General features: G+C 35.7%; 87 protein-coding genes and 1 tRNA gene (2 of these 88 cut by a window edge). 25 read left to right on the top strand and 63 right to left on the bottom strand.

From position 1 onward, the window contains the following. The 17 genes from nuoH to EZ428_RS04595 all read right to left on the bottom strand — a co-directional run. Nucleotides 1-180 carry the 5' portion of an NADH-quinone oxidoreductase subunit NuoH gene (nuoH, locus tag EZ428_RS04675; protein ID WP_131551939.1) on the bottom strand. It extends 858 nt beyond the left edge of the window, so only the first 180 of its 1,038 coding nucleotides appear in the window; the start codon lies at nt 178-180; its stop codon lies beyond the left edge, outside the window. Then, nucleotides 180-1,190: a 2Fe-2S iron-sulfur cluster-binding protein gene (locus EZ428_RS04670; RefSeq protein WP_131551938.1), complete on the bottom strand. Its 1,011-nt coding sequence runs from the start codon at nt 1,188-1,190 to the stop codon at nt 180-182. Before EZ428_RS04670 ends, nuoH begins: the two co-directional genes overlap by 1 nt. Before the next feature lie 2 nt (nt 1,191-1,192). Further along, nucleotides 1,193-2,569 carry an NADH-quinone oxidoreductase subunit NuoF gene (gene nuoF / locus EZ428_RS04665; RefSeq protein WP_131551937.1) on the bottom strand — a complete coding sequence of 459 codons (1,377 nt, stop codon included), beginning with the start codon at nt 2,567-2,569 and terminating at the stop codon, nt 1,193-1,195. Beyond that, a complete protein-coding gene (locus tag EZ428_RS04660; protein ID WP_131551936.1) occupies nt 2,569-3,084 on the bottom strand; it encodes an NADH-quinone oxidoreductase subunit NuoE family protein in 516 nt (171 codons plus the stop codon). Before EZ428_RS04660 ends, nuoF begins: the two co-directional genes overlap by 1 nt. Next, a complete protein-coding gene (locus tag EZ428_RS04655; RefSeq protein WP_131551935.1) occupies nt 3,077-4,291 on the bottom strand; it encodes an NADH-quinone oxidoreductase subunit D in 1,215 nt (404 codons plus the stop codon). The genes EZ428_RS04660 and EZ428_RS04655 overlap by 8 nt, the downstream gene beginning before the upstream one ends. 6 nt (nt 4,292-4,297) lie before the next feature. Beyond that, nucleotides 4,298-4,798 carry an NADH-quinone oxidoreductase subunit C gene (locus EZ428_RS04650; RefSeq protein WP_131551934.1) on the bottom strand — a complete coding sequence of 167 codons (501 nt, stop codon included), beginning with the start codon at nt 4,796-4,798 and terminating at the stop codon, nt 4,298-4,300. After that, nucleotides 4,798-5,340: an NADH-quinone oxidoreductase subunit B gene (locus EZ428_RS04645; protein ID WP_131551933.1), complete on the bottom strand. Its 543-nt coding sequence runs from the start codon at nt 5,338-5,340 to the stop codon at nt 4,798-4,800. The genes EZ428_RS04650 and EZ428_RS04645 overlap by 1 nt, the downstream gene beginning before the upstream one ends. A gap of 173 nt (nt 5,341-5,513) precedes the next feature. Continuing rightward, nucleotides 5,514-5,885: an NADH-quinone oxidoreductase subunit A gene (locus EZ428_RS04640; protein WP_131551932.1), complete on the bottom strand. Its 372-nt coding sequence runs from the start codon at nt 5,883-5,885 to the stop codon at nt 5,514-5,516. 80 nt (nt 5,886-5,965) lie between these two features. Then, the gene (locus EZ428_RS04635) at nt 5,966-7,696 is read right to left on the bottom strand and encodes a tetratricopeptide repeat protein (RefSeq protein ID WP_131551931.1); all 1,731 of its coding nucleotides are present in this window, start codon (nt 7,694-7,696) and stop codon (nt 5,966-5,968) included. 89 nt (nt 7,697-7,785) lie between these two features. After that, nucleotides 7,786-8,694 (bottom strand): substrate-binding domain-containing protein, encoded by a 909-nt coding sequence (locus EZ428_RS04630; RefSeq protein WP_131551930.1) that lies wholly within the window; start codon nt 8,692-8,694, stop codon nt 7,786-7,788. A 245-nt stretch (nt 8,695-8,939) separates the two neighbouring features. Beyond that, entirely contained in the window at nt 8,940-9,761 is an 822-nt protein-coding gene (locus EZ428_RS04625; RefSeq protein WP_131551929.1) for an energy transducer TonB, read from the bottom strand. A gap of 23 nt (nt 9,762-9,784) precedes the next feature. Continuing rightward, on the bottom strand, nt 9,785-10,336 hold the full coding sequence (locus EZ428_RS04620; RefSeq protein WP_131551928.1) for an ExbD/TolR family protein: 552 nt from the start codon (nt 10,334-10,336) through the stop codon (nt 9,785-9,787). A gap of 9 nt (nt 10,337-10,345) precedes the next feature. Beyond that, nucleotides 10,346-10,963 (bottom strand): ExbD/TolR family protein, encoded by a 618-nt coding sequence (locus EZ428_RS04615; protein ID WP_131551927.1) that lies wholly within the window; start codon nt 10,961-10,963, stop codon nt 10,346-10,348. A gap of 84 nt (nt 10,964-11,047) precedes the next feature. Next, entirely contained in the window at nt 11,048-11,929 is an 882-nt protein-coding gene (locus EZ428_RS04610) for a MotA/TolQ/ExbB proton channel family protein (protein ID WP_131551926.1), read from the bottom strand. Between the two features lie 291 nt (nt 11,930-12,220). Continuing rightward, nucleotides 12,221-13,825 (bottom strand): phosphoenolpyruvate carboxykinase (ATP), encoded by a 1,605-nt coding sequence (gene pckA, locus EZ428_RS04605; RefSeq protein WP_131551925.1) that lies wholly within the window; start codon nt 13,823-13,825, stop codon nt 12,221-12,223. 132 nt (nt 13,826-13,957) lie between these two features. After that, nucleotides 13,958-14,308: a translation initiation factor gene (locus EZ428_RS04600; RefSeq protein ID WP_131551924.1), complete on the bottom strand. Its 351-nt coding sequence runs from the start codon at nt 14,306-14,308 to the stop codon at nt 13,958-13,960. Between the two features lies 1 nt (nt 14,309). Then, nucleotides 14,310-15,188 carry a diacylglycerol/lipid kinase family protein gene (locus EZ428_RS04595; protein WP_131551923.1) on the bottom strand — a complete coding sequence of 293 codons (879 nt, stop codon included), beginning with the start codon at nt 15,186-15,188 and terminating at the stop codon, nt 14,310-14,312. 230 nt (nt 15,189-15,418) lie between these two features. Here EZ428_RS04595 and metK point away from each other — a divergent pair, with 230 nt between their 5' ends. Next, nucleotides 15,419-16,705, top strand: a complete 1,287-nt coding sequence (gene metK / locus EZ428_RS04590) for a methionine adenosyltransferase (protein WP_131551922.1) — start codon at nt 15,419-15,421, stop codon at nt 16,703-16,705. A gap of 333 nt (nt 16,706-17,038) precedes the next feature. On the opposite strand, the gene EZ428_RS04585 is transcribed toward metK, so the two are convergent. Next, a complete protein-coding gene (locus EZ428_RS04585) occupies nt 17,039-17,566 on the bottom strand; it encodes an ExbD/TolR family protein (RefSeq protein ID WP_131551921.1) in 528 nt (175 codons plus the stop codon). 114 nt (nt 17,567-17,680) lie between these two features. Here EZ428_RS04585 and EZ428_RS04580 point away from each other — a divergent pair, with 114 nt between their 5' ends. Both EZ428_RS04580 and EZ428_RS04575 read left to right on the top strand, forming a co-directional pair. Further along, on the top strand, nt 17,681-18,028 hold the full coding sequence (locus tag EZ428_RS04580) for a hypothetical protein (RefSeq protein WP_131551920.1): 348 nt from the start codon (nt 17,681-17,683) through the stop codon (nt 18,026-18,028). A gap of 132 nt (nt 18,029-18,160) precedes the next feature. Then, the gene (locus EZ428_RS04575) at nt 18,161-19,183 is read left to right on the top strand and encodes a LacI family DNA-binding transcriptional regulator (protein WP_131551919.1); all 1,023 of its coding nucleotides are present in this window, start codon (nt 18,161-18,163) and stop codon (nt 19,181-19,183) included. A 37-nt stretch (nt 19,184-19,220) separates the two neighbouring features. Here EZ428_RS04575 and EZ428_RS04570 read toward each other — a convergent pair whose 3' ends face one another. Further along, on the bottom strand, nt 19,221-20,567 hold the full coding sequence (locus EZ428_RS04570) for a Gfo/Idh/MocA family protein (protein WP_131551918.1): 1,347 nt from the start codon (nt 20,565-20,567) through the stop codon (nt 19,221-19,223). A gap of 96 nt (nt 20,568-20,663) precedes the next feature. On the opposite strand from EZ428_RS04570, the gene EZ428_RS04565 reads away from it, so the two are divergent. Continuing rightward, nucleotides 20,664-21,083 carry a DUF5655 domain-containing protein gene (locus EZ428_RS04565; RefSeq protein ID WP_131551917.1) on the top strand — a complete coding sequence of 140 codons (420 nt, stop codon included), beginning with the start codon at nt 20,664-20,666 and terminating at the stop codon, nt 21,081-21,083. Continuing rightward, a complete protein-coding gene (locus EZ428_RS04560) occupies nt 21,067-21,489 on the top strand; it encodes a hypothetical protein (protein WP_225870993.1) in 423 nt (140 codons plus the stop codon). The genes EZ428_RS04565 and EZ428_RS04560 overlap by 17 nt, the downstream gene beginning before the upstream one ends. Nucleotides 21,490-21,549: 60 nt before the next feature. Here the strand turns inward: EZ428_RS04560 and EZ428_RS04555 are convergent, their stop codons facing one another. Together EZ428_RS04555 and EZ428_RS04550 are read right to left on the bottom strand one after the other, a co-directional pair. Next, nucleotides 21,550-23,550 (bottom strand): RagB/SusD family nutrient uptake outer membrane protein, encoded by a 2,001-nt coding sequence (locus EZ428_RS04555; RefSeq protein ID WP_131551915.1) that lies wholly within the window; start codon nt 23,548-23,550, stop codon nt 21,550-21,552. 19 nt (nt 23,551-23,569) lie between these two features. Beyond that, nucleotides 23,570-26,812, bottom strand: coding sequence for a SusC/RagA family TonB-linked outer membrane protein (locus tag EZ428_RS04550; protein WP_131551914.1), 3,243 nt, complete (start codon nt 26,810-26,812; stop codon nt 23,570-23,572). 654 nt (nt 26,813-27,466) lie between these two features. Here EZ428_RS04550 and EZ428_RS23935 point away from each other — a divergent pair. The 6 genes from EZ428_RS23935 to EZ428_RS04525 all read left to right on the top strand — a co-directional run bounded on the left by EZ428_RS23935 (nt 27,467) and on the right by EZ428_RS04525 (nt 34,745). After that, entirely contained in the window at nt 27,467-27,700 is a 234-nt protein-coding gene (locus EZ428_RS23935; RefSeq protein WP_165501703.1) for a hypothetical protein, read from the top strand. Next, nucleotides 27,672-27,914 carry a hypothetical protein gene (locus EZ428_RS04545; RefSeq protein WP_131551913.1) on the top strand — a complete coding sequence of 81 codons (243 nt, stop codon included), beginning with the start codon at nt 27,672-27,674 and terminating at the stop codon, nt 27,912-27,914. Before EZ428_RS23935 ends, EZ428_RS04545 begins: the two co-directional genes overlap by 29 nt. Before the next feature lie 580 nt (nt 27,915-28,494). Beyond that, complete coding sequence (locus tag EZ428_RS04540; RefSeq protein ID WP_131551912.1) at nt 28,495-31,635, top strand: SusC/RagA family TonB-linked outer membrane protein; 3,141 nt, start codon at nt 28,495-28,497, stop codon at nt 31,633-31,635. Between the two features lie 12 nt (nt 31,636-31,647). Next, nucleotides 31,648-33,117: a RagB/SusD family nutrient uptake outer membrane protein gene (locus EZ428_RS04535; protein ID WP_131551911.1), complete on the top strand. Its 1,470-nt coding sequence runs from the start codon at nt 31,648-31,650 to the stop codon at nt 33,115-33,117. Between the two features lie 4 nt (nt 33,118-33,121). Further along, nucleotides 33,122-33,790, top strand: coding sequence for a hypothetical protein (locus EZ428_RS04530; RefSeq protein WP_131551910.1), 669 nt, complete (start codon nt 33,122-33,124; stop codon nt 33,788-33,790). A 1-nt stretch (nt 33,791) separates the two neighbouring features. After that, a complete protein-coding gene (locus EZ428_RS04525) occupies nt 33,792-34,745 on the top strand; it encodes a hypothetical protein (RefSeq protein ID WP_131551909.1) in 954 nt (317 codons plus the stop codon). Nucleotides 34,746-35,013: 268 nt separating this feature from the next. Here the strand turns inward: EZ428_RS04525 and EZ428_RS04520 are convergent, their stop codons facing one another. The 4 genes from EZ428_RS04520 to EZ428_RS04505 all read right to left on the bottom strand — a co-directional run bounded on the left by EZ428_RS04520 (nt 35,014) and on the right by EZ428_RS04505 (nt 42,833). Then, nucleotides 35,014-38,547 carry a family 43 glycosylhydrolase gene (locus EZ428_RS04520; protein WP_131551908.1) on the bottom strand — a complete coding sequence of 1,178 codons (3,534 nt, stop codon included), beginning with the start codon at nt 38,545-38,547 and terminating at the stop codon, nt 35,014-35,016. 139 nt (nt 38,548-38,686) lie between these two features. Beyond that, complete coding sequence (locus EZ428_RS04515; RefSeq protein WP_131551907.1) at nt 38,687-40,114, bottom strand: APC family permease; 1,428 nt, start codon at nt 40,112-40,114, stop codon at nt 38,687-38,689. Nucleotides 40,115-40,140: 26 nt separating this feature from the next. After that, nucleotides 40,141-41,910 (bottom strand): DUF885 family protein, encoded by a 1,770-nt coding sequence (locus EZ428_RS04510; protein WP_131551906.1) that lies wholly within the window; start codon nt 41,908-41,910, stop codon nt 40,141-40,143. Between the two features lie 17 nt (nt 41,911-41,927). Further along, complete coding sequence (locus EZ428_RS04505; RefSeq protein WP_131551905.1) at nt 41,928-42,833, bottom strand: AraC family transcriptional regulator; 906 nt, start codon at nt 42,831-42,833, stop codon at nt 41,928-41,930. 340 nt (nt 42,834-43,173) lie between these two features. On the opposite strand from EZ428_RS04505, the gene EZ428_RS04500 reads away from it, so the two are divergent. Next, on the top strand, nt 43,174-45,138 hold the full coding sequence (locus EZ428_RS04500; protein ID WP_131551904.1) for a glycoside hydrolase family 97 protein: 1,965 nt from the start codon (nt 43,174-43,176) through the stop codon (nt 45,136-45,138). Between the two features lie 373 nt (nt 45,139-45,511). Here the strand turns inward: EZ428_RS04500 and EZ428_RS04495 are convergent, their stop codons facing one another. From EZ428_RS04495 to darT, 6 genes are all read right to left on the bottom strand, one after another. After that, nucleotides 45,512-48,259 (bottom strand): DUF5695 domain-containing protein, encoded by a 2,748-nt coding sequence (locus EZ428_RS04495; RefSeq protein WP_131551903.1) that lies wholly within the window; start codon nt 48,257-48,259, stop codon nt 45,512-45,514. 166 nt (nt 48,260-48,425) lie between these two features. Further along, nucleotides 48,426-49,775: a DUF6055 domain-containing protein gene (locus EZ428_RS04490; RefSeq protein ID WP_131551902.1), complete on the bottom strand. Its 1,350-nt coding sequence runs from the start codon at nt 49,773-49,775 to the stop codon at nt 48,426-48,428. Between the two features lie 128 nt (nt 49,776-49,903). After that, the gene (locus EZ428_RS04485; RefSeq protein ID WP_131551901.1) at nt 49,904-52,969 is read right to left on the bottom strand and encodes a beta-L-arabinofuranosidase domain-containing protein; all 3,066 of its coding nucleotides are present in this window, start codon (nt 52,967-52,969) and stop codon (nt 49,904-49,906) included. A gap of 333 nt (nt 52,970-53,302) precedes the next feature. Continuing rightward, on the bottom strand, nt 53,303-53,602 hold the full coding sequence (locus EZ428_RS04480; protein ID WP_131551900.1) for a hypothetical protein: 300 nt from the start codon (nt 53,600-53,602) through the stop codon (nt 53,303-53,305). A 601-nt stretch (nt 53,603-54,203) separates the two neighbouring features. Beyond that, nucleotides 54,204-55,259, bottom strand: coding sequence for a type II toxin-antitoxin system antitoxin DNA ADP-ribosyl glycohydrolase DarG (gene darG, locus EZ428_RS04475; RefSeq protein WP_131551899.1), 1,056 nt, complete (start codon nt 55,257-55,259; stop codon nt 54,204-54,206). Further along, the gene (gene darT / locus EZ428_RS04470) at nt 55,259-55,900 is read right to left on the bottom strand and encodes a type II toxin-antitoxin system toxin DNA ADP-ribosyl transferase DarT (protein ID WP_131551898.1); all 642 of its coding nucleotides are present in this window, start codon (nt 55,898-55,900) and stop codon (nt 55,259-55,261) included. The genes darG and darT overlap by 1 nt, the downstream gene beginning before the upstream one ends. Before the next feature lie 120 nt (nt 55,901-56,020). On the opposite strand from darT, the gene tcmP (EZ428_RS04465) reads away from it, so the two are divergent. Further along, nucleotides 56,021-56,854: a three-Cys-motif partner protein TcmP gene (gene tcmP / locus EZ428_RS04465; RefSeq protein ID WP_131551897.1), complete on the top strand. Its 834-nt coding sequence runs from the start codon at nt 56,021-56,023 to the stop codon at nt 56,852-56,854. Here tcmP (EZ428_RS04465) and EZ428_RS04460 read toward each other — a convergent pair whose 3' ends face one another. The 5 genes from EZ428_RS04460 to EZ428_RS04440 all read right to left on the bottom strand — a co-directional run bounded on the left by EZ428_RS04460 (nt 56,855) and on the right by EZ428_RS04440 (nt 61,132). Further along, nucleotides 56,855-57,613, bottom strand: coding sequence for a DUF5131 family protein (locus EZ428_RS04460; RefSeq protein WP_131551896.1), 759 nt, complete (start codon nt 57,611-57,613; stop codon nt 56,855-56,857). A gap of 19 nt (nt 57,614-57,632) precedes the next feature. Continuing rightward, the gene (gene tcmP / locus EZ428_RS04455; RefSeq protein WP_131551895.1) at nt 57,633-58,493 is read right to left on the bottom strand and encodes a three-Cys-motif partner protein TcmP; all 861 of its coding nucleotides are present in this window, start codon (nt 58,491-58,493) and stop codon (nt 57,633-57,635) included. 450 nt (nt 58,494-58,943) lie between these two features. Continuing rightward, a tRNA-Asp gene (locus tag EZ428_RS04450) sits at nt 58,944-59,017 on the bottom strand. Between the two features lie 94 nt (nt 59,018-59,111). Further along, entirely contained in the window at nt 59,112-60,185 is a 1,074-nt protein-coding gene (gene prfA, locus EZ428_RS04445; RefSeq protein ID WP_131551894.1) for a peptide chain release factor 1, read from the bottom strand. Nucleotides 60,186-60,385: 200 nt separating this feature from the next. Next, nucleotides 60,386-61,132 (bottom strand): UDP-2,3-diacylglucosamine diphosphatase, encoded by a 747-nt coding sequence (locus EZ428_RS04440; RefSeq protein ID WP_131552458.1) that lies wholly within the window; start codon nt 61,130-61,132, stop codon nt 60,386-60,388. 154 nt (nt 61,133-61,286) lie between these two features. On the opposite strand from EZ428_RS04440, the gene EZ428_RS04435 reads away from it, so the two are divergent. The 3 genes from EZ428_RS04435 to EZ428_RS04425 all read left to right on the top strand — a co-directional run bounded on the left by EZ428_RS04435 (nt 61,287) and on the right by EZ428_RS04425 (nt 64,897). Then, nucleotides 61,287-63,413: a prolyl oligopeptidase family serine peptidase gene (locus EZ428_RS04435; protein WP_131551893.1), complete on the top strand. Its 2,127-nt coding sequence runs from the start codon at nt 61,287-61,289 to the stop codon at nt 63,411-63,413. Nucleotides 63,414-63,554: 141 nt separating this feature from the next. After that, nucleotides 63,555-64,565, top strand: coding sequence for an NAD(P)/FAD-dependent oxidoreductase (locus EZ428_RS04430; RefSeq protein ID WP_131551892.1), 1,011 nt, complete (start codon nt 63,555-63,557; stop codon nt 64,563-64,565). Nucleotides 64,566-64,567: 2 nt separating this feature from the next. Further along, nucleotides 64,568-64,897, top strand: coding sequence for a 2Fe-2S iron-sulfur cluster-binding protein (locus EZ428_RS04425; RefSeq protein ID WP_131551891.1), 330 nt, complete (start codon nt 64,568-64,570; stop codon nt 64,895-64,897). Between the two features lie 128 nt (nt 64,898-65,025). Here the strand turns inward: EZ428_RS04425 and EZ428_RS04420 are convergent, their stop codons facing one another. The 10 genes from EZ428_RS04420 to EZ428_RS04375 form a co-directional block, all read right to left on the bottom strand. Then, nucleotides 65,026-66,006 (bottom strand): DUF1735 domain-containing protein, encoded by a 981-nt coding sequence (locus tag EZ428_RS04420; RefSeq protein WP_131551890.1) that lies wholly within the window; start codon nt 66,004-66,006, stop codon nt 65,026-65,028. A 13-nt stretch (nt 66,007-66,019) separates the two neighbouring features. After that, on the bottom strand, nt 66,020-67,636 hold the full coding sequence (locus EZ428_RS04415) for a SusD/RagB family nutrient-binding outer membrane lipoprotein (RefSeq protein ID WP_131551889.1): 1,617 nt from the start codon (nt 67,634-67,636) through the stop codon (nt 66,020-66,022). Between the two features lie 13 nt (nt 67,637-67,649). Further along, on the bottom strand, nt 67,650-70,787 hold the full coding sequence (locus tag EZ428_RS04410; protein WP_131551888.1) for a SusC/RagA family TonB-linked outer membrane protein: 3,138 nt from the start codon (nt 70,785-70,787) through the stop codon (nt 67,650-67,652). A 241-nt stretch (nt 70,788-71,028) separates the two neighbouring features. Continuing rightward, a complete protein-coding gene (locus EZ428_RS04405; RefSeq protein WP_131551887.1) occupies nt 71,029-72,720 on the bottom strand; it encodes a S41 family peptidase in 1,692 nt (563 codons plus the stop codon). A gap of 54 nt (nt 72,721-72,774) precedes the next feature. Beyond that, nucleotides 72,775-72,990, bottom strand: a complete 216-nt coding sequence (locus EZ428_RS04400) for a hypothetical protein (protein WP_131551886.1) — start codon at nt 72,988-72,990, stop codon at nt 72,775-72,777. 138 nt (nt 72,991-73,128) lie between these two features. Next, entirely contained in the window at nt 73,129-73,419 is a 291-nt protein-coding gene (locus tag EZ428_RS04395; protein ID WP_131551885.1) for a hypothetical protein, read from the bottom strand. Between the two features lie 231 nt (nt 73,420-73,650). Then, nucleotides 73,651-76,281 carry a gliding motility-associated C-terminal domain-containing protein gene (locus EZ428_RS04390; protein WP_131551884.1) on the bottom strand — a complete coding sequence of 877 codons (2,631 nt, stop codon included), beginning with the start codon at nt 76,279-76,281 and terminating at the stop codon, nt 73,651-73,653. 64 nt (nt 76,282-76,345) lie between these two features. After that, nucleotides 76,346-77,146 (bottom strand): DUF4397 domain-containing protein, encoded by an 801-nt coding sequence (locus EZ428_RS04385; RefSeq protein ID WP_131551883.1) that lies wholly within the window; start codon nt 77,144-77,146, stop codon nt 76,346-76,348. 17 nt (nt 77,147-77,163) lie between these two features. Continuing rightward, nucleotides 77,164-78,711, bottom strand: a complete 1,548-nt coding sequence (locus EZ428_RS04380; protein ID WP_131551882.1) for a SusD/RagB family nutrient-binding outer membrane lipoprotein — start codon at nt 78,709-78,711, stop codon at nt 77,164-77,166. A 12-nt stretch (nt 78,712-78,723) separates the two neighbouring features. Then, nucleotides 78,724-81,810 carry a SusC/RagA family TonB-linked outer membrane protein gene (locus EZ428_RS04375; protein ID WP_165501702.1) on the bottom strand — a complete coding sequence of 1,029 codons (3,087 nt, stop codon included), beginning with the start codon at nt 81,808-81,810 and terminating at the stop codon, nt 78,724-78,726. Nucleotides 81,811-82,044: 234 nt separating this feature from the next. Between EZ428_RS04375 and EZ428_RS04370 the strand changes: the two genes are divergently transcribed. Beyond that, a complete protein-coding gene (locus EZ428_RS04370) occupies nt 82,045-82,791 on the top strand; it encodes a DeoR/GlpR family DNA-binding transcription regulator (protein WP_131551880.1) in 747 nt (248 codons plus the stop codon). A gap of 36 nt (nt 82,792-82,827) precedes the next feature. Here the strand turns inward: EZ428_RS04370 and EZ428_RS04365 are convergent, their stop codons facing one another. From EZ428_RS04365 to EZ428_RS04355, 3 genes are all read right to left on the bottom strand, one after another. Next, nucleotides 82,828-84,123 carry a RagB/SusD family nutrient uptake outer membrane protein gene (locus tag EZ428_RS04365; protein WP_131551879.1) on the bottom strand — a complete coding sequence of 432 codons (1,296 nt, stop codon included), beginning with the start codon at nt 84,121-84,123 and terminating at the stop codon, nt 82,828-82,830. 16 nt (nt 84,124-84,139) lie between these two features. Continuing rightward, on the bottom strand, nt 84,140-87,211 hold the full coding sequence (locus tag EZ428_RS04360) for a SusC/RagA family TonB-linked outer membrane protein (protein ID WP_131551878.1): 3,072 nt from the start codon (nt 87,209-87,211) through the stop codon (nt 84,140-84,142). A 460-nt stretch (nt 87,212-87,671) separates the two neighbouring features. Next, nucleotides 87,672-88,868 (bottom strand): anhydro-N-acetylmuramic acid kinase, encoded by a 1,197-nt coding sequence (locus EZ428_RS04355; RefSeq protein WP_131551877.1) that lies wholly within the window; start codon nt 88,866-88,868, stop codon nt 87,672-87,674. A gap of 148 nt (nt 88,869-89,016) precedes the next feature. On the opposite strand from EZ428_RS04355, the gene nagB reads away from it, so the two are divergent. From nagB to EZ428_RS04335, 4 genes are all read left to right on the top strand, one after another. Further along, nucleotides 89,017-90,936 (top strand): glucosamine-6-phosphate deaminase, encoded by a 1,920-nt coding sequence (gene nagB / locus EZ428_RS04350; RefSeq protein WP_131551876.1) that lies wholly within the window; start codon nt 89,017-89,019, stop codon nt 90,934-90,936. A gap of 104 nt (nt 90,937-91,040) precedes the next feature. Further along, nucleotides 91,041-92,189 carry an acyltransferase family protein gene (locus EZ428_RS04345; protein ID WP_131551875.1) on the top strand — a complete coding sequence of 383 codons (1,149 nt, stop codon included), beginning with the start codon at nt 91,041-91,043 and terminating at the stop codon, nt 92,187-92,189. Between the two features lie 53 nt (nt 92,190-92,242). Beyond that, nucleotides 92,243-95,101 (top strand): M16 family metallopeptidase, encoded by a 2,859-nt coding sequence (locus EZ428_RS04340; RefSeq protein ID WP_131551874.1) that lies wholly within the window; start codon nt 92,243-92,245, stop codon nt 95,099-95,101. A 106-nt stretch (nt 95,102-95,207) separates the two neighbouring features. After that, nucleotides 95,208-96,443, top strand: coding sequence for an LVIVD repeat-containing protein (locus EZ428_RS04335; RefSeq protein ID WP_131551873.1), 1,236 nt, complete (start codon nt 95,208-95,210; stop codon nt 96,441-96,443). Between the two features lie 46 nt (nt 96,444-96,489). Here the strand turns inward: EZ428_RS04335 and EZ428_RS04330 are convergent, their stop codons facing one another. Next, nucleotides 96,490-98,028, bottom strand: a complete 1,539-nt coding sequence (locus EZ428_RS04330; protein WP_131551872.1) for a glycoside hydrolase family 10 protein — start codon at nt 98,026-98,028, stop codon at nt 96,490-96,492. 209 nt (nt 98,029-98,237) lie between these two features. Between EZ428_RS04330 and EZ428_RS04325 the strand changes: the two genes are divergently transcribed. Beyond that, on the top strand, nt 98,238-99,161 hold the full coding sequence (locus EZ428_RS04325; RefSeq protein WP_225870992.1) for a hypothetical protein: 924 nt from the start codon (nt 98,238-98,240) through the stop codon (nt 99,159-99,161). Nucleotides 99,162-99,165: 4 nt separating this feature from the next. Here the strand turns inward: EZ428_RS04325 and EZ428_RS04320 are convergent, their stop codons facing one another. From EZ428_RS04320 to EZ428_RS04305, 4 genes are all read right to left on the bottom strand, one after another. Further along, the gene (locus EZ428_RS04320; RefSeq protein ID WP_225870991.1) at nt 99,166-102,924 is read right to left on the bottom strand and encodes a sensor histidine kinase; all 3,759 of its coding nucleotides are present in this window, start codon (nt 102,922-102,924) and stop codon (nt 99,166-99,168) included. A gap of 35 nt (nt 102,925-102,959) precedes the next feature. Beyond that, nucleotides 102,960-103,841 (bottom strand): ACP S-malonyltransferase, encoded by an 882-nt coding sequence (gene fabD, locus EZ428_RS04315; RefSeq protein WP_131551871.1) that lies wholly within the window; start codon nt 103,839-103,841, stop codon nt 102,960-102,962. 129 nt (nt 103,842-103,970) lie between these two features. Further along, nucleotides 103,971-104,606, bottom strand: a complete 636-nt coding sequence (gene folE, locus EZ428_RS04310; protein WP_131551870.1) for a GTP cyclohydrolase I FolE — start codon at nt 104,604-104,606, stop codon at nt 103,971-103,973. Nucleotides 104,607-104,698: 92 nt separating this feature from the next. Beyond that, nucleotides 104,699-105,109 carry a 6-pyruvoyl trahydropterin synthase family protein gene (locus tag EZ428_RS04305; protein ID WP_131551869.1) on the bottom strand — a complete coding sequence of 137 codons (411 nt, stop codon included), beginning with the start codon at nt 105,107-105,109 and terminating at the stop codon, nt 104,699-104,701. A gap of 113 nt (nt 105,110-105,222) precedes the next feature. Here EZ428_RS04305 and mqnB point away from each other — a divergent pair, with 113 nt between their 5' ends. Then, entirely contained in the window at nt 105,223-105,846 is a 624-nt protein-coding gene (gene mqnB, locus EZ428_RS04300; protein ID WP_131551868.1) for a futalosine hydrolase, read from the top strand. Between the two features lie 123 nt (nt 105,847-105,969). Continuing rightward, nucleotides 105,970-106,821: a menaquinone biosynthesis family protein gene (locus tag EZ428_RS04295; protein WP_131551867.1), complete on the top strand. Its 852-nt coding sequence runs from the start codon at nt 105,970-105,972 to the stop codon at nt 106,819-106,821. Between the two features lie 88 nt (nt 106,822-106,909). Here the strand turns inward: EZ428_RS04295 and EZ428_RS04290 are convergent, their stop codons facing one another. The 8 genes from EZ428_RS04290 to EZ428_RS04255 form a co-directional block, all read right to left on the bottom strand. Then, nucleotides 106,910-107,473: a ferritin-like domain-containing protein gene (locus EZ428_RS04290; RefSeq protein ID WP_131551866.1), complete on the bottom strand. Its 564-nt coding sequence runs from the start codon at nt 107,471-107,473 to the stop codon at nt 106,910-106,912. A 17-nt stretch (nt 107,474-107,490) separates the two neighbouring features. Continuing rightward, nucleotides 107,491-107,871 (bottom strand): hypothetical protein, encoded by a 381-nt coding sequence (locus tag EZ428_RS04285; RefSeq protein WP_131551865.1) that lies wholly within the window; start codon nt 107,869-107,871, stop codon nt 107,491-107,493. Nucleotide 107,872: 1 nt separating this feature from the next. Beyond that, nucleotides 107,873-109,105, bottom strand: coding sequence for an ABC transporter permease (locus tag EZ428_RS04280; protein ID WP_131551864.1), 1,233 nt, complete (start codon nt 109,103-109,105; stop codon nt 107,873-107,875). Between the two features lie 81 nt (nt 109,106-109,186). Continuing rightward, on the bottom strand, nt 109,187-109,825 hold the full coding sequence (locus tag EZ428_RS04275; RefSeq protein WP_131551863.1) for an MBL fold metallo-hydrolase: 639 nt from the start codon (nt 109,823-109,825) through the stop codon (nt 109,187-109,189). Nucleotides 109,826-109,876: 51 nt separating this feature from the next. Beyond that, nucleotides 109,877-110,461 (bottom strand): gliding motility lipoprotein GldD, encoded by a 585-nt coding sequence (gene gldD / locus EZ428_RS04270; protein ID WP_131551862.1) that lies wholly within the window; start codon nt 110,459-110,461, stop codon nt 109,877-109,879. Between the two features lie 111 nt (nt 110,462-110,572). Then, entirely contained in the window at nt 110,573-111,316 is a 744-nt protein-coding gene (locus EZ428_RS04265) for a shikimate dehydrogenase family protein (protein WP_131551861.1), read from the bottom strand. 96 nt (nt 111,317-111,412) lie between these two features. Further along, nucleotides 111,413-112,180, bottom strand: coding sequence for a phosphosulfolactate synthase (locus EZ428_RS04260; protein WP_131551860.1), 768 nt, complete (start codon nt 112,178-112,180; stop codon nt 111,413-111,415). Between the two features lie 67 nt (nt 112,181-112,247). Then, entirely contained in the window at nt 112,248-113,651 is a 1,404-nt protein-coding gene (locus EZ428_RS04255) for a tetratricopeptide repeat protein (RefSeq protein ID WP_131551859.1), read from the bottom strand. A 245-nt stretch (nt 113,652-113,896) separates the two neighbouring features. Between EZ428_RS04255 and EZ428_RS04250 the strand changes: the two genes are divergently transcribed. Beyond that, nucleotides 113,897-114,358 (top strand): nuclear transport factor 2 family protein, encoded by a 462-nt coding sequence (locus EZ428_RS04250; protein ID WP_131551858.1) that lies wholly within the window; start codon nt 113,897-113,899, stop codon nt 114,356-114,358. A 115-nt stretch (nt 114,359-114,473) separates the two neighbouring features. Here the strand turns inward: EZ428_RS04250 and EZ428_RS04245 are convergent, their stop codons facing one another. After that, nucleotides 114,474-115,343, bottom strand: partial view of a M1 family metallopeptidase gene (locus EZ428_RS04245; protein WP_131551857.1) — the final stretch only. The gene runs 1,638 nt beyond the window's last position; 870 of the gene's 2,508 nt are visible here — the last part of the coding sequence; its start codon lies off the right edge, out of view; the stop codon is at nt 114,474-114,476.

The raw sequence follows: 115,343 nt of genomic DNA, 5'->3' as shown, positions 1-115,343 counted from the left end.
TAAACCGTCAGCTAATGGTTGTAAAATACCAAAGGGACCAGCTCTATCAGGTCCAAGTCTATCTTGTAAAAATGCCGCCACTTTACGCTCTGCATAAGTAGAATACATTGCTATTACCAAGCTAATGGAGAACAGAATAGTCACCAGCAAAAACTTCTCGATTACAAAATTTATATCCATTAGAATTTAGTGCTTTTTTCTAGTTCAACTTTATTTGCTTCTTGTAAAGCTAAATTTTCTTTAATAACAGGTAAAGGTCTAAAAGTATCGTAGTGATTTGATGCAATAACTGAAGTATCAGCAATAGCAGTTGGTTGTTCTATGTTCCAATCTGACGTTGCTTTTTTCTCGAAACGACAAGTATTACAGATAAATTCTTCAACCTCACCAAATTGGTCTTTACGAGCCGTAACACGTAAAACATCAGCTCCTTTATACCAAAGCGTAACCTTACCATTACATTTTTCGTGGTCGCAATTTCTATGTGCATCTACAGGTTTAGTAAACCAAACCCTATTTTTAAACCTGAAAGTTTTGTCTGTTAATGCGCCTACAGGACAAACATCAATTACGTTTCCTGAGAAATCGTTATCAACTGCTGTTTGGATATAAGTAGAAATTTCTGAATGGTCTCCACGATTTAATATACCGTGAACACGTTTGTTGGTAATTTGATCTGCCGTAAACACACAACGATAACATAAAATGCATCTGTTCATGTGTAACTGGATTTTATCACCTATGTCTATTCTTTCGAAAGTACGACGCTCAAACTCATAACGAGTGCGCTGTAATCCATTTTCGTAACCTAAGTTTTGTAAATCACACTCGCCAGCTTGGTCACAAATTGGGCAATCTAACGGGTGATTAATCAATAACATTTCCACAACACCATTTCTTGCTTCCAAAACTTCTGGAGAAGTGATATTTTGAACTTCCATTCCGTCCATTACTGTGGTACGGCAAGAAGCAACTAGCTTAGGCATCGGACGAGGGTCTTTCTCAGAACCTTTACTTACCTTCACAATACAAGTACGACATTTACCACCACTACCTTCTAACTTCGAATAATAACACATTGCAGGTGGCACAATGTCACCCCCAATTTGCCTTGCAGCATTGAGAATACTTGTACCTGGTGCTACTTCTACCGTTATACCATCAATGGTAACTTTCATTAAATCACTCATGGTTAAAGATTATCCTGTTTAACTTCTTCAACTTTTTTCTCTATCGGAACAGCGTAATTGGCCAAACCATAATTACTACTTAAGCTCTTAACTGGCTCTTTTACGTGCCATTCAAACTCATCTCTAAAATGTCTAATTGCACTTGCAACTGGCCAAGCCGCTGCATCACCCAATGGACAAATTGTATTTCCTTCTATTTTTTTAGATACATCAACTAACAAGTCGATATCACTCATTTTTCCATGTCCGTATTCTAATCTGTGCAATACTTTTTCTAACCAACCAGTACCTTCACGACAAGGTGAACATTGTCCACAGCTTTCATGATGATAAAAGCGAGAGAAATTCCAAGTATTTCTAACAATACATTGGTCTTCATCAAAAGCAATAAAACCACCCGAACCTAACATTGTTCCTGTTGCAAAGCCACCTTCAGAAAGTGATTCGTAACTCATTAAACGAGGTTCACCGTTAGCATATTTTAAGGTTAAGTTTGCTGGCAAGATTGGCACCGAAGAACCTCCAGCTACAGTAGCTTTTAGTCTTTTACCATTTGCAATACCACCGCAATATTCATCAGAGTAGATAAATTCTTCAACAGGTAACCCTAATTCAATTTCATAAACACCCGGTTTTACCAAGTTTCCAGAAGCTGATATTAATTTTGTACCTGTACTTCTACCAATACCGATTTTGGCATATTCATCACCTCCATCGTTAATGATTGGCACAACTGCAGCAATTGATTCAACGTTATTTACTACTGTTGGACAACCATATAATCCAGCAATTGCAGGGAAAGGGGGTTTAATACGAGGATTTCCTCTTTTACCTTCCAGTGACTCTAACAAAGCAGTTTCTTCTCCGCAGATGTAAGCACCACCACCAGGTTGTACGTACAATTCTAAATCGTATCCTGTTCCTAAAATATTTTTACCTAAAAATCCAGCAGCCTTAGCTTCAGCAATTGCTTTTTCTAGAATACGGATTTGAGGCATCATCTCACCACGAACGTAGATGTATGATGTTTTAGCACCAAGAGCAAAACTAGCGACAATCATTCCCTCAATTAAAGCATGAGGAATGTAAGTCATTAAATATCTGTCTTTGAATGTTCCAGGCTCAGATTCATCAGCATTACATACCAAATAGCGAGCAACGCCTTCTGGTTTAGCTAAGAAACTCCATTTCATTCCCGTTGGGAAACCAGCGCCACCTCTACCACGTAAACCCGATTTTTTAACTTCTTCAACCACTTCATCAGGAGTTAAGGTTTTTAGTGCTTTTTCTACAGCACGGTATCCGCCTTTTTCGCGATAAACGGCTAGCGTGTTAATGCCAGGTACGTTAATATGTTCTAATAATAGTTTACGTCCCATTATTTATTGCGTAAATTGTCTATTAATGTATCAACTGATTGTTCAGTCAAGTTTTCGTAGAAAGTATATTCAGGGCCAATCTGCAAAACTGGAGCATAACCACAAGCCGCCAAACATTCAACACCTCTCCAGCTAAATAAGCCATCAGCCGTAACTTCACCTTCTTTAACGCCAAGCTTTCCTTCAATATGTGCCATTATCTTTTCTGCACCAACTAAACAACAAGGTCCAGTTCTGCAAACTTCTAATACATATTTTCCTTTTGGCTGTAAAAAGTACATGCTATAAAAAGATGCTACTTCATAAACCTCAATTGGCTCGATGTTTAAATACTCAGCAACTTTATCCATTGCAGGAGCACTTGTCCAACCAAATTCTGCTTGTACCAAATGTAATAAGGGTAGCAAAGCTGATTTTTGTTTTCCAGCGGGATAACGACTAACAATCTCATCAAACTTTTCTACTAAAGCCGATGAAAATTCTACAGGTTGTTGTTGTTCTTCTACTTTAAGCATCTAATTCTCCTGCAATAATGTTCATGCTACTCATATTGATAATGGCATCTGATAACAGCATACCTTCACTCATTTTTGCGAACATCGAATAATTAATAAAACTTGGTCTTCTAAAGTGTAAACGATAAGGTGTTCTACCACCATCATTTATCAAATAAAAACCTAGCTCTCCGTTACCACCTTCTACAGCGTGGTAAACTTCTGCTTTTGGTGCATCAATTTCTCCCATCACAATTTTAAAGTGATAGATTAATGCCTCCATGTTATTGTAAACTTGTTCTTTTCCTGGTAAGTAAAATTCTGGCACATCAGCGTGGAAAATCCCTGCTGGTTCACTTTTCAATTTCTCTAAAGCTTGCTCGATAATTCTTACACTTTGCCACATTTCTTCGTTACGAACTAAATAACGATCATAAATATCGCCACTTGTTCCCACTGGAATTTCAAAGTCAAAATCTTGATATGATGAATAGGGTTCGCTAGTACGAACATCATAATCAACTCCAGTTGCACGTAATAAAGGGCCAGTCCAACCAAAACTTAAAGCATTTTCTTGAGTTACTTCGGCAACGCCAGCAGTACGATCAATAAAAATACGGTTACGGTTTAAAAGGCTTTCAAACTCTCTTAACGCTACAGGGAATTCTTTTAAAAATTTATTGATTTTCGCAAAGGCGATATCGTTAAAATCTCTTTCTAAACCACCAATACGACCAATGTTAGTCGTTAAACGAGCGCCACAAATCTCTTCGTAGATCTCATAAATATGTTCTCTAAACTGGAATAAGTAAAGGAAAGTTGTAGTTGCACCAGTATCTTGAGCAATAATAGTATTGCAGATGATATGGTCCGAAATCCTCGCCAATTCCATGATAATTACACGAAGGTAATCAACACGTTTAGGAATTTGGATATTCAATAATTTCTCAACCGTCATGTGCCACCCCATATTATTAATAGGAGATGAACAATAATTTAAACGGTCGGTTAAAGGTGTGATTTGATAGAATGGACGATGTTCAGCAATTTTCTCAAATGCTCTATGGATATATCCAATAGTAGAAACTCCGCTAACAATACGCTCGCCATCTAATTGCAAAACGTTTTGAAAAACACCGTGTGTAGCAGGGTGAGTTGGGCCTAAATTTAGGGTCACCAATTCGCTCTGCGGATCATTATCTGTATATACTGGTTGATTGTGCTTCATTAGTTCTTATCTACCAAAGTATTCGTCTTTTTTATCAACTCTGTTTGGATCTTCTAGTGGATATTGTTTAAGCATAGGATGTACACCCAAATCGTCCATATTTAAAATCCTTCTTAAATCAGGATGCCCTTCAAACTTAACCCCAAAAAAATCATAGGTTTCTCTCTCCATCCAATTTGCAGAATTCCACAAGGTTGATGCAGTTGGAATAGTTGCTTCATTCTCGTGGATGAAAACTTTAAGCCTCACTCTAATCCCGCTAACCATACTGTGCAAATGGTAAACCACTGCTATTTGATTTTTTTCTGGGTAATGAACTGCCGTTAAATCAGTCAAGAAATTGAAATTGATTTTTCCGTTTTCCTTTAAGAAAGTTAGCGCATTAATTACTTTATCTTTTGTAGTTGAAAAAGTAAGTAAGCCATAAGGTTCTGTTACATCAAAAAGTTGCTCTCCGAATTTCTCGCCAAGCAAATCAATAATTTCTGTATTTGTTGCTTTAGCCATTATTCTATTCCGTAAGAAGCTAACATTTGTTTGTATTGGTCAGAATATCTTCTTCTACCAGATTCGTTCTTAACCAGTTCTTGTATCTTACCAAAGCCATCTAAAATAGCTTCTGGACGAGGAGGGCAACCTGGCACATAAACATCAACGGGAATAATCTCATCGATGCCTTGTAACACAGAATAAGTATCGAAAATTCCTCCACTAGATGCGCAAGCACCCACAGCGATAACCCAACGAGGCTCTGCCATTTGTAGATAAACTTGCTTTAAAACAGGACCCATTTTTTTTGCAATGGTACCCATTACCATTAAAAGGTCTGCTTGGCGTGGAGAAAAACTTAATCTTTCTGCACCAAAACGACCAAAATCGTAATGAGAACCCATAGTTGCCATAAACTCGATACCACAACAAGAAGTTGCGAATGGTAAAGGCCACAATGAATGTGAACGTGCCAAACCGATAACTTTATCTAAAGAGGTAGCAAAAAAGCCTGAACCTTCTATACCCGGTGGCGCATCTACTATATTAATTTCACTCATGTCATTAAACAAAAAATGCTTATTCCAAATTGAGAATAAGCAACAAATTTACAATATTTTAAAAGTAATTTGATTAAGGGATTGGCATTTAGAATCTTTCTAAATAAAATAGTTTACGGTTGACTATTTTCAATTTTTAGTTCGCTAATTGCATACTAAAAATTGATAACTGACTATGTCCAGTCTAAAGCTTTTTTCTTTAAAATATAGATGAAACCCAATAAAAGTGTGCCCATAAAGATGAACATCTCTATAATTCCATTCCATCCTAGTTCTCTAAAGTTTACTGCCCAAGGGTACATAAAGATAACCTCTACGTCAAACAGTACAAATAATATCGCAACCAAGAAGTATTTAATAGAAAATGGCTGACGAGCATTTCCTACAACTTTAACACCTGCCTCAAAAGTCGAAAGCTTATCACTTGTTTTACGTTTAGGGCCTAAAAAGTGTGTAGCAAACAATGTTACTACCACAAAGCCTAAAGCAACAATAACTTGAAATATAATTGGTAAAAAATCCTGTGCCGAACTTGCAGTTTCCATCTTGTATTATTTTAGGCAAAATTAAAAGAAAAAGGCAGGATTACAAACCCTGCCTTTTTCTTTTTATCTATTAAGAATTATTATTTTTTAATTGGAGCCTTTTTTACCGGTGCAGCTGGTGCTGTTAAATACTTAATATTATCAAGCGCATTTGCATTTGCCGGATCAAGAGCTAAAGTTTTATTAAAATATTCTTTCGCTTTTTCTTTATCCTTTGCAGCTGTAAAAGCTCCTAAATAATTATAAGAATCTATTAGACCTTTAATATTAGAAGGTATAGAAGCTTTTTCAGGTTTCGTAACTGTAACCAACTCAATATATTTTTCATAAAATGGAACTGCTAATCCAACAGGAGCCTCAGCATTATCCATCAATTTATTAATACGGGCTCTGTACAAGATGCCAGCTTCAGTTTCTGGTGCAATAGCTAACAACCTAGTAAATGCTGAGTCAGCTTCAACTAAGACCTTTTTTTCAACAGCCTGTTTTTCTTTAGGCATTGTTGCATAATTCCAATAATCAGAGTAGCCTAACCAATATTGGTTAATACCCATCGCAGGATTTTTCTTATTGAGAGAAATTACTTTTCTGTAAACATCAGCTGCTTGAGCATATTTTTTAGCAGCAAATAATTTTTGAGCAATTGGTGTTAATTCTTCAACTTTTGTTGTATCTAATTCAACACCTTTAGTAATATTCAATACAGCTAAACTGTCATTACCTGTACCCTGTAATGCCTTACCTAAATAAAGATAATCAGATCCAATTACACGAGAAGCATCTTGCTTTCTTGCAAAAAGCTCTTCCATATATTTTACTCCCTGAGGAAAATCTTTATTCTCTACCGCAGAGTAGCCACGCATACGAATAACTACAAAGTTTTTAGGATCATTTGCATTAGGGGCATTTAAGGTTGCAACTTCTTTCCCAAGTGTTGCAAAATCATTTGCATACACCAAAAATTGTGCATAACGTAATCGAGAATCAAACGATTTATCAGTTAAATCCAAATATTTACGCATGTTTTCAAGAGATGAAGCTCTTTTTGCTTCAGCAGTTTTTGGATCAGAAGCACGTGACCATTGTTGATCATTTTCTGCTAATTCACGATAAGCAGGGCCATAATTAGGATCACCAGCAACAGCTTTTTTCAATTCTGTGTCCGCTTCTGGGAAAGCAAAAGCCATTTTATACATTCTACCAATTTGCACGTTTGCACGATACAAAGTTGGATTGATATCTAAAGCTCTTAAATACAGTGGATAAGCCTCCGTATTTTTAACTTGCATAGCCCAATAATCAGCTAATGCCAAGAAAGTTTCAGGATCTTTATCTTTTGCATCTAACTCATCTGCTTTTTGCAAATTAGGTAATGCAGCAGCATAATCAGGAGTTTTTTGTGCTAAATAAGCTTTTCCTATTTGTAAGTAAGTTTGATAATCTTTTGTTCCTAATTGTAAGGCTTTATCAAAATTTGTTTTTGCAGATGTTGCATTATTTGCCATTAAATCTGCATGGCCAAGGCCAACAAAATTTAACGCATTTTTAGGATCAGCTGTTGTTCCACTTGTAAAAACAGCTCTTGCCGAATCAATCTCATCTGTTAATAAATAAACATTACCAAGACTAAAATAGTTATTTCCGTCTTTAGCTTGAGATGCCACTAATGTTTTTAACATAGCAGTAGCTTTCTGGTACTGTTCAGCGTCGATTGCCTTCTTGGCATCAGCTAAACTCTGGGCAAATGAGGCAGTACCACCCATCATTACTAAGCCTAAACTTAAGGCTATCGCTTTTTTAATCGTTTTCATTGTCATCATTTGTTTTAGTTAAATAAATTATTGGGCCTATATCTGGTTCTGCACAACAATTATATTCATTTAATTTTTAAATTAAAAATTTAGTTCGTGTTCTTTATGTTAAAATCCCTTGATATCATCTTATGAGGACCTAGTCCTGATTTGAGTACGATTAACTGACCACGAGGGCTATTTAACCAATTTGCAAATCCTGTGCCTAAACCATCACGTCCTTCTGCATTTATCAAATAAACATTTCTTAAAAATGGATAAACTCCATTAATAAGCGCATTCTGAGTAGGTTTATAATAAGAATCGCTCCCCTTTTTTCCGGAAATATTTTTCACACCCATTGTTTTGATGCGAGGCAAATATGACAATATGTCTTTGTTACTTTCTAACAACCAGTTAACTCCAACAACGCCAATATAACCCTTATTCTCTGCAACGTATTTAATTACATCATTATTAGTTTGTAAAGTATAAACTCCAGCCTTAGGTAATTGTACAACTTTTGCTGAATCCATAAAATACCTAACAGTGCTCGAACTAGCATTATCAAAAACAAGTTTTTTATTGCCTTTTGAGTTACCCCTCATGATATCATTGACTTCATTAACGGTAATATTAGTATCTAAATTGTCTGCATTTGTTATTAATGCAATTCCATCTATCGCAAACCGATCAGTAAAGATGGGAACCTTCATTTGATTATAATAACTTTCCTCCGAAGGTTTTAGCCTTCTGGACAGAATGATCATTTTAACTTCCCCATTTAAAAATTTTGGTAGAATTTTATATTCATTCCCAGCTATAGTTGTAACTGATGCGTCATGGTATTCACTTTTAAAGACCATTACTTGATCATCTAAAATCCTTGCAAATGATTCATCAACTAGAATTTTGGTGATTCCGGAAGTTCTAGTTTCAGGTATTTTATTTGTTTTTTTACGATTACAAGAAACAACTATACCAACTGCAAAAATTAACAAAAAAATTATTTTTTTCATTATTCAGTATCTTTTCTACTTATAATCCTATTGAATCTAATAATGGAGTAAACAACCAAAAGTATGGCAAATGCGATACGATACTCTTTTGGAAATCTTTCAGGATCGAGATTGACTAATTCCCCAAAAAATGCGATTAGAATGGCCAAGCATATAAAAATGGTAATCATAGCAAGGCCTAAAATGAACAGAAATCGCTGTTGAGGCGATTTCTGTCTAAAATAATCAAGATTAAACATCCTATATTATTGCGCTAAGTTAAAGCTAATTGGAATGTTATATTTTACACGAACCGGTTTACCATTTTGCATGCCTGGATTCCAGCGTTTGCTCAATTTCAATACCCTCATCGCTTCTTCATCTGTACCGTATCCTAATTTACGTTCTACTTTAAGATCTGTTAAAGAACCGTCTTTTTCTACCGTAAATGATACCAATACCTTGCCTTGAATATTGTTCTCAGCAGCCATCGGCGGATATTTAATATTATCACCTAAGTATTTGTAAAACTTATCCAAACCTCCAGGATAATTAGGTGGATTTTCCATACTAACAAAGTTATATACGGTATTATCCTCTACTACCTGAGCTTGTTTTGGTCCTTCACCTGCAGGAGCTATCTGAACGATATCAGCTGTTGGATCACCTTCAATTGTTTTTTGCCCAGGATCTGCCTTTTTCAAGTCTTCCAACTTAGGTGGCTCTTCATCCTGTACCTCGTTATCAGGTTTCACAATTGGAGGAGGGAATTTAATCTGATCCTGCTTTGGTGGTGGCGGTTCAACTGGCGGAGGTGTCTTCACTTCCGGATTAATTGGTGGAGGTGGTTGCATCGTCACCTCAATCATTTTTTCTGGAGGAGGTGCTGGCAATATTCCTGCTATTAAGGCATAAATCTTTGGCCCAACAAACAGTAATATAAATATCGCTGATGCAATTAATAATGATTTGGTTGTATTCTTTGCATTACTTTGACGAAGCTCATAAGCCCCATAATTTTTGTTCTTTTTTGCAAAAACTACATCAAGCCATTCTTTGTTAAATAAATCTATTTTAGATCCAAACATTGCTTAATATTTTAATTGTTAACTTATTTTAAAATCCCTTGAGCTCTCATAAAATCCTTCTCACTATCCATTAAATGGGCAGGATCATCATCAATTGCTGGGGCATTGATATTTGTTTTAGTAATGCTTAATTCATCCATGATATCTACAAAGTTTTTATAAGTAGAGCCATCGGTTGGTTTAATTACAATAACTATATCTTTACCGCCCATTTTTTCCTTAACTTCTTGCTTATTTTTCAATAAAGAAGCTCTAATGTCGGCAAACCCTTCAATTGTAGGAGGAGTGTTTGGAGACGGAACGCCCATATACCAAGCAATCTTATTGTTTTTGCCTAGTAAAATAGTCATTGTTTGAGATGCTTTCAGTTCTTTCCTGTTTTCATCTTTTATGTCCTTATCGGGTTTAGCAATGTCCATTGCTAATGGTTTAGATAAAGATGTGGTTAACATAAAGAAAGTAATTAACAAGAAAGCCAAATCAACCATCGCGGTTAAGTCTACTCTTGTAGATTGTTTTTTACTTCTTACTTTACCACCTTTATCACCACCCCCGCCGGTATTTAATTCTGCCATATCTTAATTTTATTTAGCAGCAGCTTCGGCTGATGTGATTAAACTAAATTTGTTAACTTTTTGCTTTTGAAGCACTTCTACAATCTTCCTAATAACTGGATATTCTTCTGGACCATCTCCCTTAATACTTACACGCATCTCTGTTTTGTGTAATTCTGCTACCGCGTAGCGAGATTGTTCAATCCATCTGTACAATTCATTATTAGCAGTAGAATCAACAGGAATTCCAGTTTCAAACTTAGATTTCGTTCTTTCTTCTGGGCTCATGTTTATGAATTGCTTCATTCCTTGCATCGGCACTCCGAAAGAAGACATTACAGCAAAACGCTTTAATTCTGCCTCTGTAAATTTGGCGCCATACAATGCACCCATTTTTAAAAGGGTTTCTCTTTTAATGTCTTGTCCAATAAGTTCGACAAAGACTTTTCCTTTACCAATACTCAATATTGCTAAATCTTTATCAGGCACTTTAAACTGAACCGTAGACGATGGAGTTTTAATATCCAAAGGATCTGGTTGACGTGAAGTTGCCGTTAAAATAAAGAAAGTTAACAACAAGAAGGCCACATCGCACATTGCGGTCATGTCTACCGAGGTACTCTTTCTTGGAACTTTTACTCTAGGCATAATATAAAAATTATAATATTTTAATTAATGATGTTAATTCTTCCGGTTTTCCATAAAGCCGGTAAAAAAAAATTAAAATAATTTTTATTTGTGCGTACTAGCGTAAGTTTGGATGATGCTAAAACCAGCCTCATCAATAGCATAAGTCAATTTATCGATTTTCGAAGTTAAGATATTATACATGATAATAGCGATAGTAGATGTACCGATACCTGTTGCTGTGTTAATCAAAGCTTCAGAAATACCTGTTGCTAACGCTGCTTGATCTGGTGCACCTGAGTTAGCTAAACCACCAAACGCTTTAATCATACCTGTTACAGTACCCAATAGACCCATTAATGTACCTACTGATACCAAAGTAGCAATGATAGTTAAGTTTTGCTCTAACATTGGCATCTCCAATGAAGTAGCTTCTTCGATATCTTTTTGAATAGCTAAACATTTTTGGTCAGTATCCATATTTTGCTCAGTTTCCATCTCGCCGTATTTTTTAAGACCAGATTTGATAACGTTTGCAACTGAACCTTCTTGTTTATCACATTCTGCAGCAGCAGCTGAGATGTTTCCTGAACTTAAAAGTGATTGAATTTTTTTAACAAAAGCATCTAAGCTTCCTTTTCCTGTTGCTTTACCGATAACAATTAAACGCTCAATTGAGAATACGAATACCATTAAAAGCATACCCATTAGAATTGGAACGATGAAACCACCTTTGTAAGCCATACCACCATAATTACCAACGTTAGGTAAAATTGAGTGAGTATCCTCATCAAAAAACGCTAGTGATAATTTACTGTTTGCACTTGCTACAGCAGGATCAATGATAAAGTTTGATGGTTTTCCTAATACAAAGATGAAAAGTGTAACCCCGATAAGGATACAAATTGGAATTACAAGAGTTGCAAATAAATTAGATGCAGTTGAGCTCTCTTTTTTAACTGTTGTTGGTTTTGGTGCGTTTGCCATTTTTTTTTAGTTTTTTAGTTTTAGTACTTTGTTTTTAAACTTTAATAAAATTAGTTAAAATATTTTATAGTAATACACACAACGTTTCATATAACTAAATGTTGCGTTGACAAATTTATAAATTGATTTTAATTTACAAATTAAATTAACGTTACACAATTAATTCGTTACGTTGCAACCTTTGCAATAAGGCTACCTGTATAACTAAAAAAGATTGCCGTTAGTTTGACAATCTTCCGCAATTAAAACTAAAAAATTACTTAAAAACAAATTTTCAGCAAAAAAAATACATTAAATGGCATTTTCAACAACTTTAGGGAGCGCATTTAATATCTTTTCATCTGCAAAATCTTCAAATTGCTTAAAGTTATTAACGAAAGCTAATGCAAGTTCATTTGCCTTATTATCATAATTATTTTTATCTGACCAAGTATTTCGAGGGTTTAATATCTCACTTGGCACCTCTTTACAAGTTTTAGGCATCAATAAACCAAATACAGGGTGTTCCTCAAAATCTGCTTTTAACAAATCGCCATTTAAAGCTGCAGTAATCATTGCCCTAGTGTAGCTTAACTTCATTCTATTTCCAATTCCATAAGGACCTCCACTCCATCCTGTATTAACCAACCACACATTAACATTGTGTTTTTCCATTTTTTCGCCAAGCAATTTTGCATATTTTGTAGGGTGCAGGGGTAAAAATGCTTTTCCAAAACAAGCAGAGAATGTTAATTGAGGTTCTGTAACACCAGCTTCTGTACCTGCAACTTTTGCCGTATAGCCAGATATAAAATGAAACATTGCCTGCCCTGTAGTTAACTTAGATATCGGAGGTAAAACTCCAAATGCATCTGCAGTTAAAAAGAATATATTTTTTGGAATTGGCGCTACCGATGGCTCAATAGCATTTTCTATATAACTTATCGGATAAGCTACCCTAGTATTTTCTGTTTTCTCGATATTGGAAAAGTCAACACTCCGGGTTCCTGGAAAATAGTTCGTGTTTTCTAATAACGAACCAAATTTGATAGCGTTAAATATTTGAGGCTCTTTTTCAGCAGTTAAATCAACACACTTAGCATAACAACCACCCTCAAAGTTAAAAATGGAGTTTTCTCCCCAACCGTGTTCATCATCACCAATAAGCCCCCTTTTAGGGTCGGCAGACAAAGTTGTTTTACCAGTGCCAGATAAGCCAAAAAATATAGCGGTGTCTTTATCTTCCCCTACGTTTGCAGAACAATGCATTGATAAAGTCTTCTTTTGTTCAGGTAGAATAAAATTCAGCACAGAAAAAATACCTTTTTTAATTTCACCAGTATAAGCCGTACCTCCAATTAAGATTATTTTCCTTGAAAAATTTAAAATCGAAAAATTGGGTTGCCTAGTACCATCAATCTCAGGATTAGCTAAAAAGGATGGCGCAGCTATGATTGTCCATTCTGGTTGCGCAATAATTTCTTCCTGCTTAAATCTTAAGAATAGATTATTGGCAAATAGATTTTGAAATGCATGTTCAGTAACAACTCGAATGGTTGTTTTATATTTTTCATCAGCACAAGCATAAGCATCTCTCACATAAATTTGCTTGGCATTAAGGTGATTAGTTATCTTTTCAAGTAAACCATCAAAGTGTTGCTCGCTTATTTTAATATTAACATCGCCCCACCAAACTGATTTGTCGGTAACTTCATCACAAACAATAAAACGATCTTTAGGAGAACGACCAGTAAATTTGCCTGTATCAATTGCTAATGCTCCACTATCTGCTAATGTACCTTCGTTATTTTGGACTGCCTCCTCAACCAATTGTGCTACACTAAGCTGATATTTTATTTTTTTGGCATACAGATTTAGATAACCCAAGTTAGGTTGCTGTTCATTAAAAGTGCTCATATATTTGGTTTAATATGCTGCAAAGCTAAGCAGATATAAACTCAAAAAACACAATTTTTAAGGAAAAATTTTACTTATTGTGGCTAATACACTAACATTTAAGCAATTGAAAATCAATCACTTAAATATTGATTATCCTCCAGATTTTTTTACTTTATAGCCTTCTTTTTGTAGTAATAAAAGCACCTTGTCTCTAAAGTCTCCTTGGATTAAAATCTCGCCATCTTTTGCTGCCCCGCCAACTCCACATTTAGTCTTCAACATCTTTGCCAAAATATCTAATTGCTCTTCACTGCCTCTAAAACCCGTTATTAATGTAACCGCTTTCCCACCACGATTTTTCCTGTCAAGCTGTACCCTTAAATCTTGTTGAGAATTTGAAACATTTTCCTCAATCTGAGATTCTTCTTCATAAACAAAAGCTGGATCAGTAGAAAACATAATCCCTCCAAAATCATTGATAACTTTCTTTTTTGGCTTCATTCTATTTTGCAATAATGTTTAAAGATAATGGAACTATATCAATGTTAATATCCTTGCCCATTAAAAATGGTTCACCATCAAGGTGGATTGAGTCTTCTTTTTCCCTAGTGATTTTGATTTGCTTACCTCGAATAATCTCTACCATTTCAGATTTATCCGTAGTAGCTCGTAACATATGATAAGCAAGGACAACGATTTTATATAAGGGAAAAGGTTTAACTATACAAATATCTAATAAACCATCTGTTAAAGAGGATTTCGGAGAGATATGTACATTATTTCCATATTGTGATGAGTTGGCTATACTAACTACGTAAGCTTTTCTTTTATACAAAACCCCATCAATTTCTATATCATAAGTTTGAGATTGATAGGAAGTCATCTCTTTTAAACCCATTTCTACATAACCTTTAAGCCCTCTACTTTTATTATTTGCAAAAACAGAACTGATGTGCGCATCAAATCCCATCCCTGCCATATTAAAAAATGGCTTATTGTTAAGTATAGCTGTGTCAATCAGTTTCACATTAAAATCATTAATCAATTCAATCGCCTTGATGGTATTCATCGGTATTTTTAAAAATCTGGCCAATCCATTCCCAGATCCAAAAGGAATAATTCCTAGTACCTTACCTGTTTGGATAACCTTTGGGGCAATTTCATTAATTGTTCCATCTCCACCCACAGCAATAATCACATCAAAATTTTTATTACCGGCCTCCTCAGCTATTTCTGCAGCGTGACCGATGTATTCGGTAAAACTAAAGTTTGGGCTAAACTTTTCCTTATCTAGGTGCCTATCTATAACTGAAGGTATCTTTTGTTTTTTTTTACCTCCAGAAATAGGATTTATAATAAATAAGATGTTTATTTTTACCAATGTGTGATGATTAAGGTAGCACAAAATAATTGATATTTTTTGACTATTAATAATATATATAGTAATTTTGTGGCGTTAAGAGTGGACTGATTTGCGATGCTATGAAATATGAGCTGGATTGCAACCACGTAAAAAAAAGTGCTAATTATTACTACACTTCATTTTACTGCCCTTTTTAAAGGATTCAGATTCCCCTTTACAATTTTTATTTTTATAATTAATTATTTAAAATGTCGTATTTATTTACATCAGAATCTGTATCTGAAGGCCACCCTGATAAAATTGCAGATCAAATTTCAGACGCATTAATCGATAACTTTTTAGCATTTGATACCGAATCAAAGGTAGCTTGCGAAACCTTGGTTACTACAGGGCAGGTTATTTTAGCTGGTGAAGTTAAATCAAAAACCTACTTAGATGTACAGCAAATTGCAAGGGATGTAATCAAGAAAATTGGTTACACTAAAAGCGAATATATGTTTGAGGCTAACTCTTGTGGAATTTTATCAGCAATACATGAACAATCTCAAGATATTAATCAGGGTGTAGACAGAACAACTAAAGAAGAGCAAGGTGCCGGTGATCAAGGAATGATGTTTGGTTACGCTACAAACGAAACTGAAAATTATATGCCATTGGCACTTGATTTATCTCATGCTTTATTGAGGGAGTTGGCTAATTTGAGAAGAGAAAATGCTGAAATTACTTACTTACGTCCAGATGCAAAATCTCAAGTAACTTTAGAGTATGCTGATGATAATAAGCCTCAAAGAATTGATGCTATCGTAATTTCAACTCAACATGATGATTTTGTTAAACCTCATTCTAACTCAAAGGAAGATAGAGATACAGCGAATGAACAAATGTTGGTTAAAATTAAAAGTGATTTAATTTCAATATTAATTCCTAGAATTAAGGCGAAATATCCTCAATATGCTCATTTATTTAATGATAATATTACTTACCATATTAACCCAACTGGTGTATTTGTAATTGGTGGTCCACATGGTGATACTGGCTTAACTGGCAGGAAAATTATTGTTGATACTTACGGAGGAAAAGGTGCCCATGGTGGTGGTGCTTTTTCGGGGAAAGATCCAAGTAAAGTAGATAGAAGTGCTGCTTATGCAACCCGTCACATTGCTAAAAATTTAGTTGCAGCAGGTGTAGCTGATGAAATTTTAGTGCAAGTTTCTTATGCAATTGGCGTGGCAAAACCTACTTCTATAAATGTGGTTACTTATGGCACTTCAAAAGTGAATTTAACAGATGGCGAGATAAGTAAAAAAGTTGAATCTATCTTCGATATGCGCCCTTATTTTATCGAACAACGTTTAAAATTGAGAAATCCAATTTACAGTGAAACTGCTGCTTATGGGCATATGGGTCGCAAACCTGAAACAGTTACCAAAACATTCAGGACTCCTAATGGTGAAGAAAAAGTGGTTACAGTTGAATTATTTACCTGGGAAAAATTAGACTTTGTTGACCAGGTTAAAACAGCTTTTGGCTTATAACATTACCTTAAACCATTTAAAGGCGCCTCGTAATTGAAGCGCCTTTTTATTTTTATAACTTTGTGACAAATCCATTATTACAAATACATACGAACCATATCGCTGCATTTGTCGTCATTCCTTCGCCATTACATCGTAACTAATTCGTAACTGCACCATCACTGGATGCTAAAGTGCTCGAGTTCGCTTCGTCTTCTCTTCGTGAAGATCCCGAACGTTTCCCGAAGGCTTCCCGAAGCAGACTCGAACGCTTCCCGAACAACTCCCGAAGAAACCTAAATAAATTCCCGAAGAAAACCCGAAGAATATTGAAAATAGACATAGACAAAAAATTTATATGCCTTTTGTTTTCATATAAGACTTTTCCTGGTCCAATATGTACTTGTCATCAATTGCATAAGACTCTATGCCATTTATATTCATTTCATCAATGATATCTACAAAGTTTTTATAAACAGAAGTTGATGTGGGTTTAATAATGATAATCATACTTTTTTCTTTTTCTATTTGATGAATCTTTTGAACCATTAGTTTATTTGCAATAATTTGAGCTTTAATAGTCGTTAAACTTGCAACATTCATCATTGCATCCTTTGCTTCGCCCATATAATAAACCACTTTATTTTCTTTTCCTAAAAGGATGGTCATTGTTCTCGATGCTGGATAGGGCGCTAAAATTTCAGCAGGTACATTCTTTGCTATATCAATCGCTTTCATTTTCGATAAGGAAGTTGTAAGCATAAAAAAAGTGATGAGTAAAAAAGCCAAATCAACCATTGCGGTTAAATCTACTCCAGGTAATGCCTTTGCGGTTCTTCCTTTGGTGGCCTTGCCATTTTGAGGAATATTAAGTGTTGCCATAATGTTTTTAGGTTTTTAAGCAGGATGACATTTTATAAGCAATTTCATAAATCTTTTTAAATAAAAAACCAATCCAATTAACTGTTGTTTTAAGGATATAAAAAATTAACAATCATGGAACAGCCAATAGAAATGAATACCCTAAGTCAGATCTTAGAAAAGCTTAGAATGAAAGGCAAAGACAATGAAATTAAAATGTCTGATCATGGAAAAATGCAATCTATAAATCTGAACAAGATATATAAACCAGAAGACTTAACGATTGTTAAAACCTATCGATTTGAAGGTATGTCAGATCCTGCAGATAGTTCGGTTTTGTATTTAGTTATAGATAAAGATGGAGATATAGGTTATATGTTAGATGCTTATGGTACTTATAGCGATAATGAAGGCCCAGCTTTTGATGATTTTCTAAAAAAAATACCTACTGCGGATAGAGATGAGCAGGAACTCTTTAGTTAATTGCAATTAGCAAATCGATTTAGCAACTAAAAGTTAATTTAATTACGATTAGATTAACTCAACACAAACGTTTGATATTAAAAGTATGCAAAAAATATTTTATCTTCGGGAAGCCCATTAGGCATTTTGCTGATGATAAAGAAACCAATCACTATAAAGGAAATTGCTAAGAAACTTGATTTATCAATATCAACAGTTTCTAGGGCGCTTCACGGCCATCCTAGCATAAGCTTAAGCACACAACAAAAGGTGAAGCAAACAGCTCAAGAAATGGATTATGAGCCTAATCAAGCTGCCATATTCTTCCAGAAAGGTAAAACATTTACAATTGGGGTTATTTTACCGGAACTTGCAGAAGCATTTTTCTCAACAGCAATTAGTGCGATAGAAGACATCGCCTATAAAAAAAATTACACTATTCTATTAGCTCAATCCCACGATGAAGAGGACAGGGAAAAGCAACTAGTAGAAAAAATGAAAAACAACAGAGTTGATGGGCTTTTAGTTTCTGTAGCTAAAAGAACTTCCAATTTTGATCATTTTGAACAATTAAAGAAATATAATATCCCTGTAGTATTTTTCGACAGAATCCCTCCTTTAAAGAACATACATTCTGTAGCTTGTAATATAGAAACTGGCAGCATAGAAGCCGTTAATTATTTGCTGAAAAGGGGACACCGCAGCATTGGCTTAATTAATGGGCCAAGTACACTTATTGCAAGTGGGCAACGAAAAGAAGGATATATTAAAGCGCTTCATAAAAACAGATTAAAGTTCGACCCAACCTTAATAGTTAATTGCGATCTTTCTGAAACAAGTACTAATGAAGCGCTAGAAATATTACTAAGTCACAAACGCAAGCCAACAGCAATTGTAACCTTTAACGATTATGTTTCTGCATTTGCAATAAAACACGCTTTTAAATCTGGATTAAATCCAGATCATACGATTGAGTTTGTAAGCTATGCTAACTCTCCTGTTATTGGATTTATGGACCATCCTCCTGTAGCATCAGTAGAACAATTCCCAACTATACAGGGTCAGAAAGCAATAGATACTTTATTGGATATTTTAAATACTGATGACACAGAAGAAGCGCCTGCCTTTTATAAGATAGTTATCGAATCACAATTGGTTGAAAGTAATAAACGTTAAACAAAGAAGGCTAACAATGTTAGCCTTCTTCGTTTATTTAAAATCCACTATCGTCTAACGCGAAAGTGCTTTTTCTATCTTTCCATTTTCCACGAGTAAAATCAGGGAACTCTTGTGGTTTGTTTCCTTCTTTTAGAGATTTTGTTGAAAGTGGGGTAATTACACTCATTGTTACAGAGTCATAAACATCAATTGGGGTCTGTTTTTTGTTTTTAACTGCAACTATAAATGCATTAAATACAAACCAATCCATACCACCATGACCCGCTCCAACAGCTTCTTTCTCATATTTTTTCCAAAGTGGATGATCATATTTATCAAACCATTCTTTTACCGGATCCCAAGCGTGAGGCTTCGATTTTCCCTCAATATGAATAGACTTATTTACATCCATCCATAAACCATTAGTTCCCTGAACCCTAAATCCTAATGAATACGGTCTTGGTAAATGCACATCGTGCGTTAACATAACGGTTTCGCCATTAGCACAATTAATTAACGTTGTAGTTACATCTCCATTTTTGTAATTAAGCTTCGCATTTGGATGCCCAGGAGATTTAGATTCTACATAATTTGCTAAACCTTTAGCTTTTGAGCTAAATGAAACTAAGTTTGTAAAACGATTTCCCTTATTAATGTTTGCGTAGTTAATAATTGGTCCCGCTCCATGTGTTGGATATAAATCGCCATCTTGATCGATATTAAATTGGGTTCTCCATTGTGCCTCACTTAATGCATTTGGCCCATATTCTACTCCACCACCATAATATTGTTTACCATTGTTAAAAAGCACTTCTCTTAAATCATGCTGATATCCACCCTCTAAATGAATTACTTCACCAAACAGTCCTTGTCTTAGCATATTTAATGCAGCCATTACATCCCTACGGTAAGAAACATTTTCTAGAGTCATATAGGGCATTCCTGTTTTTTCAGAAGTGTTTACAATATCCCAATGTTCTTTAACTGTTAGTCCTGCAATAACTTCACAACCTACATATTTACCAGCATTCATTGCGTAAATAGCTTGTTCATAGTGAAACTGCCAAGGTGTGGCAATAATTACAGCATCTATATCTTTTCTATCAAGCATTGCTTTATAAGCATCGGTACTTCCAGTATATTCTTTTGCAGCTGGTCTCCCATTTTTTGCAATAAAGGATCTACATCCTTTTAAAGAGCTTTCTTGGGTATCGCATATGGCCACAATTTCAACATCATCTCTTAAAACTCCTTCACTAATATGACTCATTCCTCTTGCTCCAACTCCAATATATCCTAATCTTACTTTTCCAGTATCTTTGGCAAACAAAGTTCCGGTAGGTAAAATGCTTAAACTTGCAGCAGCTAAAGTGCCATTCTTAATAAAATCTCTTCTTTCCATTTTGTACTTTTGAGTTCAGTGGTTTAAAATTTTAATCAAGATATGAAAAGCTTTGTCTAAATACCTTTGTTTTGACAACACAAACGTTTGATAATTATGTGGGAATGCCCTTTATGTAATCGGAATTTTAAAAACAATCATGAGCCACATTTTTGCGGAGATAAAACCGTAGGTGATTTTTTAATGGGTAAATCAGACAACTCATTAGTATTATTTGATCATTTTATTTTAAAATTTGAAGAAATTGGCCCCATTAAGCTCTATGCTACAAAATCCATGATAGTGATTGCGGCAGATATAAGATTTGCGTATATCATTAATTTAGGCAAAAGTTTTGTTGATGTAGTATTGCCTTTTAGAGAATTACATGAAGAGAATTTATGTTTCCGGAAAATGGTGTTAGTTCCTGGAAGCAATGATTACAACCATCATCTAAGAATTATGCACAAGGAAGATATTAATGATGAAGTATTTGAATTTATGAAAAAAGCTTATGCTAATGGAAAAAACGTATGAGCTAAGTGGGCATACCTTGCTGGTTGTGTTTCATGAAAAAATTATTCAGATCAAAAACCCAAATGCATTAAAAAAATTCCTTTCAGGAGATATTGATTTGCGTTCTGAAATACTGGTTAATTATATTAAACAAGATTATTTCAATTTTATTGGAAAAGAATTAGAAATCAGTAATGATTCTTTTATCATAGAAATCTGGGGACATGTTTTTGCCAGTCATTTTGCAAAAGCGATGAAAAACTTAATCAAGTTAAAGCTCATTGAGGATGCTGCAAATTTCATCATTAAAAAAAGCGATGTAATAGATTGTGGTGAGAATGATGTTGACCTTAACAGAACGTTTTGGGATATCCTAGCCAATTTCAAAAAGCTAATTATTGTATTCTTACCAAAGAAAATAAAATAGTTTAGAATCAAAAAGCCTTAACTGTTGTTAAGGCTTTTTGATTCATTAATCAGCTAGACATTACCAATTCGGATTCTGCATTGCTGTTTTCTGTGCAGCAGTTAATGGAGCTCCATTTGATTTAATAACATCTAGGAAAGATTGCGGTATTGGTCTTAAATAGTGTTTATTATCTAATGGTTTTGCTTCTGCATTAAAAGCTGCTGTCCTTGCGACAAGAGTTTTAGTACGAGCAAGGTCTTCCCATCTCATTAATTCACCGATTAATTCTCTAGAACGCTCATTTAAGATAAATGCTAAAAATTTATCTGTTTGTGAAGTAGCTCCAATTTTATCGTAAAACTCTTTGTTAGAGTTAAATATATCTGCCTCGCTATTTAAATGCATACTAGTTAGTGTATTTGAAGTACTTACAGGAATGTTGTTCGATTCGAAATAAGTATTTTTGTCTGAATAAGAAGATAACGCGGCGGCATTTGTTACAGGATTAGTTTTGTATGAAATACCTCCATCTACATAAGCTTCTCTATTTTCTCCATCTTTATAAGCTGCACGGTCCCTAACTTTATTTAAGTATGGAAGAGCTGCAGCGAATTGGCCTAATCTACCATAAGCTTCGGCGGCAACAAGATAAGTTTCAGCTAGCCTAGCCAAAATACCATCACGTTGTCCAAACTGAGAAGCCACTAAGTTCCTAGATCCATCCATAAATTTGGATAAAGCAACGAATTGGCTTACACCTAAATTTCCGTGTGCATTAAGGTAACTTTGAGGTTGCCCAGCAAAATATCTCACAAATAAATTTGGTTTGCGACGGCCAATATCTGTTGGCAAAGGACTTGTTGATTTTTCTTCAAATGCTGAATACCTTGTATCACCTGCATTATTAACAATGTACAAAATAGCCTCTTCTCCCCCTACAAATCTAAACTGACCCGCTTGAGCTGGGGTAGGCGCATGAGCAGTTGTCCATTTTGGGGCAGTACCAGGGTTATTACAGATATAACGCGTTTTAAAGCTTTTCCAAAATCTAGAATCATTTACACGATCAAATACATCTAGCGCATAGTCTGTTGACCTCATCCTTTGAAACTCACGATCACCCGCTAAGTCACGAACCATACCACCAACAGTTTGATAAATTGACGGATAATATAAGTGAATTTGATTTCCATAACGACCATAAGTTGTGATGTTATTAGAAAATTGAGCCGCTAAAATAACTTCCTTATTACTTTCGTTTGGTCCATCAGGTGTAGTAAAATTCCAAAGATCACTAAAGTTGGTGGCTAATGTATGGCTTCCACTATTGATAACTATATCTGCATATTTTATAGCATTATTTAAGTCCTCTGTTTTGGTAGCACTATTCCATGCATTATTCAATTCGCTCGCACGGAAAAGGTATGCCTTTGCTAAGAAGTGAGCAGCTGCCCATTTTGTAATTCTTCCATTTTCTGTAACCGTAGCAGGAAGTAAATTATAGGCTTGGATAAAATCTTTAATTACTTGTTCATAAACTTCCTGTGCAGAATTTCTGGTAAATTCTTCAATAATCGTTTCAGAAGGTTCAAGTTTTAGTGGAACGCCACCGAATTGTTTTACGAGTTTAAAATAATCAAAGGCACGCATAAAGTAACCTTCGCCCAAACGTGTGTTTTTATTGGCACCTTCATAATACACAGGAACATTTGCAATTACAATGTTTGCTGAATTAATGTTGCCATACATGTTATCGAAAACTGCTGATATATCTCCAGATTGTGAATTAAAATTACCATCATAAGAGTTAAACATCTGTTCTGTTCTATCTCCACCAACGGTAAATTCATCTACACCATAATTGGTAGTAGTGTAAGACCAAGTATAATTGAAATGAAATTTCAAACCTTGATACATACCGATTACCAATCCATCAATACCTAGAGATGTTTTATATTCTGAAGTATTGTGTGAATTGATTACTTCTTCATCTAAGAAGCTTTTTTTACAGGAAGTCGGAAAAATCATCAATCCGCCAAGTAAAACTACTCCTATTACTATATTTATAATCTTTTTCATCTTGTTCTTTTTTTATTGGTTAGAAGCTAGCGTTAATTCCAAATACAACTCCTCTATTGAATGCAGAAACACCCAAATCAGGATCAATCCAATCGATATTCGAATAGATTAATCCTGGATTTATTGCCTGAGCATACACTCTTAATCTAGATAGGGTTAATTTTTTTGCAAGATTCGGTGCAAAGTTATAACCCAAAGAAATGTTTCTGATTTTAATAAAAGAAGCATCTTGATAGTTCATAGAACTGATATACTGATCTCCGGTTGCACTAGCATAATTTGGAGCAGGATAATTATTAGTTGGGTTTGTAGGTGTCCAATAATCAACCAAACGTTGAGCATAACGACCTTGAAGAGATTCTGCCCCTGTTTGGATAAGGAAATTATACCTGGCAATAATAAATATCGAAAGATCAAAGTTTTTATATCCAAAAGTATTCGTTAAACCACCAGTCCAGCTTGGGTTGTAATGTCCCAGTACCTGGCGATCATTGTTAGCATCGATTTTATAATCACCATTTATGTCCTTAATTCTAATACTACCTGGCTTAAACTGACTGCCTAAGCTTGCAATATTTGCATTAAACTTATCCATCTCAATTTTATCTTCAGGTGTATTTTGCCAGATTCCTTGTTTTACAAAATCATAAGCAACTCCATTTCTTTGTCCAATAAAAAAGCGTTCGGGAATCATATCACCATTATCTAATTTAACAATCTCATCCTTGCTCATAGAAAAGTTAAGGGTTGATTCCCAAGTGAAGTTGCTTGATTTAACGTTAACCGTATTAACAGTTAAATCAATCCCTTTATTTTTGGTAGACCCAACATTATCAAAAGATTTGGTATAACCATTAATTGAGCCAATGGATTTTTTTAAGATAAGATCATTCGTTTTAGATTTATAAAAATCAAGTGAACCACTAATTCTTCCTTTTAGCAAGTCAAAATCCACCGCTAAATTATATTGGGTAGTTTTTTCCCAGCTTAACAGTTTGTTAGGCAGCGTAGTCGGATCTGCTAGGGAAGCGTCTGAAGAAACATAGCCAGTTTGTGCAACACTACCAAAGGTATAAGTTAGTGGCGTTAACGAACCGAGCGTGCTACCAATATCTACAGAAGAGTTACCTGTTGTACCAAGTCCAAATCTTAATTTAAGCTGACTTACCCATTTTACATCCTTCAAAAAATCTTCTTGATCTAAGCGCCATGCAATTGCAGCAGAAGGGAAAAAATCCCATTTATTACCTGCAGCCAATTGTGATGCACCATCCCAACGGGCAGAAGCTGTTAATAAATATTTGCTATTATAGCTGTAATTAACTCTAGCCATGTAAGAGTTTAAGTTAGACCGCCTTAAATCTGAATTAAATCCATCTAAAGCTGTAATTACTCCTGTATTTAATCCATACCATAACGATTTTGGCAGGGATAATTTACTTCCTGTTAGTGATGATGATTCATCTCTGAAGGCAGATGAACTTTGCAATAAGGTTACACCAAAATCATGTTTATTAATTGTTTTATTGTAATATAACAAGTGATCTAGGGTGTAAGCAAATCTGCTGCTTTGGTTCAAGATAGCCTGATTGTTAATTGACCCTGGAATGCCCGCATCACGATTAACAGATTTAGCATCTTGATATCTACCATTGTAAAAATTTGAGAAATCTGGACCGAAATTAATTCGGTATTTCAATCCCTTTAAAATAGAAACCTCAGAATAAATTGACCCAATTGTTCTTAAGGTTTTACGTAAGTTGATGTTATAATCAGCTTCTAGAACTGGGTTTTGAATAGTGATATCGCCACCTGGTAAATTTATTCTATTTCCAGCCGCATCAAATGGAATAGCTAAAGGAAGCATTCCACGGGCTGCTGAATATATAGTTGGAGCGCCGGATGCGCTGGCCGCTTGAAAGCCATAGTTTTGCAAACCATATGTCGCCGTTATATTAACACCCATTTTGAACCAACTCACAGGATTAAGCTCAATGTTTACCTTGCTACTGTACCTTTCAAAATCTTGACCAAGCTGCGTTCCTAACTGGTTCAGGTAACCAAATGAGCCATACGCTTTTAACTTATCCGTACCACCACTAGCACTTATAACATGGTCATGGGTTAAGCCAGTTCTGGTAACAAGACTACCCCAGTCTGTAGTTGGAACAAGGCCACCATCAAAAACACCGTTTACCCAACCTTTATTTAGGTTATCAACCATGTTTTGATCTTGCTTAAAAATCTGAATATCATCTGCCAATGTTGGTACAATTGGATATGGATATATTGGAGCTGGAGTTGTAGTCCCGTTAATTGAATTTATATATGCAGTTCTACGATAAGCATTTCTACGAAACTCTATATATTGCCCAGAATTCATCATTTCCATTCGATCGTTTAACTGCTCAATTGATGCAGTACCAACATAATCTAGACTTAATTTTCCGGCCTTACCTTTTTTAGTAGTTATTAAAACAACTCCATTTGCACCTCTAGACCCATAAATAGCTGTAGCAGATGCATCTTTTAAGATATCGATAGTTTCAATATCATTTGGATTAATAGCCTCAATGCCTCCTGCTTGAAAGGGAATTCCATCAACAACGTATAAAGGAGAATTACTGGCCGTTAAAGATCTAACTCCACGAATTAAAATATTACCAACTGTTCCTGGTCGCTCATTTGAAGTAACATCAACACCAGCTGCTTTACCTTGAATAGCTTGCAGCGCATTTGTTACTGGCCTTGATCTAATTTCCTCAGCATTTACACTAACTACAGCACCTGTCAAATCACTTTTCTTAACAGTATTGTAACCCACAACCACAACCTCATTAAGATCGTTAGTTATACTGGTTAACTGGATGTTTATTGTTGTTTGTCCGTTAACAGGTTTTTCTACCGTAGCAAATCCTATATAGGAGATCACCAAAACTGGATTGGTAACATTTGAAGGTATAGTAATACTAAAATTTCCATTAGCATCTGTAGTTGCCGTTGCAGTGCCATTTTTTAACTTAATGCCTACACCAGGTAGAGCCTCACCTTTTTCATCGGTTATTTTTCCCGTAATAATAGCATCAAATTTCTTGGCAATCGAAACCTTGTCTTTTGATACATTTCGAAGATTCGTATCCGTTGCCTTAACATTGTTCACGAATACAACTATAGCTAAAGTCGATAGGCCTAGTTTCAGCAGTTTTCTGCTAAATAATCCTTTTCGCCAACAGCGTTGATTTGAGTAAGAATTTAAATTCATAGTTTAATAGAGTTGATAAATATTTAGGTTTTGTTTAGTTGATTAGAACTTGGGGACTAAAAAACTAGGAGAGGCTATTTAGACGGTATTTTCAAATGTATTTTAGCAATTAGATATTTCTTGGTACGATACAGAATCGCTTGACGGAATTACCATAAGCTAGAAGATGCCGAGAAGTGACTTGATGATTGTAATTAAAATGTGAGGTGATGAAGTCTAAAACTAGGTTTAGCACTTTTACCATCGCTGATGAGTTAGCAAGACTTTTCATAGAATTTATATTTGGCTATACGAGATTAAGCGTATTTTTTTATAAATCCATCCTGTACCATCCTGTCGAAATAAATATTCTTTTTATAGGTGAATATTAAATGTGTTTAAAACTGCTATGTGCCAAGTTATTAATGGTGTTATACCAACATATCTCTTTGTACAAATTTAACTCGGGGTTAAGACGTATTTCGTTCGGATTCATTTGTCACAGGTCCGAACTAAGTCCGAGCCAACCCCGTCTAAAGTCCGTCTTAACCTATACGCCTTTATGAGTTCTTTACGACGCAGTATTAACTAAAGGTTAACCGCCAATTTTACTGAATTACTTGCACTAAGATGTTCAACAAATATTTTAGCAAAGTCTAATAAGACCCTAAGAATATGATAACTACTAAGAAGTTTCCAATTGAACTATTAAATGATCAAACCATTTTACCAAATAAGTTTACAAAAACACGGAATAAAACTAAGCTAACACCGGTAGACCAATGGATGTGGGTGGAAAAAAAATTGCCAACACCGCCAATATATGTACCAACCGCGACTTCTTTCTGCCCAATGCCTAAACAAACTAAACATAAAAAACATGAAATCATTACCAGAACCAAACGTTAAAACTACCTTAAGTCCTACTCTTAGTGTAGATGTTATTTCAAAATATTTCGCTCTTCCTGAAGTGGAGATTTCTTTAAAATTGCAAGCTAATCCTGATTTTCCAGTTACTGACATTGATGCTGAGCTAAGCTTTAGTCTCAGGTTAAATCAGACACTAGGTGCGCTTAATGAAACTGCAAAAGACCTACGTACAAGTTATCCTGTTACGCCATAATTACTTATTTAAGAAGGCTGCATCAGGTAAACTGATGTGGCTTCTTTATTTTAATTCGATGTAATTCATGAGCATATCTTTAGGTTAACTACGGAGAAACTTGTCAAACTGGACAATACAAGAGCAGAAAACACACACTGCATCACCATGGGATTACTGACCTTAATAGTATTGCCATGATTTAGGATCTACCATTGGAATAATTGATGTAAATAAAATTGAACCGTTATTAGCAGTAATTATTATCGTAAAGATTATTTAAATTCTATAATCTAAAGTACCCACCCTTTTTATTTCAATATTGTCTAGCCCGATTAGGGCCTTTTCCTTTTTAGGGTCGGTCTATCAGGTTAGACCTATAGCCCGCCATAAAACCAAACAAGAAAACAGGTTTCATTCGTTTAACAGAATATAATTCGCTGTTTTAGCTAAAATACTCAATTACAAAATCTCTTTCTTATTGTATTAGGTTAAAAAATGATTATTAAAGGGTAAAATATTCATTAATCTAAGCATCCCCTTGTCCTAATTTTATTAAACGTTAAAGTGACATTTATTATTTAAACCTAAACCAATAACTATGAACTTAAAATTCAAACTTTCCTTAAGCCGATTATTTGGAATAATTGCCATTCTTTTAATACCATGGCAAGTTTTCGCTCAAACCAAGATTACAGGCACCGTAAAAGACAGTAAGGGACTTCCTATCCCTGGAGTTTCTGTAGCGCAAAAGACTACTAAAAATGGATCGTCAACAGACGAAAATGGAAAATTTACACTAACCTTAAAAGCTGATGCCCCATTAACGCTCACCTTAACCATGGTGGGTTTCACTACTAAAGAAATTGCTATTGATGGAAAAACTACTTTAAATATTGAATTGCTAGAAGACACAAAATCCTTAAACGAGGTTGTACTTATTGGATACCAAAACATCCAAAGAAAAAAGACCGCGGGCGCAATCTCTTCTGTTAAGGGTAAGGATTTTGAGAACACCCCCTACTCAACCTTCGACTCGATGTTACAAGGGCGTGTTGCTGGTTTAACGGTACTAAGTACTTCAGGCGAACCTGGAGGAAATAACATTGTAAATATTAGAGGAGCAACTAGCGTAGTGTTAGGTCAGAGTTCTTCGCCCCTATATGTAATTGATGGAATTATCTATGATGTTAATGATATAGGTTCTGCGTACGGCAGTAATCCTCTACAAGCCATAAATCCAAATGACATTGAATCAGTAGACGTATTAAAAGATGCATCGGCAGCAGCCGTTTACGGAGCCAGGGCATCTAACGGGGTAATTCTTGTAAAAACAAAAAGAGCAGCAATCGGTGCACCTCCTCAAATTAGAGTGGCAACTTATTTTGGGATCGCCAATAAGCCTGCCTTAAAACCAATCCAAACTGGAACTGCCGAAAGACGTTTAAAAATGGATCTCTTATATGCAGGTAATGGCAGCTATACACAGTTAGGTAATCTTAACATGATGCTAACAGATAGTTTAAATTCTGCATTTAATAACAATACAGATTGGCAGGGCTTATTTCTTCAAACTGGATTAATCACCAATGTTGATGCGAGTATTGCTGCAGCTACAGAAAAATATTCATATCGTTTTTCATTTAATCGCTTTAGTGAAGAAGGCGTAATGAAGGGCTATGATTTTAGTAGAATAACACCAAGCTTATTTGTTCAGGTAAATCCAACTAAATCGTTACAAGTTCAAACCAACCTATTTGTGGGACTGACTAAATCTAGGCACGGACAAGGTGATCAAACCAAATATCCTTTTACCACTTGGGGCTTCCCATCATCTTTCTGGAAGATTGGAACTACTGAAGAAGAACTATATAGTGGCCGTTACGACGAGCTAAGGGACGACGATAGAACGACGAGCTTGAATGGAAATACGTCAGCTCAATATACCCTTATCCCGGGCTTGAACTTAAAAAGTACAATTTCATATAATATCAACAATAATACTAGAGGTTATTTTAAACCCAATATTTTAAGCAACAGCGGGCAAAATGAAGCAGAAGGCTGGGTTAATCAAGGCAACCGTTGGGAATTAGAAAACACATTGAATTATGCCAAATCATTAGAAAGTGGACATAATTTTAACGCAGTTGTGCTCTATGGAATGGAAAAAAATGTGAGTAATAACACCTACAGCAGAAGCGTAGGAAATTCAGATGCGGTAAAAACAGTTAACGGAATCGCATCTGGAGCAAATCTTTACACCTATAATACCGTTCAACAACGTTCTCGACTATCATGGATGGGCAGTTTTGTTTACGATTATAAAGGTAAATATTTAATGCAGGCGGTATATCGTACTGATGCTTCATCAAGATATAGTGCAAATAATAGATGGGGTGCATTTCCATCTATCTCTGCTGGATGGAATGCCTCTGAAGAGAAATTCTTCGCCCCTCTAAAAAAGGTAGTTTCTTACCTTAAATTGAGGGCTAGTTATGGTGTAACTGGTAATGATCCAGGCGCTTATTATGCCCAGTACCAAACTTTAATTACCGATGCATCATATCCTCTTTCTGCATTAGCCAATGGACAGGGCGGTTCTCAAACCACTTATAATGGCACACAGGTATTGTATCCAAATTATAATGGTGCAGCCTCAGCTCCATCGATTAGCTGGGAAAGGGCCCCACAATTTAACGCGGGAGTAGATCTAGGCTTTTTAAACGACAGAATATCAATGTCGACTGAATACTATGTTCGAGATTCGAAAAGCAAGGTTTTTAATGTAGCGGTTCCACTTACCACAGGCTTCTCCGAAATCTCAAACAACTATGTAGATCTTCGCAATACGGGAGTAGAATTAAGCATTAACACACGCAATTTGGGGCCAAAATCAAAGGTGCAGTGGAATACGAATTTTAATATCGCCTATAACAAAAATTATGTCACCAAACTTCCAAATGGCGGCAGGGATTTTACATTCGGACCTCCATGGATGCAACAAACCCTTAGTGTAAGTGAACCTCTATTTACTTATAAAGTTTGGGAAGTTAGGGGAATTTATTCTAGAGATTCTGATGTTCCCATCGATCCACTTACAGGTAAAAGAATAACTCAGTTTGGTGGTAGCCAATTTGGCGCAGGAGACCCAGCAAGGGTAGACCAGAATGGAGATTATAACATCGATTATAACGACAACATTTCCTATGGTAATCCAAATCCAGACTGGACAGGTGGTATGAACAACTCATTCTCTTATAAAGGTTTTACAATTGATATCTTAACAACCTTTATTTCAGGACGTAAGTTACGTAATGGTTATCTTTCTGATAAATTACAAGATGCTGGAACAAGTGACCCTTATACATTATGGGGACCACGTTCTGGACCTGCTTCTAACTTTAATGTTGCCGATTTCTGGTCAAAACCTGGTGATGTTGCAAAATATCCTGGCCTAATTACAAACACAGTTGATAAATGGCATATTGGACAGAGCATGTATGTAGAAGATGCCAGTTTTCTTAGGATTAAAAACATAAGGTTGGGTTATACCCTTCCAGAAAAAGTTTCGAAAAAAATGGGTATTCGATTAATTAGATTTTACGGTTTGTTAGACAATGTTAAAGTATGGTCTAGATCTACGGTACCTGATCCAGAAGCAGTTGGTGTTGATGGGTATTCTTCTGGTAATGATTACCCTATACCTAGAAAATACACTTTTGGATTAGATTTAACTTTCTAAATAAGATATAAGATGAAAAAATTAACCATATATATTTTTTGCGTTATGGCAATAAGCACACTGGCTTCATGCAAAAAATTCTTAGATGAAAAACCAATAAGTGAATCAACAGATTTAACTTTTTGGAAAAATGAAAAGGATGCCGATCAAGGGGTTGCTTCGGGATACGCTTTATTGAGAAAAACCTTAAATAAGGCAGACGGAATTGGTTTTTACGCCTATGGCGACTTACCAACTGATGAATATACAACCAATCAATGGAGGTATTCGGATATTTCAAATGTAAATTGGTCCATCGCTGTTCCAGGATCTGAAACATGGGATAGAATGATGCAAATGCGCCGTTACGATACTTTTTATAGCACAATAGATCAAGCTAATCGTTGTATCAAATTTATACCCACCATAAGTGATGATAAGTTTACTTCAATTGGGGCTAAAAACAATTTAATAGGCGAAGCTTATTTTTTAAGGGCCTTTAATTATTTCTACATGGCTCGAATATGGGGGGATATTCCTTTGGTAACTGAATCAGGCATAATAACTGAGGCTGTAGATATTCCTCGTGCCAAGGAGGCTGATGTAATTGCGCAATGTATTAAAGATGTAAATACAGCCATCGGTTTGCTAAACTGGAATTATGATAACGCCAATAATAGAGCTGTAAGGGCTAACAAGGGTGCGGCTTATGCGCTATTAGCTCACATCTATGCATGGAAAGGTGACTATACAAACTGTAATATAGCTACCGATCAGGTGATAAACCAAGGGTTTTATCAATATGTAGATCGTGGCACCTACCTTAATATTTTCAAGGGAAAATCTGCTGAAGGTATTTTTGAAATTGCACAAAGCGATGAAAATGAAGGTAGCGTAAATGGGATTTCTTTTTACACCTTAAAAACCCCATACTTAACCACGGTTACAAACAATGCTGGTTTTACCATTAATACCACAACACTAACTAATCTTTACGGCAATAATGCAAATGATAAAAGATTTACAAATGCTTTTGCGCTAACAACTACAACCGATCCTATTTGCATTAAGTATTCAAACATTACTTATGTAAATGGAAATAATGTAATTACCCCTGTTACACATAACAACATTATCATTTTTAGGCTAGCAGACATCAAATTACTTAAAGCTGAAGCACTTGCTGCCTTGACACAATATAGTGCAGCGAGAATAGTATTAAACGAGGTTCGTTCGCAAGCAGGGTTAACTGATTGGGTCGGTACGGATGCAAATTTGTTTGAAGGCATTATAGATGAACGTGGTCGTGAGCTGTTCTTGGAAGGGCATCGTTTTTACGACCTAGTTAGGCTGGGAAAAAAGACAGGCATTGTGAAATTTGGAGACAATAAGATCAGCAAGTCAGACTTTGACGCTGGTAAATATTATTGGCCAATCGATCCTGCATTATTACAAATTAATAAAAAGCTTACCCAAACAACCTTTTGGAGTTCTAAGATGTAAAACCATGAAAAATAAACTACTCTATTTTTTAATATGTAGCCTAGGGCTTGCATATTTTACAAGCTGCAAGAAAAGTAATTACCTAACTGATGGTGGACTAAGTGAAGCAAAAACATCATTATCTACTTACGATTACTTAAAACAGCATAAGTACCATTTATTTGACACCTTGATTATGGTAATTGATCATTATAACCTTAAAAATGAGGTAAATAGTGCCGCCACATTTTTTGCACCAACCAATTATTCCATAAATAAATACCTTAAAATAAAAAGAGATTCGGTACAAAAGATAAATGAAAATAACACCTATAAATTAACAGACATGTATGCAAGCCTAACCGCCGATTCAGTACGGATATACATGACTAAGTCTAAGGTCGAATTAACGAGCGCACCCCTGCAGGTTACCATGACACCAAATTTTGGCAATACACAAACTGGCGTGCAGCGCATATTACAACCTAAGCCCAATGAATCATGGTCGTCGGCGCCTATTTATTATTTATTTTATATTAAAGTAAGGGGGGGCATTGATCCACCAAATTCAGTTCTATTGCCAAATGATCCAAACATTGATTTAAAGGCTCAATGTCAAACCACAGGAATAGAACCTTCGTCTGGCGGAATCTTACATGTTTTAAGTAACACACATACATTTATTAGATTTTAACATGAACTCAAAACATAAAATTTTATATCTATCCATGGTTGCTTTTATGGCAGTTTTATATGGATGTGCAAAAGTTGAAAAGGGCTTTATTAGTGATTATATGTACTATTCGCCAAATCCCTTAATTGCAACCCAAGGTAATGTAACCACTTCTAAGCCACTAGAACTCGATGGAAGTTCAGGACCTGTTACGGTTAAGCTATTGGCCGTTAGAAATTCGGCAACGGGAAAAGATGCTCCAGAATTCCTTAAGCAATACATGATTCAACAGTTTAACGCTCAAATTACAGTGGCGGACTCGACCATTGCATTAGTGAACAAAAAAATTGAACTTAAACCCTCAATTCCTTTAACGGTAGGTGAAATTGGTGGACGAATTGCCCTTTCACAGGCCACCGCCAATATTGCAACGGGCGACTATGTGATTGATGTACAGGTAAGCAATGCTAAAGGAACACGTACACTTTTAAATGCATGCAGAATAAAGTTAACGCCCAAAGTACACTATGCGATAAGCACAAGTCCATTTTACACCACTTCTGACGTGGGGGCCGAAACAGGATTTTCGGCCAGCAACTTTTTACCGATTACGGTTACACATGATGCAGCTGGACCTAACAAAATTATCTTTAAGTTTTTAGATAAAAATGGTGCTATTTTTAATGCTGCTGCCGGTGAGGTTGTAACAAGAGGAGATCGTGGTAACATGTCGCAGATGAACCCGTATTTCCCTGTAGTAAAAACAACTTCGGGATTAGAATGGGGATTTATACAGCTGCCAAATGGTTTCCCAATAAAGGATGGAAATAACGGAACGGGCAACTATTACCGTATCCCAGGTCAGTTTACCATAGAGAACAGAAATGCAAACCCAGTATTCTTTGATTTCAAGGTGTTCTCTGCAGGTACCTTTACAGTAACCGTTCAAATACCAGCAATTACCAGAAAACCTTAATAAGGTTGATATAAAAAAGCCCGAATCTTTAATTAGGTTCGGGTTTTTTTATTTAGAAGTGTATTTCTAGTGGATTGTAATTATTATAGTCAACGTCATAACTCTCGGTTTGCGTAAAATCCAGAATAACGTAACAAAGGAAGTGCTTTCCAAAACTATAAAACCCCGAAGCTGTAATTAGATTCGGGGTTTCATGTGCATTCGGTCTTCTCCTCATCTTAAAAAGAACCTAAGGCACTTGTTAAGATGTAGCCGTAAAATAAAATAGTTACTTCTGCTTTATAATGTTAAAGTTACTAAAGGACCCATAACCACTTTGCTCTCCATAAGTAGCCTGAAACATCCCTACTTGAACAGCCTTTTTATCCATATCAGCACGTAATATCGGACTTCCTGGCAAATCTTTCCAGTCTTTACCATCAGCACTTGCCCTCAAACTAAATAGGTTCCCATTACGTTCAATTTGTAAATACCTATTGAAATTAAATGCAGTGCCATTATTCGTTTGAACACGACCACGACCACTCATGTTGGTTACCAGGTTACCTATCCCCCAACCTAGCATCACACTACTCTGAAGTAAGCCTTTGCCGTCTGTTCCACGTACCATAAGGCCCATATCATTGGCTCCATTTGTTTTCCTGTCCTTCCATCCACTTAAATCAGCTATGGTAACCTCAACAACAAAATTACCAGTTATCGTTTTATATAAATAAGGCCCGAGCGGCGTAGCGCTATCCCATTTGGTATTCGTTGATGCTAAAGTGAGTACTCCATCTATTGTTGATGCCTTATCGGCGCTTCCAATAAAACCATCCCATTGACTAGCTATCATACCATCTTTCTGGAAATCATGATTAGCCACTAAACCATCTTTAAATATGGTAAACTGGCTCATATTCGTCGAAACATCAGTGTATGCAGAAGGTAAAGTTACATTACCATAGTTGTCTCTTGCCTTAACGCCATAAGCATACGATTGGTCGGCATTTAGTCCAAAGTTGATATATTTTTTGCTATTTAACCATCCACTGTTATTTAAACCATCTTTTGCCATAAAATAATAGTGAATGCTCGATCCTGCAAGCTTAACATCGGCTGCAGACATAGCAATCATATTCGGTGAAATGGCTTTTGGCAACTGATCAAATGTAGCTGCTGTTAGTGTATTTTGTTTAGTATTGAGCCAACTTTTGTAGGCTTCTAACGCTACTATTGATGTATAAGCATAGTTATATACAATAAGTGAAGCTAATGCCGTTTTATCTCCATTGGCATAAATAGTAAATTCGTTCTCCTTACTTTTCGAGAACTCAATTTCATTTTTACTGCTTAAAACACCATTGATATAGGTTTTATGCAAACGGCCATCAAAAGTACTGAGCATATGTTGCCACTTCCCTGTTCCTTTAATTTTTAATGTTTTCGACAACTTATTTGAAGCTTGTGGCCAAGCCATTGCTAAATATTGAGAAGCTGTTTCTGCAAATACCTGGGCTATGATGGTATAGGGTTTTGTGCCATTTAGTGTACTTGGAACTGCTTTATCAAAAGTAATCTTCCCCTTCTCATTTAAATTGAGGGCGATTTTACCTTGGATATCTTCAACAAATGGGGAATTTTGAGCTGGCGTTAAGTTTCCAGTAGCAAAACCTTCATTTTTCCAATTTTTAAGCTTACCATAATCGAGGGGCGAGGTCTCAAAATAAAACACAGCTTCTGAATCAGAGTTTTCGGCAGCCATTTTCTTTACCTCATTTCCCGTAAGTGGTATGTCGTACAGTTTTAACGCAGCTAACGCACCCGAGAAATAAGCATTTCGATCGGTTGTAGTGCCAATAAAAATTTCACTAAGCCTATTTACAAATAACATTTTCCGCTCTTCCCTATCTAAAACGCCATCTACATATAGCCGTTCCATTGTACCATCAAACACCAATGCAATATGATGCCATTTGCCAGCTTCAGGAAGCTTTCCATAGGGCATATCTGCCCAGCCCCAGTGCGCAGCTGCACCCCAGTTTTTATGGCGCCCGTAACCTAACGTAACATTTGTTAGGTCTACTCCTCCACGCTGTGTCCATGATATAATCGGTTCTTCATCGGCAATCTCGGGATTATACACCCACATTGCTGCACTAAAACTACTATTCCCATTTAAGGACCCTGGAGCTTTGAAACTCGACTTGAGGGATGATTTCCCCGAAAAAACAAGCGCCTTTTTTCCGCCTATAATTTCTACCACTGGAGCCTGCGATTGTTCGGAAGAAAAACTACCTTTAAGCTTTCCAACATTTTTCCATTCGCTAACACTACTTCCTATTTTTAAAGATTTAGCATTTAAATCTAAAATTAGCCCTTGAGGTTTATAACTGTGATGATCGGCTAATTTCTTTGTTGTGGTGATGGCATTGGGACGATATTCATCATTATCGAAAACTTTCATGTTCCAAACCGCTTTGTTAAGCCCTGGATATTCAGTGTCGGTAATGGTTAGTTTTAAATAGCGTGCTTTTACGTTACCAAAATCAATAACAGGACTGCCGTGTTTGGTGTTTTTTGTTTGATCTGCATACACCTGCCAAATTTTCCCATCAATAGAATAATGGATGATATACTGATAGTACCAAGTTGCGTATTCGAATTGTGTATGGATGCTTTTCACATTCTTAACACTTCCTAAATCAAGTTCTAACCATGATACGCTAGTATTATTTTTTGGCTTCCATAAGGTTCCATTGTTATCATCAACGGCAAAACTTGGTTTAAAATCAGCACTGTAAAAAGAAGAGGCCTTTACTTTTGCATTAAAGGCCAAGTTAGCGTGTGGATTACTATTTTTAGCTAAATAACCTATTGCTTCATGCGTGGGATTAATCTTAACGATATTTCCCTCTGCATCAAATTCCATTTTATCAGCTACCAATTGCCTATGAAAGCCGCCCCCAGAATTAGGATTGTTGTGCCTATGGTAAACCATATAAAAGTTGTCGCCTTCTTGTAAAACTGATTGATGTCCGGGGCCATGCACTGTGCCATCGGCATTAGTAGATAAAACAGGATTGTTTTTCCCAAAAACGAAGGGGCCCATTGGTCCCGTTTTACTCATTACATATTGAACTCGGTAGCTTCCATCCTCACAACGGCCCGATGAATAGGTTAAATAGTATATGCCATTACGTTTAAACATAAATGGTGCTTCGAAAAAATCTTTTGCTACCGTATTGGGTATTTGCGCTAATTTGGCAAAAGATTTCATATCGGGATTCATTAAACCAACTCCACATCCATGATTTGGATAAATTCCCCAAGTACCCCAGTACATATAAAATTTCCCATCATCATCTCTAAATGTTTGCCCATCTAACGTGATTACGTTTGGCACCAAAAAGTTAGGCACAATGGGTTTGCCTTCGGGCAATAAGGAAGTCCAAGGACCAACAGGCGTATCGCCAACAGCTCCAAAAATCTCAACTGGCTGACAATAATAAATGTAGTATTTGCCATCATTGCCTCTGGTTACATCGGGTGCCCAATAATAATGGGTAGTTGGCCAATTCATGTCTTGCAATGACCAGTTAACAAAATCTTTAGACATCCATACCTGTGAAGGCCCAAAGCCCCCTCCATTGCCATCGGTAGTGGCATAAATATAATAAGTATCACCAAATTTTTTAACAGTTGGATCTGCAAAGTAACCAGGTATGATCGGATTACCCTTACCTGGTAGTTGATGGTTTTGAGCCTTTAAGTGTAAAGTAAAACTAATTAAGCTTACTAGGCTAAAAAAAAGAAATTTCATATGTATTAATATAACTTTTACAAATTCATTTTGAATTGGCTTTTAGGGCTAAAAATTTAAAACTTGTGCCTTTACAGAAAACCCCATTATTAAAAACGATTTTAAATAATTGCTTATCCATTTCATGTCGTATTTAAGTTTAAGAATTCCCTATTTCCTTTTTATCCCTATTCAAAAAAGTAACGAGGTAATACACGGGTATTCCCACTAGGGTGATGATCAAACCCGGCCAAGTAAATTTCGGTTTAAACATGATAAGCAATGTGCAAAAGGCCAAGCCCATGATGATATATATAATTGGTAGAACAGGATAACCAAAAGCTTTATAAGGCCTATCGGCATCAGGACGCTTTTTACGAAGAATGAAAATACCAAAAATGGTAAGCATGTAAAACAGTACCACCACAAATGAGATCATGTCTAATAAGTCGCCATACTTACCGCTTAAACACCATAAACAGGCAAAAATACATTGTATCCACAAGCCAAATCCAGGTACGGCATTTTTGTTAAGCGTGCCAGCTTTCTTAAAGAACAATTTATCCTTAGCCATAGAATAATATACCCTTGCACCTGCCATGATTAATCCATTGTTACAGCCAAAGGTCGAAACCATGATCATGATGGCTATGATAACAGTACCAGAAGTGCCAAATATAACATTAGCTGAAGCCACGGCTACTCTATCTTTATCGGAATAGGCAATATCAGGTAGCGAAAGTACCCCAGTGTACATTACATTCGTTAGTAAATAAAGGACAGTTACTATAAGAGTTCCCAAGGCTAAGCTTAAGCCTATGTTTTTAGCAGGGTTTTTTATTTCTCCAGCAATAAAAGTAACGTTATGCCAAGAGTCGCTACTAAAAATAGACCCTACCATGGCTGCAGCTATGGCGCCAAAAGCTGCCAAAGTAGTGTATGTACCCAGGCCTCCATTAGCAGATAAGGGAGCTAACGTCCATATGTTTTCCCAATTGCTTTTCCATATGCCTTTATCCAAAAAAAACAGGCCAAAAACAATTAAACCAAAAAGACTCAGCAATTTGGTTAAAGTAAAGGTTGTTTGTATTGTTTTACCACTGTTTACCCCCCTACTATTGATATAAGTGAGCACCGCAATTACAGCAATGGCCAATAGTTGGGCCGGTGAGATACTGATAAAGCCAAGATCTAAAAACACTAGATCTTCGCTAAAGGAGGGGATTAAATAAGCTGTGAACTTAGCAAAAGCTACACCTACCGCTGCAATGGTAGCGGTTTGTATCACTGTAAAAAAACTCCATCCGTATAAAAAACTAACTAAGGGGTTGTATGCCTCTTTGAGGTATATGTATTGCCCACCTGCCTTGGGAAACATTGCACTTAGTTCGCCATAACTAAGGGCAGCAGTAAGTGTCATGAACCCCGTAATTAGCCAGACAACAAGTAGCCAGCCACTGCTGCCCACATTTCTGGTGATATCGGCACTTACGATAAATATTCCTGAGCCTATCATGCTACCCGCAACGAGCATAGTAGCATCCATCAACTTAAGGCTAGGCTTAAATTGCATCGTGTTTTCTTCCATAATTGTTTGGTTTGTTGGTTGTTTGGTTACTTAAAATCGTAAAATTTCCATTGCGTAGTAAAGTCTCGCGTTAAATTTTGATTGGTTAATGTTGCCCTTATCATTTCAATCGGAATTTGATTCTCCTTGATTACTGCATCATGAAATTGCTTGTAAGACATTTTGCCCTTATCTACCAATTCATTTTTTAATGCCATGATTTGCAAACCACCTACCAGATAGGCTATTTGGTACAATGGACTATAACCGCCTTCAAACGAACGCCTTACTTCACCTTCGGCATTGGCTTTCTCGTGTCCCACTCTGTCTACTAAAAAGTCTATGCATTGTTTCGGATTCCACTTGCCTAAATGATAATTTATGGAAAAAAGTATCCTCGCACAACGGTGCATGCGCCAAAATAGCATCCCAATCTTTTCCTCAGGTGTTTTCGCAAATCCTTTATCGTACAACAATAACTCCCAATATAATGGCCATCCTTCTCCACTAAAAGGAGTTGAAAATAGTCCCCTATAATCTTTGTAGCGATTGTTCATGTAATATTGCAGGTGATGTCCGGGCAATAACTCATGCTGTACAGTACCTCTCGAAAAATAAGGGTTATTGCCTCTCATGCTCATCAGCTTGTCTTCTTGCGACATTGCTTGTGTTGGATAGGAGATACTAATTTCTTTTCCTCCAGTAAAAAACGGATTTACCAATTGTCTTTGTGCACTCATCATTTCCATTTCCCAAGTTTCGTTGGCCAAATCGGGAATATCCATTAATTGATTAGCCTTAATAAACTCAAGGGCATCATTTTGTAGCTTTACAATAAGTTCGGGCTGCCTACCAACTGGGACATAGCTATTTTTCACCTGCTCTTGCGCTTTTTTCCAATTGGTACCAAAACCCATTTCTTTCGATGCCTTTAGTAATTCCTTATCACAAAATGCAAATTCTTTTTCGGCAAGCTGTAAAAGCTGTTCAGGCGTATAAGGAATCATTTCTGCTGTGATTTGCCTTTGCAGTTCTTCCCTTCCTATAGGCGTACCAATGATTTCATTACCTTCTCTTTTTTCTGTTTTTACCACAAAATTTTGAGCGTACTTATTTAAAGCCGCACTCAAATCTTCAGCAGGCTTAGGCACCCACCACGTAAATTCTGGATCGTAATTCACATAAAAATCGATAAAACTCTTAACCCTAGAAACCAAGCCATTCACGGCACGATTGGCAATGGATAAATTTATTCCCTGGAAATCATTTGTTTTTCTTAAGACTGCTGATGCGGAGTCAACCCGACCCATGATTTTAGTAAGTCGAACTGCAATTACAGAACCCTGTAGATATGTACCTCTTCTGCGTAATTTTTCCAGCTCGTAAATTTCGTTGGCAAAGGGAATGTATTTTTCAATTTCTTTATAAACAAGCACATCCTCTTTTAACTGCCCTAGGTTAGCTGTAATCTGCTTCTTAATTAAGATATAATCAACTTTCCCATAAATACTGAATTTATCAAATGTCAATAGCTTCAGCTTTACCAAGTAATCGGCATTTACTTCAATTAATCGCTTCCTTTGCTCGGGAGATGCATAGGTATTATTGCCCCTAAATGAAAAGCCACCCCCATTATTGGGTGGAGACGGGCTATAAAAATCTTGGATAGCGGCAATATCTCTTTGATAGGAAATGATTGTTGTACCCATTTCACTGGTTTGCTCATAAAGCGCGCTCTGCGCAAAACTTGGTCTTGTTGCCAAAACCAATAAAAGGAAGCTATAGACGATTTTAGAAAAATAAATAGGTTTAAGCATATCTTAAAGGATTTGAATTAACTACAAGCCATTGTTTTAACCTTGCTTACGCTATTATAAGTATCCATATAAACCCGAGGAGACTTGCCAATGATATTTTTAAACACCCGGTTAAAATTAGTGATACTATTAAAACCGGCCTTATAGGCTACACCAGATATACAATCTGCCTTTGGGCCTGAGATTAAGCTTTTGCACGCATCGTTAATCCTTACCTCATTCAAGAAAGAGATAAAGGTATGGCCAGTATGTTTCTTGAAATAGCGGCAAAACGCTTGTGGGGTCATATATGCTGCATTTGCAACATCCTCTAAGGTAATCTGATTGTTATAATTCCTCATGATAAAGTTGAGGATATTACTTAATCGTCGACCTTCATTTTCTGTTATATCTGAAGAGTATACTTCTGAACATAAAGCTTCTAGATTAGAATTGATGCCCTGTAATGAATTGAGAAACTTAATAAAGCTAAACAAGATATCCGTACCAGATGAATGGTGGACATCCAATACCCCCTTGGCTATTTCTTTTGCATACTGGTCAGGTATCTTAAATCCATGCTTATGGCTACTTAAAAAGCCATTCACCAAACTCATTTCAGGCAAGTGAAATAAGGATTTGAGAATTCCGTTAGGATTAAAATAAAGGGAGCAGGCCTTGATCTTCTTATCGTTATCCAAAATGAAATATTCTGGATTACTTTTAAATAAATGTGGGAGATTTGCACCAATTAGAAATATATCTCCCTTGCTAAAAGAATGCATGTTATTTCCTGCAAGCAATGTACCTTCCCCCTCTTGTACCCAGGTCAGCTGCCACTCGTCATGACGATGAAGATATTGATAAAAATGTGGTAATTCTATTTGTTCCGATATAACACTTTTGTCATCCGGAACCAGCATGGTAAATGGAAGTACTTTCATTTTATTTTTATATTTAGTTACATAATTTACAAATATTAACAGGCACTTAAGAAAAAATAAATGAAACGGTTAAAATTATACCATCATTAGTCAATATACGTTAAAGTGACGTTTATTTTTATTGCCTTTGGCATCCTCTTAATAATTTGTAATTAATTGGAAAAGGCAAATCAACTATCGAAAAAATCGGTAAACTATCGGAGCAAATACTTTGAAAAAGATGTATTAAGGGCCTGTTTAAAATTGGGTAAAATATGGATAGAACAAGTGAAATATCATATCAATACCGTTCTGTTAATTTTATAATTTCATTTTTAATTACAGTAGCAGAAACCATATCATGAACATTAAACCTATTTTATTTATTATCGCTCTATTGATTACAAACAGGGCATTTTCCAAAGATTATGAGCTGTTATCGCCAGATCATAAAATAAAGATTAGCATTGCAATTAGCGACAAGGTTACATGGTCTGTACGTAAAGACACCGAATTGCTTTTGCAGCCAAGTTCAATTGCATTACTTTTAAATCATAAAGTACAGCCAGGAATTAATCCTGTTTTAATTAAACAGCAATTAAAACTACATAGCGACTTAATCATTGCCACCGTTCCGGTAAAAAGCAAGGAAATTATCAACCTTTTTAACGAACTAAAACTCGATTTTAAAGATGGTTATACCATTTATTTCCGTGCCTATAATGATGGGGTTGCCTATCGTTTCGAAACTAATTTAAAGGAAAGCTCGATCGAAGTAACTGGAGAAACGGCCGATTTCAATTTTAGTGGCAATAACCGAGTATTTTGGCCACAAGAAGAGAACAAAGACTTTTTGTCACATTTCGAAAGCTTGTATAAAGACTCAGTTTTAACAGCTTTTAGCAATAATCAACATGCAGCATTGCCAATGTTATTGTTTTCGGCATCTGGCACTAAATTGTTGGTAAGCGAAGCTGACTTATACGATTACCCTAATTTATTTCTATTTGGCACAGGCGATAAAAACCTTACGGCTGGTTTCCCAAAAGTAATTGCAGAAAGTATTCCAGTGAGAGATCGTGGTATTAAAATTACCAAATTAGCTAATTATATTGCAAAAACTACTGGGCAAAGAAAATATCCATGGCGTAGTATTGCCATCTGTAAAGACGATAAAGACCTTCTTGTAAACAATTTAACTTATAAGCTTTCTACCCCTTCAGTAATTACCAATACCGATTGGATAAAACCTGGTAAAGTGGCTTGGGATTGGTGGAACGACAATAATATTTATGGTGTGGACTTTAAGGCAGGCATTAATACCGAAACCTATAAATATTACATAGATTTTGCATCAGCCTATGGCTTAGATTATATCATGTTGGATGAAGGTTGGACTAGAACAACAACCGATTTATTGAATCCTGCAAAAACAATAGATATACAAGCATTAATTGACTACGGAAAATCGAAAAACGTAGGTATTTGGCTATGGACTTTATGGGAGCCTTTAGATAAGGATATGGATAACATCCTTGCTCAATATGCGAAATGGGGCGCAAAAGGCATAAAAGTAGATTTCATGGCACGTGCCGAACAGTATATGGTTAATTTTTATGAACGTACTGCAGCAACAGCAGCCAAATATAAACTAATGGTTGATTTGCATGGCGCTTATAAACCTGTAGGCTTAAACCGTAAATATCCAAATGTATTAAGTTACGAAGGTGTTAGAGGAGCCGAAAATAACAAATGGAGTACAGAAATTACACCTACACATAATCTCACGTTACCATTTATTCGTATGGCCGCTGGCCCCATGGATTACACGCCAGGAGCTATGCTTAATGCAACAAAGAAAAACTTTAACATCGTTTACTCTGAACCAATGAGCATGGGTACAAGAGCACATCAGGTGGCTATGTATGTGATGTACGAAAGTCCTTTACAAATGCTGGCCGACAATCCTTCAAATTACTTAAAAGATAGTCTTTGTACCTATTTCATCTCTCGCATACCAACCATTTGGGACAAAACCATTGCCTTAGAAGGTAAAGTTGGAGAGTATGCCGTTGTTGCACGTAAAAATGGTAACAATTGGTACATTTCGGGTATGACAGACTGGAATGCAAGGACATTTAAAGCTTCGCTTACGTTTTTAGACAACACGCAGTATAAAATGGAGGTACTAAGTGATGGTATTAATGCATCAAGGCATGCTGCCGATTATAAAATATCAAATAGCACTATAACCGCAAGTGATACCATCGAAATTAATATGGAAAAGGGTGGTGGTTGGACCGCTATCCTAACACCTGTTCATTAAAAACAAGTAACCTAATTAGGTCGAGACTTAAAATCTCGACCTTTTTTATAATAGGTATTATTGATCAATACTAGCCCCTCATTCAAAATCGTTTAGCAATCAAAAACTAACCATATTAGGAATAATAGAATTACGTAAGAGAATGGGCATTGTAACCGAAGTCCTGCAAATAATGGCTTTACACGCTATTCTATAGCTAAATTGCTGTGAGTCACAAAGTGATCTCCCTTATAGAATTGTGCTTTGAGATTTCTTCATACCTTGCAACAACCCACTACTTAGTACGTTTTCCGCCTCTTCACGTCTTGATAAAAACAAAAAACCCCGAAGATTTTTACATCCTCGAGGTTTAAATTTTAAATATTAACCTATCTTACTTTTGTGTGATGACAACTTCGGTATTTGCACCATTGGCCAACGCAATTTGATAAGCCCCATGATTCTTTGCGCTACTATTTTGTAGTGTATAATTACTTACACCAATCACTTTAGCCGGCTGTGCCAACCTTATCAACGCATTTGGTGTATATTGGCTGGCAGCATTCAATTTTAAACGAATTTCTCCAGAAACTTTATGATATGAGACCTCATCAATTTGTCCCGCATCTAAGGTAATCCAAAGTCCAGCACTTGCAATATAAACAGCTGATTTGGCTGCCGTGGTTAATTTAAGCTTAACTAAATCGCCACTTGTAGACACATTGCCACCAAAACCTAAGTAACCAAATTCTTTGTGGTTAATTAAATAAGATGAGGTGTTAACCGCATATCCAAAAAATCCAGAGCCATAATCTCCTGTTATTCCATCATTTTTAAGTGTTGATGGAAAGGCATGAAAAGCAGTTGGCGCAAAACCATCTTCGGTAATATTGGCAATACCTCCCAATAAACCACCGTAACCCGTACGTAAGAGATAAAAATCATCAGGATTTTGACGGTAATCCATTAACACTGGTATCGCATTTAAAGCAGACCCATAATGGTGTATCATCCGTTCTATGCGTGAAAGTTTTCCTCCATATAAGAAATCCCAATATCGACGGGCATTACCATTGTAGGCCCAATGTGGCACCACAGGCATATAAGCCAGTATGGCATTAAGCGTTACATTGGCCTTATCATTATAGCCAAAATATTTAGACCATACATACACTTCTTCCTGACCAGTAGAATCCCATGGCATTTCGCTACCAAAAGGGTATTCTAATGATCGCCAATGATCGGCGCGCTTCTTCATTGCCGTCTCTAACTTTGTTGCCATTTCTGTTAAACCCTCATTTTGCAGGTCTTTTAAAATCAAATAAAAGATCGTTCCTTCCATTTGTCCAAATTGTGCATAATAAGGTGCAAATTTTATCATTGCCAAACCAGTTTCGGCAGCATTAGTAAGATGTTCCATCCATTTTTGTTCCTCAACCAATCCCCTGTAATTACGTGCCAATCGGTATAAAGTCCAATGAGCGGCAGCCACGTGCGGATAATTATAAGACCTACCTAAATTGTTAGCCTCTTTAATTGGCCAAGCAGACCACGTTTTAAAATTAACATCTTTGCTATACGTATCTTTTGGTACCGAATCAGGCTCGTAATAGAATAGACTTTTCTTAACGCCAAATTTCTTGGCACCCTCTTTAACTTGTATACGCCCAAACATAACTGTATCTACAAAGGTCTTTAATTTGTCAACCTCAGCCTTATCTGGATTTACCAATTGTTTCATCATTGCCCCTAACCAGCTACCTGCCCCACCTTCATCACTTAAACCAGCAATCCAAGCTCTACTATCTTGTACCACTTGTTCTTTCTTCTCATAATCGTAGGTAATAGCTGATGGGTTACGTTTAAATATAGGATCTGGTTGATTAAACCACTGTTTGGTTGTAAGGAAATTTCCATAGGCAGCAATTACTTCCGTTTCTGGCTTAATTACTTTATAATTTATAGTTTGTGTTAACCCATCATCATAAGTAAGGGTTAATCTGGCCCTACCCCAGGTATTACCTTTTACTAGGTATGTTCTCCAACCATTTTTTGTTGCTGTGGACGATGTTACAGTTAATGAGTTTTGTGGCTCAATTGATATAGATTTAACACTTTTACTATACTTAATAAATAATTTCGCATTTACATCTTGAGGCAATACATAACCAGGCACCGAAAGAGCCACAGGTCTATTATTTGCTATCAACGTACTTTCGATACTCTTTACAGTCCCCGAAAGTAAAAATTTAAGACCAAAACTACGTGTTTCCCCTGCTTTTAAAATGGTTGAAGTTGGTGTGTTCCATTGTTCAGCATTTTTCCACTCATTTTCCGCGTAAGCTTTACTATAAACCATCCACTCATAAAAACCTTCGAATACAATTCCACGCGGTGTTGGATCGTCTAATAATGGATTGTAGGCCTCAAATGGCGTTTTTCCATAAGGCGTTATCACTAATGTTGATGGTTGGCCGCTTAGTCGTGCTACTTGCAGATAACCTGCATCTTTTCCAATATAAGGATCGTAGAAAACATTATCAGAATGCGATTTTTCTAAAGTCTTTCCTTCCAAAATATTATTAAAAATCATTGGAATGCCCAATGCACCTATTTCTACAGGTAGAGTAGTTTTATTTTTCAACTCAAAGCGAAGAATTAGCTGACCACCTTGTAATTCCCAAAATCTTTTCACCTCTAAGGGGATATCATTTGGCAATGTTGCGGCAAGATCTGCCCCAGCAATTACACTGCCAGCTACTTTTAACGCTTTAATTGGTGCACGTTTGGCAGCAGTATTGTATTTTTTCCATTCAGTTTCGCTACCAGTTCTTAATCTTAAGTTAATATCACCCAAATGATAAAGTCCATCTGCACTCCGCACTTTTAAGCTATCACCGGGAGTAAAATCAAAACCCTTTACCAATTTCGGTATCAAGCCTGCAACAGTTTGCGAGGAATTAACCAACTTAAGATTAAATGACCCGGCATTTAATGTAGTATAGCCTTTTTCCAATCCTAAAGTAGATTGTCTTTTTGCAAGGGCTTTCCATGGCGATTGAGCCATTAATGCAATGGGGCTTTCACACAGCAATACTATAGTGAGTAAAAATAGGAGAACTGAGAATTTATTTTTTAACATGTCTAATTTTAGTTAAATGAATTACAATAATTAAAAATATATTTTGTTAATAAAGGTTATTAATGAGGCTTAAAGCGTAAAATCGGCAAAATATTAGGATCAACGATATTTTTTTCAACAATGAGCTGGTGCAAATATCAGCCACGCCACATAAAGTTTAAATATTCTATTTAACCACTGATTCGTCTAAGCTTGTGCCTGTAAGTTTAATCTCATAAGGCCACTGCTCGTTATTTTCGTCTTTTCCAGATACTGACCAATGTTCTTTTGGAGCCCCACTTACCACTAACCATAAATATTCGGTATCATTAGGCACTTTAAAGGTAACGGCACCAATTGCATTGCCATTCACATCACCATATACACGCCTCCCATCCTTGTTAACTGCCAAAAAACCATATCTCCATCCTGCCATATCAGTTTTTATTGCCCTAAAACCATCAGCTCCTGCTATACCCTTAAAATCCAATTGAACTTTAGTTCCAACAGCGGGAACCTTTAGCTTGATGCCATTATACCCGTAATTTTGCAGGCAATTGTTTGCTGCAATCCGATACCATCCTCCAGTTACCGCATTAAATGTACTATTGTGTTGATTGGCATATTTCCTGGACACATTTTCTATGTGTTTCATATCCCAGGTAATGAACCGACGTGAAGCATCAAAAATTTCATCATTAAATTGTTCTTGACTAAGACCAGTTACACGTTTATAAACCATTACCGGATCTTCACCTGTTTTTACCTCACGCATCAATTTACCAAAAAAATCTACTCCATGCTTATTAGACCAATACTCTATTACGTATGGGCTATGGTACATGTTAGTAGGATGCAGAAATGCATAATGTGTTTTCTTCATGAAATCTACCAAATGGTAGTTTTCGAAAGTCATCCATTCTGGATAGTTTTGCCAAAGCATGTATTGTGCCGACATTTCCATGATGGGCCCGCCCATCCCAGTGCTATTGTCGTTACTGGCCAGGTATTGAAAAGAGTGGCCTAGCTCATGGGCCAAGGCGCCATAAGGTGCTTTATTCATTCGTACAGCTGGTGTCCATAAAACACCAATCTTATTTTCGGCTCCACCACCAAAGGCAGTTTGTTCTGTGCCCCCTATTACATATACCAATATTTTATACTTATCAGTAAGCGATTTTCCCTTTTGCACCAATTTTAAGTCATTTACATAACTTTGATAGAATCGCTCACATTCCTTTAACGCATCACGCACATTAAAACGTTTGTTCGGTTCTGCATTTTGCATTGGGTCTTCTCCAAATTCTTTGGCCCAAAAAATAACGATATTATCAGATTCTATCCGCCTTTTGTCGCTGTATTCACTATTATCATTGGTATAATCGTTGTTCTCTGGCACCCTCCATACCTTTGCAGGGATATAGGCCTCCTTCTCCATTTTATCTTTTTCAGATTGGATGGACTTACTCACATTTGGATACAAGAAACAGGCAATCAGTGTAAAGAATATGCCTTTTGGCAAGGAATTAAATTGCATTGGTTCAGGAATTTTATGTTTTAAATAATCACTAAAGATAAATAGGCCTTAAAAATATCTTAGCTCATAATTTAACTGATATTAGCATTCTTTTACCTTAAAATGGAAATATAAAACTCAAAACATTTCTATTTTAACTTAACATCTAGGTAAACCGAGTGACGACCGTAAGTTTCATAAAAAGGTTTAAAAACAACATCATCAATCGTGAATTGCAACTGCTTGGGATCGCCTTTAATTGACTTGCCTATATCTTCAGCATTAAGGCTTACCTTGCGCCATTCTTTTCTAGCTTCAGGCTCCTGAGCTGCTAATAATATTGGTCCGTAAAACAGACTGGCAATATTCTGCTGATCCATAACCGGGTCTAGGTGAAACTGGAAAGGCATTCTCAGCTCTATGATATCGCCATCTCTCCAACTACGGCTAATTTTCAGGTAACTACCTGGTTTAGTTTGAAGCTTTTGGGCTACACCGTTGATTTTTACAAAGAATCCTTTAGTAGCCCAGCCTGGCACACGCACATTGACCTCAAATTTCCCACTGCCCTTAATCGTCAGGCGGGTATGATCTTCCTTTGGGAAATCAGTTGTCTGCATCACCTTTACTTTACGTTCTGTCCAATCTAGTGTTGAGGGTATGTATAGATTGACATAAAGTGCCTGGTTATCCTTGCTTTTAAAGTAAATTGAATTTTGTAGCTTAGTATTACTCTCTATTGCCGTACCATTGCAACACGTAAAGCCTGTCATATCCGGATTACCAAATTGCTTGATAGATCCCGGTCCAAGTGGCACATGATAGGTATTGGCTGGGCTATTCTCGGCTACAGAAGCTAGAATATGGTTATATAAGCTACGTTCATAATAATCCATTAACTCTGCCCGCGGATCGAAGAGAAACAGGTCGCTGGTTAATTTTAGCATATTGTAGGTGGCACAAGTTTCATTCTGCCCACCCATTGAAAAGCCGTTTTCATACAATGTTGCTGGTTGAGCAATAAAACATTCTGCATTGGCTGGATTACGTGCGCCTGCAACTCCTCCAATACTATACATATAATCACTAACCATCTTATGCCAGAAATTATCGGCCACTTTGTAATATTCAGGATCATTGGAAACACGGTAGGTTTCGATACTCCCGACAACTTGTGGTATATGTTGGTTGGCATGTAATCCACGGAAAAGATCCACATTTTTGGCCAGTCCATGTGAATGCGCTGGATCACCAAAAAATACTTTGATATTATCAAATAATTGTGCAGTTTTTAGGTATTTCTGGTCGCCCGTAATCCTGTACAAACGAGCCATTACTTCATTCATTCCCCCAAACTCACCAGCAATGTACGTATTCCACATCTTTATGAGTGTATCTTGTGGCAACTTGCTTAAGCGGGCATATACCCAGTCGCTCATACCCGTAGCTGTTTCAATGGCTTTTTTATTACCACTCACTTCATATACGTCTATTAAGCCAGCTAAAATTTTATGCAAGGTATAATACGGCGCCCAAATCTGGTTCTTTTGTCCTCCATACTTGGCCCCACTTTCTAACATGATCAACTGATCCGGAGGATACGCGCTGATAAATCCTTTCCCCCAGTTCCAATAATCGGTACGGATACCCGTTTCACTCAGATCTGAATCATAAGCTGATTTCCCCGTACCATATGGAACAGCAGTAGGGTCAGACACAAATGCCCCTCCGGGTTCTTTGGCCTTTCCAGATAGTTGTGCTAATGCGTAAAGGGTGTTTATCATATACTCCATTTTTTTGGAAAAATTGGCCTGAAGTTCCTTGTCGTATCCTGTAGCGGCATAGGCTTGTGCAATTGCCGTAAGGTAGTGACCTGTAGCATGCCCCCTTAATTTGGTGTCCTGAGTATCCCAAACACCCAAAGGTTTCGCTCCCTCAGGTTGTTTCTGGCCAAAAGCATCACGAAACATATAGAGAAACGAATTAGGATCGGTTTTAGCCAATGTTTTTATAAACTTATCACGATTCTCGATAAATTTGGTTTTATGCCCATGAGCATCTGTCTTTAACAAAACTTGATCTAAATGAAACGAAGCTAGCTTTAAAACTGGAGTGGTTGATCTAAAGGAGTCCTTTATTGTTACTATAGCCTTTGGTTTAAAATCCGTTCCTGCAACATGGCCTGTAACAACATAGCTTCCTGCTTTCAGAACCGCACTATTGTTAATTGGAGATGGCCATAACACACGCACTTTTGGGCCTTTGATTTCATTTCGGTAAGTTCCCTGTACATAAGCGGGTAATCGCGGCAAATTTCCTACAGCCGTTTCCACTTTCACATCAGAAACACGAATTAGGTAAGTATTATAAAGCTGCGCTTCGGTTTTAGAAAATTGCTGAAGCTCATCCTCTTTCTTACCGGTTGTATTTACCAAACCTTCGTTAAGCCCTTTTTGGGCATTGCGATAAATTCCGGCAATCTGCCTGCTATTGAGTGGAACACGGTAAATGCGAAAATCATGAATCATGGCATTGAGATAGGGATCTCCTGGCGCTAGTGACTTGCCAATATAAAGCAGTTTTTCTCCTGCTTGCTGACCGAATACAGCGTTTAACTCCATTGGTATATCCTTAGCTTCTCCTATGTCCTTACCATCAACATAGCTAACCATGGATTTTGATGAAACATCTATCACTATGGCCAGATGAATCCACTTATTCATTTCTATAGCCGAAGAAACCACCTCGTATTTATTTCCTTCCTTAGTTGTTATCAACGCTTGATAGCCTTTTTTAGCACTAGTACCTATTGGCGCAACAAAAAAACGCCTAGTGGCGTCCTTACCGAAATCAAAAAAAAGTTGGCCAACTTGCTCAGAGCGCAGGTATATCCAACCTGATATACTTAGTGATTCTACATCTGTTAGTGCGTCACCAGGAATCTTAATAAAAGAATTGCTATTGCCAGAGAGTGACAATACCTTTCCAAATCGATTGTCATTCACAAAATTAATTTCGGTACCTTGAAATTTAGCATGCAAATTATTTCGAGACCAGTCTTTGGTATCTCCGTTAAACACGTAACGTGCAACCATTCCTGTTTCACCTATTCCATCTAATATCTGGTCTCCATTTTGTGCCTTAACGGTGTTAACACTCTGGATTAAACCAACAACAACCAAAGTGACATGTAAGAAAACTTTATACATTTTCATATTTAATCATTTTTATCAATGAGCTAAACTATGAAAAACCTGTTTGTTTCTATAAGTGTATTTTAGCTAATAACCACATGATATTAACAGATAACCCAGATATTTATAGCACTAGTTAACTTTAATACATAAGGTATTCAATCCAACATTCCTTGCATCTCCAAACTTCTATCCCAAATGGCGTGTTAAAAAAGCGAAGAAAGCATATCACCCCTTATGGTCTAACTGCAAAAATCGCAGGGCTATTTAAGATGGTAATGATTGCAAATACCTTTCGGAATACAACTTTTGAACTTCAGTTTAACCAAGCCCTAATTCGCTGACTTAAAATGATCAATTATCCACCTTTTCATATTTATAAACTTGCATCCTCCCACTGGCTTTATAGATACTGTCTTGCTGTTTATCCTTTCGGTATTCTGTCAAAATAACATAATCTGAACTTAAAAAAATTGCATCCGGATTACCTGAAATCTTTGGATCTTTCGAATAAAACATTGCAGGATTATCATTATGTACCCTCGCTCTGTATAAATCTCTATTCCACTTGTAGAGCGTAGTATCATCATCACTGTATTTTTTACAGCCAAACGCTAGAAATAGCACCAATACGATCAAGAAGTTCTTAGCCATGTTTTTTTTACTTGAAGAAAATAAAAAAATTTAACTTGGTCAAATTTCTGTTGAAATTTAACATAAATTAACCATTGTGATTTTTTTGATGCACCTCTTAATTTTTTCTGGCTAAGTTTTGTCCTACAATCCCCTTGGGCTCATTTCCAATCTTAGTTCCCCAATTTACATCAGGTGCATCTTGTAGGTTAAACTCTAGTTTACTACCATTTACGATATCCAGATAGCGAATATAATTTTTGTGGCTGGGTTCCCTGAATATTTTGGGGTGCGCTGAAAACAAAAAAGCCTGTTTTCATACGAAAAACAGGCTTTTAAATGATTTGGTTCAATAACCAGCGGGGAGAATGGGAACCCACTAGAACATTTAGAAGGAATTTTAGCTGTTATAAAGGAAGTACTAAATAATAAGAAAGAAGATATACCTTAAATTTTTGCTATTTAATATCATTTTAAAAGAATTGTTGCTGTCATTTTATTAATAAAAACAACATAAGAAATTGATGAAGATCATAAGGAAATTAAAATGAATCACTAGAAATAATCAGCCTTAACAGAAATAGTCGAACAGAGTTATCAGAAATTTAGGAGATTAGTTTCTTCAGGCTATATTTAAATTTTGACTGTAATCGTCTAAATGCTTCCAAGCTATATCTAAGTACTTATCTAAGAATAGCTCGCTTTTTCTTTCCGACCAATTTTTGATTTTAATTATTGCTGCTTCCTTAGAAATACCTGGATTCTGTTTTTTAATAAAATCAACAGTCGCCAGTATTTCTATTGATAATGCTGACTGATAGCCATCTATAAGTTTTGTTAATTGCCTAATAATATTTCTTTGTTCAACAGATAGTTCCTTTTTAACATAGTCGCTAACCTCTTGCAACTTATCATATTGTAGTTCAAGCGGTTCAAATGCCTTAACTTGCATCTGTTCTAATCCCTTTATAAATTTGCCATTCAAGCCATATACCATATGTTCCACCTGCACACTATAAGGTCCATAATGATGGGCAGTGAATTTCAAGCTCTTTAAACTGGGATCACCAAGTCTTTGTAAGAAATAGGCTAATTTATTCGCAATAAAGAGACTAGTATTTTCCCCTAAAGAATCATAATAATACATAGCGTACAAAAGCATTGCTTTAGCCGGAGAAAGTTTCACCTCCTTTTTTGAATCTTGCGCCTTAAGGATTTGTTTGACTTGCTCGTTTGGCTCATAAACAATTATGTCGACGTCTTTTAAATCACCCAAATATTTTTCGATCATTGGCCTAACTTTATCCCATTTCAAGCCACCATTTCCACATCCTAAAGGTGGGATCGCAATGCTTTTGATATTTTGCTCAACAACTAATTTTGCCAGTTCTTTTAAGCCATTTTCAATATAATCATATTGAGATTTTTTGAACCATTCAGTTTTTGTTGGAAAATTAATAATTAGTTTTTCTCCTTGTAGGGTTTGGTCCTTAACTGCTAATAATTTTCCGGGAAGGAGTAATCCATTTTTACATGCGGCCAAGTAAAGTTTATAATTATGAGGGAACATTTCTTTAAATTGCAGAGCAATCCCCTTACCCATAACCCCTACCGTATTTACGGTATTGACAAGAGCTTCAGTATTCGCCTCTAATAAATTCCCTTTAATGTATCGCATTAATAATAGAAGTTTTTTGAAATATGAACCTTTATTTTATTTGTGGATTCAGTAACTAATTTACTAACCCTTTTGCTAGCATCCTCGTTGTAAACAATAATATTACTTATGCATTCTGGAGGAACGTGGAATTTGACTAAAAACTCTGCCTGTTTCTTTCTCATTTTGTCAAAATCTTCATCAGTATTATGCCAGTACCGTTCTCCAGCAAGCTTTAAATCAACATGACTAAGGTCATTAATTTGATTATAAAACGTTGTAATGGCATTTTTAGCGTGCCCATCGGTAAAACACCACAATTCACATTTATCAAGAATACTCTGAATGCTGCAACAAATATAGATAATTTCTTCTTGAGGTCTTCGCGTAATTCCCCTGTGTCCAGTTTTTATATTCAGTAACATTGGAGATAATCCACCGAAATAGAAGGGAACGTATTCTCCTAACTGACCATTAGGAGGATTAATCCCAACATCATGATCGTTTCTTTGCTGGATAAGGATACTATCGCCAATATTAATGTAATTTGGGTCGGCGTTTATATGTGATTTGTGGAACATGCCATGCTCAAGCAGGTATTCTAAATTATCGACATGGATAATTCGAAAAAGCCAAGTGTTGGTTAGGTCAAGTGCAGGCATATTACTATACAATAGTATATATAAAATTTGTGGCAATCAAGACTATCAAGGGAGAATAAAAAAAATTATTTAACTTACCTTACAATAATCATCTAATACTAAATCTCTTACTTATTTTTAATGAATAATTTTGGCGGTAACTGGACTAGTCAAAAAATAGAAATTGTAACCTCATATACCCAGGCCTACCTAAAGGTCATGACAAACCAATCTTTCAAACTTATTTATTTTGATGGGTTTGCAGGATCTGGAGATATCGAAAAACAAGATGAAGACATCATCCAAGGTGCCGCGCTTAGAGTTCTGGCTATCGATGATCCGAAAATCTTCGATATATACTATTTCGTAGAACTGGTTAAGAAATATGCCGAAAACTTAAAAGCACAAATAGATATAAAATTTCCGTATCCCAGTAGAAATTGCTTCGTTAAATCCGAAGACTGTAATGTAAAGATAAAGGATATGGCCAATTATCTGCTTAAACCTGAAAATGAGTTTACAAAAGTTTTAGCATTTATAGACCCCAAAGGAATGCAAGTAAAATGGGAGTCGTTAACTACACTAAAAGGCTTGGGCGTTGACATGTGGATTCTCGTGCCATTAGGAATGGGTGTAACCAGATTATTGAAAAAAGATGGGAATATCAGCGATACATGGGTTAATAGGTTGAAGATTTTTTTAGGCATGCAAGAGGATGAGATAAGGAACTATTTTTATGCCGATCAAAGAATCAACTTATTCGGAGATGTTGAAAATGGTCAAAAATTAAGTAATGCAATTGTAAGGGCGGCCAAATTATATCAAGAAAGACTGAAAACCGTTTTCAAATATGTATCCCAACCTTATGTACTAAGGAATTCTAAAAATTCACCTATGTATCATTTCTACTTAGCGACAAACAATACAACTGCAATAAAGATTGCTAATGATGTAATTAAGCCTAGATTTCAATAGTTAGATTGCAATCGGTAATTCCCTATAAATTACACCATCAAGTTCGCAGCCTCCCTTAGCATGTCTTGGATGTTCTTTATCAATTGTAGGATCATCAGGGTTATTATTGAATTTTGGTTTGCCCCATTGCTTAAAGAAAAAAGGAACATCGAGGCTTTCACATTGCTGTCTAATATAATCTATCCATTCAAATTTTACTGGTCTTGCGCCATGCCCCGATTCGCCTCCTACAATTACCCAATCTATATTATTCAGAGGTAATGACTTTATCGGCCCTAACAGTGGCTCTATGGATAGAAATTTGGTCCGTGCCGGAGTTTGACTTAACTCAACAACCCTATGAACATACTTTTCATTTTCAACAGAAACCCCCATCCAAATATTTTGTGTCCAATTTAATTCTCTTGCAATTGCCAGCAGCCTATCTGAACGCTTGGTAAGGACTTGATAGGTATGCTGTGGGGTTGAATTCATTACAGCAAAAACTGCCTTAATAAAATCAAGCGGGATTTCATCATGGAATAAATCACTCATGGAATTTACGAAAACCACCTTTGGCTTTTTCCAAGTAAAGGGTATATTCAATGATTCTGGGTGAATTCTGATTTTAAATCCATCCTTGTATTTACCAACTCTCATTGCCTTCAAACGTCTGGACATTACTTCTGCATAACAGAATTTACATCCAGGGCTAATTTTTTTACAGCCAGTTACAGGATTCCATGTTAACTCAGTCCATTCTATCGTTGATTCTGCCATAATGATGTTTACTTATTGATCAAAACAATGATGTTTGTTCATTAACGTAACTTTTAGAAATATTCCAAAATTTATTTCCTTGTTTGTCCTTGGAAAAGAACGCTAAATGATACAATAATACGGATTTCCCGTTAAGTCTATATCGTACGGGATGAAAATCTTCAATATCATTATACTCCAAAAGTTTAAAGCTAGACTTTAATCTTCCCGTTACAAATTGTGTAAAAGACTGGTCAGCAGTGTCAATATCTCCCTTATAGTCATTTCTCCAATCAGGATCTTGAAGGAAATTTTCTATTGTCTTATTATTTGGCTTACTATAATTATTCTCGTTTCTTTTTGCAGCCATACCTGTTGCTATTAAAATAAGAAAATCCATTTTCAGTCTACCTAACAACTTTAACGTTAAAAAATGAATCTCAAGTGCAAACGGGTCTACAAAACAAAAACTTAGCACACGATTGGTCTTGCTGAATTGTGGGATATGGCTTAGGATTTCGTTTATCTTTGTATTGCAATTTCCCTTGACAAATACTGTATTCAAATTGGGAAAATCTCTTTTTACCCTAATTTCAAGATCATTTATAAGAAGTTCATTTTCGTCGCAAAAAATATACTTGGTAAAGGGGTTAGACAATGAAAGTGCTATCATCGCTGAGGATTTTACGATTTTTCCCGTAGTCTCTATTCTTGCATACCCACTCGAGGAAAATAAATCAATATAGACTAAATTTTCCCACTTTGACTTCATTGTTGAAGTAAATAGATCTGCATAATGTCCCACCAATCTATATTTTTCCAATCCCCATTCTCCAACTTCTGGGATTCGTAAACCATCATCCACTACTTCGGTAATAGGAGCATATTTTGAGAGAGCCATGGGAATTTAGGTAACCTATATCAATAATAACTAAAAAAATACCAAAAACAAATCTTAATTGTATTTTAATTCAGCGTATTAACACCAATTTTTACAAATTCCTTGTACAAATCAAAAGGTCGTTTTTGCCTTTTCCGATACATTTCTATTCGGCGGCTTTATAATTTCTTATATTTTGAGAATATCCAGTTACTGAATTGTACGTTTAAAAGACTCTCTTTGTCTTTCTATTGCTGTGTCGAATTAGCTACTAAAGATTACAGTATCGTAATAACAAGAAAGTATAAATTATAAATGTAAAAATTATGGAAAATCAAGATGAAGAGGACTTTCTAAAATTTCTTGCAGAGATTATTGTAGAAATAATCATTAAGCAAACATCAACGCCTAAAAACAAAAAATCCTGTAATCAATGACTACAGGATTTAGGTGTTCTAGAATTTCATTATGCGGACCGGACGGGACTCGAACCCGCGACCTCCGCCGTGACAGGGCGGCATTCTAACCAGCTGAACTACCGATCCGTTTTCCTAAAACAAAATCTCTTTCGTTTCGGGATTGCAAATATAGCGTCTTTAATTTATTTTACAACAAATATTTTAAAATAATTGTAACAACCTAAATTACAGCACCTTCTTTCATCTTCTCTGCATTCTCTGCAAACTGCAAAGCATCAATTAACTCTTGCACCCCACCATCCATTACGCCATTTAGGTTATACAAGGTTAAGCCAATACGGTGATCTGTTACCCTTCCTTGTGGATAATTGTAAGTTCTGATCTTAGCTGACCTATCTCCAGTTGATACCATCGTCTTACGTCTTGCCGCAACATCACCATTCTTTTTCTGCAATTCTATGTCGTATAATTTACTACGCAACATCTCCATTGCAATTAAACGGTTACCTAACTGCGATCTATCTTGTTGACAAACCACTACAATTCCAGATGGTTTATGTGTTAATTGAACTTTTGTTTCAACCTTGTTTACATTCTGACCCCCTGCACCTCCAGAACGTGAAGTATGCAGTTCAATATCCGCTGGATTAATGTACAAATCAATTTCTTCTGCCTCTGGCAAAACAGCAACTGATGCTGCTGAAGTATGCACCCTACCTTGTGTTTCTGTATCGGGAACTCGTTGTACACGATGCACACCAGATTCATATTTTAACTGACCATACACATCATCGCCACTAACCTTTAAAATTACCTCTTTATACCCGCCTGCAGTACCTTCTGTTACATCTACGGTCTCAACTTTCCAACCTTTGGTGTCAAAATAACGACTATACATCCGGTATAAATCTCCAGCAAACAAAGCTGCCTCATCTCCGCCTGTTCCACCCCTAATCTCAAAAACTGCATTCTTAGCGTCTTCTGGGTCTTTTGGTATCAACATCAAGCGAATTTCTTCTTCCATTTTCTCCTGTTGAACCAATAGCATGTCCAGTTCTTCTTTTGCCATTTCACGCATTTCTGGATCCTTCTCAGAACTCAAAATATCTTTGTTGGCGTCAATGTTACTCATTACATTTTTGTAGATTTTATATTCATCCACAATTTTGCCCAAGTCTTTATATTCTTTGTTTAAAGCTGCAAAACGCTTCATATCCTGCATCGTATCAGGATTGCTCAATTGCTCTTCTACATCTTCCCAACGCAATTTTATCGCTTCTAATTTTTCTAACATAGTATTAAATTCTTTTGAAAATCTGCTTCGCTACAATAAACAAAGCATTTTTAGTTTCAATCGCCTGCCTGCCGCAGGCAGGGGTTTACTAAACACAAACCTGTGCCAAATAAGAATGCAAAAATAAGGAAAAATCCTCAGTTTGCAGTTTTCCGTTAACAGTTTTGTAACCATCACGTCTTGATACTCGATACTTTATACTAATTACCCTTAAAGTATTCCAATCTTAAATCTTCACCATCAAAAACACCATAAGAGCTGTAATTAATCCACTCCCCTATGTTTACATACCTGCTATTATTACTTAGCTTAATGTCTAATGGCAAATGTCTATGCCCAAAAATAAAGTAGTCGAAGTGTTGTTTAGCTAATTGTTCTTTGGCATAAATGGCTAACCATTCATTCTCTTCTCCTAAAAATTCTTCTTTTTCATCGCTGGCAAGTCTGCTACTTCCAGACCAGCCATTGGCAATTGATAATCCAATACGAGGCGGCAACATTGAAAATGCCCACTGGCAAAAAGGATTTCTAAAAATCTTACGCAAGAATTTATATTTCGCATCGCCCGGCCCTAATCCGTCTCCATGGTGCAAATAAAATTTCTTCCCACTCCTATCAATAATAAGTTCATCACTAACAATTTCAATCCCCATTTCCTTAGTAAAATAATCGTTTACCCACATGTCATGATTGCCCTTAAAGAAATAGATTTTTATGCCGCCATCGGCCATTTGAGCTAATTTCCCTTGCAAACGGATAAATCCTTTTGGTATAACAGTTTTGTATTCAAACCAAAAGTCAAACACATCGCCCATTAAAAAAAGCTCACCACAATTTGGCTCAATAAAATTTAGCCAATTTACAATGCGTTCTTCTCTTTTGCGACTTTCAACATAACTAGGCGAACCCAAATGAAAATCAGAAGCGAAATAAATATTCTTTGCCATCATCAATCCCAAAGGTAATTTAAAAAGCTTAAAGCAAAAAGCTTAAAGACTAAGGCAAAAGGCTAATCGCCAAGTATTCAATACCTTTTGTGCCCTTTTGCGATTAAAACTTTAAGAACTGAAAAACATATATTAGTAAATAATTTATTTTGACATGAAAAACCCACTCATTTTCAGCTTATTTGCAGTCCCACTACTTGCCTGTAATCCAGGTAAAAAACCAGCAGAAAAAATCACTTTAATGGCATATCCAGAAACAAAAAAAGATTCAACAACTGATAGTTATTTCGGCACAACTATAGCAGACCCTTATCGTTGGTTAGAAAATGACACCTCCACAGAAACAAAAAAATGGGTTGATGCGCAAAACAAAGTAACACAGAATTACCTATCACAAATTCCGTATAGAGAAGATTTCAAAAAGCGCTTAACAGAAATCTGGAATTATCCTAAAGAATCTGCACCATTTAAGGTTGGAGAATATTACTTTTTCACCAAAAATGACGGATTGCAAAACCAAAGCATTTGGTTCTTAAAAAAAGGATTAAATGGGAAAGAGGAAGTTCTTTTAGATCCAAATCAACTATCTAAAGATGGAACCGTATCAATTTCCTTGTTAGGCTTTTCTAATAACAAAAAATATGTTGCGTACTCTATCGCCCAATCTGGTTCTGACTGGAGCAATATTTATGTGATGGAAATTGCCACAAAGAAAAAATTGGTTGACGAATTAAAATGGACTAAATTTTCTGGTGCGGCCTGGAAAGGCGATGGATTTTATTACAGCAGATATGATGAGCCAGCAAAAGGAATGGAGTTATCGGCAGCTAATAAATATCAGAAAGTCTATTATCATAAACTTGGCGATTTGCAAAAAAACGATCAATTGGTATTTGAAGACAAAACAAACCCAAACTTATATTTCGGAGCACAGGTTACCGAAGATGAGCACTTTCTGGTTATTTATGCTAGTGCAGGAACTTCAGGAAATGCATTGTTCTATCAAGACTTCGCATCATCAACTAACAAAATCGAATTGTTAGTTAAAGGTTTTGAAAACAATCACAATGTGATTGATAATATTGGCGATAAATTATTAGTGAACACTGACTTAGGTGCTCCGAACAAACAAGTTGTATTGGTAGATCCAAAAAATTCACACCCTAAAAACTGGCAAAAAATTATCCCAGAATCTCAATTGGCAATGGAGAGTGTGAGTACTGGAGGAGGATTTTTATGGGCTTCTTATTTAAAAGATGCCAGCACAAATATTGTTCAGTTTGACTTAACTGGAAAAAAACTGAAAGATGTAAAACTTCCTGATATTGGCACGGTAGGTGGTTTTGGCGGCTTTAAGGAAGATCAAGAATTCTTCTATTCCTTTACAAATTTTACTACCCCGGGCATAACTTATCATTACAATATAAGAGAAGGGGAATCGGTGCTGTATAAAAAATCAGAATTAAAGTTCAATACTGATGATTATGAAACCAAGCAAGTATTTTATCCATCAAAAGATGGAACCAAAGTACCCATGTTTATTGTGCATAAAAAAGGAATTAAATTAGATGGAAACAATCCTGTTTTCCTTTATGCTTACGGTGGTTTCCAAATTTCTTTAACTCCTAGTTTTAGCCTGTCTAGAATGTTATTTTTAGAAAAGGGCGGCATCTATGTCCAACCTAGTTTGCGTGGCGGAAGTGAATACGGCGAAGCTTGGCACAAAGCAGGTATGCTAGAAAAGAAACAAAATGTATTTGATGATTTTATCGCTGCTGCCGAATACCTCATTAAAGAAAAATATACTAACGCCGATAAAATTGCAATCTCTGGAGGTTCCAATGGCGGACTTTTAGTTGGGGCTTGCATGACTCAAAGACCAGAATTGTTTAAGGTTGCATTACCGGCGGTTGGTGTTTTAGATATGTTACGTTACCACAAATTTACAGTCGGTTGGGGATGGGCAGTTGAATATGGAAGTAGCGATAAAAAAGAAGATTTTGATTATTTAATCAAATATTCGCCCCTACATAATGTTAAAGCTAATTTAAAATATCCAGCTACTTTAATTACAACGGCAGACCATGATGATCGAGTAGTACCTGCACACTCTTTCAAATTTGTAGCAACTCTTCAAGAAAAATACAAAGGAACCAACCCAATGTTAATTAGAATTGAGACAAAAGCAGGCCATGGAGCGGGTAAACCAACTGCAAAAATGATTGAGGAAGCTGCAGATGTATGGAGTTTTGTATTTCAGAATTTGGGTATGAGCTATTAAGTCGGAATTAAATTCTGATTAAGTGAATATTAATTGGCAGACTAATTAAAAACGACCAAATTAATAGATTTTATTAAAATAATGTAGAATATGTCTAAATAATGTGGCTGATTTCGTAACTTTGCATTAAACTTTTTGTAAATGATCTCTACTGATATAGCCATAATTGGCGCCGGTCCTGTTGGTTTATTTGCCATCTTCGAAGCTGGCTTATTAAAAATGCGTTGCCATTTAATTGATTACTTACCTCAAGTAGGTGGTCAACTTTCAGAAATATATCCTAAAAAACCCATTTACGACATTCCAGGATACCCAACTGTATTAGCTCAAGAGTTAGTAGATAATTTGGTTGAACAGGCTAAACCTTTCCACCCAGGTTATACTTTAGGTGAAAGAATAGAAGGTTTAGAAAAACGTGGCGAAGCTGATTTTGTGTTAACCACTAATATGGGAACCATCATTGAAGCTAAAGTTGTGGTTATTGCTGGTGGTTTAGGTTGTTTCGAACCTCGCAAACCGGCTGTTGCTGGCTTAGAGCAATTTGAAAATGGTAGAGGTGTTAATTACATGATCCTAGACCCAGAGAAATATCGTGGTCAGAAAATGGTTATTGCAGGCGGAGGTGACTCTGCATTAGACTGGACTATTTTCTTGGCAGATGTTGTTTCTGAATTAACCTTGGTACATAGAAGTGAAAGTTTCCGTGGTGCCCCTGATTCTGTAAATAAAGTGATGGAATTAGCTGAAAGTGGAAAGATCAACCTTGTTTTAAATAGCAACCTAAATTCGGTTTCTGGGGAAGGTAAATTAGAAAACGTAGAAGTAATCCATAACCGCACAATGGAAACCACAACCTATGAAGCAGACCACCTAATCCCTTTATTCGGCTTAAGCCCTAAATTAGGCCCTATAGAGCAATGGAATTTAAACATAAGCAAGAGCGCCATTGAGGTAAATACAGATGACTACTCGACCAATATACCGGGTATATACGCAATTGGTGACATTAATACTTACACTAATAAATTAAAGTTAATTTTATGTGGCTTTCATGAGGCTGCTTTAATGAGTCATAGTGCATATCAATACATGAACCCAGGCATTAAATACACCATGAAATATACAACTGTTAACGGTGTAACAGAATTTTAAGAATGGAAACAATAGACATTACAATTGAAGTTGAAGACCGTGAAGGCAATAAAAGCACGTTAACTGCCCCTACAGATATGGGGTTAAGTCTAATGGAGTTTCTAAAAGCCAGTGAGTATGATGTTTTAGCCACTTGTGGCGGGATGGCATTATGCGCTACCTGCTGTGTAGATGTAATGGAAGGTGAGGAAAAGCTAAACGAAATGTCTGATGACGAATATGCCATGCTTGATACCTTACCTGATTTATTACCTAACTCTAGATTAGCTTGTCAGTTACAATTAAGCCCTATAATGGACGGACTTAAAGTTCGTTTGCACGCGATGGATTAAACTATACATATCCTAAACTTACCAATAAAAAAAGCTCCAAAATTTTGGAGCTTTTTTTATAACTATATCTTTTCTTAAACTAAAAAGGGTTGCTAAAATTTGCAACCCTTTTTTTTAGATTAAAATAATTATGGTCTTGGACCTTTATATTTTAAAACTGCAACAATTTTAGTAGGTGCAAAGCCAGGTTGTGTCATAAAGAATTGTAAATAAACATTATGACTAACTGGATCAAAGTAATTAGTAGTAGCTGGTGCAGCAGGATCAAGAGACATCGCTCTACCATTTGCTGGTGCAGCAATACCATTAACAACTGAAAGCACTTTGTTTGTAGCTGGATCAAACGTAATCTGAAGGTTTGTTGAGCCAAATCCACTAACTCCACCTGTATTTGAAAGAATAGGAATCAAATAATCTCCAAAAGCTCCATTCCATAAGCCATTAGAATTTGCACCAGATGTTCTAAGTTGAATATCATAAGCTACAGGATACAAAAACTCTGTATTTTGCAAAATTGTAGGCCTATCATTCGCAAAAATTGTTGATGTATAGGTATATGAACCATCAAATTTATTTTTTGCAGCAAGGTTTAATAAAATATTACTAAAGTTAGAGCTAATTGTACCAGATGAAACACTTTTAATCTTTAATGGCAAAGCATACGATTTAGTTAAATCAAATAGTGAAGTTTTAACTGAAACAGTAAAAGTTGCAGTTTTTTTACCTTTAGGTATTACTACAGAAGTTGCATTTATAGTATAAACTGCAGGATCCATTAGAGTAAATGTTTTTGCATTCTCTGTGTTATATTGCGTAATAGTTGCAGCATCACCTAAGCCAACACTAACTGTTATGTCTTCTGGTGCTCCGTCAGCCGGCCCAGAATAACTTACAGTAACTGGAACCTCTGTAGGAGTAGTAACAATTGGAAATGCTATAGAATACAATGCGTATGTGCTACCATGAACTGCTATATCAGATGGGTTTTGAAATTCAATAACATTAGTTCCCTTATCAGGATCTAAAACCAACCTATCATCTTTTAAACATGAAGATAAAGTTGCAATGGCAACTAAAAGGCCAATTGATTTAAAAATATATTTTTTCATAATTTCTATAAAATTAATTTACGTCCCAGAATATTTTAGAAGTATACAAGCTAATGTTAGTAGGCACATTGCTAGGATTTAAGTTATATTCTTCTTGTGGATATAAAATTCTTGTGATGATTTTATCTGGCGTAGTAGCAACTGATGATTTTGATGCAAATGTATCTGTTGGAGGATTAGCACCATTAGTTACCACCCTTGGCCATGCAGTACGTCTGTACTCATTAAACGCTTCATCATTCTGGATATTAGCCAATGCAATATATTTTTGAGTAATGATTGCTTCGATTTTTCTACCCAAAATACTTTGGTTATAATCTGTTCCTAAAGGAGCTAATGTATAATTTACATTCCAACTAGTTGCATTATTAGCTTTATAATCGTTCAAGAAAGTTGTTGCGTCAGCAGCAGTTTTAGTAGCTACATCTGATGCGTTTTTGTACAAGTAATTATAAGAGGCTTTAATACCATTTTCAAAAGCAGCCAAACCAGCGTCACCCGATGTAATATAACCACGAGCTTGGGCTTCTGCTTGCAAGAAATCGCTTTCTGCTTTTAACATAATTACTGCACCTTGTGTTGGTCCTTTAGCTACACCTAAAGCAGTAGTGTTAAAATCAGCACCAGTAAACCAAGCAGTATAAGTAGCAATAGGAGCAACCGCACCTGCACTCTCGTCACCTAACTGATTTGCAGGTGTATTAGGGAATGCCCTAAAAATAACTGATCCTCTAGCAACATCATTAAACTTCACTCCATTATAAAATGCTAACATCCATTTAGTGGTTGTAGCAGAAGTTTGTGAACGTACGTTAGTAGCACTAGCTGCTAAAGATCCGTAAACAGGATTCATTCTACCTGCTTCTTTAAGGTAACCTGGGTTTACCAAAGCATCATCGGTTAAATAACCAACAGAGGCAGTAGTAGCAAACAAAGGAGTAGCGTAAGCTGTTAAAGCTGGCACACCTGCCATTTTAATTAACAAACGTAACCTTAAAGTATTTGCAAAACGTTTCCATTTATCCATGTCACCTTTAAACAGAGGGTCTGCAGTTGAGGCAATTGCTTGAGTAGCAGCAGACGCTTGAGCAGCAGTAATAGCAGCAATTGCTTCAGTTGTTTCTTTCACTAAATCTTTGTAAACATCTTCTGCTTTATCATAAGTAGGAGTTAATGCAGCAGTTCCCAGCAATGCTTTACTATAAGGAATGTCATTATATTGATCTACCATTCTAGCAAATGCAAAAGCTTTCATAATTCTAGCGATAGAAGTACTATATGCTAATGTTGCATCAGTTCCATTCTGATCAATTACATATTTATAGTCAGTTGCATTATCAAGTGTTGAAGTCCAAAGACCTGTAAAACTTGATGTAGTATATGCATAAGTTAGGGTAGCACCATAACCACCTACACCAGCTACGTTTGCAAACATACCAGCTGGGTATGAATAGCTTTGGCTAAATGTATTAGAGATCGAAGCCGTTCCTACAATTGCCTGTGGCAATACAAGTGCAGCTGTAGCTGTTGTAGCACTATTAGGATTTGTATTTACATCTAGAAACTTTTCACAAGATGAAAACCCTATTACTACGGCACTTATTAATAAACAATTTAATATCTTTTTCATATTTTTTCTCAAATTATAATGTTAATGAAAGAGTAGCGCCAAAGAATCTAGCTGGAGGAGTTTGTCCTAAAGATGTAAATCCAATTGCATTACTATCAGAACCAGCAGCACTATACTCTGGATCTGTGTAGATGTTTGTTTTTGGAGTCCACAAGAACAAATTTCTACCTTGAACACTGATACGTGCACCTTTAATATATTTAAGGCTACTTAAAACTGATTTCGGCAATTCATACGTTAATGAAAGCTCACGAAGTTTCCAGAATGCTGCAGAATATAAATAGTTTTCATTTACCGCTGTATTGGTTGGTCCGTTAGTCCAGAAATCTACACCACCAGTTCTAGTTGTAATACTTGTATTAGCTACATAAGTATTGCTAACTGGATCTAGATAAGATGAATTAGGAACAACAAAACGCTCCCTATTGAAATATGTAGTTCTAATACCAGCACCAGAAAAATCAAAACTACCGGCAGAGTTAAACATTACGTTACCACCTCTATATTCGAATAATCCGGCTAATCTAAATCCTTTGAAATTAACAGTTGCATCTAAACCTAAACGGTGAACTGGCTCTGTTTGACCAAAATCTGATGTTAAAACAGTAGCTGAAGGGAAACCAGTAACTCTATCTACAATGATTCTACCTTGAGAATCTCTCACATACGTACTTCCTTTTAAGAAAGGGAATGGAGAACCTGGTCTTGCAATTACTTGTGATGTACCAGAACTTGCCAAACCTAATTGAGGTAAGTCTTGGCTAATAGATAATACTTCGTTTGTATTGTAAGTATAGTTAGCACCAACAGAAATCTCTAAACCATTAGTTTTGTTTTGCACAGGAATTACTCTAACTGCAGTTTCAATACCGTGATTTTCTACTTCTCCAGTATTAGTTAAGAAAGAAGTATAACCAGTACTTGAAGGTACACTAACTGGAACCGTTTGGTCTGTAGTATTAGTTTTATAATAAGTGAAGGCACCAGTAATTCTCGATTTGAATAATTCGAAATCCATACCACCTTCATAACCTTTAGTAATCTCTGGGTTAATGTTAGGAGCAACAATACGATTTCCGATAGTGAAACCAGCAACACCATTATAAGGGTAGCCATAAGCTTGACCAAATGTTGGCGTTAATGCGTAAGCACCTGCTGTAGGACTGCTTCCAACACCTAAATTTACTAAACCTACTTTAGATACACCAGCTCTTAATTTTAATGAGTTGATGATTTTAGAATTTTTAATCACTGGGATTGCATCAGAAGCAATGAATGCGATATCTGCAGATGGATAGAAGAATGATCTATTTTCTTTAGATAGTACTGAACGCCAGTCATTTCTACCAGTAACGTGCAAGTACAAATAATCTTTAAATCCTAAACGAGCATCAGCATATATACCCATTTGGCGTACAGTAACATTACTCTCTCCAGCACCTGGATTAACCAAACTGTTTGAAATGTTAAATAAACCAGCTTGAATCAAGTTGTTCGCGCTAACAGATACCCCTTTGGTGGTATTACTTCTAGAACTAGCACCTAAAATAGTATTTAAAGAGAAATCACTACCTAATCTTTTAATGTACTGAGCTTGAAACTCTGGACTGATTTGAGTGCTAAAACTTGAACCATCACTTACACTACCTTGTATGTTAGCAAAATTAGAAGTTAGCCCTAATCTATAAGTAGAATAGTTAAATTTATCTGTGTATGCCTTGTTAGAAGCATTTTGTGTATTAATACTAGTACGGAACATAAATGATAACGCTTTGATAGGATACCATTTAATCTGAACGTTACCAGTCAAATAATCATTTCTAACTGATTGTCTATTGTTATCTATAGTGAAGTATGGGTTAGCATAATACTCATTAAAATAACCATTTGGATGAGCAAAATCATCCGTTTGCCAGTTTTGATAAGTAGTCAATGGAATTTGAGCAGGAGTCTGCAAAACGTTATCAAAAATTGTAGCTGTAGCTGTAGTTAAGTTATATCTGTTTTGGATATAGTTAACATTAAAGCTAAAATCAACGTTATTACCTAAATCCTTTTTACCATTTAATCTTAAAGTGAAACGGTTGTATAAATCATTTTTTACAGTACCTGACTGATCAAAATATTGAGATGATAAATAGTAAGAGCCTTTATCATCTCCAGAAGAGATAGCAAAGTCAGACTGGCTAGCGATACCTGTATCCCAAAAATCATCTTTACCTTGAGAAGATGGAGAATATGGAACAGTTTGTATACGACCATCAGCTAATGGCTTACCAATAATTCTCATTGAACCATCAAATCTTGGTCCATACTGCTGATTTTCATAAGGAGTATAGGTTGGAATATCATCGTTACCAGTACCAGAACCAAACTCTTCCTGTAACTGAGGCAAGAAGTTTACCTGCTCAATACTTACAGTTTGACCAACAGTAATTGAGGTAACACCACGTTTACCAGTTTTAGTTGTAATAATCAAAGCTCCATTTGATGCATCAGAACCATAAAGAGACGCTGCACCAGCACCATTCAATACTTGAATGTCTTCAATATCTTCAGGGTTTAAGTTACCTAAGATATTGTTTGGTACAATTACGTTATCCACAACAACCAAAGCTTGGTTATTACCTAATAACGAACGATTTCCACGTAATACTAATCTCACGTTAGGGTTAACACCAGAACTTACGGCATTTACTTGTAAACCCGCAACTTTACCAGTTAAGGCAGTTGCAACGTTAAATGCTTTAGCTTGTGTTAATTGTTGAGAATTAATAGTTGTTGATTGGTTACCTTGCTCACGACGTTTAATGGTAACACCACCCGCTGTAACAACTACTTGATCTAAAGTTTTAGAATCTAAAACTAAAGAAACATTCACTGCATTATTTGAAATAGCTACCTCTTGCGTAAGGTAACCTAAGTAAGAAACCTGTAAAGTTTTACCGTTTGCAGGCACCTTTAAGGTAAACTTACCATCTACTCCTGTTGTTGTTCCAACTGCAGGAGCCTCTTTTACTTTTACGGACGCACCTGGGATAGGTAGTCCGTCTTCACTTGCTTTGATTGTACCTGTTACTGTACGTTCTTGAGCGAACGCGGCCACAGTAAGTGTACACAAGATGAATAAACTTAGTACAAGTTTTTTCATAAATTAATAAAATTTAGGTTAGTTAATAGTTAATTAATCCCTAAATATGGATAAAACTACTTTGGAATCAAAATTTTAGAGTGCTAAAAAAAATGGTTGATTTTACAAGTATCTGAAAATGAGGTTGTTAAAATTTAACACTTTTTAACACTTAGTGAGAGTATTTTGTTTTGAGTTAAATAATTGATAAAAAACAAGTTAAAACTTAATTCTTAGTTACAAATATGAAAAGAAAAGAGGCTTAATTATTTGAATTTGATATTTTAGAGGGATTTCCTATCACTTTAAAGCTGCCATCGCCCTTTAAGATAGCGAAAATTTGAGATTGATTGCTAAAAAGCGACTTTGCTTGAGCTATTTCCTTATCATATTGAAAGGATTGTTCTATTTTCCCCTTTTCAAAATAGTATCTACTTATAATTTGCGTTTCTAAAACTCTTTTAATCTCTGCTTTATGAGTTATTAAATCTGTTTTCTTTGCACTTAGCATTTTTGACTTCAACTCTTCTAAATCTGTTTTTACGGCTGCTAATTTGTTTTCCTTCTCTGCCTCAGATCTTAAATCTGACAATAAACGTTCAGTTTTTGAAGTATAGTTATAATCTTTGCTTGCCAAAGAATTAACAAACGCTGTATAATTTACATCACTTAATTGAAATGTTTTAACATTAGGCAAATCCTTGTTAGCCTTTTTATAGGCGTTCGCGTAATCAAAGAAAAGATTTTTGTTGGCCAATGATAATGTGATGGGGCTATATTTAACTGGCTCAACAAAAACATCAGGGTAAACTCCATTGCCATTGTAAACAGTTCTTCCCCCTTTAGTTCCGAATGCTTTCATTGCAGTATCTGCAAATTTCTCAGCAATTCCATTTTCATCTTTATGAGCGTAGTCTAGCGCTTGTATACATCGCCCAGATGGTGTATAATATTTAGCTACAGTGACTTTTACCAAGCTATTATAAGGAAGATTAAATGTTTGCTGCACTAAGCCTTTGCCGTAACTACGTTGACCAATTACAATTGCCCTGTCTAAATCTTGCAGAGCCCCCGCTACAATCTCAGAAGCCGAAGCCGATGACCCATTAACTAGAACAACTAATGGAACTTGAGGTGAAATTGGTTGGCTTAAAGTTTGATACCTGATTGTTTTTTCTGGGTTTCTACCTTTTTGTACAACAACCAAGATATCTTTTTGCACAAATAGGTTTACAATCTTTACCGCTTCTTGAAGGATACCGCCCCCATTGTTCCTTAAATCTATTATAATGCCTTTCGGGTTAGATTTATTTATATTGGTCAATGCATCCTTTACTTCTTGCCCTGAATTTTCTAAAAACTTGTCTAATTTAATATAGCCAATTTGATCTTCTAGCATACCGGAATAAGAAACATTCGGCTGTTTAATTTCTTCTCTTACCAGGGTTTTATTTAAAACAGCTCCTTCTCTAATCAACACCAAATTTAAAGGCGATCCTTTTGGCCCCCTAAGCAGCTGGCTAATTTGACTACGATCTTTACCTTGGGTATCTGTGCCGTTAATTTTTACGATTTGGTCCCCAGGTTTGATATCTTGCTTATTTGCAGGGTTTCCTTCACTTACTTCATTTACAAAAAGTTTTCCTTCAATAAATAAAGTTCCTGCTCCTATCCCCCCATATTGGGTACTTACATAATTAAGTTTATAGTTTTCTATCTCCGATTCTGGAATATACTCGGTATAAGGATCTAAACCCTCTAGCATGGCATCAATACCGGTTTTCATTAAATCGCCCGGACTAGTTTCTTCAACATAGTTGATATTGATTTCCTTATATAAAGAAGCAAAGATATCTAGGTTTTTTGAAACCAAGAATAAGTCTTCCTTAAATGCAAGTGTTATCAATGCAGAACAAGCAACAATTAACAAGACACTAATCTTAATTTTCTTCATACCCGTTAAATTAGTGTTAAACTTACAAAAAAGTATAGTGATATAAAATAGACCCTAAAGTCTATTACCTGCTGGATCGGCTAATGCCTTTTTGATTGTAAACTCTATATATGCCTGATCTCTTTTAACCAGAGACATTAACTGTTGTACCAACTGATCTTCTTGACCTGGAGAAAAGGATAAGTTAGCCGAAGTTAAATCGCGGTATTTTCTTAAAAATTTAATTTTAACTCTTTCCCAAGATTCTGGGGTTAGGGTAAAGCTTGCCATATTTTAATACTTTGATTGCAAAAATATAAATTTTTAGAGAGTTATACTGTATTATCTTAAAATGGTTAGCTAAGGCCCCCATCAAAGATTGGCTGTAATCGTTCTTTACTGCAAAACAATAAATCTTGAGCTCTTGAGTCATTTGTTCTCTTTCAGGTATTTTGATATGGCAGCTTGGTAAACGGTCTTGTCTTTGGGTATCGTTTTAGTAAAGGCTAGCTTTTTCTCGGTGTCTGAAATGATACTTTTTGCATACGCTTGCGCAGCTTTAAATTGCAGTTGGTTTTCTTTTTGCTTTTCGGTCTTTACAACTTTAGACATATCAGGGTATTTGCTGATAACTGTTTTACCTCCATAGTTTTTAAAGATAATGTTACCCACCTTGCCGCTTAGGGTTTCGGTAACGATATTGTTTTTTGAGATTGCCATAGATTTTTGTTTTTCTTAAAGATAGTGATATATTATTGAAATACTCATCATCTTACGTTCATCTTACGTTCATCCTTCGTTTATCTTACATTCTAGCAAGCTCTTTATATGCTCAGTTAATGCTTGAACCAATAGTAAGCAACACCGATAAAGCACTGTCCAACATCAAAAGTATGATGGGCCTTAAAAGGTATGCAGAAAGAATTTACTAGGAGAAATTGGCGTTGACGATTATCTTAAAATGGTTAAGCTCCCACTCATATTACCACAGTCTGTCTTTAAGTCTATAATATAATAGTAGGTGCCAACGGGCAAAATATTGCCCTTATTTAGTCCGTCAAAAGGTTTTGAATAACCTTTTGAATAAAAAACCCTATTCCCATTTCTATTAAAAACACTGAAATCACCATCAGGATAACTCTGAGCCCCTTTTATTTCCCAAACATCATTAATACCATCTCCGTTTGGGGTAATGGAATTGGCAAAACTTAAAGCGCTATTCTTAATTAAGGTAAAATCTATCGGAGCTGTACCACTTATACACCCGTATTTATCTGTAACCATTAATTGATATCTTCCTATTGATATCCCTTTAAAATTCAATTGATCAGAAACTATATTGCCATTTTCGTCGGTCCATTTGAAAGTATATGGGCTCGTAGATCCATCGATACTCAAACCAGTCGTACTCACTGATTTACCATCACAGCTAAGAAACTTTTGCATGGAATCAAAATTTATCATTGGCATCTTCGCTTCAGGGACTATAAACTCTCCAACTAAATTTGAACAAGTATTTATGTTGTACGCCATTAACTTGTAATTGCCTTTGAACAAATTACTTACTGCTAATGATGTACCCATTACTTTACCATCACTATCAAACCATTTAAATGTATAATCAGTGGAGGTACTATAACCTGTTATTTTAATGCTACCTGTAGGTCTACCACAGCTTGCTTCGGTAATCACAAAATCTCTAAGCTCATAAGTAGTGGCCCCATTTTGAATAACATAAGTTGCCGATTTCACTAAGCAACTTCCAGTGCCTACTGTAAAATAGTAGTTGCCAATTGGCATATCTAATAAATCATTGCTTGTACTTACGATTTGCGCTGCAGCATTATACCATGTCTTGGGCATATTGTTTGAAACGGTTATCCCTTTGATGCTACCATTTGACGAAGTACAATTCGCATCCACTATTTTTTTTGCAGTTTCATTGATGAGGATGGCGCTAGTTGGCACATTATAAGTCGCTGATATAATATCACAACCACCATTTTGACCCACTTTTAAATAATAATTGCCAGCGGGCACATTTATTAACGTTAAATCAGTGCCAACTATGTCTCCATTAGAATTATACCAGGCTAAAGATGTATAATCATAGGCCCGCATTAAAGTTATACTTCCATTCGCTTGTCCGCATACGCTTGGTAAAACCCTCCTGAATGCATCATCAATATCAGGCTTAGAAAATGATGAGGATGCACCGTCGGTATTGGTACCCATACTGGTAACCTGACCAGTTATAGGCCCATTGTAACTCCAAGCTCCATTTGCATCTGCCACAACCGTTGCAAGCCATGTTTTACCTTGACAATCTAGGCAAGATCCTGCATAAAAAAGCTCAACTGTAGCATTAGGCAAATATGTCCCACTTATTTTATTGGATGTAATAGTGGTGATTCTTGCTTTTACAATCTTGGTTGGGTCTGACAAATTTTTAAAAAGTACAGCCTCTGTATTACAATAGAAACTATTTTTATACATAGAGATGGGATAGGCAATTTCAATTAATACCCCCGTTTTATTATAGGCAATTGAATTTCCATCAGTTGTCGAATTCCCGCCTATTACGCCTTTATTGCAAAACCTTACGTGTATGCCAGTTGTGTTACCATAGTTTTCTGTTCCAATTGGACCAGTACCTATTGAGTTACCTTCAACTTTGAACCCGCCATTTGCATAATCCAAATATAACCCTAGTAACTGTCCCACTATTATGTTATTCTTTATCAATGGCATAGCTGATTCTCCATTTACCATTACACCTCTAGCTGCCGAAGAAATAACTTGTGAGTTATTAATATTTAAACCTATCTTATTATAGCTTATTTTTATATCATTTGTAGCACCTGCAACAGCAATTCCCGCTCTTGTATTTGACCCAAGTAAATTACCTTCTACTTGAGTATCGCCACCAATTGTACTGTTATTTAAAAAACTAACATCAATAGCAGATTCATTTGGTTGGGCCGTCATACCATCTTCGCTCAAACCAAGAATATTTGAGGAAATTTTAATATTGACATTATCAAAACGAGGGATTACAAATGGAGATAATATACCCGCATAACTGTTACTGAAACAATTCTGCTTTAAAGGAGCACCAATAATTACATCTTTGGAATTATATAGGAAAATCGCTGCTTTTTTTTCGTCTACAGCGCCAAGTGGATCAGATCTAAAATTACTAAAACTAATGCCATAAATTTCTACAGCACTTGCGTTATCCAACCTTAAGCCGCTAAAAAAAGTAGAACCAGCCCTAACTAACGCTATTTTAATATTTGGATTGCCTAATAAATTTAAAACCTGTGTGGTACCATCAATAACAATATTGCTAGTTAAAATAGGTAACTCGTTTTCTAAGGAGATACTTACATCAGTTCTTGCTGTACCGATAATATTGAAATGAATATAGTCTTTAGTGGTTGTTCCATTTGCATTTGCTAAGGTAATAGCTTCTCTAAGCGTGCCTGCTCCAGCATCAGCATTAGAGGTAACTGTAAAAGTTGCGGCTTGAAGTGTTATTGCACTAAACCCTAAAAATAAAAAAACAAGGATTCTTTTCATTTCAGGAAGTTAAGATACAAAAAAACCAAGTCAAATTGACTTGGTTTAATTAGGATTTTTATCCTTAATAATAAAATGTAGTATAGTTAGTTAAGGTGAGCGGGAAAGTTGCATTACCTAAAATTCCTTTAAGGAAAATCGTATATGCCCTACCTTTTGTAAAACTGTAAGATACATTGCTTGCTAAAGCCGTATTTGTAGCTGCATTATTTAGGGTGTACAAAACAGCAGGCGCAACACCAACACCCGGACTACCAATTTCTGCGAAAGGTGATGCCGCACCATAGGGAAGATTGCTCACTAATTTTGTACCTGTAGAATTTCTTATCAGATCAACATTAGGGCCTCCATTGTATAAATTAATCACTCTTACAAAAACTTTAGAAGTATCTAGCGCAGGCCTAACATCTTCAACAACTAATACAGGACCAACTGATTTATTAGTAGTGCTGTATACACCAGATGTAAATATCGTATAATATTTACCTGCAGCTGGCGTAATAGTTGTATTTAACACCTCTAATGATGGATCTACTGTTACCGAAGGGATAATTTTAGCTGTTAACTTACGAGAACCTGGAGCAGTAACTGCATACCCAAAATCAGGGTATAAACTCGTAGCAGTAGTGTAATTATAACCTGCGTTTTCAACACCAGAAGTAGACTGGCCTGATGTAAATTTCGCACCATCAATGTAAAAATTAATTGTTGGACTACTTGGAGTTACATTCAAGAATTTCAAATAGGTATACTTCGGATCAGCTACACCAAGTCGTTCATATTCTGTATTTTCAACAAATTTTCCTTTTTTGCATGCGCTGAGTATAGCTACACAAGCAAAAATGAGATATATTATTTTTTTCATCTTTCTTTAATTAAGAGTTAAGGTTCAGAAAACCACATTTTAACTGTATGATAATCATTTTTATCTGCACCAATTTTTTTCAATGCTGCAACATTCCAAAGATATTCTGAATTGTATCTTGGGCGATAACGTTGAGCTGGTTTTCCACCATTATCCACAAAAAATGATCCGGGGAATACATAAGCATTCAGATATGGATTATTCCCATTTGAATCTCCAACATTGTAATGATATTTACGCAAATCGCACCAAGTTTCCACAAAGCCATATCCATATAACGCAAGGTATTTTTGCAACATGATATCTTTCAAAGTAAGCGTTGCAGCAGTTTGTCTTACTGACGCACTGGTCATATAAGCAGTTTTTTCAGCAGGAGTTATCACTGTACCTAAAGCACTTACGAAGTCGATGCTTGCTGAAATACCATTTTGATAGGCAGCAAGCGCCATTTCTAATTTACCAGATCTAAAGGCTGCTTCAGCTTTGATAAATTGCATCTCAGCAAAAGTCATGATAGGAAAACCCGCATTATCCTTAAATAAATATTTTCCTTGCCCTGCAGCGGGAGTTACCCCACCTAAAACCCCAAAAACATTTGGAATTTGATTTTTACCTGCAACTGTACCCCCATCAACTGAACCGGGATTAGTACCTCTAAAAACAAGATCTACTGAAGCAGTAATCATATTATTTCTACGAGGATCCACTACTGCACCAGCAGTGCCAGTAAAGTAGGTGCCATCTAACAAACCAACTATTATTCTTGTTTGGCGATAAGCGCCTAAGTTGGCTCTTAGGGGACCAAAAAAGTTTCCATTTACAGCCGTACTACCTGTATTTGGCACGATAAAGTTATCTGCGTTGCTTGCTAATGCCTTATCTGCGTACTCAATTACCTTATCTGCATTATAAGTTGTTTTGTTAATCAAGTTATTTGCGTTTCTAGCTAACAAACCATAGTTAAATTTAATCCATTTGGCTGCATCACCATTATAGGCTAAATCATACCCTGCCATTTTCGCTGGTGTACCTGTACCATCTGTCCTACTAAAGCTTTTAATTGATTCGTTAGCCAACCTTACCACTTCAGCATATACATCCTGTTGTGGATCGTAGTCGAACACAAAACGATTTGGCTCATAAGCTTGTTTCAAGATGATATCTCCATGATAATCCGTAGTTATTTGCCATCCCCAAGCTTTTAAAGCTTGTGCTAAACCTACATAATTATATTCTTGTTTCTTTTCACTATCTTGAATGATCAAATTCAAGTTTGCTCCTAATCCGTAGTAATTTGTACGCCAAATTTCACCCATAGCATCACTATTTACTAACCAGCCATGTGTTTCACCAACATTTACAGCACCACCAAAATACTGCACAAGTCCACCAAGATATCGTGCATCGAATTGTATACCACGCTCCATTTGTGCAAACAAAGGAGGTGTTAATGTTTTACTATCCGGATCCTGCGGTGTAGCTGGATCGGTATTAATATCAAAATACTTCTTACATCCTGAGAATGTAATAGCAAATGCGATTAATATTAAAAATATTTTTTTCATCGTTTTTTAAATTTAAAATCCAACACTTAAACCCATGGTATATGTTCTTGGCAATCCGAATGAGCCGTAATCAATGCCTATACCTCCTGTACCACCTGAGGCTGCACTTAAACCATTTACAGATGGGTCTACGCCTTTATAATTGGTCGTAAGTAAAAGGTCTGTTCCAGTAACGAACACACTTGCTCTTTTAAATGTCTTGCTTCCTTCAAACAACTTTTTTGGTAAGTTATATCGTAAAGTCACGTCTTTCAGTCTGATCCAATTGATATCTTTCTCCATAAAATCTTTAACATTAAGGTTTGTGTAGTAGCCTGTAGAGATGTATGGAATAACCACGATATTATTTGGTGTTGGCGTATCACTGTTTTCTAAGCCGTCTCTCATTACCCCTTTAATGATACGTGGTGTTTCACGATCTAGAGATAAAACCGACATACCTCTTGCATATAAATATGCTTCAGTTCCGTTGTATATGTCGCCACCAGCGCGTAGGTCTAATAAAAACGACATACTGAAGTTTTTATAGGTGAATGTATTGTTAATACCCACACCAAGGTCTGGGGCAGCATCTCCAATTGATGTGTAATTTACATCTGCAATTGGCATACCGCTAACTGGACTAATTAATAACTCACCTTTATTATTTGTTAAATATTGAGTTCCTGCCATCGCAGAGGTTGACTGACCTACAAAATATTGCTTTCTTGTATTACCTGCGAACCAACTGTCAGATAAGTAAAAAGTCTCTTGACCACCAGGTAAAGAAATCAACTTACCTCGTGCTCTAGTAAAATTAGCTTTTACATCCCAAGCGAAATTATTGTTTTTAATTGGAGTACCCAATACCGTTAATTCAAACCCTTTATTTTCAATTTTTCCGCTATTGATATAAGCTAAAATGGCTCCTGTAGCGTAACTTAAACGAGGTGCGGTAATCTGACCGTCACTTGTCGTTTTGTAATAAGAAAAATTAAATGATAGTCTATTTTTCAAAAATGCCAAGTCGATACCAATATCTGTAGTTTCTGTAAACTCCGCTTTTAAATTAGGATTACCTAAAGTTACGTCAGCGGCAAACCCCCCTCCAGTAGTGGTTTGCGCAATTAATCGAGTTGCCTTTACATAAGCTTGTCGTGGATCTTTACCACTTCTTCCCCAAGAGGCTCTCAATTTACCTTCAGATAACCAGCTCATTTTTTTAAAAACAGGAAGGTCAGAGAAGACAAAGCTTAGTGCAGTTGCTGGATAGAAAAATGCGATATCTCCACCTGGGTTTAATGTAGAAGAAAAATCCTGACGCCCTGTTAGGGTTAAATATACTAAATCATCATAGTTTAATTCAGTTTGAGCAAACACACCGCTTCTACGTGTATAGACATCTGAATATTGAACACGTTGAGTAGTGGGATCTGTATTATTTATACTATAAAAATCAGCTTGGTAAAACCTAGTGCCAAATTGAGCAGTAGTTTGGTCCCTTTTATCGTTTACATCATAACCAATTGATAAAGTTGGTTTGAATTTACCGAATGTCTTTCTAGCTGTCGCAACAAAGTTTCCATTATATAAATAGACGTTTTCAGAAAATGTATTTATTCCTCCTCCAACATTTGTGTTTGAAGCGAAATTTGCACTATATGATTCGGGATGATAAGCACCCAAGCCTTGCAAAGTATATACATCCGCACCCGCTCTTGCAACCATTGTTAACCAGTTTAATGGTTTATATGTCAAAGAGAAGTTACCAATTATACGCCCCGTTTTATCCCAGTTTGGATTATTTTGCATCGCCCATATTGGATTATCCAACTCCCCACCTAAGCTACCAGTAATAGTTCTTCTTGCTCCAGTTGAGGTATAAATATTTCTAATATCATCAACAACTGGCCAAGTTAGCACACTAAACATAGGACTATTTGCACCTTTATATGTTTTATCTGTTTTGTTGGTAATCATATTAAATGAAGCGTCTAATGTGAGCTTTGGGCTAATCACAGCTCTACCACTTAGTTTCGCATTTAAACTTGTTAAACCTGTGCCTTCAATTACACCATTTTCTTTTACATAACTTACACCTGCTCTAAACGATAGTGCTTCGGTACCACCATCAACAGAAGCATTGTGCCTTTGTGCAAATCCAGTTTGATAGAATGCGCCTAAATTATCATAACGTTGAAATCTATCAGGATACTTAGCTCCAAAATAAGTTCTGGTTCTAATTTCTTCGTCAAAAATACCTCCTGCACCACCACCATAGACGGTTTGAATATCTGGATATCGATAAACTTCAGTAAGCCTGAAATTGTTGCTGTAACTTACCGTTGCTTTTCCAGCTTTCGCTTTTTTGGTAGTAATTACCACTGCACCTGAAGCCCCTTGCGTACCATAAAGAGCAGCAGCTTCTGGTCCTTTTAAAATGGTTATAGATTCAATTTCTTCAGGATTAATGTCCATCGCCCTATTGCCATAATCATTGTTTCTGTTGATACTTCCAGTTCCAACTAACTTATACTCATCGAAAGTATTGTTTGAAATTGGCAAACCATCAACAACAAAAAGCGGCTGATTATCTCCATCTAGGGAAATCGCACCACGAATAATAATAGATGAGGACGCACCTGGGGTACCATTGGTTGGCGTAATAGTTAAACCAGCTACACGACCCTGCAATCCATTAATGAAATTTTCTCGTTGAGTTTGTGCTATTTCTGCTCCTTTTACCGATTGAGCATCATACCCTAAAGACCTCTTGGTACGTTCAATACCTTGTGCCGTAACAATTACCTCGTTTAATTTGTTTGTGTCAGAAAGCAAATCCACATTAATTACAGTATTTGAACCTACCGTTCTTTCCTGAGTTAACAAACCCAAATAAACGAACTGCAGTACATCTCCCGCTTTCGTTTTAATCGAGTAAGTTCCTGTTGTACTTGTTTGAACAGCAATGGCTGTACCTTTAATTTTTACAGAAGCACCTGGAATGGGCAATCCATCTTCTGCAGAAGTTATTTTTCCAGTAACAGTTACCTGTTGAGCCATCGCTTGGATAGCCGTTAGAAAAATGCCCAAAAACAGCATGAGTAATTTTTTTTTCATAAACATGGTTTTGGTTAAAAAATAAGTTTTGTTTGTTGATTGTTTTGTTCTTGCAAAACACGCACAAATGCGCATTTTATTAATAGTTAAGTAAATATCATAAATGTTTTTCACTATTAAAAGAATTATTTTAACAAAAATTAACAGCTATAACAAATTAATATTGCAGAAACCCGCAAAAAACCGCATATAATTTTTAATTTTATAATTGTATATTCCTAAAAGCTATTTTTTATGCTAAAAAAAGAAAGACATGACTTCGTCATGAAGCAAATTAACCTGCATAACAGGGTTTTAACATCAGATCTTGTGCAATTATTAAATGTTTCGGAAGATACAATTAGAAGGGATTTGCAAGAAATGGCTGATGACAATCTTTTGTATAAAGTTCATGGCGGTGCACTTTCTAAATCTTACCATTCTACTTTTGATGATAGTTCTGTTTACGCAAAAGAGGCTAAAATAAATATTGCTAAAAAAACTACGAAGTTAATTAAAGATGGCATGGTAGTTTTGACAGGGGGCGGGACAACCATTATTGAACTGGTTAAACAACTACCTGAGAACCTACATGCAACTTTTTTCACAATAAGCCCATTAGTTGCAGTTGAATTAGCAAAGTACAGAAAAGTTGAAGTAATCCTAATTGGAGGACTATTTTCGAAGAATTCGCAAATTACTTATGGAGGCCACGTAATAAGCCAGCTTTCAGAAATTAATGCAGATTTATGTTTGCTAGGCACCAGTGCCATACACCCAACAAATGGATTAACTGATACAGATTGGGAGATTAATCAATTGAAAAAAACAATGATGAGTTCTTCAAGGAAATCTGCAGTTCTATGTATTTCAGAAAAATTAAATATCTCCTTAAGGCTTAAGGTTGCTGCTTTAGAGAACATCACCTATTTAATTACCGAGCTCGATTCTACCGACGAAAAATTAGTGAACTATCAAATCAAAAATCTTAAAATCCTATAAACAGAAAAGGGGAACTTTCGCTCCCCTTTCTTATTTTTAAAACGTCGGATTTGCTGGTGTATTAGGGTTATTATCTCGTTCTTGAAACGGATATGGGAAGAAATTTCTTTTCCGATCCGCCAAAGGCTGATTAAAACGCCTCATGTCATCTAATTTTAAGCCAGACATAAATAGCTCAATACAACGATGCTTGTAAATCAAATCTAATAACTGTTGCTGTGTATATGGTCCAGTTAACATTGGTAAAGCAGCCCCTAGACCGAATGGGTCAGTTGCTGCTGTTTTCGTTACTATCTTATTAAGCTCCGTTAATGAGCTTGATAAATTGGGAGTAGCTTGACGTGCATAGGCCTCCGCTTTGATCAAGGTGATTTCACCTGGTAAATAGACAGGAATTTGAGTAAAGGTTCCTACACCAAAACCATTGATACGAACAGTAGTATTTACAGTTGTGTAAAACGGTATTCTTAAATCACCAGCATCTGGCACATTTACACCTGTTTGACCTAAATTTAGATTTTTAGGCTGTATGACGTTATTTGTAGAGGTGGCAATTTCAAAAAGCGGGTTAAGGTTTAATGCATCGTATGTAAAGGTAGATTTTTTGGTTAAATCTACTGCATTTGCAGCGGTTAGTGCCAACGCATAGTTGCCGGCGAACAAAGCATAACGGGCTTTCAATGCATTCAGTGTATTTACAATATCAATTCCTCCCGGAATATTGCCTGAAAATGAAGTGCTAATTGGATTTGCAGCAATCACAGCTATTGCATTATCAATAGTGGCAATTGCCTTATTGTAACCTTCAATCCTGGTAACAAATTGAACGTTTTTTCCCGTACTCGCCGGAACATTCTCCCAAAACTCTGACAAATTACCTAATGCCAAGGCCTTAAAGATACTTGCATGAGCAATTAAGCCAGCGGCATAGTTTTTATCTGGCAACGCCGCAGCATTGTTAATTACATTGTCAGCATCGTAAATTATTTTATTGGCACCAGTCCAAACGTTACCTAATATGGTATTTGACCCATCAACTTGTACGCCACCAGCAACTAATCTTTCTTCATTTGTATTACCAGTATTGATAGATATCAATTCATTGGTGGTTAATCCATTTAACGTAATAGATGCATAAAGTACGCTAGGCCTTGTAGTAGAGTAACTTTTTTGCAGGCCAACTGTTACTCCCGTTAATCCTTTTGCAGAGGTTAATACATCATCAGCCGTTGCTGCATTTGGGTTTAAATACTCTTTGTTACAGGCAACCGAAAATGTGATTGCCGTAAAGAGAAATGTATAACCTATATATTTTGATTTTAAATTTTTCATAAAAAGGGTTTTTAAATTAGAATTTTGCTTGCAAGCCTAAAGAGAAAGTTCTAGGAATAGGTACTGGACCGAAATCAATATTTCTTAAAAGAGTAGATTGGCCACCAGAGTTTAATTCTGGATCATAACCTTTATAATTATCCCAAGAGAATAAGTTCCTACCACTTAAATTAACAGCTAAATTCTTGATGAATTTTACGTGTCCGATATTATAACTTAAAGAAATTTCCCTCAGTTTTACGAAAGATCCATCGTCTATGCGCCATTCTTCAACATTATAAACTCCAGCAACATAACCTCGAGGTAATTGCCCCCTTTGCTCTGCCTCTGCTATCTTTCCATTACCTACCCCTTGTCTTGTTCTCCAATCTGCATTCCATACATCGCCTCCTTGTACTGCATCTAGTTGCACACGTAAACTTAATTTCTTAAAGGTAAATTCATTTACAAATGAGCCCGTGTAATCAGGATTAGGATCTCCAATAACCTTACGTTGCACGTTACCTGCCGCTTGACCAGCTGTTAAAGGAATTCCTGCAGCGTTTGTAACTATATTTCCGTCAGAATTTCTCTCGAAATATGTTCCATAAAATACACCTATCGGATAACCATCTATAATAGATACAGGTGCTCCGGGATTTGTAGAAAATGTTTGTCGTGCACCAGAGCCAATAATTTTGTTCCTGTTTCTGTTGTAAATTAAAGTTGATGTCCACGTAAAATCTTGTGATTTAATAGGCACACCAGTAAGCATTAGTTCAACACCTTTGTTTTTAAGCGTACCACTAATATTATCTAACAAACTAGAGAATCCCGTAGTAGGAGCAACAGAAACTTCCAAAAGTAAATCCGATACGGTTTTGTTATAATAGCTAAAGGTTAAACCTAATCTATTGTTAAAAAACGACATGTCTGTACCAATCTCTAGCTCTTCTTGACGCTCCGGCACTACATCCGTATTTGCTAAAACAGACCTTGAGGTAAGCGTAGTTTTACTGTTTAACGCATTTGGCAAATAAACATTAAATCGGTCATATGCACCAATACCCGTTAAGTTACCCGATTGGCCATAAGCAGCCCTTATCTTAAATGTATTCCACCATGAAGACACCCCAAGATCTTTCCAATATTCTGCAGATGATAAAACATAACTCACATTTGCTTTTGGATAGAATTGTGTTCTATTGTCTTCACCAAATACGGTAGACTGATCTACCCTAATTGCTCCAGTTAAAAACAAGTGATCTTTATATTTAAAATTCTGTTGTAAATATGCACCGCTAATAGAAAACTCAGATCTACTGTCTGCACCTGTTAACATTGTACTAGCGCCATTTACTACTTGTACAAATGGAGCCAAGCCACGTCCGTTTGTTAAACTATATAAATCTTTTTGATACTGATAAGAACCTCCGAGTTGCGTAGTAGAACTTAGTACTTCAGATATTTTTGTATCATAAGTAAAGTTTAATTCATTATTAAATAAAGTTGTGGTTGCGTTAGCCGCACTTGCATAACCATTTAATGACGGATCTAAGGTTGGACCACCTCCATAAAAACCTGTACTTACATTATAAGCAAAAGGAGGAATATAAGTAGTTCCATTTTGGATTGAGTTATCCAAACCCATTGTGTAATCTATAGTTAAGTTTTTAACTGGAGTTAGTTTTAATCCAGCATTTGCAATAACACGATTGGTAAATTGGCGTTGTTTAATGTCTTCAATTACAGATACTGGATTTACACGACCACGCTCACCAACAGCTTTTAAATTGCCCAGTGCGTCTCTCGTAAAAATATCATGGAAATTACCTAAAATGGTTACAGAGTTCATAGGTGAGAAGAACGAGTTCCCATCTGGCTTTTCATTAGCATTACTGTGGATATAGTTAAACCCAGCAGTCATTTTAGCCCATTTATTAATTACTTGATCAAGGTTTGCTCTGAAGTTAATGCGTTTAAAATCTGTATTTTGTATAATACCTTGGTTAGAAAAATAACCAGCAGAAGTATAAAACTTAGTATTCTCATTTCCTCCAGCAACAGTTACAGCATTATCAGTACCTACACCTGTATGAAAAATATAATCTTGATAATTATACCTAGTTACAGGAGTTGTAGTTGTTAACGCAGGAGATAAAACATCTTGAGTAACCAAATCTACAGAGCCTCCAAATTTAGTAGGAGATTGATTTACATCTATCTGTTTGCGTAATTCGCTAATCGTTAAACTTGTATTAAAATTAACCTGTGTAGCTCCTGATTTCCCTCTTTTTGTAAAAATTTGAATTACCCCTGCATTTGCTCTCGAGCCATAAATTGCAGCTGCCGCAGCACCATTTAACACTTCAATTCGGTCAATATCTGCAGGGTTAATATCTACCATTCTATTCTGACCAATGTTACCTATAAAGTTCCCTCCATCATAGTTAGAAGAGGTGTTGGTAACCCTGGTGGTAGCATTATTCACAATTACGCCATCAATAATATATAAAGGCTCTGAAGAAGAGTTTACAGAACTAACTCCCCTTAACCTTACAGATATACCTCCTGCTGGATCACCAGAATTTTGGCTAATTTGAGCACCAGGCGTTTTACCTTGTAAAGAAGCTAAGGCATTACCACTTGGCGCTTTATTTAAATCATCTCCTTTAACCGTACTTACATAACTTCCCAATTGCTTCCTTGTGGTACCTTGAGAAGTACCCGTTACAATAACTTCGTCTAAGCCCATTGCATCTTGAGCTAAAGAAAAATCAGCGGACACATTGTTGTTACTGCCCAAAGTAATTTGTTTAGTAATCGTTTTATAACCAATATAAGTGGCTGCAAGCTGATAAGTTCCAGGCGCAAGGTTAGCAACTAGAGAATAAGTACCATCACTGTTAGCAGCTATCGCAAAGGTAGTGCCTTGTACTTTAACACCTGCGCCAGGAATTGGGGCTTTAGTGGATTCCTCTATCACTTTACCACTAATTACATAACGATTCGTTTGTGCACTTGCTGAAGAGAACAGCAGCAGGATAAAGGTTGGCGTTAAAAACAAAAAAAGGAGTTTTGAACAGCGTAACGTGTAAAATCTCGTCATACTTAAAAATTTAAATGGTTAGAATTACAGCCAAAGCTGATTAGTTTATTTTTCATGCCATTAACTGCTTTGAAAAATCTATTAAAGATGTAAAAAATGTTTGTTTAACCACTAAACATTTTTATAAACAAACTAACATTAATTAACTAACCAATGAATACCGCAGTAGTAGGCTTATCAGTATCGCTATACTCTAACAGGGGTTTAACAGGGACTTAGCAGGGATCTTACAGGGATATAATAGGGCCATTGCCCCTGGTATATCCGAATTAAATACTTGTTAACTACGTTTAAATGGTCAACTGTTCCTTAACAACGCTTTTCCATAGCTTGGGAGGAAAGAATGTTGAGGATTAAAAACTGTAGGTATCCTTGGAAAGCTTGAACTCAGACGTTGATGTTACAAGCTAAGCTAATAAAACATGCAGCATAGGCTATTTGAAATTACCGCCGAGCATTGCTAAGGCAAGCTTATTTTACCCATGCAAACAGAAGGCACACCTTCACGTTCACCAAAATTTATTGGGTTTCCAGCCAGGGTTTCATTAGCCAACAAAGCGAAAAGAACAGCTTCCTTGGCATCTGGATTAATTTCCAATTCATCAGTAGTACTAAAAATGGCATTGGGCAAAGCTTCTTTTAAAAGCGCTACCAACAAAGGGTTGTGCATACCACCACCACTCATGAATATTTTTGGTATGGCCGATGAATCAATTGTTCTCATGATTGCATTGATTATTCCTTTTGCTGAGAAATGACAAAGCGTAGCAAGCACATCTTCCTTAGCTAAATCTATTGTATTACTTAGCTCTTGTGCTTGCATTAAATAGGTCAAACTAAATAGTTCTGGCCCTGTTGTTTTAGGAAAATCAATTGAGAAGAAATCATTTTTTAACAATGCATTAAGCAAGTCGGAATTCAAATTACCTGATTTTGCTATCTTCCCATCTTGATCATAATATTCGCCAGGATAATTTTGCTGAATGAAATGGTCCATTAATGTATTCCCAGGCCCAACATCTGTTGAAAAGACTCTGGATGCATCCCTATCTCCAGGTAAAAATGTAAAATTGGCAATACCCCCAATATTTAGCATGATCCTATCTTCTCCTGTTTTGCTAAAAATCAAATAATCTCCATAAACAGCCAATGGAGCTCCTTCTCCACCTGCTGCCAAATGCTTCTGCCTAAAGTCTGAAATGGTAATGATACCCGTTTTAACCGCAATATGATCACCATCTCCTATTTGTAAAGTGGCATTTGGATAGTTATCGAGTTGATGTAAAGATTTAGGCGCATGGAATATCGTTTGTCCATGGCTAGCTATCATGTCAACTTCCTCTGCTGAGACATTCCATTTCTTTAAAGCTTCCAAAATCAAATTTGCATGTGTAAGTCCAATCCATTCATTTAATAAGCACACTTTCTGTAAATCTGCATCTCTCCTAGAAAATATACTTTTAACATCGGCCCTAAAATCATCCTGATAAGGCATAGTGATAAAGTTCAATAACTCTACCTGTGTTTGGCTGCCATGATCTTTACAGCAACAAAGGGCAATGTCAAGTCCATCCATAGAAGTTCCCGACATCAATCCGATAATTAATCGCTCATTTTTATTAGCAATGGAATAGAGCTTTTGAATGGAATTATTCATAAAATTTTATTTACAATTAAACAAACGTTTGATTTGATACGCTAACGCTATCTTTAAAAATACTTGCAATAAAAGTAATTAACCTTTGGTGAAAATTGTGCATTACTCTCTATATTTACCGCTCCGTTCACTAAATAATAACAGATTAATGGCACGATTAAATCTATTAGAAGAGACGAGGTTCGAAAAACTCCCAGTTACTGTTTTCAAAAATCCTAAGGAAGCTTCTATCAATGTAGCGCATCGTATTGCGAGCATTATTAAAGAAAAACAAGCAAAAAATTTAAATGCTGTACTTGGTTTAGCTACCGGTGCAACCCCAATTGCTGTTTATGCAGAATTGGTCCGACTACATCAAGAAGAGGGCTTAAGCTTTAAGAATGTAATTACTTTTAATCTAGATGAATACTACCCTATGCAGGCAACCGCTGCACAGAGTTACGTTTCGTTTATGAATGAAAATTTATTTGACCATATTGACATTGATAAAAACAATGTACATATACCAGATGGCACATTAAAGCTAGAGGACATCCCTGCCTTTTGTTTAGCGTATGAGAACAAAATTGGTGAATATGGCGGCTTAGATATGCAAATTTTAGGTATTGGCCGTACTGGCCACATTGGTTTTAATGAGCCAGGATCTGCGCCAAACTCGGGTACTCGTTTAGTAACATTAGACGACCTTACCCGGAGAGACGCGGCAAGAGATTTCGGAGGAAAGTCTTTTGTACCAACAAAAGCCATAACAATGGGAATTGGCACCATTTTCAAAGCAAGAGAAATTGTTTTGATGGCTTGGAACAGAAAAAAAGCATCAATTATTAAAAAAGCTGTTGAAGGTGAGATGTCTAGTGATGTTCCTGCAACCTACTTACAATTATCCGATAACGTTGAGTTTATCTTAGATGAAGAAGCAGCTTCGTTATTAACAAGATTTGATACACCATGGTTAGTTAAAGATTGTATTTGGACAGAGTCTTTATCTAGAAAAGCCGTTATTTGGTTAGCTAACAAGCTAAACAAGCCAATTCTAAAACTAACTGAAGACGATTTTAACAATAATGGAATGGCTCAACTGGCCTTAGAAAAAGGACCGGTTTACAATATTAACATCCACATTTTTAATAAATTACAACATACTATCACTGGTTGGCCAGGAGGAAAACCTAATGCAGATGACAGTCAGCGACCAGAAAGAGCTGAACCTGCTAAAAAAAGAGTAATCATTTTCTCTCCACATCCTGATGATGATGTAATTTCCATGGGTGGAACATTCATTCGTTTGGTAGATCAAAAACATGATGTACATGTTGCATATCAGACTTCTGGAAATACAGCTGTATGGGATGATGATGCATTACGTTTCGTAGAATTCAACATTGATTTCTCTGAAAAAATGGGAATGCCTCAGCCTCAGATGAGGGATACCTATGCAAAAATGCGTCAATTTATAGAGCAAAAGAAACCAAATCAAGTTGACATTCCAGAAATACAAACCGTTAAAGGTTTGATTAGAAAAGGAGAAGCAATTGCTGGCGCTCGTTATTGCGGATTAGATGATGATCATATCCATTTTATGGCGTTACCATTTTACGAAAGCGGTAAAAATGTAAAAAATCCTGTTACAGAAGCGGATGTACTATTAACTATGGAATTACTTCAAAAAATAAAACCAGAACAAGTTTTTGCTGCGGGCGATTTTGAAGATCCACACGGCACTCATATTGTTTGTTTTAACATCATAATTGAAGCATTAAGAAGATTAGACAAAACCGAAAGCTGGGTTAAGGATTGTTGGCTATGGATGTATAGAGGTGCTTGGTTAGAATTTGAAACACACGAAATCGAGATGGCAGTTCCCCTTAGTCCACAAGAGGTTGAACGTAAAAAATTCGCCATTTTCAAACATCAATCTCAAAAAGATAGAGCGGTTTTCCCAGGTGACGATGCTAGAGAGTTTTGGCAAAGAGCTGAAGATAGAAACAGGGAAACTGCTAAATCTTATGATAATTTGGGCCTGGCTGACTACGAGGCTATGGAGGCTTTTGTGAGATTTAAATTCTAATAACTAATAGTTCTTTTAGAAAAACATTTAAAATTATCCTCTATATTAGTTCTTAATTCTTTACAGCGTATAAAGGACATAGAGGATAATTTTAAATTGACAAAATGGAACTAAAACCTCGGCGGTTATTATCGCTCGATTTTTTCCGTGGCCTTACTGTTGCCACAATGATTTTGGTTAATAACCCAGGTAGTTGGGGCCATATTTATGCTCCACTCGAACACGCAGAGTGGAATGGTTGCACACCAACCGACCTTGTTTTCCCTTTCTTTCTTTTTATAGTTGGTGTGTCTATAGCTTATGCCATGGGCAGCAAAAAACTAGATCCATCAAGTCATAACAAAACCATTTTAAAAGCATTAAAAAGAGGGTTGATTCTTTTTGGTCTAGGGATATTTCTATCCATATTTCCCCGAAAATTTAGTGATTTTGATTTTATAGAAGCGATTAAACATGTCCGAATTCCTGGTGTTTTGCAAAGAATTGGAGTAGTATTTTTTATCTCTTCAATTTTATTCTTAAAACTTTCTGAAAAGAATATTTTTAGGGCAATTATTATCATTCTTATCACTTATTGGGCTTTAATGATATTTGTTCCTGTGCCAGGAGTTGGGTATGCAAACCTAGAAAAAGAAACCAACCTAGGGGCTTGGTTAGATCGTACAATTTTAACGGAAGCGCATTTATGGAAGTCATCCAAAACTTGGGATCCAGAAGGAATTTTAAGCACTTTACCTGCAATAGCAACTGGCTTATTTGGCATTTTGGTTGGCGTTTACCTGAAAAGAAAAGACGTAGACCCAGCCAAAAAAATTGCTTGGCTATTCTCCGTAGGTACTGTTTCTGTATTGGCTGGCTTGCTTTGGGACCTAGAATTTCCCATTAACAAAGCATTATGGACCAGTTCTTATGTTTTATATACTGGCGGATTGGCAACTATCGTCTTAGCGCTGTCTTATTGGATAATTGATGTAAATAACTATAATCGTTTTACAAAACCCTTTGTGGTTTATGGTGTAAATGCAATTACAGTGTTTTTTGTATCCGGCTTGATGCCGCGTTTGCTAAACATGATAAAAATCAAACAAGCAAATGGCGATGAAGCTGGCGCTTTAAGTTGGTTTTATCAGACATTTTTTCCACCTTATTTTTCTCCAATAAATGCATCGTTAGCTTATGCAATTACATTTATCTTGTTTTTTTATGTAATACTTTGGATCATGTACAAGAAAAACATAATTATTAAAGTTTAGTGAAACATATTATTTCATTTAACATCTAACCTATCAAACAATTAAAACTATTTATGAAAAAATACTATCTAATTTATGCGCTAGCTTCAGGTTTATTTATACAACCTGTATTGGCACAACAAAAGAAAACCACTGTAAAAGCTCCTATAGCTAAAGCCACTACAAAACCGATTGTCGGCAAGATAATTCCTAATGATCCAAATGTTATTATTGGAAAATTACCTAATGGGTTAACCTATTATATTCGCAAAAACACTGAACCTAATAAAAGAGCAGAGCTTTATCTAGCTAACAAAATAGGTTCATTGATGGAGAATGAAGAACAACAAGGCCTAGCGCACTTTACGGAGCATATGGCTTTTAATGGAACTAAGGACTTTCCTAAAAATGAAATGATTAATTATCTGCAAAAAGCAGGCGTGCGTTTTGGTGCAGATTTAAATGCCTATACCGGTTTTAACCAAACAGTTTATCAGTTACCTATTCCTACAGACAGTGTCGAGGTTTTTAAAACTGGCTTTAAAATATTAGCCAACTGGGCGGGAAAAGTGACCATGGACGGAAAGGAAATTGATAATGAAAGAGGTGTAATTGTTGAAGAAGATCGTCAACGCGGTAAAAATGCTCAGCAAAGAATGAGCAATCAATTATTACCATTTCTATTGGCAAACTCTCAGTATGCAAAACGCATCCCGATAGGTAAAGTAGAGATTTTAAACAGCTTTACCCATGATAAAATTCGTTCGTTCTATGCAGACTGGTATCGCCCAAACTTACAGTCGGTAATTGCAGTAGGTGATTTCGATGTTAAAGAAGTAGAAAACTTAATCAAACAGAACTTCTCTGATTTAAAGAATCCTGCATCTCCTAAAACTAGAATTAATTACGACTTGCCAGATAATGCACAGCCTTTAGTTAAAATTGCAACCGATAAAGAACAACCATACAATGTTGCTCAAGTTATATACAAACAACGCGAAGGATCTGTTAAAACTGATTCAGATTATAAAAAGAGCTTAATTCAATCTATGATTAACAATATGTTAGCTGGCCGTATACAAGAACTGACACAAAAAGGTGGTGCACCATTCTTATTTGCACAAAGCACCTATGGCAGCTACCAAGGCGGTTTGGTTTGGGGTATTAGCGCTTTAACAACCATTGCCGTTTCGCCTACTACAGCTGGTCTAGATAAAGCATTGAAAGCTGCTTTAGCAGAAAATGAGCGTATGGCAAAATTTGGTTTTACTGCTGGCGAATTTGAAACCGTTAAAAAGAAAATTGAAGCGGGAATGGAAAAACAATACAAGGAAAAAGATAAAACTAAGTCTGCTGTATACGTACAACAATATTTAGAGAATTTTTTAACTGGAAGTAGTATTCCTTCTGCCGATTATAGATACGCAGAAACGAAAAAAATATTAACCACTTTAACTTTAACAGAAGTTAATGCCTTGGCAAAAACTTTAGTAACTAAAAACAACCAGATTATAGTTGTACAGGCTCCAGAAAAAGATGCTAAAGATTTACCAACGGAAGCACAGTTAATTGCTGCTATTAAAACAGCAGGCAATGGAGTAACTCCTTATGTTGACAATACGGTAAATAAACCACTCATTGCTCAAATGCCTACAGCAGGAAAAATTGTTAGTGAAACAAAAAATGACAAAGTTGGCATCACTACTTTGGTTTTAAACAATGGCATTAAAGTGATTTTAAAACCTACCGATTTTAAAAATGACCAAGTAATTTTCACTTCATTTGGTAAAGGTGGCTCTTCATTAGCAAGTAATGATGATTTCCAATCTGCAGAAAATGCGAATCTGGTTGCTCAAAGTGGCGTTGGGGATTTTAATCCAACTCAATTAACCAAATATTTAGCTGGTAAAACAGCAAATGCCTCGGCTTATATCGACTCAGAATATCAAGGTTTTTCTGGCAGTTCATCGCCAAAAGATTTAGAAACAGCTTTTCAATTAATATATGCTCGTGCTACCAATCCTCGCAAAGACGTTGACATCTTTAACAAGAACATTAGTGATTTTAAAGTAATCACCGCTAATAAAAATAGTAGTCCAACAAGCGTATATGCAGATACTGTACAAGCTGTTATGGCAAATTACCACAAACGTGGGATGCCAACAACTTTACAGGACATTGATAAAATTTCTTTAGATAAAGCTTATGCTTTTTATAAAGAGCGTTTTGCTGATGCTAGCGGACAAACCTTTGTATTCGTTGGTAACTTCGAGGTAGAGAAATTGAAACCTTTTATTACTACTTATTTAGCAAGCTTACCCGCTTTAAATAAAAACGAGAATTTTGTAGATAATGGCATCAATCCTCCAAAAGGAAAAGTGAGTAAAACAGTTTACAAAGGCTTAGAAGATAAAGCAACTGTACAATTGATGTTTCATGATGACTATGTTTACAATGCGGATAATAATATTCAGCTAGACGCTTTAAAAGCCGCATTAGAAATTAAAATATTAGAGCGTTTACGTGAAAAAGAAAGTGGTGTCTATAGCCCTGGTGTAGATTTAAGTGTTCAAAAATACCCTTCAGCTCACTATTATTTCACCATTTCATTTAACTGCTCAAAAGCTAACGTTGATAAGTTAATTAATGCCGCTTTAGAAGAGGTAAATTCATTTAAAGTAAATGGAGCAACTGCTGATGATTTGAAGAAATTTAAATCTGAAGAAGCAAGACAAGAAGAGCTAAGCTTAAGGGATAATGGATTTTGGTTAGGGTATCTATCTAATCGCTTAAAATATGGCGATAACGTTGAACAATTATTGGGAGATAAGCAGAGATTGGATGCAGTTGATGTGGCCAGTACAAAAGCGGCAGCCCAAAAATATTTAAATGGTGATAATTACATTCGTTTGGTACTTGTACCAGAAAAATAACAAAATCAACACACAAAAAGGATGCTATTACAGGCGTCCTTTTTTATTTAACCTCATTGTAGCGTTTTAACAGTTTGTTACGTAATATAAATAAAACCAACAAACCATGAAAAAAAAATTACTTAACTGGTTGCTCCCAGTATTAACTATTGTGACATTTACTCAGTGCAAAAAAAATAACACTTATAAATTAGAGCTTATCCAAATAGCAAAAGTGATGTCTGTGGACGCCATGAGGGCATTACCTGTGGGGCCTACTAAGGCTACCCAAACTAGGAAAACTGGGAAAATTTATGCTTACAATGATTTGCTTTTCATTAACGAACCAAACAAGGGCATCCACATCTATAATAATGTTAACCCAAGCCAGCCTGTGAACTTGGCTTTTTTGCAAATACCAGGCAACGTAGACCTTGCCATTAGCAACAATATCTTATATGCAGACAGTTATGTAGATTTATTGGCTTTTGACATATCGAACATCACAAATATTAAGCAAGTAAAAAGATTAAACGATGTTTTTAAACAGTTCTATATTTCTGGTAATGGAGTACAAAAGTATGTAGTAACTTACAAAGACACTTTAATTAATAAGGAAACTTATTACAATAAAGATATGGCGATGTATGCCTCATCAAGTGCAACTAATAGCTCATCAGGGCAGGGTGGCTCTATGGCGAGGTTTACTTTAATGAACCAGTATCTTTATACAGTAGGGCAAGCAGACTTAAGCTTGTTTGATGTAAGAACTGTATCAAATCCCACTTTCGTAAAGACAATAAATTTAGCTTGGGGGGTAGAGACTATTTTTCCATACGAGAACAAACTTTTTATAGGCACTAATAATGGCATGCATATTTTTAATGCTACTGATGCGAGCAACCCAGTAAAACTATCTACTTATAGCCATGTAATTGCCTGCGACCCAGTAGTAGTACAGGGGAAATATGCTTACGTAACTTTGCGCACCGGCAATTTCTGCAGACAAGCCGTTAATCAATTAGAGGTAGTTGATATAGAAGACCCAACACAACCTAAACAAGTGGCCGTTTTCCCAATGAAAAACCCGCACGGCTTAAGCGTAAGTGGAAATAATTTATTCTTATGTGAGGGTACGTTCGGCTTAAAAAGTTTTAATATTACCGACAAAAATGCAATTGGAAATAATCTCCTACAACATTTAGATAATATCAAGAGCTTTGATGTAATTGCTGGCCCCAAATCATTAATTGTAACTGGAGAAGATGGTGTTTATCAATTCAACTATAGCAATGCGTCTAAGTTGACCCAATTAAGCAAAATTAAAGTACAAACATCGTTACCTACATCAATTTTCAATTAGGCACCGTTCTTTTAAAGTAAGGCTAGTCAAATTTGGCTAGCCTTTTTTATTTTGCTTGCACCCCTACTGGCCCACTTGGTTCACTTTCGTTTTTTAACCTATCTAAAGCAGTAACTAAGTAGTTATATCTTTTTCCTTTTTCAACACTGCTATCTAAATAAAAAGTAAAATCCTGAAAGCTGATATGCAAGATGTTTTTAGGATCCAACACATTTATCTTTTCTCCTTCAACAAAGCGATAAATTACGTAGCCCGAAGCTGTTTCTCCATCTTTTGCAGCAAATGGCTTTGTCCATTTTAAATTAACTCCATCAGGTAGTGCGTCTGCGATTAATGTTTGAGGTTGATTAGGCATTACATCATCTAACCAAGGCATTTGCGGTGGCAACGCTGGGTATTTATAAAAATCATTTCTTAAAGAATCTGTTAAAGATTTTGCATTAGTAGAAAGGGATTTAGAGCTAAAAAAAATGCTTCCTTGTACCCTATTGTTTTGTCGCATTGCTCTAATCTGATTGGGCACTTCGTTCAATTTCATCCAAGTGGGATCTACCCGTGTCACGGTGTTAACTAAATAAGCAGCTTGTCCAATGTACAAATGCCTGCCAAAAGTATTATTGCCCCACCAATCTAGCAATACACCAAAAGGAGCTGCAGACCTATTAAAGGTGAAATAAATTTGAGGGTTAATGTAATCTACCCAACCTTCTTTTATCCACTTCCTAGAATCTGCATAAAGCTCTTCATAATTAGATAAACCATTGGTTTTTGAGCCTAAGGTATCTTCTCTATAATTTCGCCAAATACCAAATGGACTAACACCAAATTTTACATACTTTTTGTAATGATGAACACTATCGTTTACCATCTTAATTAATAAATCAACATTGTTCCTACGCCAATCGTTAATATTGGTAAAACCATTACGATATTTTGAAAAGGTTGCGTTATCGCTAATTCTTTGACCTGCTATTTGATATGGATAAAAGTAATCATCGAAATGAACCCCATCAATATCATAGCCTTTTACCACATCTAAAATAATCTGTGTAATATATTCTCTAACTTCAGGTAATCCTGGGTCAAATAATTTTTGTCCGCCGTAGTTATAAAACAATTCAGGTCGTTTCTTCACCATGTGATCTGGGCTTACTAGCTGTGCAGCTGTCATTGTTGCTCTGTATGGATTAAACCAAGCATGAAGTTCCATTCCTCTAAAATGAGCTTCTTTAATGGCGAATTCTAACGGGTCGTAACCAGGCGCAGGCGCTAAACCTTGCTTGCCCATTAACCAATGGCTCCAGAGCTCTCTAGACTTTGCATAAAGTGCATCAGCAGTTGGCCTAATCTGTAACATTACAGCATTTAAACCACTTTTTTTGTGTTGCTCTAATATGGCGATGAGCTCTTGTTTTTGTTGATCTGCAGTTAACCCTTGTTTTGAAGGCCAGTCTATATTACTTACAGAAGCTACCCAAACCCCTCTAAATTCGCGTTTTGGAGCAATTTTTGTAGTGTTTTGAGCGATTAAAAAAAATGGGAAAGCAATTAAGAGTAAAAGTGTGCAAATAGTGCTTTTATGCATTAAATTTATATTACGAGAAGAATATTTGGATTGATTTGTAGTGTTCAAAGTACAGTGCTAATATTTAAAACTTTAGTGTAGTAAACGATTTTTTGCTTTAATCTTATACAAAAGTGCTACTATTTTTACAATTTTCATTTTTTTATATTATGTTAGCTGTCCATTAAAACAATAAAGGCACTAAGATTTAGCTCATATCTTAGGTGTAAATGAATTTTAATCACATTATGCAAGATCAAGAACCTGTAAATAAAGTTGATAGAAATAAGGTTGTTTTCTTAGTTATTGTTATCACAGCTTTATTAGGCATAAATGCCTATTTGTACATCAAAGACAAGCAGCAAAGTAGCCGATTTGTAACTGTAAGTACAGAAAAAGAACGTCTAAACTTAGAGGTTGAAAAAATAGAGGCCGAACTCGATAAAGTAAACTCATTAAATATTGTCTTAAACGATAAGTTAACGCAAGAACAAAAAATAGCTAGAGATAAGATTGCAGAACTTAAATCTGCATTGCAAAAAGGACAACTTACTCAGGGTGACTTAGACAAGGCCAAAAAACAGATTGAAGAGCTTAGGGAATTTGTTAAAAACTATAATGATCAAATCGTTAGACTAGAAAAAGAAAATCTATACTTAAAAAGCGAACGTGACAGCTTAAGAACATCTGTAAATAATTACAGTGAAAAAGCCGAAACTCTAGAAAGAGAAAACGAGAATTTAAATGCAAAAGTGAAGGTTGGCGCTGCATTAAAGGCAAGTAACATAAAAATTGAGGCCTATAAAGTTAAAAGCAGTGGTAAAAATATCTCGGTTACAAGAGCAAGCACTGCTAATAAATTATCAATAAATTTTGCAATTGTTGCTAATCCATTAGCAGAAAAAAATTACCATAAAGTATATTTAAGAGTATTTGATCCTGCAGGAAATTTAATTGCTAATGAAAATAACTTATTTGAAATTGATGGGCAGCAAATGCAATACAGCAGTGCTATTGAGTTTTCATATAATGATGATGAAACTATCTACAAAATTGATTGGACTAACCCTAAAGAGTTTATAAAAGGCAATTATGAAATTATTTTATATGCTGATGGATATGTGATGGGGAAAAGCCAAATAGCACTTAGATAAACCACTAAACCAAGGGAAAGATTAAATTAAATGTAGTTCCCATATTAATTTCTGAAGTAAAATCTACTGTACCACCAGCATTCTCTATTGCTTGTTTCACGAAAGCAAGTCCAAGCCCTGTTCCAGATGATTTAGTTGTAAAATTGGGCACAAATATCTTATCTTTTAGAATTGCTTCTATGCCCTTTCCATTATCTTGAACTTCCACAAAAACATTCTTTTCATCATTTAATAGATGAATTTTTATAATGCATTTTTCTTTTCCTTCGCTAGCTTCAATGGCATTTTTTAAAAGATTATTAAAAGTTCTCAATAATTGATCCTTATCTCCAAGAACAGTAATCTTTTTATTTGTTCGGTTTAAAACTAGAATTTCTACATTCTCTGCCGTGTTAAATACGCCTATTGTTTGTTCTATGATGGGGAGCAATTCTAACTCTTCTAATTTGGTATCAGGCATCTTAGCAAAATTTGAAAACTCAGATGCAATGGTTGCCAAGCTATCAATTTGCTCTATAAATGACTTGTTAAAACTCGCGAATTTCTTTTCAAAATTTGGATCACCTTCTTTCCAAGACTTCTCTAATAATTGAACACCTAATTTTAATGGCGTTAAGGGATTTTTAATCTCGTGAGCAACCTGTTTTGCCATTTCTCGCCAAGCACTTTCTCTCTCTGATCTAGCTAGCTTTGTGGCACTCAATTCCAATGCAGCAATCATTTTATTATACTCCTTTACCAAAGCGCCAATTTCATCTTGACGATGCCAAACAATAGGCCTATTCTTTTGTCCAAGTTTAGTTTTGCGAATGTTCTCCTGAATAAATGTTAAAGGGTTTGTAATCTGATTAGCCAAGAATACAGCAAGTACACCAATCAATACAAAAACGAGTGCGTAAATATTAATTAATGTATTTATAAATAAGCCAATCTTAGCCTGATAATCTGATTCATTCGCATAATATGGCATACCGATATAAGCTATGGTTTTGTTTTGTGCATTCCTAATCGGAGCATAAGCAGCAGCGTATTGAAACGTGCCTATTTTTTCAGCCGTATTTAAGAACTCCGATCTTTGCATTAAACTCAATTCGATAAATGCTTTTGGCCCTATTTTTTTTCCAACTATGCCTAAATCGAACATTTTTGGAAGAGAAGTTAACCACAGATTTCCATCTATATCGTAAAGATTTAAAAAGGCTGAATTAACATCAGCAAACTGATTAAACTCAAATTGTGTTTCATCATCATTTCTAATTGACCCAGTATTTAAAATCTGTTTCTCATAAGCCAATTGAACCTTTCTGATTTTCTCTCTAATAGTATTTTCCTGTTGGGTCTGGTATTCTTTCCTGATATAGAAAAAAGTTGCCCAACCTACTATTAATAAAGTAGCAACTACTGATAAAACAATAGACACTTGAATACGAGTTTTATATAGGATCTTATTTGCATTTATCATTAAATAGCGGTTAAGATTAAACCACCCAGAAGTATTGCCGCTGATGTTTTTAATGATAAATATTAAAATATAAACCGCAATTCCAAATAAAATAAACACTAAGAAGAAAAATGACAACGTGGCCAATCGCTCTAGATATGGCACCTTTTCCCTACTTATAACAATAAGTTTAGAGTTGTCTGGTCGATAGGTTGCGTGATTATAGCTTGCTCCATCTGTACCACCCACATTGGTAACATCTTTTTCTTCATCATTAACAAACTCTACTTTTCCAATCTCCCCTTTAAACCTCGTGTTAACCATGGCATAAGTATACTTACCAGACTGAGCATACAACTTGTTGTCTTTATAAAAGGCAATGGAATAATCTGTAAAATCTTCATCACTTTTGAGTTTTCCATCGATTAATAAATCTGGGAAATGACTATTATAATCATAAGGTTGAGATTTCAATTCTATAACTAGTGTCCCTAAAAGGTTTGTCCCTTCAAAAATTGGAATTATACCAAAGTAAATTTGAAAGCCAAATGTGTCATTAATCCGATAAGAAAAGCTGTTTTCTTGGGTTTTAATCGCACCAGATGTAACTAGGTTTTTATATTTTGATAAGGGAATTAACTGTTCATTTATTTTTAGGGCAGTACCCAAATTATTGTATTCATACATTTTGTACTCAAACCTTGATAAATAACCATCCAAATAGGTTTTTGTAACATAATTATGAAAGCTAAAACTCTGCATCACCATTGGTGATTTAAAATATTTAACTATCGAGGAGTCTGAAGAAACTCCTTTCTCAAAACTTTCAATAGAATTAATCACCTTTGGATCATCAGCATTTAATAATTTCTCGGCAATAGCTCTCCTATTTTCGTGTTCCTTTATTGAACCAAACTTGGTGTATTTAATAGATGTAAGAAATGCCATACATAAAAAAAGTAAGGCAAAAATACCGACAGAAAATTTGCGAAATTGAATATAATTGTTCCATCCAATTATGAAAATCAGTAATGCATATACCAAAAAGAATACGTTAAAATCATCTATTAACTTATAGATGAACAACCCTGTAAGTAAGGTTAAAAAAACGATTAGTCTTTCTCTATTTGTGACATTCAATTGTTTACTTACCTCAATTGTAACATTACTAAACAGGTAAACGTTAAACCAAGCTAAACAGAGTGTTAAAATACTGATCCAACTAATCCATCCCAAGCTTATTATATTGGTGATATCAAGGTTTATTTTGGAGTTGTTAATCAATCCAAAAAAGATTTCATCAAACAAAAAAGCAGCTAATGCAAGACCAACTAATATTAAAAAATGGTATGTTAAACCAACGATTTTACTTTTGATCATCCATTTAGGCAGGACATATTCATGCCTATGGACATAAGCAAAAAATCCAATCCAAGTTAAAGCAATTACATGTAGGAATAAATCTCCTAGAGAAGGTAAAAATTCACCCTGTGCATAAACATAGGGGCTAAAGATTGACAAATTAAATTGATGATTGAACCAAAAAAACTGCAAATCTGATAAGCGAACACCTGCAAAAAACAAGGTTAACACTAAAGTTGCCGATAATGCAAAACCTCTTTTTGCCAACCATGAACAGTAAGAATTTACAAATGCGCAAATACTAAGTAAGCCAACAATCCACAACCACAGTTGTATATCGGCATACATGTTTTTAGAAACTTCGTCTGTAAGCTTTACAGTAAATAGGTAATCTTTATTAAGGCTAAAGATTTCTTGTACATCCTTATCGGTAAAAGTACCTAAATCTAAGGTGTTTCGTGAGAAAAGCTCAGGAGATATTTGATTCTTTAAGTATTGGTTTTCAATACTGTATTGCGATTTTAAAGATATTAAGAAGATAAAAACATAGTCATCAACCGTCTTTTTTATCAGTTCGTAATAACCATTAGATAATTGCTTGAGGGAAGACCCCTCTTTTATCAATGAAATATTAGTAGGAAAGGCCTTGGCCGAACTCCAAAACTCTAGTTTTTCATTTTTATAAACTAAAACATTTATACCATTCTCGCGATAAGTGGCTATAAAATTAAGTGCCAGCTTATCATTTTTATTAAGTCTTTTTAGCTCAATTATCTTTTCTGGACTAGAAAGATAATTTTGAACTAATTGCTGTTTTACATCTAAATTTTGCTGTAACTCTTCGGCTTCATGAGCAAGGAGGTCGCTTTTTGTAATTGAATTATTTAAAGATAATGCTGTAATAATACAGCATATCCCTAAAAGTAATAACAGAAACCTAATCTTACCTCCAATACTCACTTTATTTTGTTTAATAAAAGGTATAAATTTTATAACTATAACATTGTAGCACTACTAGTTTGTACTTCTCTACTTACTTTTTTCACTAAACCCTGTAGCACATTTCCTGGCCCCACCTCAACAAATTCTGTAGCACCGTCGGCTATCATATTCGTGGCGGTTTGTGTCCACCTAACAGCTCCGGTTAATTGTGCTATTAAGTTTTCTTTAATAGTTGCAGGGTCTGTAGTTGGCTTAGCATTTACGTTCTGGTAAATTGGGCAAATTGGAGATAAAATATTTGTACGCTCAATAGCCGCTTGCAACTCTACTTTGGCTGGCTCCATTAATGGCGAATGAAATGCTCCACCAACATTTAATTTCAATGCTCTTTTTGCACCTGCAGCTGTTAATTTTTCGCAAGCTTCATCAATTCCTTCAATGCTTCCTGAGATTACTAATTGCCCAGGACAGTTATAGTTAGCAGGAACTACCACCGCATCTATACCAGCACAAATTTCTTCTACAACTTCATCTGCCAAACCTAAAATTGCTGCCATAGTTGATGGCTGAATTTCACAAGCTTTTTGCATTGCATTTGCACGAGCGATTACCAATCTTAACCCATCTTCAAAAGACAAAGCATTTGCAGATACTAGTGCAGAAAATTCCCCTAAAGAATGTCCAGCTACCATATCAGGTTTAAAGTCATCTCCTAAAACCTTAGCTAAAATTACCGAATGTAAAAAGATAGCAGGCTGTGTAACATTAGTTTGTTTTAACTCTTCATCTGTGCCACTAAACATGATATCGCTAATGCGAAAACCGATGATTTCATTTGCTTTTTCGAATAGTTCTTTAGCTAATGGATTTTCGTAAAGGTCTTTACCCATTCCTGAAAATTGAGCGCCTTGCCCTGGAAATATATATGCTTTCATTCTATTTAGATTTGAGATATGCGAATTGAGATTTGAGACAAATGCAAAAACACCAAAAGCCTATCCGTATTTTTATTATTATTGATATAGCATCCAACAATCGGGATACTTTACACTATTTATTTTCTATTAATGCAGGTTTGCGGTTATTAACCTCAAAAATTCTGCCCTAGTTTTATCGTTACTTAAAAATCCGCCAGTAAATGCTGATGTTGTTGTTACCGAGTTCTGTTTTTGTACACCACGCATGGCCATACATAAGTGCCTACACTCCATAACAACGGCAACACCTGCAGGTTGTAATGTGTCTTGAATGCAATCTCTAATTTCGTTTGTTAAACGTTCTTGAACTTGTAGCCTTCTTGCAAAAGCATCAACAACCCTTGGTATTTTACTTAGGCCAACGATATGTCCATTTGGGATATAAGCAATGTGTGCCTTACCAAAAAATGGCAACATATGGTGCTCACACATCGAATAAACTTCAATGTCTTTTACCACAACCATTTGGCTATAATCTTCTTTAAACATTGCAGAGCGAAGAATTTCTGATGGGTCAATATCGTAACCATGGGTTAAATATTGTAAAGCCTTAGCCACACGTTCAGGTGTTTTTAAAAGACCCTCACGCTCTGGATTCTCGCCTAGCTTACCTAAAATATCTTTATAATGAGTAGCCACTGAAGTGATTTTGGCATCATCATATTGGTCTATCTTTTTATAGCCCAAAAATTCTTCTTCGTGGTCGTATTTATCGTTTTCCATTAGATTTTTATTGTTTTTTAATGGTAATGGAGCTATCAAAAGTAGTTTTTAGCAATAAGCCGTTACTTCTGATGGTTCCATTTATAATATAATTAACCTAAATACTCAACAAAGTTATTCTCGGTTTCGTAAATTTTAATACTGTGTAATTGCGCACCACTTTCATTAACATAGGGCAATAGAATATCCCAAATAGCTATCGCAAGGTTTTCTGTTGATGCTAATTTACCTTTCATGAAATCAACATCCAAATTCAAATTCCTATGATCAACCTTATCGATTACATGGACATTAATCACTTGCTTTAACCATTTCAAATCAACCAAAAAACCCGTCTCCGGATTAACCTCTCCTTTAACCGTTACATATAGGTGATAGTTGTGACCGTGCCAATTTGGATTAGCGCATTTGCCGTAAACTTCTGCATTCTTTTCTTCGCTCCAATCTGTTCTCGATAATTTATGAGCCGCATTAAAGCTTTCTCTGCGTGTTATATAAATCATTATTTTATCAAATAAAAAGCAAATATACGTATTAAGCTTCAAGCTAAAAGACTAAAGGAAAAAGCAAAAAGCTAAAAATGCTAATTCTCAATCATAATTTTTAATTTAGAAGAATGAAATTACTAGTTGTTGTCGCAACCCAAAAAGAATTAACAAGCGTTTACAGACATTTTAACTTGCCGGAACAAGATTTTATTGAAACTGCGAACTTTGACATTTTGATTACTGGAGTTGGAATGACAGCAACTGCATTTTCATTAGGACAAAGACTCGATAAAAACTATGATTTAGTTTTAAATGTTGGCATTGCCGGAAGCTTTGATAAAAACATTTCATTGGGAAGCCTAGTAAATGTTTATCAAGACGTTTTTGCAGAACTTGGTGCTGAAGATCATGATAATTTTTTAACTATAGATGATTTGGGCTTCGGAAAAAACACCTATCACGCTAGCTATGAAACTACTGCTTTACAAAAGGTGAAAGGAATAACTGTTAACAAAGTTCATGGCAACTCTAAAAGCATTGAAACGATAACAAAAAGGTTTCAGCCGCAGGTAGAAAGTATGGAGGGCGCAGCTGTATTTTACGCTTGCGAGCAGCTAAACATTCCCTGTTTACAAGTAAGAAGTATTTCAAATTATGTTACGCCAAGGACTAAGGAAACTTGGGAAATTGGCTTGGCTATCAAAAACTTGAACGAGTGGGTTATTTCTTATTTAACCACAGATGTATACTGATTTATACAATTTTCCATCTATGTCCATCCTTTATCTGTGCTTTATTCTTTTTTAGTTTAACTAAGATTTGTAAAAAAATCTGCTAATCTTTAGCTTCTCTTTGCAAAGCTTTATTTTTACCTTATGAAACTTACACTAGGTTTTTCTCCTTGCCCTAACGACACTTTTATTTTCGATGCCTTAATTCACAATAAAATTGATACCGAAGGTTTATCATTCGATGTTTCTTTTGATGATGTAGAAACCTTGAATCAAAAAGCAATGCGAGGGGAATTAGATATTACCAAATTAAGCTTTCATGCTTTTGCTTATGTAGTTGAAGAATATGTGCTATTAAATTCTGGTAGCGCATTAGGTTTTGGTGTTGGACCGCTATTGATTTGCAAAAAGGAAAACATCAACAAAATCAAATCTCAGCTCTCAACTCCAAACGCCCAACTTAAGGTTGGTATTCCAGGGAAATACACTACAGCAAATTTTTTATTGGGTGTCGCTTATCCGCAGTTAAATGATAAAAAAGAAATGGTGTTTTCTGAAATCGAAGATGCTTTGTTAAATGATGAGATTGATTTAGGCTTAATTATTCACGAGAATCGTTTTACTTACCAAGATAAAGGCTTGCATAAAGTAATTGATTTAGGTAGCTATTGGGAAGAGCTAACAGGTTGCGCTATACCCTTAGGTGGAATAGTAATTAACAGAAATCTGGATTTAGAAATTCAGCAAAAAGTAAATAGATTGGTTAGAAAATCTGTACAATTTGCCTTTTCCAATCCAAAATCAGCGTTAGATTTCATCAAAGAACACGCACAAGAAATGGATGAAGCAGTAATGTACAAACACATAGAATTGTACGTTAACAAATATTCTGTCGATTTGGGAGAAGAGGGCAAAAAAGCAATTGATACCTTATTTGAAATGGCTACCAAAAATAAAATAATACCTAGTGTTGATTCAAATTTATATGTGGATTAAATTTTAACCACAATTATCCACATCTTAAGCAATTATTGGTTGACGTATTCTTGAACTTAAACATTAAACTTTACAACATTTCAACACCTTACTTTTTACAATAATCTCCCGAGTTTTCTGGCGGTTGTTTATTGGCTAAGTCGATATTATTGAAACTTGTATTCGCTCCCCAAGAAAATACTTTTTCGAAAAAAGGTAAAAATTTATCTTCTTTAACCTGTTCTAGAAAATAAACTTCGTGTTCTTTTTCCTTTATGCCCATTTCATATAAAGCATAGTCGTGTTTTGTGATCCCAATGCTATTAAAATATTGTCGCATTCTAAAGTATTCACAAACATTGCCACTCTCTAATTTTCCCGCAAAGAAAAAAGGCATAAATCTGCCGATTACATGACACAAACACGAAATGGTTCTGCCTATGAGATGATACTTGAACTCATAGAACTTTGAAATGGGAATATCATATTCAGTCATAATTTCGAGCACTTCCATTCTATGACCCCATTCATCTAGCTCAATCTGTTTTATTGCTAACTTCTCTACTTCAGTTTTTACATTCTTGGCATGGCCGATATAAGCAAATGCCGCTGCCTTTTCAGCTGAATAAGCTTGTTGTAAAAGTTTTGTTAAAGCAGGGTGATTAATTTTCAATCGAATAACCGTTTAAATTATTGCGAACAAGGTCCGTCGGGAATTTGTTTACTTATTTTGAGCAACTTTGTTACCACCATTGTAGAATCATAATCGCCAGTTATTTTAGATGTATCAGATTTTACAAGCTTACACTCTACTTCAATATAAACTGGAGTATATGGTTTTTCGAAGCCTAAATTACTATAAGCTAGTTCTAGGGTTTTGGCACTATCCGCCACCCAAAACTCTCTCCCGTCTTCGCACTCAGTGAAAGACTTAATCTCGGGGCCGTAGCTATATAAACCCTTTACAACTAAAGATTTATTTTTATCAGCGCCCTTGTCATCATTATTACAAGCAGCTAATACTACCATCGAAGCGAATAAAAAGAATATTAATTTTTTATATGTACTCATCTTAAAGATCTTGATTTAATTGGTCTATCTTCTTAACGCTTAAATTTGATGCCAAAGCTGAAGCTATTAAAGAAAAGAAGCTAACAGTTATAAACACCAGTACAAAATCTTTCCACTTTAGTGCAATTGGGTAGGCATTTGAAAACAAAAGTGTAGACTCTCCCATTTTAAACCAGCCAAATCGTTGTTGTAACAAGCAGAAAATAAAACCTATTATTAACCCAAAGATACAACCAGTTAGGGTTATCATCATACCTTCAATTAAAAATATTCTTTTGATTAATTTCTTTCCAGCCCCGAGGCTATTTAAAATCGATATATCTTTCAACTTATCTATCACCAACATTGTTAACGAACCTATGATATTAAATATGGCTATGATTAAAATAAATGTTAAAATGATGTAGACCATCCATTTTTCTGAGCCCAAAACATTATACAAAGCTTGGTTTTGTTGCACCCGATTTTTAACAATAAAAGCGGCACCCAACTCCCCTTCAATCTCTTCTTTCAATTGTTCAGCATCTATTCCGTCTTTTACATTAATCTCTATGGCAGAAACCTCATTTTCCTCTCCAAAAAGTTTACGAGCAAAACTTAAAGGTACCACTAAAATATTATCAAAATCTTGTTGCACCTCAAATACGCCTGATGGAGGAATTGTCAATACTGTAAAATCATCCATCGGATTAATTGAACTTGCTGTTAAGCCTCTTTTTGGAGAAAAAATTTGCAGCTGTTCAAATGGGTCTGCAGAGTTAACACCTAAAGAGGCTTGTAAAGCAGAGCCAATTACTGCATTTGGCCCATTATCATTCTCTAAAATAAAATGTCCTTCGACCATTACAGTATCTAATCCTTTATTTTTTAGGAAATCATTACTTACTCCTTTTACCAACGCAGGAGACTGTTTATTGTTATACCTTATTAAAGCATTTTCAGATAATATCTCAGTGTATGAAAAGATAGATTTTTTACGTTGGAGCCCCTTAAAATAGCCTGTATTCGCATCAAAAGTTTTGCCTTTTGCTGGCATTATTAACACTTGTGGCGTAATGGTATTAAACATTTTTAATACTACTTCCTCAAAGCCATTAAACACCGATAATATAATAATCAATGCAGTGCTACCCACAAAAACACCCAACACAGAAATTGCCGAAATAATATTAATGGCATTGGTTGATTTTTTTGCAAAAAGGTATCTTTTGGCGATGTAAAATGCGGTATTCACTTTACAAAGATAGGGAAAATGTAAGAGCTAAAACGGAAGATGGGGCTAAAACATTATGCGCTATCTATTTCATTTTCCGTCTTACATCAAGAATGGGTTGTTTATTTTCTCAAAGCCAATGGTTGTAGAAGAACCGTGACCAGGAAAAACTTCACAGTCATCTGGTAGTTGGAAAACGTTTTCTTTGATACTATTAATCAGTTGTTGATGATTTCCCCCTGGCAAATCGGTTCTGCCAATACTACGATAGAATAGTACATCTCCTCCAATCAGAAAGTTTTCTTCCTTTGCATAAAAACATAAATGCGCTGGAGAATGACCGGGTGCAAACACTAAATCTAGTTTACTTTTACCAAAGGTGATAGATCCAGTTTCCTCTAAAAAAACTTCAGGTTCTGGCGAAAGCTCGTAATGCATCCCCATTTGTGGTGCATAACCTGCAACAGCTTGTAAAATATATAATTCGCCTTTATGGAATTGAGGTTTTAACGACCAATTATCAAACACAAATTTATTGCCTAAAACATGATCAATATGGCAATGCGTATTTAATAATAGTTCTGGCTTAAGTCCATTTTCTTTAATGAAATTTACCAATTGATTTTGCTCAGCTCCATCATACATTCCTGGATCTATAATTACACAAGCGCCAGTTTTGTCATATAGAACGTATGTGTTTTCTTGGTATGGATTGAATGTGAATTTTTTTAAGCTGATCATAATTGCTGTTCTAAAGTTAAAAGGTTTTAATTTGGGATGTTTCAATAGAAACTAATTTTTCCATCTAAAGGTCTCAATCATCTTATCGATGTCCTTTTTTATAAACTTTACCACTGGCTGAATTGAGTCATATTGTGGTCGTTCGTTAAAATATAAAGCACCTCTAAAGTAATGATTAACACTATCGGTCAAGAAAAACTGAACGGAAGAGGCCGTATTTCCTTCAATGGCATAATAAACACCATAGACTTTCTTGTCAGGAAAATTAATTAATTTTTGATCAATCGCATTTGCTCTAATAGTATGTTTCATTGCCAAGGTCCTTGCAGCTTCGGTCATGTTATTATAATCCTTTTCAGATAAAACACCATGATAAGTTAAATGCAAATTGCCATTGAACTCAGTGAATTGCATATTTAGCCAACATGGTTGAGCATTTTTTTCATTATCACTCACAAGATTTGCGTACACTGGATACTCAAATGTAAATGGACAGCCAGCATCATAAACCCTATATTCTTTTTTTGGAAATTTAATGCGAAAATATCCTTTAGGTTTAGGTGTAAAGGTTTCATCACCTGTACAAGCAGCAATGGCTGATGCTAAAACTAATAGGATAAATATGGCTTTTTTCATTTAATTTATTACAACATTTTAGGCTTTGGTGTTCTGTACGTCATACCCAACCTGGTTTGGTATCGTAATGCTTTAAGATTCCCACTTTCTGGGAAATGACGCAAAGAGCCCCTAGCTATTCCAAATATACCAAGAACGTTCGGCTTGAAGGTATAACATTTCTAAGCCATTTTTAATTTTTGAACCTTGAGCTTTTGCTTTTGTTAGAAAAGTAGGCTCTTCTGGATTATAGACTAAATCGTATGCTAAGTGTTGATCAGTAAGAAACTGATAAGGAATTGGGGGAAAAGAGCCCAAGTTTGGCAACATTCCTAGTGGCGTTGTGTTGATTAAAATTTTATGTTCATCCAATATTTCAGCTGTAACAGCTGAATATAAAATTGCATTCGGAACTGGATTTCTAACCACAACCAAATATGGAATTTGCAATTGTTCCAACACATATTTTACAGCTTTTGCGGCGCCGCCATCTCCAAATATCAAAGCCTTTTGATGGTGTTTTTCTAACAATGGTTTTAACGATTCTGCAAAACCAAAAGCATCGGTATTATATCCTTTTAAAACTGGTCTTTTTCCGCTTTGATTAATTGAAATACAATTTACAGCTCCAATATTTTTTGCTGCATCATCAATTTCTGTTAAAAAAGGAATAACATTTAATTTGTGAGGGATAGTAACATTAATTCCACAAAGTGAAGGATTTTCATGAATCAAATCCATCATTTCTTCAGCCTTTTCAATTGGAAATAACTCATATTTACAATTAGCTATCTGTTCTTTTTCAAACTTTTCTGAAAAGAACTTTTTTGAAAATGAATGCGATAAAGGATAACCAATTAATCCGAATGTTTTCATAGTATCGTATTGCGTCTTTGCGAGAAGTAAAATGACGAAGCAATCTTTCTTGCTAAAAAGATTGCTTCGCTGCACTCGTCATGACGAGTTATCTATTTATTTTCCTTTGTTTAAGAAGTAATCGAAAGTATCTCCTCTTAATCCCAAACGAATAGTTTCTAGTGGAATAACTTCCGCAGGTGCGATGTTACCTAAATTGACGTTTGTGCCAATTAATTTAATAAACCAAACCTGTTGTTCTTTTTGAGGTGCCTCCCAAATAATGGTTTCTTCTGGTATTTGCGTTAAAATCTCATCCACTAATCCTTCTCTCACTTCTCCGGTACCACGATAAATACCCACGTTTCCACCTTCACGAGCTTCAGCAATTACTTTCCATGAGCCAGCTTCAATCTCAGCTTTCATTAAAGCAATCCATTTATATGGAGCAAAAATTTTAGCTGCATCTTTAGAACCAACTTCAGAAATTACAGTAACTTGAGTAGAAAGTTTGCGAATGAACTCACATTTTTCGTCATGTTCAATATCCATGGAACCATCGGAAACTTCTGCATATTCCATACTGAACTCTTCTAAAACTCTTCTATAATCATCAAACTGATTACGAATAGCAAAGGCTTCAAATAATGTTCCGCCAAAATATGTAGGTATGCCTGCACTGCGATAAAGTGCTAATTTCTCTTTTAAATTAGGGGTTACATAAGATGTAGCCCATCCCAACTTAACGATATCTGTATGTACACCCGCAACATCTATAAAATCTTCAACTTGCCTAAGGCTCAAGCCTTTATCCATTACCATAGTTATACCACCGTTACGAGGTTTTACAGGGCGTTCTGGAATATCATTTAATTTGTAATTCATATTTGGTGCAAAGGTTAAAAAAACTCTGCAATTTTTTAAATTTTAGAAGTTATTATGTGTTAAATTACTATTTGATGTATTTATTTATCACTTGAAGTATTAAACCATTGTCTTGCAATTGAGGTAAATATTCGAACAAAATGTAATGTTTTTCTGGATCTGTAACCAAGGCCGTTTCTAAGTAGGCAACGGCTTCATTACTTTGACCCAAGGCAAATAAATAAGCTACCATTCTGTAATATAATTCTGCTGCATCAGGGTTATTTTTAATTGCCTCAGACATTGTTTCTGAAGCTTCTACTAATTTTCCTTGTTCATATAAAACAGTAGAAAAATCTAACCAAGCTTCTACATCTAGTGGATTGTATTCTAAAACTTTGTAATAAGCCTCAACAGACTCCTCAATTTGACCTAGTTTATAATGTGCATCTGCCATTGCAAACCAAAAATCTGGATTTTCTTCATCCAATTCTATTGCTTTTTTATAGAAATGTAAAGATTCAAAAAAGCGTTCTTCAAAGTTTAAGGTTACCCCAATTCCAAACCAGGCATCGGCCATTTTCGAATCCATTTTTACCGATTTTTTATAATAAGATCGGGCTTCGTCCATTTGCTCTAACTTCTCATAACATTCGCCAATTGCACAATAAGTATCTGCATTTGGCTGTTCGTATTCGAAGGTTTGCTTATAAACATCAATGGCTTCTTGGTATTTATCCAATTGCACTAAGGCATTTCCTTTATTATAATAAGCAGAAGCAAAGTTTTCTTTAATTAGAATGGCATAATCATAAGCATCAATAGCTTTTTCAAACAAATCTAACTTATGGAAAGAGTTTGCCAAATTGTACCAAGCTGCATAAGAATAAGGATCAGTATCTATATATTCTTGATAAAACTGGATGCTTTCCTCTTGTTTATCTAAAATATCATAGCAAAAAGCCAACTCGTACAAGCCGTCTTTATTCTCCATATTTTGCTCTAAGCTACGCTTGATGTAAACTATTGCAGTTTCATAGTCATGCATATTTTGATACACATAAGCCATTTGCAATAAAATCTCATCAGTAGTTTCTGCCAGCGTTAATGCTTTTTCGAAATTCTCTAACGCTTCTGCATGGCGGTCTAAGTTTTGATAAATATTGCCACGCAATACATAAATATCAGGCTCAGATGCCTCTAACATTTCTGCTTTTTCTAAAGCTGCAAAAGCTTTTTCTACCTGATTGGTAAATAATAATAATTGAGCTTGCTTAATTAAAAAAACCGCAGCATAAGGATGCTGATTCAAAGCATATTCTACAACCTGTAGTGCTTTAACGGGATCATTCTTTTCTATGTAATTATCGATGATGTATTCAAATGCTTGGGCATCAAAAAAGTACTGATCCTGGTTGCGGATCATTTCTTCGTAACGTTCTACTGAGTGTTGCGCATCATCATTAAAATCAAATTCAAATTCTTCTTCCATGTATTGAATATTTAAAGAACAAATCCCTTTATTTTAAAATCCTTATAAGTTTAATTATTTATAAAGTGAGTAAAGAAAATAATTTTCAACATACAAACACCTTAAATGGGTAATTAACTAGTAATAAAAGTTTTAGGTATGTTAAACTGAGAATGCCGTTAGGCTTGTTCGTCTATAGAGATGTGTTCCTTTTTATTATTTACAAAATAACATATATTTAATTTAAAATCAGTAAAATTCAAGTCATGAAACAGATATACCTTTTTTTATTCTTAATTGTTTTAGGTTTTAACCAAGCATTTGCTCAAGCTAAAAGCGAAGAGGATGCGGTAAAAGCAACCATTAATTTATTATTTGATGGAATGAGAAATGCAGATACAGCAATGTTAAGAAAGGCCTTCGCCACTAAGAATATATTGGAAACTATCGTTAAAATGAAAGATGGAAAATCTGTGGTAAGAACAGAAAACATTAACGATTTCATTAAAAGTATTGCTATCCCTCATACCGAAAAATATGATGAAAGAATTGTATTTACCAAAATACTAATTGATGCCAATTTATCCAGTGTTTGGACTGATTATAAGTTTTATATTGGCGATAAGTTTAGCCACTGCGGTGTAAACTCATTTCAACTTTTTAAGGGGGAAGATGGTTGGAAGATCATTTACCTGATTGATACCAGAAGGAAGGATAATTGTAATTAAGCACCTCAGCCCAAGCCGCTCCTGAAGGAGAGGGAGCTATAAAACTCAAAAGAAAGCAGCTGATTAGCAGATAATATTGAAATCTTCCAATCAGCTGCTAAGAATTGTTTGTCTTTTACTTCTTAGCTAATTCATCAGCTGCTGCTTTAAAATAAGCCGCTCTCTTAATTAGGTTATCTTTGGCTTCGCCGGTTGCAGTTTCTGCCTCCTTCAATTTTGCTTGTTCAGCATCAGTAAAATTCTTTACAAATTGCTTACCCCAATATTGTGTCAATTTAGTTCTATCCATATTGGTAATAATAGCTTGTAATCCGCTTTGCGTAATCTTAGGATTTTTATTTGCTAATAGATAAGTATAATATCCGCCAACTGTTTGTGCTAATTTATTGATATCAGCTTTATTAATGATGTTTAAATAAAAGTCGTTATAAGAATCGTCTCCTAAAGCAGCGTATACTAATGCCAAGTCACTAGGGATATGCGCTTTTGTATCAGCATCTAAGCCAGCAATTACGCCAGATAACATGCTTGGGTCTAATTTATTTATACTTTGTACAGCAGCACCAATTACTTTGTACGAACGGTCTTTTAATGCCGCTTGTGCAACTGGCAAATAGATTTTATCTCCAGAAGCTGCTAACCTTGATAAAGCAGCAGCTCTAACATTTGAAGATTTGTCTTGCTTTGCTAAAGAAACCAAAATTGGTCCAACTGAAGCCTTAACTTTTTCATCTTTTAAGTTAAATCCTTTAATTGCTAATGCTCTAATTGCATCATCTTGGTCTTTTAAAGCCAAAGTTAATAACTGCTGAGCTGCAGATTCTTTGCTTTTAGAAACTGCGTACTCAACCGCATGAATTCTATTAACATAAGAAGGTGCGTTGCTGTACTGGAAAATGTAGTTCTCTAAAGTTTTAGTCTCCTTTAACTCTCCAACCAATATTTTATCTACATCGAAATCAATTAAATCTGGTTTTGCCGAAAC

The sequence above is a fragment of the Pedobacter frigiditerrae genome (genome assembly GCF_004331645.1).
Taxonomy (GTDB): Bacteria; Bacteroidota; Bacteroidia; order Sphingobacteriales; family Sphingobacteriaceae; genus Pedobacter; species Pedobacter frigiditerrae.
This window is presented reverse-complemented; position numbering and strand designations above follow the sequence as displayed.

Coding starts and splice junctions, on each gene's coding strand:
- EZ428_RS04545 (WP_131551913.1), top strand. CDS start 27,672: ATGAAATCATTACCAGAACCAAACGTTAAAACTACCTTAAGTCCTACT.
- EZ428_RS04285 (WP_131551865.1), bottom strand. CDS start 107,871: ATGAGTACATATAAAAAATTAATATTCTTTTTATTCGCTTCGATGGTA.
- EZ428_RS04265 (WP_131551861.1), bottom strand. CDS start 111,316: ATGAAAACATTCGGATTAATTGGTTATCCTTTATCGCATTCATTTTCA.
- tcmP (WP_131551895.1), bottom strand. CDS start 58,493: ATGGCTCTCTCAAAATATGCTCCTATTACCGAAGTAGTGGATGATGGT.
- EZ428_RS04515 (WP_131551907.1), bottom strand. CDS start 40,114: ATGGAAGAAAACACGATGCAATTTAAGCCTAGCCTTAAGTTGATGGAT.
- EZ428_RS04575 (WP_131551919.1), top strand. CDS start 18,161: ATGATAAAGAAACCAATCACTATAAAGGAAATTGCTAAGAAACTTGAT.
- EZ428_RS04625 (WP_131551929.1), bottom strand. CDS start 9,761: ATGTTTGGATCTAAAATAGATTTATTTAACAAAGAATGGCTTGATGTA.
- EZ428_RS04360 (WP_131551878.1), bottom strand. CDS start 87,211: ATGACGAGATTTTACACGTTACGCTGTTCAAAACTCCTTTTTTTGTTT.
- EZ428_RS04560 (WP_225870993.1), top strand. CDS start 21,067: ATGGAAAAAACGTATGAGCTAAGTGGGCATACCTTGCTGGTTGTGTTT.
- EZ428_RS04250 (WP_131551858.1), top strand. CDS start 113,897: ATGAAACAGATATACCTTTTTTTATTCTTAATTGTTTTAGGTTTTAAC.
- mqnB (WP_131551868.1), top strand. CDS start 105,223: ATGAAATTACTAGTTGTTGTCGCAACCCAAAAAGAATTAACAAGCGTT.
- EZ428_RS04655 (WP_131551935.1), bottom strand. CDS start 4,291: ATGAAGCACAATCAACCAGTATATACAGATAATGATCCGCAGAGCGAA.
- EZ428_RS04640 (WP_131551932.1), bottom strand. CDS start 5,885: ATGGAAACTGCAAGTTCGGCACAGGATTTTTTACCAATTATATTTCAA.
- EZ428_RS04645 (WP_131551933.1), bottom strand. CDS start 5,340: ATGAGTGAAATTAATATAGTAGATGCGCCACCGGGTATAGAAGGTTCA.
- tcmP (WP_131551897.1), top strand. CDS start 56,021: ATGAATAATTTTGGCGGTAACTGGACTAGTCAAAAAATAGAAATTGTA.
- EZ428_RS04425 (WP_131551891.1), top strand. CDS start 64,568: ATGGAAACAATAGACATTACAATTGAAGTTGAAGACCGTGAAGGCAAT.
- EZ428_RS04430 (WP_131551892.1), top strand. CDS start 63,555: ATGATCTCTACTGATATAGCCATAATTGGCGCCGGTCCTGTTGGTTTA.
- metK (WP_131551922.1), top strand. CDS start 15,419: ATGTCGTATTTATTTACATCAGAATCTGTATCTGAAGGCCACCCTGAT.
- EZ428_RS04295 (WP_131551867.1), top strand. CDS start 105,970: ATGAAACTTACACTAGGTTTTTCTCCTTGCCCTAACGACACTTTTATT.
- EZ428_RS04660 (WP_131551936.1), bottom strand. CDS start 3,084: ATGCTTAAAGTAGAAGAACAACAACAACCTGTAGAATTTTCATCGGCT.
- EZ428_RS23935 (WP_165501703.1), top strand. CDS start 27,467: ATGATAACTACTAAGAAGTTTCCAATTGAACTATTAAATGATCAAACC.
- EZ428_RS04535 (WP_131551911.1), top strand. CDS start 31,648: ATGAAAAAATTAACCATATATATTTTTTGCGTTATGGCAATAAGCACA.
- EZ428_RS04495 (WP_131551903.1), bottom strand. CDS start 48,259: ATGTTAAAAAATAAATTCTCAGTTCTCCTATTTTTACTCACTATAGTA.
- EZ428_RS04330 (WP_131551872.1), bottom strand. CDS start 98,028: ATGCATAAAAGCACTATTTGCACACTTTTACTCTTAATTGCTTTCCCA.
- fabD (WP_131551871.1), bottom strand. CDS start 103,841: ATGAAAGCATATATATTTCCAGGGCAAGGCGCTCAATTTTCAGGAATG.
- EZ428_RS04415 (WP_131551889.1), bottom strand. CDS start 67,636: ATGAAAAAGATATTAAATTGTTTATTAATAAGTGCCGTAGTAATAGGG.
- EZ428_RS04525 (WP_131551909.1), top strand. CDS start 33,792: ATGAACTCAAAACATAAAATTTTATATCTATCCATGGTTGCTTTTATG.
- EZ428_RS04340 (WP_131551874.1), top strand. CDS start 92,243: ATGAAAAAATACTATCTAATTTATGCGCTAGCTTCAGGTTTATTTATA.
- gldD (WP_131551862.1), bottom strand. CDS start 110,461: ATGAAAAAAGCCATATTTATCCTATTAGTTTTAGCATCAGCCATTGCT.
- nuoF (WP_131551937.1), bottom strand. CDS start 2,569: ATGGGACGTAAACTATTATTAGAACATATTAACGTACCTGGCATTAAC.
- EZ428_RS04635 (WP_131551931.1), bottom strand. CDS start 7,696: ATGAAAACGATTAAAAAAGCGATAGCCTTAAGTTTAGGCTTAGTAATG.
- EZ428_RS04670 (WP_131551938.1), bottom strand. CDS start 1,190: ATGAGTGATTTAATGAAAGTTACCATTGATGGTATAACGGTAGAAGTA.
- EZ428_RS04460 (WP_131551896.1), bottom strand. CDS start 57,613: ATGGCAGAATCAACGATAGAATGGACTGAGTTAACATGGAATCCTGTA.
- EZ428_RS04565 (WP_131551917.1), top strand. CDS start 20,664: ATGTGGGAATGCCCTTTATGTAATCGGAATTTTAAAAACAATCATGAG.
- EZ428_RS04530 (WP_131551910.1), top strand. CDS start 33,122: ATGAAAAATAAACTACTCTATTTTTTAATATGTAGCCTAGGGCTTGCA.
- EZ428_RS04505 (WP_131551905.1), bottom strand. CDS start 42,833: ATGAAAGTACTTCCATTTACCATGCTGGTTCCGGATGACAAAAGTGTT.
- EZ428_RS04375 (WP_165501702.1), bottom strand. CDS start 81,810: ATGAAAAAAAAATTACTCATGCTGTTTTTGGGCATTTTTCTAACGGCT.
- EZ428_RS04255 (WP_131551859.1), bottom strand. CDS start 113,651: ATGGAAGAAGAATTTGAATTTGATTTTAATGATGATGCGCAACACTCA.
- EZ428_RS04410 (WP_131551888.1), bottom strand. CDS start 70,787: ATGAAAAAACTTGTACTAAGTTTATTCATCTTGTGTACACTTACTGTG.
- EZ428_RS04275 (WP_131551863.1), bottom strand. CDS start 109,825: ATGATCAGCTTAAAAAAATTCACATTCAATCCATACCAAGAAAACACA.
- EZ428_RS04500 (WP_131551904.1), top strand. CDS start 43,174: ATGAACATTAAACCTATTTTATTTATTATCGCTCTATTGATTACAAAC.
- EZ428_RS04630 (WP_131551930.1), bottom strand. CDS start 8,694: ATGAAAAAAATAATTTTTTTGTTAATTTTTGCAGTTGGTATAGTTGTT.
- EZ428_RS04440 (WP_131552458.1), bottom strand. CDS start 61,132: ATGGCAAAGAATATTTATTTCGCTTCTGATTTTCATTTGGGTTCGCCT.
- EZ428_RS04345 (WP_131551875.1), top strand. CDS start 91,041: ATGGAACTAAAACCTCGGCGGTTATTATCGCTCGATTTTTTCCGTGGC.
- EZ428_RS04490 (WP_131551902.1), bottom strand. CDS start 49,775: ATGCAATTTAATTCCTTGCCAAAAGGCATATTCTTTACACTGATTGCC.
- EZ428_RS04365 (WP_131551879.1), bottom strand. CDS start 84,123: ATGAAAAATTTAAAATCAAAATATATAGGTTATACATTTCTCTTTACG.
- EZ428_RS04395 (WP_131551885.1), bottom strand. CDS start 73,419: ATGGCAATCTCAAAAAACAATATCGTTACCGAAACCCTAAGCGGCAAG.
- EZ428_RS04390 (WP_131551884.1), bottom strand. CDS start 76,281: ATGAAAAGAATCCTTGTTTTTTTATTTTTAGGGTTTAGTGCAATAACA.
- folE (WP_131551870.1), bottom strand. CDS start 104,606: ATGGAAAACGATAAATACGACCACGAAGAAGAATTTTTGGGCTATAAA.
- EZ428_RS04480 (WP_131551900.1), bottom strand. CDS start 53,602: ATGGCTAAGAACTTCTTGATCGTATTGGTGCTATTTCTAGCGTTTGGC.
- EZ428_RS04325 (WP_225870992.1), top strand. CDS start 98,238: ATGAATTTTAATCACATTATGCAAGATCAAGAACCTGTAAATAAAGTT.
- EZ428_RS04355 (WP_131551877.1), bottom strand. CDS start 88,868: ATGAATAATTCCATTCAAAAGCTCTATTCCATTGCTAATAAAAATGAG.
- pckA (WP_131551925.1), bottom strand. CDS start 13,825: ATGAGCACTTTTAATGAACAGCAACCTAACTTGGGTTATCTAAATCTG.
- EZ428_RS04570 (WP_131551918.1), bottom strand. CDS start 20,567: ATGGAAAGAAGAGATTTTATTAAGAATGGCACTTTAGCTGCTGCAAGT.
- EZ428_RS04610 (WP_131551926.1), bottom strand. CDS start 11,929: ATGGCAAACGCACCAAAACCAACAACAGTTAAAAAAGAGAGCTCAACT.
- EZ428_RS04335 (WP_131551873.1), top strand. CDS start 95,208: ATGAAAAAAAAATTACTTAACTGGTTGCTCCCAGTATTAACTATTGTG.
- EZ428_RS04600 (WP_131551924.1), bottom strand. CDS start 14,308: ATGAAGCCAAAAAAGAAAGTTATCAATGATTTTGGAGGGATTATGTTT.
- EZ428_RS04435 (WP_131551893.1), top strand. CDS start 61,287: ATGAAAAACCCACTCATTTTCAGCTTATTTGCAGTCCCACTACTTGCC.
- EZ428_RS04540 (WP_131551912.1), top strand. CDS start 28,495: ATGAACTTAAAATTCAAACTTTCCTTAAGCCGATTATTTGGAATAATT.
- EZ428_RS04585 (WP_131551921.1), bottom strand. CDS start 17,566: ATGGCAACACTTAATATTCCTCAAAATGGCAAGGCCACCAAAGGAAGA.
- EZ428_RS04485 (WP_131551901.1), bottom strand. CDS start 52,969: ATGAAAATGTATAAAGTTTTCTTACATGTCACTTTGGTTGTTGTTGGT.
- EZ428_RS04405 (WP_131551887.1), bottom strand. CDS start 72,720: ATGAAGAAAATTAAGATTAGTGTCTTGTTAATTGTTGCTTGTTCTGCA.
- EZ428_RS04555 (WP_131551915.1), bottom strand. CDS start 23,550: ATGAAAAAGATTATAAATATAGTAATAGGAGTAGTTTTACTTGGCGGA.
- darG (WP_131551899.1), bottom strand. CDS start 55,259: ATGCGATACATTAAAGGGAATTTATTAGAGGCGAATACTGAAGCTCTT.
- EZ428_RS04400 (WP_131551886.1), bottom strand. CDS start 72,990: ATGGCAAGCTTTACCCTAACCCCAGAATCTTGGGAAAGAGTTAAAATT.
- darT (WP_131551898.1), bottom strand. CDS start 55,900: ATGCCTGCACTTGACCTAACCAACACTTGGCTTTTTCGAATTATCCAT.
- EZ428_RS04550 (WP_131551914.1), bottom strand. CDS start 26,812: ATGAATTTAAATTCTTACTCAAATCAACGCTGTTGGCGAAAAGGATTA.
- EZ428_RS04420 (WP_131551890.1), bottom strand. CDS start 66,006: ATGAAAAAATATATTTTTAAATCAATTGGCCTTTTAGTTGCCATTGCA.
- EZ428_RS04580 (WP_131551920.1), top strand. CDS start 17,681: ATGGAACAGCCAATAGAAATGAATACCCTAAGTCAGATCTTAGAAAAG.
- EZ428_RS04385 (WP_131551883.1), bottom strand. CDS start 77,146: ATGAAAAAAATAATATATCTCATTTTTGCTTGTGTAGCTATACTCAGC.
- EZ428_RS04650 (WP_131551934.1), bottom strand. CDS start 4,798: ATGGCTAAAGCAACAAATACAGAAATTATTGATTTGCTTGGCGAGAAA.
- EZ428_RS04305 (WP_131551869.1), bottom strand. CDS start 105,109: ATGATTTATATAACACGCAGAGAAAGCTTTAATGCGGCTCATAAATTA.
- EZ428_RS04370 (WP_131551880.1), top strand. CDS start 82,045: ATGCTAAAAAAAGAAAGACATGACTTCGTCATGAAGCAAATTAACCTG.
- EZ428_RS04510 (WP_131551906.1), bottom strand. CDS start 41,910: ATGCTTAAACCTATTTATTTTTCTAAAATCGTCTATAGCTTCCTTTTA.
- EZ428_RS04260 (WP_131551860.1), bottom strand. CDS start 112,180: ATGAATTACAAATTAAATGATATTCCAGAACGCCCTGTAAAACCTCGT.
- EZ428_RS04520 (WP_131551908.1), bottom strand. CDS start 38,547: ATGAAATTTCTTTTTTTTAGCCTAGTAAGCTTAATTAGTTTTACTTTA.
- EZ428_RS04615 (WP_131551927.1), bottom strand. CDS start 10,963: ATGCCTAGAGTAAAAGTTCCAAGAAAGAGTACCTCGGTAGACATGACC.
- EZ428_RS04380 (WP_131551882.1), bottom strand. CDS start 78,711: ATGAAAAAAATATTTTTAATATTAATCGCATTTGCTATTACATTCTCA.
- EZ428_RS04620 (WP_131551928.1), bottom strand. CDS start 10,336: ATGGCAGAATTAAATACCGGCGGGGGTGGTGATAAAGGTGGTAAAGTA.
- prfA (WP_131551894.1), bottom strand. CDS start 60,185: ATGTTAGAAAAATTAGAAGCGATAAAATTGCGTTGGGAAGATGTAGAA.
- nagB (WP_131551876.1), top strand. CDS start 89,017: ATGGCACGATTAAATCTATTAGAAGAGACGAGGTTCGAAAAACTCCCA.